Source organism: Streptomyces sp. NPDC087310, assembly GCF_044744405.1.
Taxonomy (GTDB): domain Bacteria; phylum Actinomycetota; class Actinomycetes; order Streptomycetales; family Streptomycetaceae; genus Streptomyces.
The window spans coordinates 86,832-200,796 of the sequence record NZ_JBIUYF010000002.1 but is presented as its reverse complement, the minus strand read 5'-3'; the positions used below and the strand labels follow the sequence as shown (position 1 = coordinate 200,796).

At 71.8% G+C, this 113,965-nt stretch carries 99 protein-coding genes and 4 pseudogenes (2 of these 103 only partly in view); 60 read left to right on the top strand and 43 right to left on the bottom strand.

The features are described from left to right. The 5 genes from ACIO3P_RS06970 to ACIO3P_RS06950 form a co-directional block, all read left to right on the top strand. On the top strand, positions 1–1,207 hold the 3' portion of the coding sequence (locus ACIO3P_RS06970) for an FAD-dependent oxidoreductase (protein WP_401848690.1). It extends 404 nt beyond the left edge of the window; only the last 1,207 of its 1,611 coding nucleotides appear in the window; its start codon lies off the left edge, out of view; its stop codon occupies positions 1,205–1,207. A gap of 138 nt (positions 1,208–1,345) precedes the next feature. Continuing rightward, positions 1,346–3,475 (top strand): hydantoinase/oxoprolinase family protein, encoded by a 2,130-nt coding sequence (locus tag ACIO3P_RS06965; RefSeq protein WP_401848691.1) that lies wholly within the window; start codon positions 1,346–1,348, stop codon positions 3,473–3,475. Then, positions 3,472–4,089 carry a hypothetical protein gene (locus tag ACIO3P_RS06960; RefSeq protein WP_401848693.1) on the top strand — a complete coding sequence of 206 codons (618 nt, stop codon included), beginning with the start codon at positions 3,472–3,474 and terminating at the stop codon, positions 4,087–4,089. The genes ACIO3P_RS06965 and ACIO3P_RS06960 overlap by 4 nt, the downstream gene beginning before the upstream one ends. 3 nt (positions 4,090–4,092) lie before the next feature. Then, positions 4,093–5,379 carry a TRAP transporter large permease subunit gene (locus tag ACIO3P_RS06955; RefSeq protein WP_329827774.1) on the top strand — a complete coding sequence of 429 codons (1,287 nt, stop codon included), beginning with the start codon at positions 4,093–4,095 and terminating at the stop codon, positions 5,377–5,379. A gap of 50 nt (positions 5,380–5,429) precedes the next feature. Further along, a complete protein-coding gene (locus ACIO3P_RS06950) occupies positions 5,430–6,455 on the top strand; it encodes a hypothetical protein (protein ID WP_329827773.1) in 1,026 nt (341 codons plus the stop codon). Positions 6,456–6,563: 108 nt separating this feature from the next. On the opposite strand, the pseudogene ACIO3P_RS06945 reads toward ACIO3P_RS06950, so the two are convergent. Further along, positions 6,564–6,812, bottom strand: a pseudogene (locus ACIO3P_RS06945) (MBL fold metallo-hydrolase); the annotation flags it as partial. On the opposite strand from ACIO3P_RS06945, the pseudogene ACIO3P_RS06940 reads away from it, so the two are divergent. The 3 genes and pseudogenes from ACIO3P_RS06940 to ACIO3P_RS06930 all read left to right on the top strand — a co-directional run. Beyond that, positions 6,812–6,952: pseudogene (locus ACIO3P_RS06940) on the top strand (TetR family transcriptional regulator); the annotation flags it as partial. The pseudogenes ACIO3P_RS06945 and ACIO3P_RS06940 sit on opposite strands and share 1 nt — an antisense overlap. 188 nt (positions 6,953–7,140) lie before the next feature. Continuing rightward, a complete protein-coding gene (locus ACIO3P_RS06935) occupies positions 7,141–8,670 on the top strand; it encodes an ABC1 kinase family protein (protein WP_401848695.1) in 1,530 nt (509 codons plus the stop codon). A 51-nt stretch (positions 8,671–8,721) separates the two neighbouring features. Next, positions 8,722–9,930 (top strand): threonine synthase, encoded by a 1,209-nt coding sequence (locus ACIO3P_RS06930; protein ID WP_401848697.1) that lies wholly within the window; start codon positions 8,722–8,724, stop codon positions 9,928–9,930. 29 nt (positions 9,931–9,959) lie between these two features. On the opposite strand, the gene ACIO3P_RS06925 is transcribed toward ACIO3P_RS06930, so the two are convergent. Further along, positions 9,960–11,063 (bottom strand): LacI family DNA-binding transcriptional regulator, encoded by a 1,104-nt coding sequence (locus tag ACIO3P_RS06925; RefSeq protein WP_329827770.1) that lies wholly within the window; start codon positions 11,061–11,063, stop codon positions 9,960–9,962. 133 nt (positions 11,064–11,196) lie between these two features. On the opposite strand from ACIO3P_RS06925, the gene ACIO3P_RS06920 reads away from it, so the two are divergent. Further along, on the top strand, positions 11,197–12,378 hold the full coding sequence (locus tag ACIO3P_RS06920) for a Gfo/Idh/MocA family oxidoreductase (protein WP_329827769.1): 1,182 nt from the start codon (positions 11,197–11,199) through the stop codon (positions 12,376–12,378). Positions 12,379–12,690: 312 nt separating this feature from the next. Here ACIO3P_RS06920 and ACIO3P_RS06915 read toward each other — a convergent pair. Further along, positions 12,691–13,128, bottom strand: a pseudogene (locus ACIO3P_RS06915) (class I SAM-dependent methyltransferase); the annotation flags it as partial. Positions 13,129–13,294: 166 nt separating this feature from the next. Here ACIO3P_RS06915 and ACIO3P_RS06910 point away from each other — a divergent pair. Next, on the top strand, positions 13,295–13,666 hold the full coding sequence (locus tag ACIO3P_RS06910; RefSeq protein ID WP_329827768.1) for a metalloregulator ArsR/SmtB family transcription factor: 372 nt from the start codon (positions 13,295–13,297) through the stop codon (positions 13,664–13,666). Positions 13,667–13,767: 101 nt separating this feature from the next. Here ACIO3P_RS06910 and ACIO3P_RS06905 read toward each other — a convergent pair whose 3' ends face one another. The 4 genes from ACIO3P_RS06905 to ACIO3P_RS06890 form a co-directional block, all read right to left on the bottom strand. Further along, positions 13,768–14,139 (bottom strand): hypothetical protein, encoded by a 372-nt coding sequence (locus ACIO3P_RS06905; RefSeq protein ID WP_329827767.1) that lies wholly within the window; start codon positions 14,137–14,139, stop codon positions 13,768–13,770. A 208-nt stretch (positions 14,140–14,347) separates the two neighbouring features. Beyond that, positions 14,348–14,713: a metalloregulator ArsR/SmtB family transcription factor gene (locus ACIO3P_RS06900; protein ID WP_329827766.1), complete on the bottom strand. Its 366-nt coding sequence runs from the start codon at positions 14,711–14,713 to the stop codon at positions 14,348–14,350. A 90-nt stretch (positions 14,714–14,803) separates the two neighbouring features. Next, on the bottom strand, positions 14,804–15,730 hold the full coding sequence (locus tag ACIO3P_RS06895; protein WP_329827765.1) for a helix-turn-helix transcriptional regulator: 927 nt from the start codon (positions 15,728–15,730) through the stop codon (positions 14,804–14,806). Between the two features lie 140 nt (positions 15,731–15,870). After that, the gene (locus ACIO3P_RS06890; protein ID WP_329827764.1) at positions 15,871–17,058 is read right to left on the bottom strand and encodes a S1 family peptidase; all 1,188 of its coding nucleotides are present in this window, start codon (positions 17,056–17,058) and stop codon (positions 15,871–15,873) included. Positions 17,059–17,516: 458 nt separating this feature from the next. Here ACIO3P_RS06890 and ACIO3P_RS06885 point away from each other — a divergent pair, with 458 nt between their 5' ends. Genes ACIO3P_RS06885 through ACIO3P_RS06875 form a run of 3 tightly spaced genes read left to right on the top strand, consistent with a single transcriptional unit; the run spans position 17,517 to position 19,838 of the window. Then, positions 17,517–18,539: a sugar kinase gene (locus tag ACIO3P_RS06885; RefSeq protein WP_401848699.1), complete on the top strand. Its 1,023-nt coding sequence runs from the start codon at positions 17,517–17,519 to the stop codon at positions 18,537–18,539. Then, positions 18,526–19,173 carry a bifunctional 4-hydroxy-2-oxoglutarate aldolase/2-dehydro-3-deoxy-phosphogluconate aldolase gene (locus ACIO3P_RS06880; protein ID WP_401848701.1) on the top strand — a complete coding sequence of 216 codons (648 nt, stop codon included), beginning with the start codon at positions 18,526–18,528 and terminating at the stop codon, positions 19,171–19,173. Before ACIO3P_RS06885 ends, ACIO3P_RS06880 begins: the two co-directional genes overlap by 14 nt. Positions 19,174–19,211: 38 nt before the next feature. Further along, positions 19,212–19,838, top strand: coding sequence for a GntR family transcriptional regulator (locus ACIO3P_RS06875; RefSeq protein WP_329827761.1), 627 nt, complete (start codon positions 19,212–19,214; stop codon positions 19,836–19,838). 15 nt (positions 19,839–19,853) lie between these two features. Here ACIO3P_RS06875 and ACIO3P_RS06870 read toward each other — a convergent pair whose 3' ends face one another. Both ACIO3P_RS06870 and ACIO3P_RS06865 read right to left on the bottom strand, forming a co-directional pair. Continuing rightward, a complete protein-coding gene (locus ACIO3P_RS06870; protein WP_329827760.1) occupies positions 19,854–20,657 on the bottom strand; it encodes a carbon-nitrogen hydrolase family protein in 804 nt (267 codons plus the stop codon). A gap of 69 nt (positions 20,658–20,726) precedes the next feature. Next, the gene (locus tag ACIO3P_RS06865) at positions 20,727–22,103 is read right to left on the bottom strand and encodes an MFS transporter (protein ID WP_401848703.1); all 1,377 of its coding nucleotides are present in this window, start codon (positions 22,101–22,103) and stop codon (positions 20,727–20,729) included. A gap of 146 nt (positions 22,104–22,249) precedes the next feature. Between ACIO3P_RS06865 and ACIO3P_RS06860 the strand changes: the two genes are divergently transcribed. From ACIO3P_RS06860 to ACIO3P_RS06845, 4 genes are all read left to right on the top strand, one after another. Next, a complete protein-coding gene (locus ACIO3P_RS06860; RefSeq protein ID WP_329827758.1) occupies positions 22,250–22,936 on the top strand; it encodes a DUF2848 domain-containing protein in 687 nt (228 codons plus the stop codon). Between the two features lie 74 nt (positions 22,937–23,010). Then, entirely contained in the window at positions 23,011–23,697 is a 687-nt protein-coding gene (locus tag ACIO3P_RS06855; RefSeq protein ID WP_401848704.1) for a TetR/AcrR family transcriptional regulator, read from the top strand. Beyond that, positions 23,694–25,172, top strand: coding sequence for an MFS transporter (locus ACIO3P_RS06850; protein WP_401848705.1), 1,479 nt, complete (start codon positions 23,694–23,696; stop codon positions 25,170–25,172). Before ACIO3P_RS06855 ends, ACIO3P_RS06850 begins: the two co-directional genes overlap by 4 nt. A 126-nt stretch (positions 25,173–25,298) precedes the next feature. Further along, complete coding sequence (locus ACIO3P_RS06845; RefSeq protein WP_329828130.1) at positions 25,299–26,267, top strand: aldo/keto reductase; 969 nt, start codon at positions 25,299–25,301, stop codon at positions 26,265–26,267. Between the two features lie 28 nt (positions 26,268–26,295). On the opposite strand, the gene ACIO3P_RS06840 is transcribed toward ACIO3P_RS06845, so the two are convergent. Then, complete coding sequence (locus ACIO3P_RS06840; protein ID WP_401786080.1) at positions 26,296–27,159, bottom strand: helix-turn-helix domain-containing protein; 864 nt, start codon at positions 27,157–27,159, stop codon at positions 26,296–26,298. Between the two features lie 470 nt (positions 27,160–27,629). On the opposite strand from ACIO3P_RS06840, the gene ACIO3P_RS06835 reads away from it, so the two are divergent. Beyond that, complete coding sequence (locus ACIO3P_RS06835; protein ID WP_401848706.1) at positions 27,630–29,042, top strand: MFS transporter; 1,413 nt, start codon at positions 27,630–27,632, stop codon at positions 29,040–29,042. 16 nt (positions 29,043–29,058) lie between these two features. Continuing rightward, a complete protein-coding gene (locus ACIO3P_RS06830) occupies positions 29,059–30,015 on the top strand; it encodes a fumarylacetoacetate hydrolase family protein (protein WP_401848707.1) in 957 nt (318 codons plus the stop codon). Here the strand turns inward: ACIO3P_RS06830 and ACIO3P_RS06825 are convergent. Continuing rightward, entirely contained in the window at positions 29,994–30,938 is a 945-nt protein-coding gene (locus tag ACIO3P_RS06825) for an IclR family transcriptional regulator (protein WP_329827752.1), read from the bottom strand. The genes ACIO3P_RS06830 and ACIO3P_RS06825 overlap by 22 nt on opposite strands. A gap of 145 nt (positions 30,939–31,083) precedes the next feature. Here ACIO3P_RS06825 and ACIO3P_RS06820 point away from each other — a divergent pair, with 145 nt between their 5' ends. The 6 genes from ACIO3P_RS06820 (at position 31,084) to ACIO3P_RS06795 (ending at position 38,837) form a co-directional block, all read left to right on the top strand. Then, entirely contained in the window at positions 31,084–32,385 is a 1,302-nt protein-coding gene (locus ACIO3P_RS06820; protein ID WP_329827751.1) for an enolase C-terminal domain-like protein, read from the top strand. 53 nt (positions 32,386–32,438) lie between these two features. Next, positions 32,439–33,248: a ribonuclease activity regulator RraA gene (locus ACIO3P_RS06815; RefSeq protein ID WP_401848710.1), complete on the top strand. Its 810-nt coding sequence runs from the start codon at positions 32,439–32,441 to the stop codon at positions 33,246–33,248. Next, positions 33,245–33,760, top strand: a complete 516-nt coding sequence (locus ACIO3P_RS06810) for a nuclear transport factor 2 family protein (RefSeq protein ID WP_329827749.1) — start codon at positions 33,245–33,247, stop codon at positions 33,758–33,760. The genes ACIO3P_RS06815 and ACIO3P_RS06810 overlap by 4 nt, the downstream gene beginning before the upstream one ends. 67 nt (positions 33,761–33,827) lie before the next feature. Then, the gene (locus ACIO3P_RS06805) at positions 33,828–35,009 is read left to right on the top strand and encodes a mandelate racemase/muconate lactonizing enzyme family protein (protein ID WP_329827748.1); all 1,182 of its coding nucleotides are present in this window, start codon (positions 33,828–33,830) and stop codon (positions 35,007–35,009) included. A 156-nt stretch (positions 35,010–35,165) separates the two neighbouring features. Beyond that, positions 35,166–37,865: an ATP-binding protein gene (locus tag ACIO3P_RS06800; protein WP_401848712.1), complete on the top strand. Its 2,700-nt coding sequence runs from the start codon at positions 35,166–35,168 to the stop codon at positions 37,863–37,865. A gap of 123 nt (positions 37,866–37,988) precedes the next feature. Next, positions 37,989–38,837, top strand: coding sequence for a pentapeptide repeat-containing protein (locus tag ACIO3P_RS06795; protein WP_401848713.1), 849 nt, complete (start codon positions 37,989–37,991; stop codon positions 38,835–38,837). Positions 38,838–38,890: 53 nt separating this feature from the next. On the opposite strand, the gene ACIO3P_RS06790 is transcribed toward ACIO3P_RS06795, so the two are convergent. Together ACIO3P_RS06790 and ACIO3P_RS06785 are read right to left on the bottom strand one after the other, a co-directional pair. Continuing rightward, positions 38,891–40,288: a D-alanyl-D-alanine carboxypeptidase family protein gene (locus ACIO3P_RS06790; protein WP_401848715.1), complete on the bottom strand. Its 1,398-nt coding sequence runs from the start codon at positions 40,286–40,288 to the stop codon at positions 38,891–38,893. A gap of 117 nt (positions 40,289–40,405) precedes the next feature. Beyond that, a complete protein-coding gene (locus ACIO3P_RS06785) occupies positions 40,406–41,305 on the bottom strand; it encodes a helix-turn-helix transcriptional regulator (protein ID WP_401848718.1) in 900 nt (299 codons plus the stop codon). 350 nt (positions 41,306–41,655) lie between these two features. Here ACIO3P_RS06785 and ACIO3P_RS06780 point away from each other — a divergent pair, with 350 nt between their 5' ends. Continuing rightward, positions 41,656–43,842 (top strand): tetratricopeptide repeat protein, encoded by a 2,187-nt coding sequence (locus tag ACIO3P_RS06780; protein ID WP_401848719.1) that lies wholly within the window; start codon positions 41,656–41,658, stop codon positions 43,840–43,842. Here ACIO3P_RS06780 and ACIO3P_RS06775 read toward each other — a convergent pair. Next, positions 43,826–45,718, bottom strand: a complete 1,893-nt coding sequence (locus ACIO3P_RS06775) for a hypothetical protein (protein WP_401848721.1) — start codon at positions 45,716–45,718, stop codon at positions 43,826–43,828. The genes ACIO3P_RS06780 and ACIO3P_RS06775 overlap by 17 nt on opposite strands. Before the next feature lie 33 nt (positions 45,719–45,751). Then, the gene (locus tag ACIO3P_RS06770; protein ID WP_329827741.1) at positions 45,752–46,117 is read right to left on the bottom strand and encodes a hypothetical protein; all 366 of its coding nucleotides are present in this window, start codon (positions 46,115–46,117) and stop codon (positions 45,752–45,754) included. A 169-nt stretch (positions 46,118–46,286) separates the two neighbouring features. Here ACIO3P_RS06770 and ACIO3P_RS06765 point away from each other — a divergent pair, with 169 nt between their 5' ends. From ACIO3P_RS06765 to ACIO3P_RS06755, 3 genes are all read left to right on the top strand, one after another. After that, positions 46,287–46,598 (top strand): hypothetical protein, encoded by a 312-nt coding sequence (locus tag ACIO3P_RS06765; protein ID WP_329827740.1) that lies wholly within the window; start codon positions 46,287–46,289, stop codon positions 46,596–46,598. A 98-nt stretch (positions 46,599–46,696) separates the two neighbouring features. Beyond that, complete coding sequence (locus ACIO3P_RS06760; RefSeq protein ID WP_401848723.1) at positions 46,697–47,608, top strand: hypothetical protein; 912 nt, start codon at positions 46,697–46,699, stop codon at positions 47,606–47,608. Positions 47,609–47,746: 138 nt separating this feature from the next. Beyond that, positions 47,747–48,136, top strand: coding sequence for a roadblock/LC7 domain-containing protein (locus ACIO3P_RS06755; protein WP_329827738.1), 390 nt, complete (start codon positions 47,747–47,749; stop codon positions 48,134–48,136). Positions 48,137–48,246: 110 nt separating this feature from the next. On the opposite strand, the gene ACIO3P_RS06750 is transcribed toward ACIO3P_RS06755, so the two are convergent. After that, complete coding sequence (locus ACIO3P_RS06750) at positions 48,247–49,035, bottom strand: IclR family transcriptional regulator C-terminal domain-containing protein (protein WP_401848726.1); 789 nt, start codon at positions 49,033–49,035, stop codon at positions 48,247–48,249. Between the two features lie 280 nt (positions 49,036–49,315). Here ACIO3P_RS06750 and ACIO3P_RS06745 point away from each other — a divergent pair, with 280 nt between their 5' ends. The 9 genes from ACIO3P_RS06745 (at position 49,316) to ACIO3P_RS06705 (ending at position 57,909) form a co-directional block, all read left to right on the top strand. Then, a complete protein-coding gene (locus tag ACIO3P_RS06745; protein WP_401848728.1) occupies positions 49,316–50,287 on the top strand; it encodes an ABC transporter substrate-binding protein in 972 nt (323 codons plus the stop codon). Further along, positions 50,284–51,075 (top strand): ABC transporter permease, encoded by a 792-nt coding sequence (locus ACIO3P_RS06740; protein ID WP_401848729.1) that lies wholly within the window; start codon positions 50,284–50,286, stop codon positions 51,073–51,075. The genes ACIO3P_RS06745 and ACIO3P_RS06740 overlap by 4 nt, the downstream gene beginning before the upstream one ends. Before the next feature lie 68 nt (positions 51,076–51,143). After that, the gene (locus ACIO3P_RS06735) at positions 51,144–51,899 is read left to right on the top strand and encodes an ABC transporter permease (RefSeq protein ID WP_401848854.1); all 756 of its coding nucleotides are present in this window, start codon (positions 51,144–51,146) and stop codon (positions 51,897–51,899) included. Then, positions 51,896–52,702, top strand: coding sequence for an ABC transporter ATP-binding protein (locus ACIO3P_RS06730; protein ID WP_401848731.1), 807 nt, complete (start codon positions 51,896–51,898; stop codon positions 52,700–52,702). Before ACIO3P_RS06735 ends, ACIO3P_RS06730 begins: the two co-directional genes overlap by 4 nt. A gap of 299 nt (positions 52,703–53,001) precedes the next feature. After that, a complete protein-coding gene (locus ACIO3P_RS06725; RefSeq protein ID WP_401848732.1) occupies positions 53,002–54,753 on the top strand; it encodes a sensor histidine kinase in 1,752 nt (583 codons plus the stop codon). After that, positions 54,750–55,157 carry a roadblock/LC7 domain-containing protein gene (locus ACIO3P_RS06720; RefSeq protein WP_329827730.1) on the top strand — a complete coding sequence of 136 codons (408 nt, stop codon included), beginning with the start codon at positions 54,750–54,752 and terminating at the stop codon, positions 55,155–55,157. The genes ACIO3P_RS06725 and ACIO3P_RS06720 overlap by 4 nt, the downstream gene beginning before the upstream one ends. Continuing rightward, positions 55,154–55,528: a DUF742 domain-containing protein gene (locus tag ACIO3P_RS06715; RefSeq protein ID WP_329827729.1), complete on the top strand. Its 375-nt coding sequence runs from the start codon at positions 55,154–55,156 to the stop codon at positions 55,526–55,528. Before ACIO3P_RS06720 ends, ACIO3P_RS06715 begins: the two co-directional genes overlap by 4 nt. Further along, complete coding sequence (locus ACIO3P_RS06710) at positions 55,509–56,123, top strand: ATP/GTP-binding protein (RefSeq protein ID WP_329827728.1); 615 nt, start codon at positions 55,509–55,511, stop codon at positions 56,121–56,123. The genes ACIO3P_RS06715 and ACIO3P_RS06710 overlap by 20 nt, the downstream gene beginning before the upstream one ends. 133 nt (positions 56,124–56,256) lie before the next feature. Further along, complete coding sequence (locus ACIO3P_RS06705; RefSeq protein WP_401848734.1) at positions 56,257–57,909, top strand: cytochrome P450; 1,653 nt, start codon at positions 56,257–56,259, stop codon at positions 57,907–57,909. 30 nt (positions 57,910–57,939) lie between these two features. Here ACIO3P_RS06705 and ACIO3P_RS06700 read toward each other — a convergent pair whose 3' ends face one another. From ACIO3P_RS06700 to ACIO3P_RS06685, 4 genes are all read right to left on the bottom strand, one after another. After that, positions 57,940–59,022, bottom strand: a complete 1,083-nt coding sequence (locus ACIO3P_RS06700) for a hypothetical protein (RefSeq protein WP_401848736.1) — start codon at positions 59,020–59,022, stop codon at positions 57,940–57,942. A 438-nt stretch (positions 59,023–59,460) separates the two neighbouring features. Further along, positions 59,461–60,663: an epoxide hydrolase family protein gene (locus ACIO3P_RS06695; RefSeq protein WP_401848738.1), complete on the bottom strand. Its 1,203-nt coding sequence runs from the start codon at positions 60,661–60,663 to the stop codon at positions 59,461–59,463. After that, a complete protein-coding gene (locus ACIO3P_RS06690) occupies positions 60,660–61,100 on the bottom strand; it encodes a hypothetical protein (protein ID WP_401848740.1) in 441 nt (146 codons plus the stop codon). The genes ACIO3P_RS06695 and ACIO3P_RS06690 overlap by 4 nt, the downstream gene beginning before the upstream one ends. Before the next feature lie 201 nt (positions 61,101–61,301). After that, complete coding sequence (locus ACIO3P_RS06685; protein WP_329827723.1) at positions 61,302–61,898, bottom strand: TetR/AcrR family transcriptional regulator; 597 nt, start codon at positions 61,896–61,898, stop codon at positions 61,302–61,304. A 158-nt stretch (positions 61,899–62,056) separates the two neighbouring features. Between ACIO3P_RS06685 and ACIO3P_RS06680 the strand changes: the two genes are divergently transcribed. The 5 genes from ACIO3P_RS06680 to ACIO3P_RS06660 all read left to right on the top strand — a co-directional run bounded on the left by ACIO3P_RS06680 (position 62,057) and on the right by ACIO3P_RS06660 (position 67,555). Beyond that, a complete protein-coding gene (locus ACIO3P_RS06680) occupies positions 62,057–62,929 on the top strand; it encodes a phosphatase PAP2 family protein (RefSeq protein WP_401848742.1) in 873 nt (290 codons plus the stop codon). Then, positions 62,926–64,020: a DMT family transporter gene (locus ACIO3P_RS06675; RefSeq protein WP_401848745.1), complete on the top strand. Its 1,095-nt coding sequence runs from the start codon at positions 62,926–62,928 to the stop codon at positions 64,018–64,020. Before ACIO3P_RS06680 ends, ACIO3P_RS06675 begins: the two co-directional genes overlap by 4 nt. Positions 64,021–64,210: 190 nt before the next feature. Continuing rightward, a complete protein-coding gene (tdh, locus tag ACIO3P_RS06670) occupies positions 64,211–65,245 on the top strand; it encodes an L-threonine 3-dehydrogenase (RefSeq protein WP_329827720.1) in 1,035 nt (344 codons plus the stop codon). A gap of 122 nt (positions 65,246–65,367) precedes the next feature. After that, positions 65,368–66,567, top strand: coding sequence for a glycine C-acetyltransferase (locus ACIO3P_RS06665; RefSeq protein ID WP_329827719.1), 1,200 nt, complete (start codon positions 65,368–65,370; stop codon positions 66,565–66,567). A gap of 73 nt (positions 66,568–66,640) precedes the next feature. Continuing rightward, positions 66,641–67,555, top strand: coding sequence for a LysR substrate-binding domain-containing protein (locus ACIO3P_RS06660; protein WP_399287136.1), 915 nt, complete (start codon positions 66,641–66,643; stop codon positions 67,553–67,555). Positions 67,556–67,569: 14 nt separating this feature from the next. On the opposite strand, the gene ACIO3P_RS06655 is transcribed toward ACIO3P_RS06660, so the two are convergent. Both ACIO3P_RS06655 and xylB read right to left on the bottom strand, forming a co-directional pair. Beyond that, positions 67,570–68,754, bottom strand: coding sequence for a hypothetical protein (locus ACIO3P_RS06655; protein ID WP_401848747.1), 1,185 nt, complete (start codon positions 68,752–68,754; stop codon positions 67,570–67,572). 154 nt (positions 68,755–68,908) lie between these two features. Continuing rightward, on the bottom strand, positions 68,909–70,384 hold the full coding sequence (gene xylB, locus ACIO3P_RS06650) for a xylulokinase (protein ID WP_401848749.1): 1,476 nt from the start codon (positions 70,382–70,384) through the stop codon (positions 68,909–68,911). 245 nt (positions 70,385–70,629) lie between these two features. On the opposite strand from xylB, the gene xylA reads away from it, so the two are divergent. Next, on the top strand, positions 70,630–71,799 hold the full coding sequence (gene xylA / locus ACIO3P_RS06645) for a xylose isomerase (RefSeq protein ID WP_329827715.1): 1,170 nt from the start codon (positions 70,630–70,632) through the stop codon (positions 71,797–71,799). A gap of 125 nt (positions 71,800–71,924) precedes the next feature. Here the strand turns inward: xylA and ACIO3P_RS06640 are convergent, their stop codons facing one another. Next, positions 71,925–73,208, bottom strand: coding sequence for an ROK family protein (locus tag ACIO3P_RS06640; protein WP_329827714.1), 1,284 nt, complete (start codon positions 73,206–73,208; stop codon positions 71,925–71,927). A gap of 230 nt (positions 73,209–73,438) precedes the next feature. On the opposite strand from ACIO3P_RS06640, the pseudogene ACIO3P_RS06635 reads away from it, so the two are divergent. The 3 genes and pseudogenes from ACIO3P_RS06635 to ACIO3P_RS06625 all read left to right on the top strand — a co-directional run bounded on the left by ACIO3P_RS06635 (position 73,439) and on the right by ACIO3P_RS06625 (position 77,106). Continuing rightward, positions 73,439–75,519 (top strand): annotated as a pseudogene (locus ACIO3P_RS06635) (alpha-galactosidase). An 89-nt stretch (positions 75,520–75,608) separates the two neighbouring features. Then, positions 75,609–76,367 (top strand): glucose 1-dehydrogenase, encoded by a 759-nt coding sequence (locus tag ACIO3P_RS06630; protein WP_329827713.1) that lies wholly within the window; start codon positions 75,609–75,611, stop codon positions 76,365–76,367. A gap of 46 nt (positions 76,368–76,413) precedes the next feature. After that, positions 76,414–77,106, top strand: coding sequence for a FadR/GntR family transcriptional regulator (locus ACIO3P_RS06625; RefSeq protein ID WP_401848752.1), 693 nt, complete (start codon positions 76,414–76,416; stop codon positions 77,104–77,106). On the opposite strand, the gene ACIO3P_RS06620 is transcribed toward ACIO3P_RS06625, so the two are convergent. Both ACIO3P_RS06620 and ACIO3P_RS06615 read right to left on the bottom strand, forming a co-directional pair. Further along, the gene (locus tag ACIO3P_RS06620; RefSeq protein WP_401786160.1) at positions 77,103–77,567 is read right to left on the bottom strand and encodes a hypothetical protein; all 465 of its coding nucleotides are present in this window, start codon (positions 77,565–77,567) and stop codon (positions 77,103–77,105) included. The two genes, ACIO3P_RS06625 and ACIO3P_RS06620, sit on opposite strands and share 4 nt — an antisense overlap. Beyond that, on the bottom strand, positions 77,561–78,112 hold the full coding sequence (locus ACIO3P_RS06615; protein ID WP_329827711.1) for an ATP-binding protein: 552 nt from the start codon (positions 78,110–78,112) through the stop codon (positions 77,561–77,563). Before ACIO3P_RS06615 ends, ACIO3P_RS06620 begins: the two co-directional genes overlap by 7 nt. 208 nt (positions 78,113–78,320) lie before the next feature. Between ACIO3P_RS06615 and ACIO3P_RS06610 the strand changes: the two genes are divergently transcribed. Together ACIO3P_RS06610 and ACIO3P_RS06605 are read left to right on the top strand one after the other, a co-directional pair. Further along, positions 78,321–79,184: a helix-turn-helix transcriptional regulator gene (locus ACIO3P_RS06610; RefSeq protein WP_329827710.1), complete on the top strand. Its 864-nt coding sequence runs from the start codon at positions 78,321–78,323 to the stop codon at positions 79,182–79,184. After that, positions 79,185–79,421 carry a DUF397 domain-containing protein gene (locus ACIO3P_RS06605; protein ID WP_329827709.1) on the top strand — a complete coding sequence of 79 codons (237 nt, stop codon included), beginning with the start codon at positions 79,185–79,187 and terminating at the stop codon, positions 79,419–79,421. 170 nt (positions 79,422–79,591) lie between these two features. On the opposite strand, the gene mmsB is transcribed toward ACIO3P_RS06605, so the two are convergent. From mmsB to ACIO3P_RS06575, 6 genes are all read right to left on the bottom strand, one after another. After that, entirely contained in the window at positions 79,592–80,842 is a 1,251-nt protein-coding gene (gene mmsB, locus ACIO3P_RS06600; RefSeq protein ID WP_329827708.1) for a multiple monosaccharide ABC transporter permease, read from the bottom strand. Between the two features lie 5 nt (positions 80,843–80,847). Continuing rightward, on the bottom strand, positions 80,848–82,368 hold the full coding sequence (gene mmsA / locus ACIO3P_RS06595; protein ID WP_329828124.1) for a multiple monosaccharide ABC transporter ATP-binding protein: 1,521 nt from the start codon (positions 82,366–82,368) through the stop codon (positions 80,848–80,850). Between the two features lie 53 nt (positions 82,369–82,421). Next, the gene (gene chvE / locus ACIO3P_RS06590) at positions 82,422–83,528 is read right to left on the bottom strand and encodes a multiple monosaccharide ABC transporter substrate-binding protein (RefSeq protein WP_329827707.1); all 1,107 of its coding nucleotides are present in this window, start codon (positions 83,526–83,528) and stop codon (positions 82,422–82,424) included. A gap of 7 nt (positions 83,529–83,535) precedes the next feature. Further along, positions 83,536–84,513, bottom strand: coding sequence for a hypothetical protein (locus ACIO3P_RS06585; protein WP_401848754.1), 978 nt, complete (start codon positions 84,511–84,513; stop codon positions 83,536–83,538). 118 nt (positions 84,514–84,631) lie between these two features. Then, positions 84,632–85,693 carry a zinc-binding dehydrogenase gene (locus ACIO3P_RS06580; RefSeq protein WP_401848757.1) on the bottom strand — a complete coding sequence of 354 codons (1,062 nt, stop codon included), beginning with the start codon at positions 85,691–85,693 and terminating at the stop codon, positions 84,632–84,634. Beyond that, a complete protein-coding gene (locus ACIO3P_RS06575; RefSeq protein ID WP_329827704.1) occupies positions 85,690–86,853 on the bottom strand; it encodes a mandelate racemase/muconate lactonizing enzyme family protein in 1,164 nt (387 codons plus the stop codon). Before ACIO3P_RS06575 ends, ACIO3P_RS06580 begins: the two co-directional genes overlap by 4 nt. A gap of 165 nt (positions 86,854–87,018) precedes the next feature. Between ACIO3P_RS06575 and ACIO3P_RS06570 the strand changes: the two genes are divergently transcribed. Next, complete coding sequence (locus ACIO3P_RS06570; RefSeq protein ID WP_329828122.1) at positions 87,019–87,789, top strand: IclR family transcriptional regulator; 771 nt, start codon at positions 87,019–87,021, stop codon at positions 87,787–87,789. Between the two features lie 117 nt (positions 87,790–87,906). Beyond that, the gene (locus tag ACIO3P_RS06565; RefSeq protein WP_329827703.1) at positions 87,907–88,662 is read left to right on the top strand and encodes a GntR family transcriptional regulator; all 756 of its coding nucleotides are present in this window, start codon (positions 87,907–87,909) and stop codon (positions 88,660–88,662) included. Positions 88,663–88,718: 56 nt separating this feature from the next. On the opposite strand, the gene ACIO3P_RS06560 is transcribed toward ACIO3P_RS06565, so the two are convergent. Then, positions 88,719–89,735 carry a sugar phosphate isomerase/epimerase gene (locus ACIO3P_RS06560; protein WP_329827701.1) on the bottom strand — a complete coding sequence of 339 codons (1,017 nt, stop codon included), beginning with the start codon at positions 89,733–89,735 and terminating at the stop codon, positions 88,719–88,721. 193 nt (positions 89,736–89,928) lie between these two features. Beyond that, positions 89,929–90,954: a LacI family DNA-binding transcriptional regulator gene (locus ACIO3P_RS06555; protein ID WP_329827700.1), complete on the bottom strand. Its 1,026-nt coding sequence runs from the start codon at positions 90,952–90,954 to the stop codon at positions 89,929–89,931. A 386-nt stretch (positions 90,955–91,340) separates the two neighbouring features. Here ACIO3P_RS06555 and ACIO3P_RS06550 point away from each other — a divergent pair, with 386 nt between their 5' ends. From ACIO3P_RS06550 to ACIO3P_RS06535, 4 genes are all read left to right on the top strand, one after another. After that, on the top strand, positions 91,341–92,363 hold the full coding sequence (locus tag ACIO3P_RS06550) for a sugar ABC transporter substrate-binding protein (protein ID WP_329827699.1): 1,023 nt from the start codon (positions 91,341–91,343) through the stop codon (positions 92,361–92,363). After that, positions 92,363–93,457, top strand: coding sequence for an ABC transporter permease (locus tag ACIO3P_RS06545; RefSeq protein ID WP_329827698.1), 1,095 nt, complete (start codon positions 92,363–92,365; stop codon positions 93,455–93,457). Before ACIO3P_RS06550 ends, ACIO3P_RS06545 begins: the two co-directional genes overlap by 1 nt. 5 nt (positions 93,458–93,462) lie before the next feature. Further along, a complete protein-coding gene (locus tag ACIO3P_RS06540; protein WP_329827697.1) occupies positions 93,463–94,341 on the top strand; it encodes an ATP-binding cassette domain-containing protein in 879 nt (292 codons plus the stop codon). A 142-nt stretch (positions 94,342–94,483) separates the two neighbouring features. Further along, positions 94,484–94,966, top strand: a complete 483-nt coding sequence (locus tag ACIO3P_RS06535) for a YchJ family protein (protein WP_401848759.1) — start codon at positions 94,484–94,486, stop codon at positions 94,964–94,966. Between the two features lie 3 nt (positions 94,967–94,969). On the opposite strand, the gene ACIO3P_RS06530 is transcribed toward ACIO3P_RS06535, so the two are convergent. After that, complete coding sequence (locus ACIO3P_RS06530; protein ID WP_329827695.1) at positions 94,970–97,090, bottom strand: MDR family MFS transporter; 2,121 nt, start codon at positions 97,088–97,090, stop codon at positions 94,970–94,972. Positions 97,091–97,160: 70 nt separating this feature from the next. Beyond that, the gene (locus ACIO3P_RS06525; RefSeq protein WP_401848761.1) at positions 97,161–98,225 is read right to left on the bottom strand and encodes an ATP-dependent DNA ligase; all 1,065 of its coding nucleotides are present in this window, start codon (positions 98,223–98,225) and stop codon (positions 97,161–97,163) included. Between the two features lie 99 nt (positions 98,226–98,324). Between ACIO3P_RS06525 and ligD the strand changes: the two genes are divergently transcribed. Further along, complete coding sequence (gene ligD, locus ACIO3P_RS06520) at positions 98,325–99,344, top strand: non-homologous end-joining DNA ligase (RefSeq protein ID WP_329827693.1); 1,020 nt, start codon at positions 98,325–98,327, stop codon at positions 99,342–99,344. Positions 99,345–99,438: 94 nt separating this feature from the next. Here ligD and ACIO3P_RS06515 read toward each other — a convergent pair whose 3' ends face one another. Then, positions 99,439–101,613, bottom strand: coding sequence for an OmpL47-type beta-barrel domain-containing protein (locus tag ACIO3P_RS06515; protein WP_401848857.1), 2,175 nt, complete (start codon positions 101,611–101,613; stop codon positions 99,439–99,441). Between the two features lie 86 nt (positions 101,614–101,699). Then, positions 101,700–104,216, bottom strand: a complete 2,517-nt coding sequence (locus ACIO3P_RS06510) for a ThuA domain-containing protein (RefSeq protein ID WP_329827692.1) — start codon at positions 104,214–104,216, stop codon at positions 101,700–101,702. A gap of 230 nt (positions 104,217–104,446) precedes the next feature. On the opposite strand from ACIO3P_RS06510, the gene ACIO3P_RS06505 reads away from it, so the two are divergent. The 3 genes from ACIO3P_RS06505 (at position 104,447) to ACIO3P_RS06495 (ending at position 106,747) form a co-directional block, all read left to right on the top strand. After that, entirely contained in the window at positions 104,447–105,487 is a 1,041-nt protein-coding gene (locus ACIO3P_RS06505; RefSeq protein ID WP_401848859.1) for a multicopper oxidase domain-containing protein, read from the top strand. Positions 105,488–105,617: 130 nt separating this feature from the next. After that, positions 105,618–106,415 (top strand): VOC family protein, encoded by a 798-nt coding sequence (locus ACIO3P_RS06500; protein WP_329827691.1) that lies wholly within the window; start codon positions 105,618–105,620, stop codon positions 106,413–106,415. A gap of 74 nt (positions 106,416–106,489) precedes the next feature. Further along, positions 106,490–106,747 (top strand): WhiB family transcriptional regulator, encoded by a 258-nt coding sequence (locus ACIO3P_RS06495; RefSeq protein ID WP_329827690.1) that lies wholly within the window; start codon positions 106,490–106,492, stop codon positions 106,745–106,747. 88 nt (positions 106,748–106,835) lie between these two features. Here ACIO3P_RS06495 and ACIO3P_RS06490 read toward each other — a convergent pair whose 3' ends face one another. The 5 genes from ACIO3P_RS06490 to ACIO3P_RS06470 form a co-directional block, all read right to left on the bottom strand. Beyond that, positions 106,836–107,759, bottom strand: coding sequence for a chitosanase (locus ACIO3P_RS06490; protein WP_329827689.1), 924 nt, complete (start codon positions 107,757–107,759; stop codon positions 106,836–106,838). Positions 107,760–107,887: 128 nt separating this feature from the next. Continuing rightward, entirely contained in the window at positions 107,888–108,862 is a 975-nt protein-coding gene (locus ACIO3P_RS06485; protein WP_329827688.1) for an acyl-ACP desaturase, read from the bottom strand. Between the two features lie 266 nt (positions 108,863–109,128). Further along, complete coding sequence (gene ddaH / locus ACIO3P_RS06480) at positions 109,129–109,905, bottom strand: dimethylargininase (protein ID WP_329827687.1); 777 nt, start codon at positions 109,903–109,905, stop codon at positions 109,129–109,131. 127 nt (positions 109,906–110,032) lie between these two features. Beyond that, positions 110,033–111,670 (bottom strand): ABC-F family ATP-binding cassette domain-containing protein, encoded by a 1,638-nt coding sequence (locus ACIO3P_RS06475; protein ID WP_401848764.1) that lies wholly within the window; start codon positions 111,668–111,670, stop codon positions 110,033–110,035. 309 nt (positions 111,671–111,979) lie between these two features. Continuing rightward, complete coding sequence (locus tag ACIO3P_RS06470) at positions 111,980–112,396, bottom strand: SsgA family sporulation/cell division regulator (RefSeq protein ID WP_329828118.1); 417 nt, start codon at positions 112,394–112,396, stop codon at positions 111,980–111,982. 258 nt (positions 112,397–112,654) lie between these two features. Here ACIO3P_RS06470 and ACIO3P_RS06465 point away from each other — a divergent pair, with 258 nt between their 5' ends. Then, the gene (locus ACIO3P_RS06465) at positions 112,655–113,779 is read left to right on the top strand and encodes a WD40/YVTN/BNR-like repeat-containing protein (protein ID WP_401786207.1); all 1,125 of its coding nucleotides are present in this window, start codon (positions 112,655–112,657) and stop codon (positions 113,777–113,779) included. Positions 113,780–113,863: 84 nt separating this feature from the next. Here ACIO3P_RS06465 and ACIO3P_RS06460 read toward each other — a convergent pair whose 3' ends face one another. Then, positions 113,864–113,965, bottom strand: the 3' end of a protein-coding gene (locus ACIO3P_RS06460; protein WP_401848766.1) for a YciI family protein. It continues 195 nt past the right edge of the window; the window shows 102 of its 297 coding nt (coding positions 196–297); its start codon lies beyond the right edge, outside the window; it ends in the stop codon at positions 113,864–113,866.

The following is a 113,965-nucleotide window of genomic DNA, read 5'->3' as shown; positions in this document are numbered from 1 at the left end:
GGCCGCCGAGACCGACGGCGACACCGTACGGTCCGTCACCCTGGAGGGTCTGCGCGGCGGTGGCCGACGTACCTTCACCGCCCCGTACGTCCTCGACGCCACCGAGACGGGCGAGCTGCTGGAGCTGGCCGGGGTCGAGTACGCCCTCGGCGCCGAGTCCCGCGCCGAGTTCGGCGAACCGCACGCCCCCGAGCAGGCCGACCCGCTCAACCAGCAGGGCATCACCTTCTGCTTCGCCCTCTCCCACCACGAGGGGGAGGACCACACCATCGAGAGGCCCGCCGACTACGACTTCTGGCGTGCCTACACACCGGACTTCTGGCCCGGCCCGCTGCTCGGGCTCCTCGCGCCCGACCCGCGCTCGCTGGAGGCGGTGGCGCGCACCTTCGTACCGAACCCGGACATCGACCCGCTCGCCGTCAGCGCGGACCAGTCCGCCGACGCGGGCGACAAGGAACTCTTCGGCTTCCGCCGCATCCTGGCCAGGAAGCTCCACCGGGACGGGGCCTTCGACTCCGACATCACCCTGGTCAACTGGCCCCTCAACGACTACTGGCTCAAGCCGCTGATCGGCGCCGGTGAACGGACCGCGGCCGAAGCGGTCCGCGAGGCCCGGCAGTTGTCGCTGTCCCTCCTGTACTGGCTCCAGACCGAGGCCCCGCGCCCCGACGGCGGCACCGGCTTCCCCGGGCTGCGGCCGCGCCCCGACGTCATGGGCACCGAGGACGGCCTCGCGAAGGCCCCGTACGTACGCGAGTCCCGCCGGATCAAGGCCGTCACGACCGTCACCGAGCACGACGTGGCGATCGACCTCGTCGGCCCCACCGGCGGCACCCGCCACCGCGACGCGGTCGGCGTCGGCAGCTACCGCATCGACCTGCACCCCTCCACCGGCGGCGACAACTACATCGACATCGGCTCCGTGCCCTTCGAGATCCCGCTCGGCGCACTGATCCCGCGCCGTACGCGCAACCTGCTGCCCGCCGCGAAGAACATCGGCACCACCCACATCACCAACGGCTGCTACCGGCTGCACCCCGTGGAGTGGAACATCGGCGAGGTCGCCGGCGCGCTCGCCGCCCACTGCCTCGACGAGGGCGTCGCACCGTACGAGGTGCAGGCCGAGGAGAAGCGCTTCGACACCTTCGCAGCCCTGCTGGAGCGGGCCGGAGTCGAACGCCACTGGCCGCGGGTGCGCGGCTACTGAACCCCACCGGAGACCGGGAAGCAGCACGGCGCGCCCGGTCTCCCGAGGGCGGGACGGCCGGACGGGAGCAGCTCCACCTGCCCCGCCCGGCCCAACCGCCCGCGTCAGCGCCGACCCAGCACAAGGAGGTGCCCGGACATGAACACCCACCGCATACGCGTCGGCATCGACGTGGGCGGAACCTTCACCGACGCCGTGGCCGTGGACGCCACGACCCTCGACCTGCTCGGGCAGGTGAAGGTTCCCACCAGCCACCATCATCAGGACGGGGTCGCCCACGGCATCGTGGAAGCGCTCGGCCGCCTGCTGGACCGGACCGGACACGCCCCTGAGGACGTCGCCTTCCTGGCCCACGGCACCACACAGGCTACCAACGCCCTGCTGGAGGGCGACGTGGCCACCGTCGGACTGCTCGGCATCGGCACCGGAGCCGGGGCGGCCTTCACCCGCCGCCTCGCCTCCCTCGCCAAGCTCGAACTCTCGCCCGGCAAGCGGCTCCCGCTGACCTACGCGCACATCGCCGACCCCGGGGACCGGGCCGCCGTCGAGTCCGCCGTCGACACGGCGGCCCGCGGCGGCGCCCAAGTCCTCGTCGCCACACAGCCGTTCAGCGTGGACCGCCCCGAAGGGGAGGACGCGGTACGGGAGGTGGCCGCCGAGCGCGGTCTGCCGATGACCGCCGCCCACGACATCACCTCGCTGTACGGTCTCCAGAAGCGCAGCCGCACCGCCGTCGTCAACGCCGCGATCCTGCCGAAGATGTTCGCCACCGCCGACCTCGTGGACGCCTCCGTCACCAAGGCCGGTGTCACCGCCCCGCTCATGGTGATGCGGTGCGACGGCGGTGTCATGTCACTCGACGAGATGCGCCGCCGTCCCCTGCTGACCGTGCTGTCCGGGCCCGCGGCCGGCGTCGCCGGGGCGCTGATGCGTGAACGCGTGAGCGAGGGTGTCTTCCTGGAGACCGGCGGCACCTCCACCGACATCAGCGTCGTACGCAGGGGCAAGGTCGCCGTGCGCCACGCGACCCTCCTCGGCAGATCCTCCTACCTCTCCGCGCTCGACGTACGCACCGTCGGCGTCGGCGGCGGCTCGATGATCCGGATCGGCGGCGGGAAGGTCACCACCGTCGGCCCGCGCAGCGCGCACATCGCCGCACTGCCCTACGCCTGCTTCGCCTCCGCCGACGACCTCGCCGGAGCACGGCTCGCCACCGTCAGCCCGCTGCCCGAGGACGCCGCGGACCATGTCGTGCTCGACGCCGCGGGCGGCCGCTACGCGCTCACCCTGACCTGCGCCGCCAACGCCCTGGGCCGGGTCCCCGAGGGCGACTTCGCGCGCGCCGACCGGGAAGTGGCCCGCGCCGCGCTCGCCCCGCTGGCGGCCGCGCTCGGCACCGACGTCGACACCGCCGCCACCCAGGTGCTGGACGCCGCGATCGCCCAGGTCGCAACCGTCGTGGACGCCATGATCGACGACTACCGCCTCGACAAGGACACCGTCCAACTGATCGGCGGAGGAGGAGGCGCCGCCGCCGTCACCCCGCACCTGGCCGCCACCTCCGGCCACGAGGGCCGTATCGCCGCGCACAGCGAGGTCATCAGCCCCATCGGGGTCGCCCTCGCCCTCGTCCGCGAACAGGTCGAGCGGATCATCCCCGGCGCCGGCCAGGAGGACATCCTCGCGGTGCGCTCCGAGGCCGAACGGGCCGTCGTCGCCCAGGGCGCCGTCGCCGACGCCGTCGAGGTGGAGGTCACCGTCGACCCGCAGACCAACACCGTGCGCGCCGTCGCCACGGGCGCCACCGAACTGCGGACCCGGGACCGCGCCCACCGCGCCGACGACGCCGAACGGCTCCGGCTGGCCGCCGCGAGCCTCAAGGTCCCCGAGGACCGGGTCGACCTCCTCGCGGGCACCCCCGCCTACACCGTCTACGGCACCGAACTGCGCCGCAGACTGCGCCGCGTACGCCGGCCCGTGCGCGTGGTCGACGCCGACGGCGTGGTCCGGCTGCACGCCCCCGACGCCCGGGTGAGCACCACCACCGTCGCCGCCGCGCAGGGCACCCTCGCCGCACTCGTCGGCGAGGCCACCGCCTACGGGGACGGCGGGGTACGCGCCCCCGCGCTGCGGCTGCTCATCGGCTCCCGCATCGCCGACCTCTCCGGGGTGCTCGACCCGGGGGCCCTGCTGGCGCTGGCCCGCACCGAGATGGAGGGCCGCCCCGGCGACGAGCCCGTCGTCGCCGTCGTGGAGGAGCGGTCATGACCCGCCCCACCGCCAACGTCACCGCCACCGCCACCGCCACCGCGCGGGCGGCCGGCCTCGCCGCCGTCGACGACATCGAGTACGGCGCGCGCTTCCTCGGCTCCCTCTCGCTGCACGAGGGCCGCGACCCCGCACTGCTGCGCCACTGGGCCGCCACCGCCGCCGCGTTCGGCGCCGCCCTGCCTCCCGCGGGGACGCCCGCACCGCCGCGGATCGTGGAGCGCGACGGCGGCCTGGAGCGCGGGCTCCTCGCCCGCTACACCTCCCGGCCCCCCACCGTCGAGCTGTACACCGACTCCGTCGCCGCGGCGGAGCGCCTGGTGACCGCCCACGGCTGGCGGCAGTGGTTCCCGGCCGGCTCGGTGCGCGCCGCCGCCCTCGCCCACGAGAGCGTCCACGAACTGCTCCACCACGGTCCCGGGCGCACCGCGCTCAAGAAGGCCCTCGGCCACACCGCGCTGCGCCTCGGGCGCCTGCGGGTCCTCGCCCATGTCGCGGGCGCCGACGAACTCGCCGCGCACGCCTACGCGCAATCCGTCTGCGGCCTGGGCCGCACTCCGCTCCTGCTGTCCGCCGCCCTGGCCGCGTCCGCCGCCCCGGCAAGAGAGAAGTGAGTCATGGGCATCGTCATCCTGATCATCATGGCGGCCGGTGTCGCCGCGATGCTCACCAAGAAGCTCCCCACCGCCTTCGCGCTCGTCCTGCTCGGCGTGGTCATCGCCCTGGTCTCGGGCGCCCCGGTCACCGGCGAGAACAGCGTCTTCGACACGGTCCTCCAAGAGGGCGCCCCCATGCTCGCCGCGACGATGATCGCGATCCTGCTGGGCTCCTGGCTGGGGAAGCTGCTCGACGAGACCGGCATCGCCGGCACCCTCGTCCGTAAGATCGTCGAGTTCGGCGGCGACCGGCCCACGGTCGTCGCGCTCGGCGTGCTGATGGTCTCGACCCTCATCGGCACCGTGACCGGCTCCGCGCCCGCCGCGATGCTCGCCGGCATCATCGGCATCCCCGCCATGATCGCCGTCGGCATCCCCAAGGTGACCGCCGCCGGGACGATCCTCATGGGCATCGCCGCCGGCATGCCCTTCGAGCTGCCCGTGTGGCAGTTCTTCTCCAGCGCCCTCGACCTGCCGGTCCCCGAGGTGCGCGACTTCATGATCAAGCTCTTCCCGTTCGCGCTGACCGGCGCCGTCCTGTTCGTCCTCGTCGAGTCCCGCAGGCGCGGGGTCGAACACGCCTGGGCCTTCCGTACGGAGGAGCCGCGCACCCGGGCCGGAAAGCGGCGCGCCCTCCTCGGCGACGCCCCCTGGTACGCGCTGCTCACCCCGGCCGTCCCCCTCGTCCTGGCCCTCGGGTTGGAGATCGCGATCATCCCCTCGCTGCTCGCCGGGGTCCTCTACGCGCTCGTGACGACCACCCGCCCACGCGACATGAACCGCCGGTTGCTGCGCACCCTGTACAACGGCTTCGAGGTGGCCGCCGCGCCCATCACCCTGTTCGTGGCCATCGGCATCCTGCTCGCGGCGGTCAAGCTCCCCGGTGCCGTGACCGCGCTCGAACCCCTGGTCAAGGCGGTCAGCCCGCAGAACCCGGTGCTGTTCGTCGTGGTCTTCACGGCGCTGGTGCCGCTGTGCCTGTACCGCGGACCGCTCAACGTGTACGGCCTCGGCGCCGGCATCGCGGGCGTCCTCATCGCCGCCGGGATCTACCCGGCCGTCGCCGTCCTCGGCCTCACCGCCTCCTACAACCAGGTCTTCGGCGTCGCCGACCCCACCAGCACCCAGACCGTGTGGAGCGCGCAGTACGCGGGGGTCGGCCCCCAGCAGGTGATGGCGCGCACCCTGCCCTACGTCTGGTTCGTCGCCCTCGGCGGTTTCTGCGTCACCGCGGCCACCGCCCTCTGACCGCTCATCCCCGGCACGGCCAACGTCACCCCATCGGGACGGAGTACCCCATGCACGAGACACCTCACCCCAGCCGCCGCATCCTCCTCACGTCGGTCGGCGCGACCGCGGCGGCGCTCGCCGTCGGCTCCACGGCCGCCGCGGCGCCGGCCACCGACTCCACGGCCGCACCGGCCGCGGCGCCCGGCGGGTTCCCCGACTACCGTTACGTCAAGACCCTGCTGAAGCCCTCACAGCTCACGTACAACCCCACCGGCGAGATCATCTTCCCGTGCATCCGCGGCACCGCGGGACGGCTCTCCGCACCGCTGGGCCGCTACTACCTCTACTACGCGCCGCACGACGCGCCCGGCGGGATCTGCCTCGCCTACGGGGACCACATAGAAGGGCCGTTCACCGAGTACCCGCGCAACCCGCTCGTCGCGAACGTCTGGCAGCCGCACTACTCCGTGAGCCATGTGTCCTCCCCGCACGTGATGTGGAACGAGAGCGCCAAGGAGATGTGGCTCTACTTCCACGGCGAGAACACCACGACGCGACTGGCCCGGTCCAAGGACGGCATCAACTTCACCTACGACAGGACGGTCCTCACCACGTCCATGCTGCCCGCGGGCACCACGGAGACCTCGTACGCCCGGGTCTTCCCGCACGAACTGCCCGCGAGGAACGCCCACTACGTGATGCTCTTCATGCTGAACAACCGGACCAACCACCGGGACATCCACTGGGGCTGGTCGGCCGACGGCCGTACCTGGACCTTCGACCAGAAGGCCCTCGTCAGCCACTCCGACGTGTCGGCCGTCAACATCGGCGGCCCGCATCTGCTGACCCGTAACGGCAGCGCCTACGTCGTCTACAACAAGGACAAGTCGAGCGGTGGCGACCTCATGATCACCGAGGTCGGGAAGGACTTCACGCTCCGCCGCCACCTCGGCCGCTTCTACGACTCCGGGAACGGCGCGCCCGACAACGGCCGCAGCGCCGCCCCCAGTTTCGGCACCGAAGGGGGCGTGCCCTACATGGTGTACGAGGCGGGGGAGCGCCTTCAGGGCAGCATCGCCGTCGCCAGGGGCTGACGCCGCGCGGACCCTTCCCGCACCGGAGCGACCCGATACCGTGCGTACGGGCTGCTCCGGTGCGGGCCGCTCCCGGCTCCGGCCGGGCCGGACGGCCGGTCAGGCGGCGGGGACGAGGGTGTCCGTGCCGGCCAGACGCAGGCCCGGGACGAGCTCGGCGCCCTCGGTCGGGACGTCGACGGTGTCCAGCAGACCCGCCCGCTCGACGGGGATCACCGAGTCGCGGAACGTCTGCTCGCGCGCCTCCTCCATGGCGTACCCGGCCCGGAACTCCCGCTCGGTGCGGGAGGTGACGTAACGGGAGCGGGGGAAGGTGGGGACCCACGCGCCGTTCTCCTTCCGGGTGTTCCGGCCGACCCGCCGTCGAGACGGTCATGGACCGCGTCGTCGCCCCCTTGATGTACCGCATCTTCTTCCGTCCGGCCGGGCTGGACACCGCGTACGCGCATCGGCTCGTGGACGAACTCCTCGGCGCCGGCGCGGCCTCCGGCCGGTGACGTTCGAGCGCCGGAGTGCGCCGCTCCCTTCACACGTTCCCTCGCAACACCGTGCGCCCCACCCGCGGGGGATGGGAGCCGGGCGCGCAGGACAGGCTGCACCCACTGTGTGCGCCCGCCGCACACAGCCCGCGTGGGCTTCCTTGCGCCGCCACGGTCCACGGCCGTCCGAGCCATAGGAGCTGCCCATGGGCAACAGCCGCCGCGCGAGGAAGATCGTCAAGGCGCTCGGTCGTCTGGCGGCCGAGGAGGCCGGGCGCAGGGTGCACCGGCGAGGCGGGGGTAAGGGGCGGGACCGCGGGGACGAGGCGCGCTCCCGGGCGCGTGCCGCGCGGCACGCGCTGGAGGACCTGGGCCCGCTGTACATCAAGGTGGGGCAGATGCTGTCGACCAGGCCGGACATGGTGTCGGCGGCCATGGTCGAGGAGTTCCAGAAGCTCCACGACCATGTGGCGCCCAGCCCGTTCGCGGATTTCGAACCGGTGCTTGCCGGAGAGCTGGGGCCCGACTGGGCCACCGGCTTCCGCCATGTCGATACGGAGAACCCCCTCGGTACGGCGTCCCTGGCGCAGGTCTACCGGGCCGTGCTCGCCGACGGCACGCCGGTGGCGGTGAAGATCCAGCGACAGGGGGTGCGCGAGGTGATGGAGGCCGACATGGAACTGCTGACCGGGCTCGCGCGCTTCGCCGGGCGGCGCGCTCCCCGGCTCAACGCGGTCATCGACTTCGAGTCGATGCTGAGTGTGCTGTTCGACGCGATGCACCCGGAGCTGGACTTCGTCCTCGAAGCGAGGAACATGAGGACCGCCGCCAGGGCCGCGTCCGGCTTCAAGCACATCGCCGTACCGGACGTCATCAGGGCCACACCCCGGGTGCTCATCCAGACGCTGGCGCCCGGCTGTTCCATCCGGGAAGCGGATCCGGCGGCCTTCACCGTCCAGCAGCGGACGGACATCGGCCGCGACCTGCTCGCGTTCATGTACCAGGGCTATTTCCTCGACGGGTGGTTCCACGCCGACCCCCACCCGGGCAACATCTTCGTCCATCCCGGCTCGCCCGCGTATCTCATCGACTGGGGCATGGTCGGCCGAATAGACCGCTCCCTCGGCACCCACCTCCTGCGTGTCCTGCTCAGCGTCGCGCAGAACGACGGGACCGCTCTCGCGCAGGCGTGGATCGAGCTCGGCGACGCCACCCCGTGGGCCCAGGTCAACGCTTTCAGCGGCGACATGGTCGCCCTCGTCCCCAAGGTCGCGGCCGCGTCCTTGGAAGACCTCGACTTCGGCCTCACCCTGACGGCGATCCTCGAACGCTCGACCAAGCGGGGCATCAAGACCAACCCCATGATCGCCGTACTCGGCAAGTCCTTCGCCAACATCGAGGGGTCCATCAGATACCTGAGCCCCGAACTCTCCCTCCTCGACGTCTTCGAGACGGAAATGGTCCCCATCGTCCAGGGGTACATCAGGAAGTTCGCCTCCGGCCCGCAGCTCGTCCACGCCCTCCTCGAAGGCATCGACGACACCACCCGCACACCCCAGCAACTCCGGGGCATCATCCGCGACCTCGCCGAACACAGGCTGACGGTGAACGTCGCCCACCCCCAGGGCCTGCCCACCGCGTGGAACCTGCTGGAAGGCGCCTCCCACCGGATACGCGACGCGGCGCTGCTCACCATGATGGTCCTGTGGTGGCGCCGGTCCCGCGCCGCGCGATGACGACGGCTGACACGGATGAGCCGGTCCCCGCCACCCCCTAGACTCGGCGGCGTGGACGGAGAACAGCGGCCGGAGCGCGCCGTCGGGGCGAACAGCCCGGGGGACGGCCTGCCGGATCTGGTGTGCGCGCGGTGCGGGGCGCTCCACCCGGTGGCGGGGCCGGCCTGGCGCTGTCCGTGCGGCGGGATCCTGGACGTCGCGCCGTTCCCCGTCGCACTCGACCCCGTCGCGCTCACCGGACGGCCCGCCACGATGTGGCGCTACGCCGAGGCCCTGCCGCTGCGCGTCGATCCGCGGGTCTCGCTCGGCGAGGGGATGTCGCCGCTGGTGGAGTCGGTGCTGCCGGGGGTGCGGTGGAAGCTCGACTTCCTGATGCCGACGCTGTCGTTCAAGGACCGCGGGGCCGTCGTGCTCGCGACGCTCGCCAAGCGGCTCGGTGTCAGGGCCGCGCTGGTCGACAGCAGTGGCAACGCGGGCACCGCTGCCGCCGCCTACTTCGCCCGCGCCGGCATCCCGTGCCGGGTCCTCGTACCCGCCGCCACCTCCCCGGCCAAACTCGCCCAGATGCGCGCGCACCGCGCGGCCGTCACCCTGGTGCCCGGCTCGCGGGCCGACACCTCCGCCGCGGCCGTCGCCGCGGCGGACGAACCCGGGGTGATGTACGCCAGCCATGTGTTCCACCCGTACTTCCTGCACGGCGTGAAGACCTACGGCTACGAGATCTGGGAGCAGTACGGCAGGACCCTGCCCGACACGGTCGTCGTCCCCGTCGGCAACGGCACCCTGGTCCTCGGCTGCCATCTCGCCTTCTCCGAGCTGGTCGCCGCGGGTCTCGCCGAGCGGATGCCCGTGATCGTCGCCGTACAGGCGTCCGCCTGCTCGCCGCTGGCGCGGGCCGTGGAACAGGGCGCGGACGCCCCGGTCGCCGCCGACGGGGGAGCGACGATCGCGGAGGGCATCGCGATCGCGGCGCCACCGCGCGGTGAGCAGATCCTGCGGGCGGTCCGCGCGACCGGCGGCACCGTCGTCGCGGTGACCGACGAGCAGGTCGCGGCGGCCCGTACCGAACTGGCCGCCGAGGGGCTGTTCGTCGAGCCCACCTCCGCCGTCTGCTGGGCCGCCGTCCGCGCGGCCCGCACCGGGACCACGGACGCGGACCACCCGGCCTGGGCGGCGGCGCGTACCGCCCTCGGCGCGGCGGAGGTCGTCGTACCGCTGTGCGGCGCGGGCCTCAAGTCCCCGGGCGACGGCGACGCCTGAGGGCGCGCCGCCACGCGTACGGGGCCGGCTCAGCTCTCCGGGCGCGGCAGACCGCGCTCGTACGCCTCGGCCGGCTGCCGCGTCCGCGCGGGGGCCGCGGTCGTGCCGCGGACCATCAGGCGCGGCGTCAGGACGATCTCGCGCGGGACCGAGCGCCCGCCGTCCAGCCGCTCCACCGCCGCCGCCACGGCGTGGCGGGCCTGTTCCTCCGGGTTCTGGCTGACGGTGGTGAGGTCGAAACTGGCGAGCCGGGACAGGACGCTGTCGTCGTAGCCGACGACCGAGAGGGTGTCCGGTACGGAGACGCCCGCCTGGCCGAGGGTGCTCAGCACGCCCACCGCGCACCGGTCGTTGCACGCGATGACCGCGCTCGGCAGCGCGTCCTCCGCGAGCAGCAGCTCCGCCGCCCGCGCCCCGGCCTCCTCGGTGTGGTGGCCCGGGAGCACCCTGATCCGGTCGGTGAGCCGGTGGGCGCGCATGGCGGTGCGGTAGCCGCGGCGCCGGTCCGCCGCGATGCTGCCCTTGCCCCCGTCGATGAAGGCGATGTCCCGGTGGCCCAGCTCCACCAGATGGGCCACCGCCCGGCCCAGCCCCTCGTCGTCCGAGGCGCGTACGACGTCCAGGTCGGCCGCCGGGATCCGCCGCCCGACGGAGATCACCGGCAGCCGGCGGTCGAGCGAGGTCAGCCGCGCGGCGGGTATCTCGGTGCCGAGCAGGACCAGCGCCTCGGCGCGGAAGTCGAGCAGGGTCTCCACGGCCTGGCCCTCGTCGCGGATGCGCGTCAGCGTGGAGAGCGCCAGGTCGTACCCGACCTCCTCGGCCGCGACGTACAGGTTCTCGACCAGCTCGGCGTGGAAGCTGTTGCGGATGTCGAAGGTGACGCCGAGCACGCGGCTGCGCCGGCGCGCGAGGAGGCTGGCCGTGCGGTCGGGGCGGTAGCCGATCCGGGCGGCGGCTTCGAGGACCCGCTCGCGGGTCCCCGCGCTGGGGCCCGGGGCGTTCCGCAGGACCAGTGAGACCGACGCCGGTGAGAGTCCGACCAGCTCGGCGACGTCCTCCAGCCGCGGGCGGCGGTTCCGCGCGCCACCGTCGGTCTCTGCGCTGTCCCGGCCGCCGGAGTCCGGTCTCTTCACTGGCTGACCCTCCAAGGCCGTCCGGTCGTTCTGTGCGACACCCCTTGACACCCCGTGGTGACCCGGCCGATAGTACCAGCGACTTAAAGCGCTTTAAAAGCACTCGGTGAACGAGTGACGAAGGAGGATTCCCATGTCCACATCGTCGATCGGGGTGGCAGTCATCGGAGCCGGGATGGCCGGCCGGGCGCACCTCAACGGGTACCGCACGGCGTCGACCCTCTTCGACCCCGACCTGCCCGAGGTGCGGCTCGTCGCCGTCGCCGACGCCCATGAGCCGTTCGCCCTCGACGCCGCCCGCCGGTACGGCTACCAGCGCGCCGAGACCGACTGGCGGACGATCGCCGCCGCGCCGGACATCGACGCCGTGAGCGTCGTGGTCGCCAACCCGCTGCACCGCGAGATCGTCGAGGGGCTGCTCGCGGCCGGAAAGCACGTGCTGTGCGAGAAGCCGCTGGCGCCGAGCACGGCCGACGCGCAGGCCATGGTCGACGCCGCGGCGCGGACGGACCGCGTGGCCGCCGTCGGCTTCACCTTCCGCCGCTCGCCCGCGATCAACGCGATCCGGGAGCAGATCACCGAGGGCGGCCTCGGCCAGGTGCGCCACTTCAACGGCCACTACTGGTGCGACTACGGGCACAACCCCGACGCCCCCATGAGCTGGCGCTACCGGGGCGGGGCCGGCTCCGGCGCGCTCGCCGACATCGGCAGCCACCTCGTCGACCTCGGCGAATTCCTGTGCGGACCCGTCGAGAGCGTGCGCGGTACGGTTCTGACCACCGTGGTCCCGGACCGTCCGACGCCGCTGGGCACCGCGGTGGGCCACTCCGCCGACGTCCAGGTCAGCGATGAGCGGGTGCCGGTCGAGAACGAGGACATCGCGACCTTCACCCTGAATTTCCGGAGCGGCACCGTCGGCACCATCTCCGTCTCCCGGGTCGCCTACGGCCTCGCCAACTCCCTCGGGTTCGAGGTCTTCTGCGACGGCGGGGCCGCCGCGTTCGACCTGGTGCGTCCCGGTGAGTTCACCATCGCCGACGCCTCACCGGCCGGGCCCGTCAACGGATACCGGCAGGTCCTGATCGGCCCCGACCACCCGTACATCGCGCGGGGGCTGCCCATGGACTTCCCCAGCGTGGGCCACGGGCAGAACGAGTTCTTCGCCTTCCAGGCGCGGGCGTTCCTCGACCAGATCGCCGGTCTCGACCGGCTGCCGCACTGCCCTCCGCTCGCCCACGGGCTGCACAACCTGCGGGTCCTCGACGCGGCCGTGGCCGCCGCGAACGCGGACGGCAAGAGCGTCACGGTCGGGTAGCCCCTTCCCCGGCTCGTTTCCCCGTGCGGCGACGGTGATGATCTCCGGGCCGGTGGCGGTCAGCGGCTGCCGGAGCCAGTCACCGTACTGAGCCTCCACGGTGAGCCCCGCACCGGCCAGGAACGACGTCACCTCGTCCGCGCCGAGGAAGCGCAGGGTGGAGCGGCTCAGTCGGGGGCCGTCCCAGCCGGGGCTGGTGTAGCGGGTGGTGAAGCTGACCCTGTCCCCGCCGTCGTACGGATCGGCCTCGTTGGCGACCCGTACGACGGCACCCGTGGCGTCGACGACCTCGACGGCGCGGTCCGGGGTCCACTCGCCCCAGGCGCGCGCCGCCGGGTTGCGGGTCTCGAAGACGAAGCGGCCCTCGTCGGTGAGGGCGTCCCTGACCGCCGCGAACGCGCCCCGTACCTCCTCGTCCTCCAGGAGGACCTGGAAGGCGTGCCCGGTCATCACGACCAGGTCGAACGCGCGGTCCCAGTGGGTGGTGGAGAGATCGCCGAGGATCCACTCGACGTCCGTCCGGCGACGGGCCCGCTCCAGCATGCCGTCCGCCGGGTCGAGACCGCACAGCCGCCCCTGGTGCCCCGCCGCGCGGGCGCGGTGCAGCAAGTCGCCCGTACCGCAGCCGACATCGAGTACGGAGCGCGCCGACATCACCAGCGGCAGATAGAAGGCGAAGTCAGGTCGGCCCGCGCAGACCGCGTCGTACAGCGCGGCGAGATCCCGGTCGGAGAAGAGTCGGTCGACCATGGAGCCTGTATACCCTGGGTGCCCGGCCGGTAATGTGGGATTTTCCCAGGGGCATCACGTGGAGGTGACGGCCCTGGCGGCCCTGACGGCGTGGGAACGGCCCCGTGGCAGGGACTTCCGGGCAGATGCGCTGTACGCGGTACGCGCGGGAAATGAGGCAAGGCCGGTGAGCGCGCCGCTGTACCAACTGAAGGCAGAGTTCTTCAAGACGCTGGGGCACCCCGTCCGTATCCGGGTCCTCGAACTGCTCAGCGAGCGGGAGTACGCGGTCTCCGAGATGCTGCCGGAGGTCGGTGTCGAGCCCGCCCAGCTCTCCCAGCAGTTGGCCGTGCTGCGCCGCGCCAATCTCGTCGTGACGCGCAGGGAGGGCTCGGCCGTCCACTACGCGCTCGCCCACCCCTATCTCGCGGAGCTGCTGAGCGTCGCCCGGGCGATCCTCTCCGGGGTGCTGGCTGGGCAGGCCGAACTCCTCGCCGATCTGCGCGCCGCCGACTCCGGCGCCACACCTCCGCAGGACGGCCCGTACGAGGGGTCCTGAGCGGGCCGGGACGAGAGGTCCCAGGCCGGCCGGGACGAGAGCCCGACCGGCGCCGCCGCCCTTCGCGGAAGGCTTCCCGCACGTGCTCGCCGCTCCGCCGCCTACACGTCCACCTCGTTCTCGATCCGCTTCAACTGGTGGCGCGCCATGGCCAGATTGGCGCGCGCCCGGTCCAGTACGAGATACAGGAACAGCCCCTGTCCTGCCGAGCCGGACAGCGGCCGGATCACGTGGTACTGGGAGCCCAGCGTGATCAGGATGTCCTCGATGGCGTCCTGGATGCCGAGCGTTTCCAGGGTCCGCATCTTGGCCCGTACGACATCGGTGTTCCCCGCCGCGGCGACGGCGAGGTCCAGATCCTTGCTCCCGCCCAGCGTGCCCAGCGCCATGCCGCTGGTGTAGTCGACCAGAGCGGCGCCCTGGGCGCCCTCGATCATCATCGCGTCCTTCAGTGCCACGTCCGCGCTTGCCATGAACCCCGGTCCTCTCGGCCTGGTGAACCCTCAGGATGACGAGTTTATCGAGTAACGACTTATGTGGGATGGTGAATTGAAGATATCTTCAACTAGAAGACGTGATTCCGCTTCTGTCGTCCGTTCGGACGGTCCGCAGTGGTGTGTGGGGCGGGCGGGCTCCCCAGGGGCTCCCCAGGTCCTCCCTAGGTCCTCCCCAGAGGTCCCCCTAGGGAACTTCCTGCCGCTCCAGGGAGTGCCCGTTCTCGCGCAGCTGCGAGAGCAGATCCTCCTGCCCGGCCAGCAGTTCGACCAGGATCCGCCGCGCCGCCCGCAGCAGCTCCGCCACGTCCCCGCCGGCCAGCTCGTACACGACGGTCGAACTGCTCCGCGTCGCCGTCACGATCCCCGCGCGGCGCAACACCGCGAGCTGCTGGGAGAGGCTGGACGGCTCGATCTCGATCGCGGTGAGCAGCTCCCGTACCGGCATCGGCCCGTCCTGGAGCAGTTCCAGCACACGGATGCGCACAGGATGCCCCAACATGCGGAAGAACTCCGCCTTCGCCTGGTACAGCGGAATCTGTGCCCCCGTCACGGAACGTCCCTCACTCTCCGAGGGCGCCACCCCGGCGCCCCCACCACGGCAGAAGTCCTCCACCTTAATTGCCCCCTCACGGCGGCCGTTTCAGGGGTGCCGCGGCTGCTCCGGCCACTCCCAGGAGACACCGTGGATGCCCGCCGGGCAGCGGCCCGGCGCCGAGTGGACCGTGTGCGAGGCGTCCAGGGCGACCCGGTGGTTGTAGCTCATCTCCGCCCCGGAGTGCTCGCGGTAATAGCGGTGGCTGACCACCGGCAGCGCCGCCGGATGGAAATAGACATGGAGCAGATAATCGCGCAGCCGGACGCGGGTGCGGCGTTCGTAATGGTCGTCGACACCGTCCCCGGGATCGACGGAAAGGGTGTAGTCGATGACCACCGTCTCGTTCTTCGCGAGTTTCCGGCCGAACTGTATGTCGATGACGACCGTACTCACTTCGGGAAGGAAGCGGACAGGCCCGGGAATTCCGCAGCGAACCGTGGTGCGGACCGCCCGCGCCCCGCTGTCGACGGTGTGGACGGCGGTGAGCCGGTCGGCGCCCTCGCGGGCCGCGCGCAGTACCTGCTGGATCGCGATGGAGCACAGCCGCCGGTTCTCGTCGATGGTGACGGTCTCCCGGATGCTCAGCGTGCTGATGGCCTCGTTGAGCCGCGCGAAGTCGGGGCCGAGGATCTGTTCCGCCAGGGAGTTCTCCCCGAAGACCCGGTGGGAGGAGCTGAGGTCGTGGGCGGGCGGCGCGACCCGGCCGCGCGGGCGGTACGGGCCGATCAGCGAACGCAGGGTCCCGGGCGGCAGTTCGAGGATGGTCTCCAGCGCGTCCACGGCCCGCAGCGAATCGGCCCGTTCGGGCTCGCTGCGCCCCCGCTGCCAGTAGCTGAGGGTGGTCAGGCTGATCTGGATGGACTGCTCGGCGAGCCGGCTGCGGACACGCTCCAGGGACAGGCCGCGTCTCTTGATGGCCTGCTGGAAGACCTCGGCGAAGACGGGCGAGGAGGAATCCGGGTCCTGGTGCACTGGATTCCCCTCCGGGTCGAGCGGTGGAGCCGCGCCGTGCCCGCACGGGCAGGACCGCCCACCGTATCCGATGGGCGGTCCTGGGGCCGGTGGGGGGCGGCCCGGTGATGCGGCAGGTGGGGCTTACCGCCGGGGGGTGCTCAGTTGGTGTTGAGGGTCAGGCCGTAGTACGAGAGGGCGTCGTCCAGGGGCTGGAAGTAGGAGGAGCCCGGCGAGTTGACGCTGCCGGTGCAGCGCTGCGCGGACGGGCCGCCCGAGGTCATCCCCTGGGCCTGGTTGCCGGAGATGTAGGCGCCGCCGCTGTCGCCGCCCTGGGTGCAGACCGAGGAACTGCCCAGGCCGGTGACGACGGTGTCGGGACCGCCGTTGGCGTCGCTGTAGGTGACCGTCACGTTGTACGAGTTGACCTTGCCGCAGGTCCAGAAGGTCGTACGGCCCGACTTGCACAGGGCGGCGCCGGACGCGGCCCGCGCGCTGCCCTGGACGGCGACGGTGCCCGCGCTGCCGTACGTACCGACCTGCGTGGCTATGGAACTGCCCGAGTCGACGGCCGCGATGCCCATGTCGACGCTGCGACTGCCCACCGCGAAGCGGCTGTTGGTGCCCTGGGCGAAGCGCGTGCCCTTGTACGACAGGACGGGCAGGTCCTCGATGCAGTGGCCGGCGGTGACGAGGTACTGACGGCCGGACCCGTCACGGGCGCCGTAACCGACGGAGCAGACATAGCCGTTGAAGGACATCTCGTCGCCCGGGGAGACGACCGCCTGCGTGGACAGCTCTTCCTTGCCCTCGACGACGCGGACGGCGTCGCCGTGGGCCCGCGCGGCCTTGATGAAGGACTTCGCCGCCGCGCTCTTCGCGCTGTTGACCTCGACGGTGACCGTGTCGGTGGCGAGATCCACCGACCAGGCGGTGACACCGGCCGGCGTCTGCTTCAGCGCCTTGGCGTCCAGCTCCGCCTTGATGCGGTCGAGCGCGGCCTGGCCGTGCTCGGCCACCCGCGGGGTCAGACCGGCGTCCTCGATGCGCTGTTCGGCGCGGGCGTCGGCGGCGTTGACGACGAGGCTGCCGGCTCTGTCGAAGAAGGCGCCGTCCGTGGCGACCCCCTGCCGGTCGAGCTTCGAGAGCTCGGCCTGCTGGTCCGCCTGATCGTCCAGCCGCTCGACGGCCGCCGTCTCGCTGACGCCGAGTGAGGTGGCCAGGGCCTTGACCATCGCGGGGTCGTAGCGCTCGGCGGTCTGTTCGCCCGCCTGGGCGCCGGTCACGACGCTGACGGAGAGCAGGGCGCCCGCGGCCGCGGCCACGAGAATGTTCCGGGAGACTCGCACAGTCATTCCTTCCGGTTCACGGAGCACACGGCCGTGCATGGGGGGAGGAAAACGGCGTGGGGAAGCCGATTTCACAAGAGGGGGGAGCCGTGTGTCCGGCGGCAACCAGGGTGCTTGGTGGCCGTGACCGGAACTCTGGCCTATTTTCTCGGGCCGGTTCAAGAGAGTTCCGACGGCCGAAATTCAACAGAGTTGAGCCGCACTGTTGAAACGGCTTGAGCGGAAAGGGAAAAAGAGGAATATGCCGGGCGCCCGGTGCGGTGAATGTGCCCGAACGGTGTACTCGTGGCGGTCGTTCGGTGGAGGGGAGTTTCGTCCGGTGCGCCGGACCGGCGGCCGAGAGGGGCGGCGAGCGGCGCACGGAGGCCGCGGGCCGGGTCGTTGACGCCTCAATCCGGCCGACCTACGTTTTGCTTACGTCGCCGAGGAGTTGCCGTAGGCGCGACCGGAGGGATGTTGTGGACACCGGATCGGAGATCGCCCCCCTCGCCCCTCTCACCTCTCTGGACCCTCCCGCCCCGCTCGATCTGCTCGCCATCGGCGAGACGATGGTCATGGTCACGCCCCGGCACGGCGGCGGGCTGAGCGCCGACAACACCTTCGTCCTGCGCCCCGGCGGCGCCGAGTCGAACGTCGCCGCCCTGATGGCCCGTCTCGGCCACGCCACCGCCTGGGCGGGCGCGGTCGGCACCGATCCGTTCGGCGATCTGATCACCGACACACTGCGCGCCCAGGGCGTGGACGTCGGGCTCGTACGGCGCGACGCGCTGCGCCCCACCGCCGTCTACTTCAAACATCCGACCGCCGAGGGCACCCAGGTCTTCTACTACCGCACCGGTTCGGCGGCGACGGCGATGCACACCGGCGACATCACGGCCTGGCGCGCCAGGCCCGCCCGCGTGACCCATCTGTCCGGCATCACCGCGGCACTCTCCGGGCAGAGCCTCGACCTCGTACGGCACCTCGTGTACGACCGCCCCCTCGGGCCCGGCACGCTCAGCTTCGACGTCAACCACCGGCCCGTCCTCTGGGGCGCGGGACGGGGCGTGGCGGAACTCCTCGACCTGGCCAGGCGCAGCGACATCGTCTTCGTCGGCCGGGACGAGGCACAGGCGCTGTGGGGGACGTCCGACGCGTCGAGCGTCCGCGCCCTGCTCCCCGAACCGGCCCATCTGATCGTCAAGGACGCCGCCGTCGAGGCGGTCGCCTTCACCCCCGAGGGCGTCTTCCGCGCCCCGGCGCGCACGGTGGAGGTCGTCGACGCCGTCGGCGCGGGCGACGCCTTCGCGGCGGGCTGGCTCAGCGGACTGCTGGACGGCCGCGACCAGGAGACCCGGCTGCGCCTCGGCCACTACGCCGCCGCCCAGGTGCTGCTCTCCCCCTCCGACCACGCGGAACTGCCCCCGGCCCACCAGGTCGTCGCCCTGCTGGAAGGCTCGTCACGCGGCCAACCGAGAGGACACGACCGTGGAATCCGATGAGTTCTTCCAGCACCACTTCGCGCGTAACCCCGTCCTCGGCATCTTCCGCGGCCTCACCCCCGGGAAGACGGTGGAGATGTGCGAGCGGGCCTGGGACTTCGGGGTCGAACTGGTCGAGGTCCCCGTACAGACCCGCGACGCGCTCCCCGCGCTGCGTGCGGCGATCGGCGCGGCCGAACGCCTCGGCAAGCGGGTCGGCGCCGGTACGGTCACCTCCGTCGGCCGGCTGACCGCCGTCCAGGAACTGGGCGCCGCCTTCACGGTGGCGCCCGGCTTCCACCCCGACGTCGTCGCCGAGTCGGCGCGCCTCGGAGTGCCCCATCTGCCCGGCGTGGCCACCTCCACCGAGATCGCCGCGGCTCTCGCCTCCGGCCGTACCTGGCTCAAGGCGTTCCCCGCGAGACAACTGGGCCCCGACTGGGTGGCCGCGCAACTCGCCCCGTTCCCCACGGCCCGCTTCGTCGCGACGGGTGGGGTGGACGCCTCGAACGCCGCGTCGTTCCTTGCCGCGGGCTGCCACGCCGTCGCCGTCGGCTCCGCCCTCACCGACCCGGAGGCGCTTCCCGCGCTCCGGGAGGCCCTCGCACACGGCGCGGACCGGCGGGGGAGGCCCGGCAGCGGACCCGCGTGGTAGTTTTTGTATACTCGTTGTATGCAACCCTGGGGGAAGTCGTGACGTCGGGCCGGGAGAAGGCGTACGCGTTCCTCAAGGAGGAAGTGCTCACCGACCCCGAACTCCAGGGCGGGTTCCTCTCCGAGCAGGAGATCGCGGACCGTATCGGCGTCTCCCGCACCCCCATCCGCGAGGCGCTGCTGCTGCTCGCCGCCGAGGACCTGGTCAGGCTGGTCCCCAAGCGCGGCGCGCAGATCGTGCCCCTCTCCGGGCGGGAGATCACCGAACTGATGGAGCTGCGCGGCATCGTCGAGCGGTACGCCGCCGAGCGTGTCGTCCCCGACGGCCGGGCCCCCGTGGCCGAGCTGACCGCGCTGCTGGAGCGGCAGCGTGATCTGAGCGGGTCCGAGCACGCCAAGGAATTCATCGCGGTGGACCACCAGTTCCACGCGACGATGATCGCCGCCGTGGGCAACGCGCTGCTCACCCGCCACTACGACGGGCTGCGCAGCCGGCAGATCCGGGCCGGAGTGGTGGCGCTCTACAACCAGCACGGCCGGCAGGAGGCCGTACTGCGGGAACACCAGGCGATCCTGGCCGCGATCGCCGCCGGTGACGCGGGGGCCGCGTGCACGGCGATCGACAGCCACCTGGAGACGACCCTCAAGGTCCTCCTCGCAGGCTAGAACCGAAGGGCCAGGTCAATTCGCCCCGGAAAGACGCCGGTTGGCGAGTACGGGGATGGCCTGGCGTACGGAGGTCACCTCGGCCGGGTCGAGGTCGGCCAGCAGCATCCCCGGGGCCCCGTCGAGCGACTGCCGTACGGTTCCGTCCGGGCCGATGACCGCGCTGTGGCCGATCCCGGTGGGCGCGTTCGACGTCGCGGGCGTACCGGACGCCGCCGGGTCCGCCTGGCCCACGGCGGCGAGCCACAGCGTCGCGTCGAGCGCGCGGGCGCGCGTCAGCAGTTCCCACTGCTCCCGCTTCCCGGGGCCCGCACCCCAGGAGGCCAGCAGCAGCGAGACCACCGCGCCCGCGTCGGCGTGGGCCCGGAACAGCTCGGGGAAGCGGACGTCGTAGCAGGTCGCGAGGCCGATGCGGATACCGTCCACATCGATGGTGACCACCTCGGAGCCGGGCGCCACGGTGTCGGACTCGGCGAAGCCGAAGGCGTCGTACAGGTGGATCTTGTCGTAGGCGGCCTCCACCCCGGGACCGGTGGCCAGCAGTGTGTTGGCCACCTTGCCGTCCGTCGCGGGGGTGAACATCCCCGCCACCACCACGAGCCCGGTGTCCTTGGCGATCCGGCGGACCTCCCCGGCCCAGGGGCCGTCGAGCGGTTCGGCCACCGGGGCGAGCGGGGTGCCGAAGCAGGCCATCGACGCCTCGGGGAAGACGACGGCGCGGGCGCCCCCGTCCGCCGCGCGGTGGGCCTGTTCGCGCAGGAGGCCGAGGTTGGACTCGGGGTCGGGGCCGGTGGTGAGCTGGCTCAGCGCGATGCGCATGGGCGGTTCCTTCCGTTGTACGGGACGGGGCGTGCGGGTGCCGTGGGCGAGGGAGTCGAAGCGGTGCGGTCAGCGGGTGGGCGCCCCGTCCGACCGTACGGATGTCGCGGCCGTGTCCCCGGTCCGCGGGCTCGGCGGCTCCTCCTCGTCGGCGTCCTTCGCGTCGCGGCCCAGCCACACACCGCCGATCGTGACGACCGCGGTGATCGCGATGTAGAGCGCCAGCGGCACCCAGGAGTTGTACGCGTCGAGCAGCGCCGTGAACAGCAGCGGAGCCACCGCCCCGCCCACGACCCCGGCCAGTGTGTAGGCGAGCGAGGAGCCCGTGTAGCGCAGCCGCGGGGAGAACTGCTCCGAGATGAAGGCCGCCTGAGGGCCGTACATCAGCGAGTGGATGGCGAGCGCCACCACCACACCGGCGGCGAGCAGCGGCCAGCTCCCGCCGGCGGTCAGCGGGAAGAACACGAACGGCCACACTCCGGCCGCCAGCGCCGAAACCCCGTACAGCAGACGCCGGTTGACCCGGTCGGAGAGAGCGCCCGCCAGCGGGATGAGGAAGATCTGGAACGTCGAGCCGATGAGGACGGCGCCCAGCGCCGAGCCGCGTGACATGCCGAGTTCGCCGGTCGCGTACGTCAGGACGAAGACGGTGAACAGCGCGTACAGCACGTCCGGGGCGATCCGGCTGAGGATCGCGGCGGCCAGTGCGCGCGGGTGGGTGGTGAAGACTTCCTTGATCGGGGCCTCGGGGCGCGTCTCCTCCGCCTCCATGGCCTGGAAGACCGGGGTCTCCTCCAGCTTCGTACGGATCCACAGCCCGAAGACGACCAGGACCCCGGAGAGCAGGAACGCCACGCGCCAGCCCCAACTGATGAACTGCTCGTCCGTGAGCAGGATGCCGAGGGCGGCGAGGACGCCGTTGGCCAGCAGATTGCCGGCGGGCGGGCCGACCTGCGCGGCCGAGGCGTAGAAGCCGCGCCGCTTCGGATCGCCGAACTCGCTGGACAGCAGTACGGCGCCGCCCCACTCGCCGCCGACCCCGACGCCCTGCGCGAAGCGGAGGATCACCAGCACGATCGGGGCGGTCACACCGATCGTCGCGTACGACGGGAGCAGACCGATGAACAGGGTCGCGACGCCGATCAGCACGAGCGTCGCGATGAGGACCTTCTTGCGGCCGATCTTGTCGCCGAGACGGCCGAAGACGAAACCGCCCAGCGGGCGGGACACATAGCCGACGGCGTACGTGGAGAACGCCAGCAGGGTGCCGGTGGCCGGGTCCTCCGAGGGGAAGAACACCTCGCCGAAGACCAGGGCGGCGGCCACGGAGTAGATGGCGAAGTCGTACCACTCCAGGGCGGTTCCGGTGAGGCTGGCGAAGAAGGCGCGGCGGACCGCGGAGCCGCTGGGCGGGGATTGATCCGTGCTCGTGCTGGTGTGGTTCACGACATCCGTCCTTGGGTGGGGCGCGCCGCCATCGGGGGAGGGCGCACTGTCGACCTTCCGGCATACTTCTTGTATACAGGTGGTATGCGCAAGCCTTCCGCGCAAAGTTAACCTCGCCGATACCGTGAACGATGTGGAGAACTCCCATGGCGCTGCTCACCTTCGAACTGCCCGACGGCACCACCCGGCAGGCCGATGTCGTCCAGGTGCTCAACGCCGGCTACGCGGGCCGCAGCCAGGACGACGTGGCCGCGCACGTGGCCGAACTCGCCGAGCTCGGGGTGCCCGCTCCGTCCGTCACCCCCGCTCTCTACCCGGTTTCTCCCTACCTCGCCCAGCACACCGAACAGGTCAGCGTCCAGCACGGCCGCACCTCCGGTGAGGCGGAATGGGCGCTGGTCGTGGACGGGGAGGGCGAGCTGCTGCTGACCGCCGCCTGCGACCACACCGACCGTGAGCTGGAGGTGCACGGGGTGGCCTGGAGCAAGAACGCGGGCCCGGACGTGCTCGCCCGCCGCGCCTGGCGGCTGGCCGATGTGCAGGACCGGCTCGACAGCATCACCCTGCGGGCCTGGGTGGGCCGCGAGGGCGCGGAATCCCTCATCCAGGACGGCACGCTCGCCGAACTGCTCACCCCGGCGTACTGGGCCGAGGTGCTGCGCGAGCGGGGCGATCTCGTGCCCGGCACGGTGCTGATCTCCGGCACGATCCCCATGGTCGAGGGCGTGGACCAGTTCGCCGACCGCTGGCGGGTGGAGCTGGGTGACCCGGCCACCGGCGACACGATCGGGCTCGCGTACGACGTGGTGCGCATGCCGGCGCCCATCGGCTGAGCCGCGCCGCCGGAGCCCGGTGCGCGCCCCGCAGTGCGTAGACACTGTCTACCCGGTAGTGGTAGACAGTGTCTATGAGTGCATACGACGCGGGCCTGCGGGCCCGTCTGGTGGCGGTCGGTGTCGATCTCGTGGCCCGGGAGGGGGTACAGGCGCTCTCCCTGCGCGAGATCGCCCGGCAGGCCGGGGTCTCGCACGGCGCGCCGCGCCGCTACTTCCCGACACACGCCGCCCTGCTGTCCGCCATCGCACGCCAGGGCTTCGCCGCACTCGCGGCCGAGGCCGCCGCGGCGGTCGCGGCGGTCGCGGACGGCGGTGGAGCGACGGACGGCAGGACGGTGGCGGACGGCGGCGGGGCGACGGACGGTGCGGCGCCGGCCAATGGCAGGGCGGTGGGCCCGCGCGCCCGGATCCTGGCGCTCGGACGCGTCTATCTCGGCTTCGCCGCCGCCAACCGCGGCATGTTCGAGCTGATGTTCCGCCACGATCTGCTGGAGAACGGCGGGCCCGGACAAGCCCCCGGGCTACGGGAGACCAGCCTGCCGCTCTTCGGCGTGCTCGTGGACCTCGTCGCCGAGGTGCGGCCCCGGTCCGACGGCGCGCCGACGCCCGAAGTGGTCGCCGGCGCGCTGTGGGCCAATCTGCACGGCATCGCGCAGTTGTGGGCCTGGGGCAGTCTCCAGCTCGCCTCCGGTGTCGACGACGCCGAGCCGCTGCTCCGCGCCGCGCTCGACGCGCACCTCGGGCCGGAGCGCCCGTGAACTCCCCGGAGGCGACGGAGCGCGGAGCGCCCGGGAGAGCCGGACTCCCACAGCGCCTGGTCCTCGCCGGGAGTGTCACCGGCGCCGCGATCGTCGCCCTCGACGGCACCGTACTGACCATCGCGCAGCCCAGCATGCAGCGCGATCTGCACGCCACCTTCCCCCAGGTCCAGTGGACCAGCACCGGCTACCTCATCGCCGTGGCCGGACTGCTCGTCCTCGCCGGACGCCTCGGGGACCGGTACGGCCACCGCCAGATCTTCGCCGTCGGGATGCTCGGCTTCGGCGCCGCCTCGGCGGGCATCGGCCTGGCGCCCGGCGTCGGCTGGGTGATCGGGCTGCGCGTCGTCCAGGGCGTTTTCGGCGCCCTGCTGCAACCGGCCACCCTCGGGATGCTGCGTGCCGCGTACCCGCCCGACCGGCTCGCGGCGGCCATCGCCCTGCGTACCGGCGCCATCGGGGTGGCCGCCGCCGCTGGCCCGGTCGTCGGCGGCGCGCTCACCGCCCACTTCGGCTGGCGCGCCGTCTTCCTCCTCAACGTCGTCCCCGCGCTCGTGATCGGCGTACTGACCCTCACCGTCCGGATCCCGGACCGGCCGGGGGACGCCACCGCCCGGCTCGACCTGCCCGGCGCCGGGCTGCTCGCGGTGGCCCTGGTCGGTCTGGTCCACACCCTCGTCGGGCTGCCGGAGACCGGCTGGACACCGGCGACGGCGCTGGGGTGCGCGGTCGTCGCGGTCGCCGCCACCGCGTTCGTACGTCACGAACGGCGGACCGCGCACCCGCTGGTGCCGCCCGGCCTCCTCGGCCGCTCGGCGCTCGGCCCGGCGCTCGCCGTCCTGCTGTGCGCCTCGGCCGCGCTGTTCGGCACCCTCTTCGTCGCCACGTACTTCCTTCAGGACGTGCTCGCGATGGACCCGCTCGAAAGCGGGGTGCGGGTGCTGCCCCTGGCCGTGCTGATGGTGCTGAGCGCACCCGCCGCCGCGGTGCTGTCCCGGCGGTGGGGGCCGTGCGGGACAGCCGCGCCGGCGATGCTCCTGATCGCCCTCGGCATCCTGGTGCTGGCCCCGCTCGACCGCACTTCGCCACTCCTGTTGATCAGCGGCGGCTTCCTCGTACTGGGGGCCGGTTTCGGTACGGTCATGGTCACCACGACGGCCGTCGTCGTACGCCACGCGCCGGTCGCCCGGGCCGGAGTGGCCGGCGGGCTCCAGCAGACGGCGATGAACACCGGCCCGGTGCTGGGCGTCGCCACGGCCGCCACGCTCCTCACCCTCTCCGGAAGCGGGCCGGACGGGCCGAGTGGGCCCGGCGGTGGGGACGCCTTCCTGGACGCCATGGGCTTCACACTGCCGGTCCTCGCGGCCGTCGCCGTACTCGGCGCGCTGCTCGCGACACGGCTGCCCGGGCCCGGGGCGGAGCAGGACCATGAAGCGGACGGAAACTTTCGGATCTTGGTCAGACGTTCCCAATAGTCCGACTCGTGTGTAGCGTCGAGGCGCCGGGCTCCTGGTGAACCGGCCCTCACGCCCCGCCCGACCCCACAGGAGAGTTCGTTGAAACGACCGCCCTACCTCGCCGCCGCCGACCGCTACGAGGGCATGCGGTTCCAGCGCAGCGGTCTGAGTGGCGTACGGCTGCCCCAGGTCTCCCTGGGCCTGTGGCACAACTTCGGTGACACCGCCCCGCTGGAGAACCAGCGCGCCGTGCTGCGCCGCGCGTTCGACCGGGGCGTCACCCACTTCGACCTCGCGAACAACTACGGCCCGCCGTACGGCAGCGCCGAGGCGAACTTCGGGACGGTCTACGCGCAGGACTTCCGGCCCTACCGCGACGAGCTGTTCCTCTCCACCAAGGCGGGCTACGACATGTGGCCCGGTCCGTACGGCGAGTTCGGTTCGCGCAAGCATCTGCTGTCGAGCCTCGACCAGTCGCTGAGCCGGATGCGCGTCGAGTACGTCGACCTCTTCTACTCGCACCGCTTCGACCCGGACACACCCCTGGAGGAGACGGTGGGGGCGCTGGCCTCCGCCGTACGGCAGGGCAAGGCCCTGTACGCCGGGCTGTCCAACTATCCGCCCGAGCAGATGCGGCGCGCGGCCGAACTCCTCAAGGAGCTGGGCACCCCGCTGCTGATCAACCAGCACGCGTACAACATGCTCGACCGTGTCATCGAGCACAACGGGCTGATCGCCGCCTCCGACGAGGTCGGCGCCGGGGTCATCGCCTTCTCGCCGCTCGCGCAGGGGCAGCTCACCGACCGCTATCTCAACGGGGTGCCCGCCGACTCGCGGATGGCCGTCGGTCACTTCCTCAAGCGGGACGCCCTCAGCGACGAGAAGCTGACCCTGCTGCACGCGCTCAACAAGGTCGCGGGCGAGCGTGGCCAGACCCTGGCCCAGCTCGCGCTGGCCTGGGTGCTGCGCGACCCGCGCGTCACATCGGTGCTGATCGGCGCCAGCAGCGTCGGCCAGCTCGACCAGAACCTCGCCGTCCTGGACGCCGCGCCCCTGACGGAGCGGGAACTGGCCGCGATCGACGCCCTGTTGACGGACAGCGCAGTGGCGTAGCCGAGGCACGAGGTGACGCGTTACGGGTTCAGAGCTCCCGGCGGAAGGCGGCCAGAAGCTGCTTCGTGTGGTTCGCGGGCTCCGCGTGGGTGACCATCCGGTCCATCGCCTGCATGTGCGCGGACACCTCGTGGGCCTCGTCCAGATAGAGCGCCCCGGTCAGATACTCGATGTAGACCATGTCGGGCACTTCAGGGATGTCGAAGCGGAACAGGACGAACGGGCTGTACGTTCCGGGGTGCGGCCCCGCGCCGTACTCGGCTATCTGGAGCGTCACGTTCGGCATCTCGACCGCCTCGATCAGCCGGTCGATCTGGGCGCGCATCACGGCCTTCGAGCCGACGTGCCGGCGCAGCACCGTCTCGTCCAGGACGGCCCAGAAGGCCGGGGCGTCGGAGCGGGTGAGCAGCGCCTGTCTCTCCATGCGTAACGCGACATGGCGCTCGATCCGGTGCGGGTCGGTGGTCCGGCCGACCGCCCCCGTGGCCAGGACGGCGTGTGCGTACTCCTCGGTCTGGAGCAGCCCCGGCACGAAGTGCGGTTCGTACGAGCGGATGGTCTTCGCGGCCTCTTCGAGGCTGACGTATCCGCTGAACCAGTCGGGGAGTATGTCGTGGAACCGCTGCCACCAGCCGGGCTTGTTGGCCTCCTCGGCCAGCCGGAGGAAGACCTCGGTGTCCTCGGGGCCGACCCCGTACTCGGGCAGCAGGAACTGGAGATAGGGGATCTTGAGGGAGACCTCGGCGGTCTCCATCCGGCGGACCGTGGCGGCGGTGACCCGGAGCAGCCTCGCCGACTGCTCCCGGCTGAACCCGGCCCTCTCGCGGAGGTTCTGGAGCTGCCTGCCGAGAACGAGCTGCCCGATGGTGGGGGCAGACCGAGGCTCACTCACACTCCACCCCCGACGACCGGTGCCATACCGGGGAGTCTGTCACAGCGATACGGGGTGAGGAGGCCCTGTTGACGGCTTGTGATGTCTGTGCGGTGGGCCGCACACGAACAGGAGGAACGGCGGAGGAGGGGGAGGGGGAGGGGGAGGCGAGGCGAAGGCGGTGAGATCCGGCCGCCGTCAGGCGGACCACGGGGCCGCGTCCCACAGTCGGGGCGCGGCCCCGTTCGGCGTTCACGGGGCTCCGGCGGGGCTCTCGTCGGCCTCTTCCCGCGTCTGTCGCGGTCCGTCGTGGGTCCGTTGTGAGTCCGTCGTGGGTCTGTCGTGGGTCTGTCGTGGGTCTTGACACCGTACGGCGCGAATCCTACGGTACCGAGTGCCGATAAACGGAACAGCGTCTCAATGAATGGGACTTCAGAGCGCTTGGCCGGTCGGTCGGTTCCTGTCACTGACGACGGAAGAAGTGGCCGCGTATGACCTCGCATGTCAGCAGTCCGGACCTGTCCGGACCGCATCTCCGGAGCGCCACCGGGAAAATACTCCGACGCGTCGTTCCCGTATTCGCCGTCATGATGATGTGCAATCAGCTCAACCGTTCCAACATCGGATACGCCCAGTCGCACCTGGAAGCGGATCTCGGTATCGGGGCGGCCGCCTACGGACTCGGCGCCGGACTGTTCTTCATCTCCTACACCCTTTTCGAAATTCCCAGCAATGTGCTGATGGAGAAATTCGGGGCGAAGATCTGGCTCTCCCGGATCTGTGTGAGCTGGGGCATCGTCTCCGCCTGCATGCTCTTCGCACAGGGGGAGTGGAGCTTCTACTTCCTCCGGTTCCTGCTCGGTATGGCCGAGGCCGGATTCGTGCCGGCCGTTCTCTACTACCTCACCAAATGGCTGCCGAACTCGCACCGCGGCCGGGCCAACGCCCGATACGCGGTCGGCGCGCTCGTCGCCTTCTCCGTGTCGGGCCCCGTCTCGGGTCCGCTGCTCGCCCTGGACGGGGCGTGGGGGCTCACGGGCTGGCAGTGGATGTTCCTGACGGAGGGGCTGCTCTCCGTCGGCGTGGGGGTGTTCGCCTTCTTCTGGCTCGACTCGGAGATCAAGGACGCCCGTTGGCTGACCGGCGCCGAGCAGCGCGCCCTGACCGCGGCCATCGCGGCGGACGACGCCGCCGCCTCGGCGGGCCACGGGGACGTGCGCGGCGGGCTGCTCGACGTGCTGCGCGCGCCGAAGGTCCCGCTGCTCTGCTTCATCTACTTCTCGGTCCAGATGTCCATCTACGCCAATACCTTCTGGCTGCCGTCCATCGTGCGCGGTATCGAGGGAACCAACGACTTCACCGTGGGATTCCTTTCGTCCCTGCCCTGGATATGCGCGATCTTCGCCATGTTCACCCTCGCCCGGATCGGCGACCGCACGGGGCGGCGCAAACCACTGCTGATCGGCGCTCTGGTGGTCGCGGCGATCGGGTCCTACGCGGCGGCGGTGAGTACTCCCGTCCTTGCCCTGGTGATGCTGTGCGTGGCCGCGATGGGATTCAAGAGCATCAGTCCGATCTTCTGGCCCATCGTGCAGGGGACCGTGCATCCGATGGTGGTCGGCATGGCCATCGCCCTCATCAACTCGATCGCCAATCTCGGCGGATTCGTGGCCCCGTACGGATTCGGCCTGGTGCAGGAACGGACCGGCAGCACGTCCTGGGGGCTCATCGCCCTGGCGGCTTTCTCCCTCGTCGCCGCGTGCGCGGTTTTCTTCCTCTCCAACACCTCGGCGACCCCGGCGAAGGAACACGAACAAGCGGAAAAGGAAGAGGGAAAGGGGGCGCGGGAGGGTGATGGTGCCGCTGGTCCGCCCACTTCCGTACCTGGAACGATGTCCCACTGAACAGGAGAGCGCTTCCATGCATCTGGCCACACTCATCCACCAGGGGCGCCGACGGCTCGTCAGCAGGCCGTACGCCGAGGGCGAGTGGCGGCTCGCGCCCCTCCCGGCCACGCTCGCCGGCGTCATCGCCGACGGTGTCCTACCGGCCGGGGACGGCGAACCACTCGACGACGGCGAGCGTGGCGACGGCGGCGAGCGTGGCGACGGCGGTGAACGGGGCGACGGCGGTGCCCAGGCCGGTGGCCGCGGCGCCCCGGTCCTGCCGTACCGTCCGGCCACGCTGTACGGGATCGGCCTCAACTACCGTGACACCATCGCGGAGATGGGACGGCAGGCGCCGAGCGAGCCCTATCTCTTCCCGAAACTCTCCTCCAGTGTCATCGGTCCGGGTGAGGCCGTCGTCCTCGACCCGGAACTGACCCGGCGCGTCGACTGGGAGACCGAACTCGCCGTCGTCATCGGCGCCGAGGCCCGGCACGTGACCGAAGAGGACGCGCCGCGCCATGTCTTCGGCTACACCGTCGCCAACGACATCTCCGCGCGCGACCTCCAGGAGCGCGACGGGCAGTGGGTGCGCGGCAAGGGCCTGGACACCTTCTGTCCGCTCGGCCCCGTCGTCGTCACCGCCGACGCGATCCCCGACCCGCACGCGCTGCGGATCCGTACCTGGGTCAACGGAGAGCGCGTGCAGGACGGCACCACGGCCGACATGGTCTTCCGTATCCCCCAACTGATCGCCTATCTCAGCCGGTTCTTCACCCTGCGCCCCGGGGACGTGGTGCTCACCGGGACCCCGGCGGGCTGCGGCGACTACATGAGCCCGCCGCGCGCCCTGCGCCCCGGAGACCTGCTGGAGTCGGAGGTCGAGGGGATCGGACGCCTCGTCAACCCGGTGCGCAGGGCCGCCGCCGAGGGGGCCTCCACCGAGGGGGCGGGCGCTGTGCGTCCGCGTCAGGTCGCGGGGGGCAGATAGCCGAGATCCGCCGAGAGCTCCCGGCAGACCTGGGCCACGACCGGGCCGTACGTCGGGACGAGCGGCTCCATCCGTTCGGCCACGCCCGCCACGCTGATGCAGGCGACCGGCAGTCCGGTGTGGTCGTACACGGCCGCGCCGCAGCAGCAGCTCGACTCGTCGAACTCCCGCAGATCCTGCGACCAGCCGCGCTCCCGCGTCCGCTCGATCTCGGCGTGCAGATCCGAGACCGTGGCCGCCGTCACCGGCGACAGTGGCGAGCGCACCAGCTCGATCAGCGTCTCCTCCAGCTCGGCTTGCGGCAGCGCCGCCAGATAGGCGCGGCCGAGGGACGTCGAGTGCAGGGGGCGGGAGGCGCCGAGTTCGGCGGTGACGGCGGCGGGCCGTGTCCCGCGCTCCCGGTGGACGAACACCATCGTCAGCCCGTTGGGCACACCGAGACTGACGGTCTCCTGGGTGAGATCGGCGAGCTTGCGCAGGGCCGGGGCCGCCGCGTCCCGGAGATTGGTCGACGCCACCGCGGCGGACGCCAGCCGTACCGCCGCCGAGCCGAGCCGCCACTGTCCGGCGGCCGGGTCGTGCGCCAGCCAGCCCTGCTCGTGCAACCGGTCGACCAGCCGGTACGCGGTGCTGCGGGTCAGCCCCAGCGCCTGGGCGATCTCCGGGGTCGAGGCGCCGCGCGTCCCGGCCACATGCGTCAGGATCGCCAGTCCCCGGTCGAGGGCGCCCGCGGCCCGCTCACCCGAGCCCGAACCGGAGCCCGCACCGGAACCGGGGCCCGGACTCGCGCCACCGGCGCCGACGCCGGCCGCCGGACCGCCCTCGGACGTGTCCGCCCCGTTCATCGTCACCCCGTTCATCGTCCCCTCGCCCATCGTCCGCTTCGGCCCTTCCCTGTTCTCCGTACGGCCGCCCTGGCTCATCGGATGACACTACCGACCCACTTCGGGCGCTGTCACCGGGACTTGTGCGCTCCCCAGGACCATTGCTACGTTCAAATTACCCAGTAAACGAGATCGTGTCCCATTGAATGGGAATCATCTCGCGGAAAGGAGTACGATGAGTGTGATGACGACGGATGCCACGGCCAGTGGCTCGCCCCGTATCACCGAGGTACGGCTGACGCCGATCCTCATCGCCGACGCCCCCCTGCTGAACATCGCGGGGGTCCACCAGCCCTACGCCCCACGGCTGATCGTCGAGATCGTGACGGAGGCCGGCACCGTCGGCCTGGGCGAGACGTACGGCGACGGCGCCTACCTCGACCTGGCCGCGCGCCTCGCCCCGCACCTCACCGGACTGCCGGTCGGCGGCGTCAACGCCATCCGCGCCGTCGGGCGGGAGACGGGCCGGCGAGTCATCGACTCCCACCCGGACGCCAGCGGCTACCGGGGCCTGCTCACCGCCGAGAAGATGCGGCTCAGCATCGTCTCCGCGTTCGAGACGGCCGCCCTCGACGCGTACGGCCGCGAGCTGGGCGTCCCCGTCCACGCGCTGCTCGGCGGCAAGGTCCGCGACCGCGTCGAGTACGCCGCGTACCTCTTCCACAAGTGGGGACGCCACCCGGGCGCCGACGACCCCACCGACGACTGGGGCGAGGTCGTCGACCCGGACGGCGTGGTCGCGCTCGCCCGGCTCTTCCAGGAGCGCTGCGGTTCGCGCTCCTTCAAACTCAAGGGCGGCGCCTTCCCACCGGACCAGGAGGTCGCCGCGGTGCGGGCGCTCGCCGACGCCTTCCCCGGGCATCCGCTGCGCCTCGACCCCAACGGCGCCTGGTCGCTGAAGACCTCGCTGCGGGTGGCCGAGGAACTCACCGGCGTCGTCCAGTACCTGGAGGACCCCACCGCCCGGCTGGAGGACATGGCCGAGGTGCACCGGCGGACCGGCATGCCGCTGGCCACCAACATGGTCGTCACCGCCACCGAAGAGATCGCGCCCGCCTTCGCCGCCGACGCGGTGCAGATCGTCCTCTCCGACCACCACTTCTGGGGCGGACTGCTGGCGACCCGGGACCTCGCGGCGGTGTGCGACGCCCACGGCCGGGCCCTCTCCATGCACTCCAACACCCATCTGGGCATCAGCCTCGCCGCCATGACCCAGGTCGCGGCCACCCTCACCCGCCTCGACCACTCCTGCGACACCCACTACCCGTGGCAGTCCGAGGACGTCATCACCGAACCGCTGACCTTCCAGGACGGCGCGGTCGCCGTGACCGACACCCCGGGGCTCGGTGTCGAGCTGGACCGGGACGCCCTCGCCCGGCTGCACGAACGCTGGAACCGCCGCCCCGACCTGCGCGAACGCGACGACATCGCGGCGATGCGCGCCGTACACCCGGACCACCGGCGCCCCACGCTCCCCAAGTTCTGAACCCCGGACATACCCGGTCCGCCCCTCCCGACCCCTACGAGGTGAGCCCCGCCATGCCCCCCGTCCACGCGCACGAACCCCTGGAACCCCAGGCCGTCGAACCCCGGTCGCCCGCACCCCAGTCGCTCGAACCTCAGTCGCTCGAACCTCAGGTCCTCGACTCCCAGGTGCTGGAGAAGCTCCGCCGTATCAGCACCGCCACCCTCGCCACCCGGCTCTTCGCCGAGGGGCTGCGGCAGCAGTTCCTCGTGGGGCTCTCGCCCCTCAACCCCGATCTGGACGGCTTCGTCGGCGAGGCGTTCACCATGCGCTTCATACCGGCGCGCGAGGACCTCGACACCCTCGAAAGCCTGCCGGGCGAGGACAACCTCCAGTGGCTGGGGGTGGAGAGCCTGAGCCAGGGCCAGGTGATGGTCATCGACAGCCGCAGCGACATCTCCGCGGCCTCGGCCGGCGACATGCTCGTCACCCGGGCCCTGCACCGCGGCGCCGCCGCGTTCATCACCGACGGCGCCTTCCGCGACGGTCACGTCCTCGCGTCGCTGCCCATCCCGACGTACGCGCGCGCCGTCACCGCCACCACCCGCCTCACCAGCTTCCATGTCGCCGATCTCCAAGTGCCCATCGGCTGTGCGGGGGTGGCCGTCTACCCCGGCGACATCCTGGTCGGGGACCGGGACGGCGTCATCGTCGTACCCCGTCACCTCGCCCCGCGCATCGTCGACCAGGCCCTGGAACAGGAGGAGTTGGAGGACTACCTGCACACCCGGGTGCACGAGGGGGAACCGCTCCTCGGCGGGCTCTACCCGCCGAGCGAGGAGACCAGGGAACAGTTCCGCCAGTGGAAGAAGGCCCGCGCGTGACGACGTACGGGACCGGGGACACCACCCCCTTCGAGAAGCTGGACGAGCCGACGCGCCGCGCACGGATGGAGGCCACCATCCGTACGTACTTCGAAGGATGCAACGAGGCCGACGTCGAGAAGATGGCCGCCACCTTCCACCCCGACGCCGTCCACTACTTCCCGCCGGGCCTGGACGGACCGTGGACCGGCGCCCGCGCCATCGCCGAGAACTGGCGCCGGCTCACCCTCACCATCGGCTCCGCCTGGACCATCGACCGGCTGATCACCGACCCGACGACACACCAGGCCGTCATCGAGTGGACCCACTACAAGACACGGCGGGGCGGGTTCCTGCGCGGCGACGAGTGGTACGCCTTCGATCCGGGAACCGGTCTGATCACCGAGATCCGCGCCTACTACGCCGCCCGCTCGGACGGCCGGGACCACGTCGAACTCGAAGGGTTCGACTACGGTGCCCGTGGCTACCACCTGAGCTGCCCCGTCGCCCGCCCGCACCCCGACGCGCAGTAGGTCTCGTGCCCGCGCGCCCCCGCCAACTCCCCATCCCTCAACTCCCCATCCCTGAAGGAGCCCCCGCATGACGTCCGCCACCCGCCCGACCCCCGCCAAGCCGTTCGCCACCGCACCGGGGGAGGCCACGCTCGACCGGATCTCCGCCGTACGCGTCAGTCTCGTACGGCTGCCGCTGCACGCCCCGATCAGCGACGCCAAGGTGCTCACGGGCCGCCAGAAGCCGCTCACCGAGATCGCGTTCCTCTTCGCCCGCATCACCACCGAGGGCGGCCACGAGGGCATCGGCTTCGGCTACTCCAAGCGCGCGGGCGGCCCCGGGCTCTACGCCCACGCCCAGGAGATCGCCCCCGAACTCATCGGCGAGGACCCCAGCGACACCGGCCGGCTCTGGCAGAAGCTGGTCTGGGCCGGCGCGTCCATGGGCCGCAGCGGACTGACCACCCAGGCCATCGCCGCCTTCGACATCGCCCTGTGGGACCTCAAGGCCCGCCGGGCCGGCCTGCCCCTGGCCAAACTGCTCGGCGCGCACCGCGACTCCGTACGCTGCTACAACACCTCGGGCGGCTATCTCTCCATGCCCATCGAACAGGTGCTGGAGAACACCGGGCTCTCCCTGTCGCGCGGCATCGGCGGCATCAAGATCAAAGTGGGCCAGCCGGACACCAAGGAGGACCTGCGCCGCGTCCAGACCGTACGCGAACACATCGGCGACGACGTCCCGTTGATGGTCGACGCCAACCAGCAGTGGGACCGCACCACCGCCGCCCGCATGGGCCGTGCCCTGGAGAACTTCGACCTCACCTGGATCGAGGAACCACTCGACGCGTACGACGCCGAGGGCCACGCGGCGCTCGCCGCGAACCTGGACACCCCGGTCGCCACCGGCGAGATGCTCACCAGCGTCGCCGAACACACCGGCCTGATCCTCACCGGCGCCGCCGACTTCATCCAGCCCGACGCCCCCCGCGTCGGCGGCATCACCCCGTTCCTCCAGATCATGGCCCTCGCCGACCACAAAGCCCTCAACCTGGCCCCGCACTTCGCCATGGAGATCCACCTCCACCTCGCCGCCGCCTACCCGCGCGTCACCTGGGTCGAACACTTCGAATGGCTGGAGCCGATGTTCAACGAGCGCCTGGAACTCCGCGACGGCCGCATGACCGTCCCCAGCCGCCCGGGCCTCGGCCTCTCCCTCAGCGACCAGGCGGCGGCCTGGACCACGGAGGACGTCACGATCACCGGCTGAGCCGGGACGGGGCTGCGGAGTCCATCCCTCCATTACTCCTTTCCGCGTCGACGCGCAGTCGAACTGCCGAATTCGTGCATATTCGGGTCCACTCGGTGCGCTCCGGGTCTAGGCTCGTCACGTGACCTGGGCGCTGTCCGAGAGGGAGGGGGAGGGATGCCGGTGCATCCGCCGGAGCAGATGGTCGCTCTCCCGCTGCTGGAGCGTGAACCCGAACTGGCCGCCGCGGCGCGCGCGGTGGACGCCCTGTGCGGAGCGGCGCCCTCCGGCGGGGTGCTCGTGTACCGGGGCGCCGCCGGGCTGGGCAAGACCGCGTTGCTCTCCGAGGTGCGCCGGCTCGCCGCCGGGCGCTGCGCCGTGTGGGCGGCGCGGGGCGGGGAGAGCCTGACCTCCGTGCCGTTCCATGTCGTACGGCAACTCCTCCAGCCCGCACTCGTGGTCGCCGAATCCCCGGACGGACCGGGCGAGCACGCGGAGGACGGCGGGTGCGACGTGTACGGGGCCGCGGCCGGCCTGCTCGGCGAGCGGTACGAGGTCGTCGGTCCCGCGCTCGGGATACTGCCGCCCGGTGACCACCCCGCCGATCCGCAGGGCGTCAGGGACGGCCTGGACGCGTTCGTCGAACGGCTCGCGGGGGTGCACGGCCCGCTCCTGCTCACCGTGGACGACGCGCAATGGGCCGACCTGGAGACCCTCGCCTGGCTCGCCTCCTTCGCGCGGCGCCCGGGGCGCGCCCTGCCCGTCCTCGTGGTGGTCGGCTACCGCACCGAGGAGGCCGTCGGCGAGGCCGAGGAGCATCTGCGGACCCTGGGCTCGGCGGCCCGGCTGCTGGTCACCCTCCGTGAACTCACCCCCGACGCCACGGCCGGGCTCGCGCGCGCCGCGCTCGGGGAACACGCGGACGATCCGTTCTGCCGCGAGGTGTGGGAGGTGACCGGCGGCAACGCGTACGAGAGCGTCGAACTCCTCGCGAAGGTACGGGACAGCGCGATCGACCCCGTCGGCACCAACGCCGGCGAACTGCGCGCCCTGGGCGCCTCCGCGCGCGGCACCGGGCTCATCGCACGGCTGGAGGAACTGGGCACGGCCACCACCCGGTTCGCCTGGGCCGCCGCGATCCTCGGCACGGACATCTCCCTCGACCTGACCATCTCGCTCGCGGGCATGAGCGACGAGGAGGCCGCCGAGTGCGCGCAGCGGCTGCGCGCCGCCCGGATCCTCGTCGGCTCCGACCCGCTGGAGTTCGTCCATCCGCTGATCGCCGGGGCCGTCTACCGCGCGATCCCGCCGGCCGTACGCGCCGCGATGCACGGCCTCGCCGCCTGGGCGGTCTCCCGCAGCGGCCGGGGAGCCGCCGCCGCGGCGCCGCACCTCCTCGAAGTGCACCCCGACGGCGACCCCGAACTCGTCGAGCAGTTACGGGAGGCCGCCGCCGAACACCTCGCGGTCGGAGCCCCGGACGCCGCGCGCCGCTGCCTCGAACGGGCCCTGGCGGAACCGCCGTTGTCCACCGTACGAGGGCCCCTGCTGTACGAGCTGGGCTGCTCCACCCTGCTGACCTCGCCCGCCACCACGGTCGGTCATCTGCGCGCCGCGCTCGACACCCCGCACCTCGACGACGCCCTGCGCGTGGACGTGGTGTTCCGGCTCGCGCAGGCCCTGACACACAACAACCAGACCGGCGACGCCGCCCACGTGGTGGCCACCGAGGCCGCCCGTACCGAGGACGGCCCCGCCCGGATGCGGCTCCAGGCCGCGCACTTCCTCTGGGAGGGCGTCCAGGCCATAGAGGAGGACGGCCCGGACCGCTCGCGCCGCCTCGCCCGGGCGGTGGCGCCGCTCAGCGGGCGGGACAACACCGAACGCGTCCTGCTGATGCTGCGCGCCTTCGACGGCACGGCCCGCGGCGAGAGCGCCGAGGAAGTCGTCCAGATCGGTGAACGCGCCCTGAAGGAGGGCGCGTTGCCGCCCGGTGTCGGCTGGGCCGATCCGGGATGGGGCTTCGAACCCCCGGCCCTCCTCGGGCTCTCGTACGCCTTCGCCGACCGACTCGACCGCGCCGAGAGCCTGTTCACCGAGGCGCTGCGCGCCTTCGAGATCTCCGGCTGGAGCGGCGGCCATCTCGCCTTCGCCCACGCGCTGGTCGGCTACGTCCACCGCAGGCGTGGCCGGCTCGCCGACGCCGAGATGTATCTGCGCGAGAGCCTGCGCCTGGCCGACCGGGTCGGCAACGGCCTGCCGATGAACTGGGACGCCGTCTGCATGTTCATCGACACACTGCTCGCCCGCGGCCATGTCGAAGAGGCCGGGGAGGCCGCCGAGCGGTACGCGTTCGCGCCGCCGTACTCCTCCACGATCGTCATCCCCGACGCCCCCTCGGTCCGCGGCCGGCTGCTGCTCGCCCTCGGCCGCAAGGGCGAGGCCGTCGCCGAACTGGAGGCGGCCGGGCAGGCGTTGCTGGCCCGGGGACGGCACAGCGTGGTCATGGCGCCCTGGGCGCTCGACCTCGCGCGGGCGCTCGCCGACGAGGACCCGCGCCGCGCTGCCCAGCTCGCCTCGTACGCCCGGGACCGCGCCGAACGCTTCGGCACGCACACCGCCATCGGGGTGGCGCTCTGCTGCACCGCGTCCCTGAAGGAGGGCCCGGAGCGGGTCGAGCTGCTGGCACAGGCCGTCGCCCACCTCGAAGCGTCGCCCTGCGCGTACGAACGCGCCGTCGCCCGCGTCGAGTACGGCATCGCCGCCGGGTTCCACGCCGAACTGTCCTGCGGGCTCGAACTCGCCGAGAGCTGCGGCGCCGACGGGCTGGCGGCCCGCGCACGCCTGGCGATGGAGTCCCACCACGCGCAGCGCTGAGACGCCCCGGGGACGGGCGGGACCCGAACGGGAGGACCCGGGGGCCTGGGGGAGGGCGGGCGCGCACAGGGCGGACAGTAGGCTCTGACCACACGCCCATTCCGTGACAGGAGACCGGACCCCTTGTCCCACCAGCCCGACCCCACCGGCCACAGCGCCGGCCACGCCGCACTCGACGACCCGGGGCTGCGGGCCGACTGCGCGAACTGCTTCGGGCTGTGCTGCGTCGCCCTGACCTTCTCCGTATCGGCCGACTTCCCCGTGCACAAGGCCGCCGGGAAACCCTGCTCCCATCTGCGTACGGACTTCCGCTGCTCCGTCCACCGCGAGCTGCGGCAGCGCGGCTTCCAGGGCTGCACCGTCTACGACTGCTTCGGCGCCGGCCAGAAGATCTCCCGGATCACCTACGGCGGACAGGACTGGCGCCAGGCTCCCGGCACCGCCGACGAGATGTTCGCGCTGCTCCCCGTGGTACGCCAGCTCCAGGAACTCCTGCGGTATCTGACCGAGGCCCTCACCCTGGAGCCGGCCCGCGCGCTCCACGGCGAACTCCGCGCCGCGCTGGAGGAGATCGAACGCCTCACCCTCGCCGACCCCGCCACCCTGCTGGCCCTGGACGTCGCGGCCCGCCGCGCCGCCGTCAACCCCCTGCTGCTGCGGACCAGCGAACTCGTCCGGGCCCAGGTCAAGGGCAAGAAGAAGAACCGCAGGGGCGCCGACCTGCTCGGGGCCCGGCTCAAGGGCGCCGATCTGCGCGGCGCTGACCTGCGCGGGGCGTATCTGATCGCCGCCGATCTGCGCGGCGCCGACCTGCGGCTGGCCGACCTGATCGGGGCCGACCTCCGGGACGCCGATCTGCGCGGCGCCGATCTGACCGGCAGCATCTTCCTCGTCCAGCCCCAGGTCAACGCGGCGCGGGGCGACGCGGACACCAGGCTGCCACCGCCTCTCGTACGCCCCGCCCACTGGTAGCAGCACCGCCCACCGGTAGCAGCCCCGCCCACCGGTAGCCGCCGCGCCGGGCCTCACCCGTCGGCCGGGTCGCTCCTGGCTCCCGCGCGCCGTACCAGGAAGAGCGCGAGCCCCGAGAGAGCGGCGGCGCCGATGAACGCCACCGGCAGGACGCCCCCGATCCCGGAACCGGCCGCCTGCGCGTGCGCGGGGGGTGTCGCCGACGGTACGGGGTGGGCCCGTACGGCCTTCTCGACCGCACCCGGCTCGGGACCCGCCGCCTCCACCGTCGGGCGCGGCGGCAGGGGCGCCGCGGGCGGCCGGAGCGACCCCACCGGGGTCACCCGGCCATGGGCGCCGAACCCCCAGTCCAGCAGTTCCCTGGCCTCCTCGTACACGGCGTGGGCCCCGCCCCACTGCGGGTTCATCACCGTCACGATCAGGGTGCGGTTGCCGTGCCGGGCCGCGGCGACCAGGGTGTAGCCGGCGTCCGTGGTGTAGCCGTTCTTGACACCGATCAGCCCCGGGTACGCCTCGACCCCGTCGGCGCCGGTCAGCAGCCGGTTGGTGTTCATGATGCCGAAGGTGCCGCCGTAGCCGGGGAACTCGGCGTCGACGGTCGAGCTGTAGCGGACGAAGTCCGGCGAGGCCAGCCCGGTACGGCCGAAGACCGCCAGGTCGTACGCCGAGGAGACCTGGCCGGGGGCGTCGTAGCCGTCGGGGGAGACCACATGGGTGTCGAGCGCGCCGAGCAGTTTCGCCTTGTCCCGCATCTGCTTGACCGTCGCGTCCAGGCCGCCGTTCATCTCGGAGAGGACGCGCACGGCGTCGTTGCCGGAGCTGAGGAAGACGCCCCGCCACAGGTCGGCCGCCTCGTACCGTACGCCGGGGACGACCCCCACCAGGCTGCTGCCCGGACCGATGTCGTCCAGTTCCTCCTCCGTGACCAGGCGCTCGGCGTGCTCGGACAGCCGCGGCAGCGTGGTGACGGCGAAGAGCGTCTTGAGGGTGGAGGCGGGCGGCAGTTGGCGGTGCGCGTCACGCGCGGCGAGCACCTCGCCCGTCCGGGCGTCGGCGACGAGCCAGGACAGGGCGGAGAGCTCCGGCGGGGCGGGCGTGCCATGCGCGGGCAGGACCTGGACACCGTCGCGGCGCAGCAGCGAACCGTCCGTCGGGGCCTCGGGGCCCGCGCCGAGGTGCGCCGGCGCGGCCGGGGCCACCGAGCGGTGCGGGGTGGCCGAACCGCTCGGGGCGGGGGTGCCGGGGGCGCCCGGTGCGCCGGGCGGGGCGGGGGTGCCGGGGGCGCCCGCGACCGCGATCGCGGCGCCCTCGGGCAGGCCCGGGGCCCGTACGACCGGATCGGTACGGGAATCCGCGGCGGCCGGGTGGGACGCCGGCAGAAGGACCAGCAGGCCGGCGGCGAGAGCCGCTGTGCCGGAGAGAGCGGAGCGCATCACGGATCTGGTGATCATTCCGCCACGGTAGGAACGGACCGCGCGGCGCGCCCCTCGCGTGGGCCGACCGGATGTATCACCACCCCGGTCGGCCCCTCCGGGCCGGGCACCCGATAGGGTGAGGCGGCGGGGAACTCAGCGCTCGGCGGGCGCGGCGGCGGGATCCGTACCGATGACGTCCGTGCCGACGGCGTCCGTACCGATGACGTCCGTGCCGATCACGTCGAGCAGGGCGAGCCTCTCGGCGGCGTCGGTGCCGGGCGCCGCGGAGTAGGCGGCGATCCGCAGATCGCACCCCGGCACGGTGAGCGTGTCGCAGTCGACCGTCACCGGTCCGACATCCGGGTGATGGACGGTCCATGTCCCGGTGCCGTGCGCACCGGCGATCCGGGAGTTCCAGAGCGCCGCGAACCGGTTGCTGGCGCGCCGCAGCTCACCGATGAGGAAGCGCAGCCGCACATCGGTCGGGTAGCGCACGGTGGCCGCCCGCAGATCGGCGACGAGCGCCGCCTCGAACCCGGCCTCCTGCTCCACGGTGTGGACGATCCGGCTGGGCTGGCCCGTGAAGTGCTGCCAGGCGGCGTTGCGCCCGCGCGGCGGGGCCTGCGCCGGGTCACCGACCAGGGCGGCCCACAGCGGATTCCAGGTGATCAGGTTCCACGACGCGTCATGGACCCCGATCGGCGTCCCCGCGAGCCGCCCGAGCAGCCGCCGCACACTGGCGGGAACGTGGTCGGGGACCCGGCCCACGGCGGGCGGCGACTGCCCGGCGAGCAGGAAGAGATGACGGCGCTCGTCGTCGGAGAGCCGCAGGGCGCACGCCAGCGAGGTGAGCACCTGCACGGAAGGGGAGGTGGCCCGCCCCTCCTCCAGCCGCACGAGATAGTCCACGGACAGACCGGTCAGCCGGGCCAGCTCCTCGTGCCGCAGCCCGCCCGTCCTGCCGGACTCGTCCGCGGGCAGCCCGGCCTCGGCCGGGGCGATCCGGTCACGCCAGCGGTGCAGGGCCGTGCCCAGCTCTCCGTGTCGGGTCATGGGGTCAGTATCAGCGCGTACGGCTGCCCCCGCCTGATACCGGCGGGTACCGGACGGGTGCCCTGGTCAGCGGCGGTACGGGCGGGCTGGCGAGGTTCGGGGAGGCCCGGGGCGGCGGCCCGGCCGGGGGAGAGGCCGGGGCCGGGGCGGCTCGGCCCGGGCCTGTTCCCGCGCACCTCTTCCCCGCCACCGCGGAGCGCATTCCTGAATGCCACGTTCCGGGGAGAGTCTTGCGAGTAGACGCCAACCTTGCCCGAAGGGCCCTGATCAGGACTACCGTTGATCTCGAACCGTGGTGCGAGGCGTCCTCCGACGCCGGGCCACAGATCAGGGGAGCGGGGGAGCGGGACATGCTGGATCCCATGTCGGCGGCGATCGCCGCGGCGCTGGCCGCCGTGGGCGCGGGGATGGCCAACGAGGCGGGGAAGTGGGCCTGGGAATCGGCCGGCGGCCTGGTGCGGCGCATCGTCGGGCGGGAGGTGGCCGCGCCCTCGGGACCGGCCGAGCTGTCCGCCGTGGCCCGGCTCGTCCACGACGGCATACGCGACGACCCCGCGCTCGCCCGCGCCTGGGCGGCGTTCGCCCGTACGGCTCCTCTCCCCGCCACGGCGGACGGCATACCCGCACTGCCGCCCTCCGTACGGTTCTTCACGGACCGTCAGGAACCGATGAGGCTGCTGGAGCGGGAGGCATCGCGCAAGGCCGACGGACGTCCCAGGCTCGCGCTGATCCACGGCCCCGAGGGCATCGGCACCAGCGCCCTCGCCGTCCACTGGGGGTGCAGGGAAGCCGCCCGGTTCCCCGGCGGACAGCTCTACGCCGATCTGCGCGGGGCCTCCGCGGGGACCGCTCTCGACAGCGCCGTGGTGCTGCGCAGTCTGCTGGTCCAGTTGGGCATGGACCAGGACGACATCCCGCCGAGCGCGGCGGACCGGCGCGCCGCGTTCCGGCGCTGTGCGGCCGACCGGCGGCTGCTCGTCGTGCTCGACCACGCGCACTCCTCCGCGCAGGTCCGGCCGTTGGTGACCTCCGCGCCCGGGGTGTTCACGGTGGTGGTCGCGCGCCGGCCGCTGCCCGGACTGGACGCGGTGCCCGTTCCGGTCGGACCGCTCTCCGACAAGGACGCGCGCCGACTGCTCACGGAGCTCGCGGGCCGACAGACCGTGGCCGCCGCCCGCGCCACGCTGCCGCGGGTACTGGAGCGGTGCGGCGGTTCGCCGTACGCGCTGCGGGCAGCCGCGCCCCTTCTCTCGGAGCCGGAGCCGGAGCCGGGGCGGGTGGCGGTGGCGGCTCCGCTCTCCGACCCGGCCCTGACCCAGCACTGTACGGAGGAGGATCCTCCCGTGTCCGCCCACGACCCCGTCCGTACCGCGGCCGAGCGGACGTACCAGGGTCTGGAGCCCGGTACGGCCCGGATCTACCGGCTGATGTCGCTGCGGGAGTGGCCCGCGCTCGGACCGGCCGTCGTCGCCCAGGTCGCCGGGATACCCGAGGCCGAGGCGGCCCGGTCCCTCGGAGCGCTGGCCGACGGGCAGTTGCTGGAGCTGACGGACACCGGCCACTTCCGCTACCGTCCCGCGATCCGGGGCCACGCGGAGGAGGCCGCCTTCCGCACGGACGGCATCGCGGCCTGCTCGGCGGCCATGACCGGCACGGTGCGGTGGTATCTGCGCCTCGCGGTACGGGCGCGGCTCGCCGCCCTGCCGCAGGCATGGGCGATCGGCCCGCTCTACGACGAACTGGCGGCGAGCGCCGGCCCGTACGGCGACGAGGGCGAGGCGCTCACCGCCCTCCGCGCCGAGCTGGGCAACCTCGTCCAGGCGGTGCTGGCCGCCGAGGAGTTCGGCGACCCCGACTCCGTCTACCAGCTCTGCCAGGCCCTCTGGCCGCTCCAGCTCAAGGCGGGCCACCACGACGAGATCCTTCCGGCGCTCCGCGCGGGGGCACGGATGGTGGACACCCACCACCCCGGATCCCGGATGGCCGGGCGCATGCATGTGCTGCTGGCGCTGAATCTGATGGAGCTGTGGCAGTACGAGGAGGCCGAGACGCATCTGACCGCCGCCGTACGGGCCGAGGAGCAGGCAGGGCACCGGCGCGGCCAGGCGTCCGCCGTCGAGTCGCTCGGGTTGCTGCGGCTGCGGCAGTGGCGCTTCGAGGAGGCGTACGCGTGCTTCGACGAGGCGTCAGCGGTCCTGGACGGGACAGGACCCGACGACGAGGGCGCCCGCGATCTGCCGCGCGCCCGCGCCCTGTTGGAGCGGCACCGGGGCCGGGCCCTGCGCGGACTCGGCCGCTTCCCCGAGGCCACGGAGCGCCTGGAGACGGCGCTCGGCTTCTTCCGGGCCGGCGCCGATCCGTACAACGCGGCGAGGACACTCACCGACTTGGCCGAGACCCACCTCGCCGAGGGGCGTCCGGAGAGCGCGCTGCCGCTGATCGACGAGGCGACGGCCACACTCGACAAGGAGAGGGCCGCCCACCACCTCGCCCATCTGCGGGCCCTGCGCGAGCGCTGCGTCAGCGCTCAGGACTGACCGGTGCGGTGGGGTCGGCCGATGCGTCCGGTGTGACCGGCATGACCCGCGTGACCAGCGTGACCGACACCTGACGGAGGTCCGCGCCGGTCCGTACGGTCAGCACGCCCGCCGGTAGCTCCTCCAGTGTCCCTCCCCCGGCCAGCCAGGCATGGAGGGCCGAGGCATGGGCGGCGGGGTCCGCCCCGTACAGGGGGCCGTCGGGGGAACGGTCGACGAGCCGCAGCAGGGATCCGGCGCGGGTACGGACCGTACACACCCCGTCCTCGGCGACGAACGCCGCCAGGGCGGCGTGCGGATGGCGGGCCAGCACCTCCTCGGTCCACCGCTCGGGGCCGCCGAACCGGGGGTCGTCCGCCGCGCCGTACCGGAAGACCACATCCGCCAGGGCGAGCCGCCCCGGATCCAGGGTGTCCTCGTGCACGGCGGTGTGCGCGTCCCCGTGGCCCGGGGGCTCCGACCGGGGATCCGCGTACCGGGCCACCTCGACCTCGCCCGCGCCCAGCAGCCGGGTCACCACCCTGAGCGGGGCCGTTCGGGTGACCCGCTCGTAGGGCGGCAGCGGCAGCGGGTCGAGCAGCGCGGGCTCCGAGGGCTCGGGGATGCCGATGAGTCCGTAGAAGTGGCGCCGTAGCAAGGTCGCCGCCGCACCGGGGACCGATGAGACCAGCTCGGCCGGTCCTGGTTCCGGCTCCGTGGCCGACGGGGGAGTCGGCGGGGGACCCGGAGGCGACGGCGGTCCTGGTCGTCCGTTCAGCAGCGCCTCCAGTTGGGGCCGGAGCGGAGCGTGGGGCGAGAGCCGGGGTGCCCGCCGTACGAACGCGGCGACCGGCGACCCCGCGTCGAGGCCGTCCGTCGATGCCGCGCCCAGCAGGACGGGGGTACCGAGGGCGGCCCCGTAGTAGGTCACGGAACCACCGTCCCCGATGATCACATCGGCCGCGATCAGGGCCTGACGCCACCCGTCCAGGGGGTCCACCAGCGCCAGACCACCCCGCCGGGCCCGGTCCAGCCAGGCGCGGACCTGCCCGGGGCCGTGACCGTGCCAGATGTTGGGGTGCAGCACGGCGGCCGGACGGTAGGTGTCGGCGGGCAGCTCGGAGGTGAGGCGCGGCAGCAGGGACGGCAGCACATCGTCTGCCCCGCCGTCCCCGAAGAGGGAGTCCGGGTTCCAGGTCGAGTTGAGCAGGACAAGCCGCTGCCCCCGATGGACACCGAGGGCCCGGCGGAAGCGCTCGCGGTACGGCAGGGCGGCCAGCACGCGGTCGAAGCAGGGGTCACCGGCGAGGACGGCGGTGGGAACCGCTTCCGGGCAGGCGGCGCGCAGCCGCTCCACCTGTTCGGGGTGGGAGAGAATGAGTGAGTCGGCTACCGGTGTGCCGTCGGTGAGCAGCCACTCGGGCGAGAGCCCGAAGACCGGTGGCGCCGTACCGGCATCCCCATCCCCATCGGCCGAAGGGCGTCCGGTGTCCGGTGTCCGGTGTCCGGTGTCCGGTGTTGCCAGCCTCTTATTGTAGCCAACGCCGTGGGAGAGGACGGTCAACTTCCCTTTTATTTCATGGAGTTGGCCGCCGAAGCTCGCCGAGATCGCCAGGTCCACCGGGAGGGCCACCGCCTGCTCCCACGGAAGCACCGGCACGCCGGTCTGCGCCAGGAGGCCGGCCACCCCGGCCTGGAACGGTGACGAACCGGTGCACGTGGCGAGCATCTGGATCCGCAGGTCGTCCCTGAAGAGCGGGAGCACGTCCAGCAACCGGGTCGTCGACGTCACGTTGTGCACGACGAACAGCACCAGCCGGCACCGCCCGCGCGTCGTCCACCGCGCGGAGCCGGCGCCCACCGGCACCCGTATCCAGCCGTCCCGCCCCTCGTCCATCCATCCGTCCCGCGTCGACGCGCCGCCGTGACCTCAGATCGAGAGTTCGGTCTCGATCCGCTTGAGGTTGTGGCGGGCCAGCGCGAGGTTGGCACGGGTGCGGTCGAGTGCGAGGTAGAGGAAGAGCGATCCCTGGGTGGACAGCAGCGGGCGGATCAGGTGGTACTGCTTGCCCAGGGTGATCAGGATGTCGATCACGGTGTCGTCGATGTCCAGCGTCGCGAGGGTGCGGATCTTGGCGCGCACGACCTCGGTGTTCCCCGCCGCCGCGACCTCCAGGTCAAGTCCCTGCTCCCCGCCCAGCGTTCCGAGGGACAGCCCGCTCTCGTAGTCGACCACGGCCACCCCGAGCGCGCCGTCGATCGTCATGGCCTCTTTGAGCGCGGTCTCAAGGTTCATCGTGTGGTCCTGTTCTGAAAGAGCCGAAACTTTGCGGACGAAATAATGCCAAACCTGGTCACCAGGGGACTAGTTGAAGACTAGAGTACTGTGAAATCAGCCGTAACTCGAAGGGATGTCAGTGTCAGCGATCGAATCGTCTCTCTCCCGGCTCATGGAGATGCCGGGGATGACAGGGGCCGCTCTGGTGGACGCGGTCACCGGTCTCACGTACTGCGTGGTCGGAGACGCTTTCGAGGTCGGGGACGGCAGGGAGGCGGCCGAAGTCACGGCCGTGATCGCGGGACAGGTGGACCGCGTGGGGGACGAAAGCGAGTTGGAGAGCGTGATCGTGACGAGCGTGCGCCGCTACCACGTGGTGCAGGCGGTGCGGCGCGCGGGTGACCCCGTGCTGCTGGTCGCGGCGCTGGACCGCGACCGGACGAATCTCGCCCTGGCGATGCGCCGGCTCGCGGAGCACGCGGAAGGCGTACTCGCATGAACGACGGGTCCGACCCCCAGGGGCCTTCGCAGCCGGTCCCGTTGTGGACGGGTCCCGCGCGGACCCCGGCGGCTCCCCGAGTGCAAGCCCCGGGGGAGTTGCCCGCACCGGCTCCCGTCCCGGCCGGTTCCGCGCCGCGCAATGTCACGGCGTTGCTGGTACGGCTGCACCAGGAGGGCTACAGCGGTACGGTGTCGGTCTCCGGGGCACCTGGCGGAACGATTCACCTCAGGAACGGCCTGATCAGCGCGATCGAAACCCCCGGGACCCCCTCGGTCGAGTCCGCTCTGCTGAAGTCGGGCCGGATCGGGGACGAGGGGTGGGCGTCCGCTCTCGCGGCGACCCAGGACGTGGCAGGTCTCGGGGCGGCCCTCGTCGGCCAGGGACTGGTGGGCGAGACCGAGTTGGAGGTCCTCTGCACCGCGACGATCTACGAGGGCGCCTTCGCGATGGCGCTCACCCGGCCGGACGGCTGGGAGGTGGGCGCGCCCGCCCAGACCGTGCTCGCGGGGCATCCCGCGCAGCCGCAGAGCGTCGCCGAGGAGACCGCGCGGCGGCTGACGTTCGTCACCGCTCGCTGGGGGTCGCCCGGCGAACTGGCCAGGACCCGGCTGCGGCCCTCGGTCACCGCGGAACGGGCGGCCGGCAGGCTGGCACCGCGTCACACCGCGCTCCTCGCCCTCGCCAACGGCCGCCGCACACCGCGCGACCTCGCCTTCTTCCTCGGCCGGGGACTGTTCGCCGTGATGGTGGATCTGATCAGGATGGACGAACTCAAGCTCGTCCAGTGGGAAGGCGACCGGCGCCCGGCGGGCAGACCGAGCACCGCGCCCCGCGTCCCGGGCGCAGGCGCCACCACCGGTGGGTCGGGGGCGGCGCCACCACCGGCCGGTTCCCTGCCGCGCCGGGTCCCCGGCCCCCGACCCCAGTGGGCACCGGGCGTCAAGCCGGGAGCGGCGCCGACATCACCCGGCGGCGCGACGGGACCGGAACACCCGCGGCACCGGTAACCCACAGCACGTCAGAAACCCTCAGGACAGACGGACGCTTGTGACCCGGCCCCGGTACACGGCCGGAGCCTTGTAGAACGCCCCACGGCAGGCCCCACGGCAGGACCGCTGCCGGATCATCACCAAGGAGCGATAACCATGCACGCAGACTCGTCCGTCACGTCACTCGTCGAAGTTCTGGCCTCGCTGCGGGAACGGGTGATGGGGGCGTCGGAGAGCGTTCTGTCCACCGCCGACGGCCTGATGGTCGCCGCCGACACCGACACACTCCAGCCGGAGTCCGTGGCGGCCCTCGCCGCCGCCACCCTGGGGCTCGGTCAGCGCATGGCGCAGCAGGCCGACGCGGGCGCGCTCCGCGATGTGGTGATCCGCTGCGCGGCCGGGCAGATCATCGTCCTCGCGGTGGGCGACCGGGCGCTGCTCTCCATCCTGGGCGACGAGGGGATGGACATCGCCGCGCTGAAGCGGGAGGCTCCGGCCCTCGTGGACGAGCTGGTCAAGCTTCTCGAAGGGGATGTGCCCGCCTGAACCGGCGGGTTCCGGGGCGGATACGGGTGTACGGGGCGGGCGGCGGCAGGGCCCCGCTCCCCGAGGTCGCCCGTCCGCCCCGGTTCCCCTCCGCCCCGGTTCCTCGCCGCTCATCTCCGTGGCGCCACCACGCGCAGGTCGGCCTCGATCCGGGCGACCGTCGCGAGCAGCGGGGGCAGCAGATCACGCCGTACCGACTCGATCGAGTGACGGCTCGCGTGGACCGGGACGTTGACCGCCGCGATCACGGTGCCCGTCCGGTCCCGTACGGGTGCGGCGACCGAGCGCAGGCCCTCCTCCAGCTCCTGGTCGACCAGGGCGTACCCCTGACGCCGTACGCGCTCCAGCTCCGCGCGCAGCAGATCGACGGAGACGGTGGTGTACGGGGTGAGAGGGGCCGGCTCGGTGCCCTTGAGGCGGGTGTCGCGCTCCTCGTCGGGGAGAAAGGCGATCAGTACGCGCCCGACCGAGGTCGCGTGGGCGGGGAAGCGGGTGCCGACGGTGATCGACGCCGTCATGATCCGGGTCACCGCGACCCGTGCCACATAGACGACGGCGTCGCCGTCCAGCACGCAGAGCGAGGACGACTCGCGTACCTCGGCGACCAGCCGTTCGAGGTGCGGCTCGGCGATCTCGGGCAGTGAGAAGCTGGAGAGATACGCGTACCCCAGTTCGAGGACGCGGGGGCTGAGCCGGAACAGCCGCCCGTCCGTGTGGACATAGCCGAGATCGGCGAGCGTCAGCAGGAACCGGCGCGCGGCGGCCCGGGGGAGGCCGCAGAGCCGGGCCACCTCACTGAGCGTCAGCTCCGGATGGTGCGTGTCGAAGGCGCGGATCACCGACAGCCCCCGTTCGAAGGACTGGACGAAGTGAGGTTCGCGTGCCGGGGCTGCACTCATCGTTGCCTCCGTCGACCCTGATGTGTGTGACGGGTGATCCGCTGGTCCGCGTACGACTGTGCGTGACGCGCACGCTAGGAGCCGGGTCCGAGGGCTGTCAACAACGCCTCGTGTGCCTCGCCGTTCTTTCACCCAATTCTCAACTCCCTTGTCCCAAAGGGTTGATGAGAGCGTCATGCACCGTTGACCGGTGACTGCGGCTGCCCCTATGTTCCCGCTGGGAAACGCTGTGCGATCTGCGCACGGTCCGTGGCACGTTCCGTCCGGCAAAGGGGGGTTCATGCGTCGACTGTCCATCGCGGCCATCGCCGCCGCGTTCCTGGTCACCGCCACCGCGTGCGGCGGATCCGGTTCGGGGGGCGGCGGTACGGGCGAAGGGGCGTCCGGCGGCACGACCCGCGTCCAGGTCGGGATCATCCCCATCGTGGATGTCGCGCCCCTCTACCTGGGCGAGAAGAAGGGCTTCTACGCCTCGCGGGGCCTCGACCTCACCATGGTGACCGCCCAGGGCGGCGCGGCGATCGTGCCCGCCGTGGTCGGCGGACAGTTCCAGTTCGGCTTCTCCAACATGACCACCCTGATGATCGCCCAGGTCAACCGCGTCCCCGTGACGGCCGTCGCCAACGGCATCGCGACCACCGGCGAGCAGGGCGCCGACTTCGCCGGCCTCACCGTACGGAAGGGCAGCCCGATCACCTCGGCGAAGGAGCTGGAGGGCAAGAAGGTCGCGATCAACACGCTGAAGAACATCGGCGACACATCCGTACGGGAATCGGTCCGCAAGGCGGGCGGCGACCCGGCCGAGGTCGACTTCGTCGAGCTGCCCTTCGACCAGATGCCCGCCGCCCTGGCCGGCGGCCGGGTCGACGCCGCCCTGGTGGTCGAGCCCGCGCTGGCCACGGTCAAGAGCCAGGGCGGCACCGTCATCGCCTCCAGCTACGTGGACGTCTCGCCCGATCTCACCGTCGCGATGTACTTCACCTCCACCCAGTACGCCCAGCGGAACCCGGAGACGGTGAAGAAGTTCCAGGAGGCCACCGCCGAGTCGCTGGAGTACGCCAACAGCCACCCCGACGAGGTCCGCCGGATCCTTACCACCTACACGAAGATCCCCGAGTCGATGCTGCCGAACCTGGTCCTGCCCCGCTGGCCCGCGCGGCCCGACCGGGCGTCGATCGAGACGCTGGCGAAGCTCGGCGAGCAGGACGGCACCCTCAGCTCCACGCCCGATCTGGACACGCTCCTCCCATGACCAGGGCAGGCGGAAAGAGCCTGGTCAACGCCGCGTTGGGGGCCGGAGGCGTGGTCGCTCTCCTCGCCCTGTGGGAGCTGGTCCCGCGTACCGGACTGGTCTCCGCCGACTACCTCCCGCCCGTCGTCCGGGTGGCGGGCGCTCTCGGTACGGAGCTGTCCGACGCCACGTTCTGGACCGCGCTCGGCGACACGCTCACCGGCTGGGCGCTCGGCCTGCTGATCGCCGTCGTCGCGGGCGTCGCCGCCGGTGTCGTCCTGAGCGTCGTGCCGTATCTGCGCGAGGCGACCGCCTCCACCGTCGAATTCCTGCGGCCCATCCCCTCGGTGGCGCTCATTCCGCTCGCCGTCCTCCTCTACGGCACGGATCTGCGCTCCACTCTGCTGCTCGTCGTCTACGCCTCGTTCTGGCAGGTCCTCGTCCAGGTGCTGTACGGCGTCACGGACGTCGACCCGATCGCGGAGGAGACCGCACGCTCGTACGGGCTCGGTACCTGGGCCCGTATTCGCTACGTACTCTGGCCGACCGCCCTGCCGTACATCATGACCGGCGTACGCCTGGCCGCCGCCGTCGCGCTCGTCCTCGCGATCACCGCCGAACTCGTCATCGGGACACCGGGGATCGGCGCGCGGATCGCGGTCGCCCAGACCTCGCAGGCGGTGCCGGAGATGTACGCGCTGGTGGTGGTCACTGGAGGACTCGGCCTGCTCATCAACGTCGGCGCCCGGGCCGTCGAGCGGCGTGCGCTCGCCTGGCACCAGTCCGTACGGGGCGAGGCGGCCCTGTGAAGGACACCGCGGCCACTGCCTCCGCCGCTCCCGCCGCCACGAGCGCGCCCCGGCGCGCCGTGCGTCAGATGCTGTTCGTCCTCGGGCTGCCCGCCCTGCTCGTGGCCGGCTGGTGGATCGTCTCGGACTCCAGCACCAGTCTCTACGCCCCGCCGCTGCGTACCGTGGCCGCCGCCTTCGGCACGGTGTGGACGGGCGCGCGGATCGCCGACGACGTGGTGCCCAGCCTGCTGCGCCTCACGGCCGGGTACGCGCTGGCCGCCGTCGCCGGAGTGGCGCTCGGCGTCGTCATCGGCTCGTACCGCCGGGTACGCGCCGCGACCGAACCCGTCCTGGAGTTCCTGCGGGCCGTGCCGCCGCCCGTGCTCGTGCCCGTCGTCATGCTCTTCGCGGGCATCGGGGACACGATGAAGATCGTGGTCATCGCCACCGGCTGTGTCTGGCCCGTCCTCCTCAACACCGTCGAGGGAGTACGGGCGGTGGACTCCGTACTGGCCGAGACCGCGCGGTCGTACGGCATCGGCGGCACCGCCAGGATCCGCCATCTCGTGCTGCGCTCGGCGAGCCCGCAGATCTTCGCGGGGCTGCGCCAGGCCCTGTCCATCGGGATCATTCTGATGGTCATCAGCGAGATGTTCGCGGCCAGCAACGGCCTCGGCTTCGCCATCGTCCAGTTCCAGCGCGGCTTCGCCATCCCCGAGATGTGGAGCGGCATCCTGCTGCTCGGCGTCCTGGGCTTCCTGCTCTCCCTGCTGTTCCGCGCGGTCGAACGCCGGGCTCTCGGCTGGTACCACGGTCTGCGCAGGTCAAGGCGGTCGTCATGACCATCACGGAGGGGGACGGGATGCTCGACGTACGAGGGCTGCGCAAGGTCTACGAGGGGCAGGGCCGCCGGGTCGAGGCCGTCCGCGACCTCACCTTCTCCCTCGGCGCCGGCGAACTGGCCTGCCTGGTGGGCCCCTCGGGATGCGGCAAGACCACCCTCCTCAAGTGTGTCGCCGGGCTGCTCGCGCCGACCGAGGGCGAAGTCCGCCTGGCGGGACGGCGGATCACCGCGCCGCCGCCCGGTATGGCCGTCGTCTTCCAGGAGTACGGACGCAGCCTCTTCCCCTGGATGCGGGTGCGCGAGAACGTCGAACTGCCCCTGCGCGGACGGAAGTCGCTCGACCGGAAGCGGCGCGGCGAACTGGTCGAGGACGCCCTCGCCGCCGTCGGCCTGGCGGACGCGGGCGGCGCCTACCCGTGGCAGCTCTCCGGCGGCATGCAGCAGCGTGTGGCCATCGCCCGGGCCGTGGCGTACGGACCCGAAGTGCTGCTGATGGACGAGCCGTTCGCCGCCGTCGACGCCCAGACCCGCGCCGAGCTGGAGGACCTGGTGCGCGGGCTCTGGCGCGAGCGGGGCATGACGATCCTGTTCGTCACGCACGACATCGACGAGGCCGTCTACCTGGGGGAGCGGGTGCTGATCCTCTCCGCCTCGCCCACCGTCGTACAGGAACAGATGAAGGTCGACCTGCCGGAGGAGCGGGACCAGCTCCACACCCGGGTCGCCCCGCGCTTCGCGGAGCTGCGTACGCGGGTGTACGAGCAGATCCAGCTCGCCAAGCGCGGCGCCGGGGCGCCCTGACGGGACGCTCTGCCGGGCTTCGCCCAAAGAGGCGCGTCCGTACCGGCGTTCCGGGTGGGTGTTCGTAGGCCGCACTGATGTCGTCACCCTTGGTGCTGTCACATCACCACAGCGTGCAAATTGGCGAAGTCTATGCCCCCTGGGGCGCCTGTGCATGAGGTTGCGTGAATATGCCGAAGTGCCGATCAGGCCGGGCTAGGCTCTCGCGTTACGCGCCGAGTTGATACGTAATCAGGCACTTGTTCCCAGGTTCCTTGATTGTTCGAAAACCGACCTGAATCGACCGCCAGAGGGCTTACATGGTTCGTCTTGAAGCACCACCCAAGGAACAGGCACCCCCCAAGGAACAAGCACCATTCAAGGAACAAGCGTCGCCGGGAATCCGCGTGCTGCTCCTCCCCGTCCTCCTCGTCACCGCGGTGACCGCCCTCGTGGTGGTCCTCGCCGAGGACACCGCACGGATACCGCTCGCGCTGTACGGGGCGGGAGCCCTGGTCGTCATCGCCTGGTGCGCCCTGGAGTTGGCGCGCCGCCGCCGGGCCGTCGGTGTGCTCCACGAGCGCTACGCCCACCGGATCTCCCTGCTGGAGGGCCGTCTCGCCCAGCACGACGAGGAGAGCGTGCGGCTCGGCAAGGAGCTGATGCCCGCCGCGGTGTACCGGCTCCGCCAGGGCGAATCACCCGACGAGGTGATCCGCGCCGTGGTCGACGGCGACGAGCGCTACCGCGAACTGCCCCTCGCGCAGCGCGCCCTGCTCAAGTCCGTACTCCAGATCGTCGACGACGAGGAGGCCATGCGCGAGTCCGCGCAGCGCGCCTTCGTGAACATCGCCCGCCGCGTCCAGTCCCTCGTGCACCAACAGGCCAGTGAACTGCGGGAGATGGAGAACGCACACGGCCGCAACCCCGAGGTCTTCGACGACCTGCTGCGCATCGACCACGGGACCGCGCTGATCGGCCGGCTCGCCGACTCCATCGCCGTACTCGGCAAGGCCCGCCCCGGCCGCCAATGGCCCCGGCCCGTACCGCTGTTCAGCGTGTTGCGTGGCGCGATGTCACGGATCCTGGAGTACCAGCGCGTCGACCTGCACTCGATCGCCAAGATCGCGATCATCGGCACCGCCGTCGAACCGCTCATCCACGCCTGCGCCGAACTCCTCGACAACGCCACCCGCTACTCGCCCCCGCAGACCCGCGTCCATGTCACCGCCGTCGAGGTGCAGACGGGGATCGCCATCGAGATCGAGGACGGCGGCGTCAGCCTCAGCGAGGAGGCGCGGGCCCGTGCCGAGAGCATGCTCGCGCGCGCCCAGGCAGGTATCGACCTCAACGACCTCGGCGACACCCCCCGGCTCGGCATGGCCGTGGTCGGACGGCTCTGCCAGATGTACCACCTTCAGGTCTCGCTGCGGCAGTCCGCGTACGGCGGCGTGCGCGCCGTGCTGATCGTGCCGCGCTCCATCGTGACCACCGGGCCCGCGCCCGGTATCGCCCATGGCATCGGCGCCTCGGCGCTGCCCCGGGGCACCACCTCGGACCTGCCCACGACCGATGTACTGCGCCCCGCCAACCGTGTGCCGCGGCCGGTCACCGGACCCCAGCGCCCGGCCCCGGTCGCGGTGGCGGGGGAGGACGACGCGCCGGTGGTGACGGAGTGGACGGAGAACGGACTGCCGCAGCGGCGCAGCCGGGGCCGCGCCCCGCTGGGCTCGCACAACCTCGGCCTCCACTCCGCCGGGCCCCGGGGCGGCGACCGGGCGTACGGCCCGTCGACCGGGGGCACGAACGCGGGCACGAACGGGGGCACCAACGGCGCCACCAACGGCCAGGTCCACGGCGCGCCGTACGGCCATGGCGGGGCCGGCGCGCCGGCCGGGACCGGTGACCGTACCCCGGAGGGGAAACCCGGACCCGGCATCTGGCTCGAAGCGTTCACGAAAGCGGTCAACGGCACCCCCGGGGAGCCGCCGGCCGGGACAGAGGAGCCGCCGGGCCGGACCGGCGATCACGGCGAATCCGACGATGTACGGGGCAAGGGAGATCTGAAGTGATCCAGCAGCGGGCGAACATGGACTGGATGCTCAAGGAGCTCGCCGACGGGGTGCCGCAGATCCAGCAGATCGTGGTGCTCTCCGCCGACGGACTCAGGATCGCCCGGCACGGCGGCGACCCGGACGTGGCCGACCGGCTCGCGGCGGCCTGCGCCGGGCTCCAGAGCCTGGCCGCCGCGGTCGCCGCCGAGATCCCGCTGAGCGACGGCCGGATGCGGCTCGTCGTCATCGAGGTCGGGGGCGGTTTCTTCTACCTGATGGAGGCGGGCACGGGCGCCTACCTCGCCGTCCTCGCCGACGACACCGTGGACGCGGGGCTGGTCGGCGCCCGGATGCGGGACATGGTGGTCCGGATCGGAGCCCATCTCACCAGTCCGCCACGCCATGACGGGCAGTCCGGATGACCCCGCCTCCCCGACGCGAACGCCGCATGCCCGAAGCGGACGTGGGAGACCCGGAACGGCTCTATGTGATCACCGGTGGCCCGGACGGTGCCGAACGGGCCCCGCTCGACCTGGTCACCATGATCGTGGCCCAGGACGACCCGTCCCCGACGGTCCAGCCGGAACAGGCCGCCATCCTGCGCCTCTGCCACCGACCGCTCTCCGTGGCCGAGATCTCCGCGTATCTCAGCCTCCCCTTCAGCGTGGTGACCGCGCTGCTGACCGAACTCCTCGCGACCGAGCTGGTCGAATCGCGCGCGCCGATCGTCCGCGCCGCGCTTCCCGACCGGTCCCTTCTCGAAGCGGTGATGCATGGACTCCAGAAGCTCTGACACGATCACCGGCCCCAGGACCGAGGACATCCTGCCCACCACGGCCACCTCAGCGGTGAAGATCGTGATCGTGGGCGGGTTCGGGGTGGGCAAGACGACCATGGTCGGCTCCGTCAGCGAGATCAGGCCCCTCACCACCGAGGAGACCATGACCCAGGCCGGGGTGGGGGTGGACGACAACCGGGGTGTGGAGAGCAAGACGGCCACCACCGTCGCCATGGACTTCGGCCGGATCAGCATCACCGAGCACCTGGTGCTCTATCTCTTCGGCACCCCCGGCCAGGAACGCTTCTGGTTCCTGTGGAACGGCCTCTTCGAAGGCGCCCTGGGCGCGGTGGTCCTCGTCGACACCCGCCGCCTCGAAGTCAGCTTCGACGTCATCGGACGCCTGGAGGAGCGCGGCGTGCCGTTCGTCGTCGCCGTCAACACCTTCCCGGACGCGCCGCACCACCCCGTCGAGGCCCTGCGCGCCGCGCTCGACCTGCCCGACGAGGTGCCGATGGTCGACTGCGACGCACGGCTGCGGGCGTCGAGCCGCGATGTGCTGCTGACGCTGATGAGCTATCTGCACGAGCTCTCCGCGCCGCCCGGCTGAGCCGCCCCGCCCGCCCGAACCGCGCGGCGCCCCGCTCGCACCGACCCCGTCCTGCCGTACACCCCCTGCCGTATGCCGTATGCCGTATGCCCCCTCTCGTACGCCCCTTCCCGGCCCGACCCCTGGAGCGACCGTGACCACCCCGTTTCCCCATCGACCCGGGCCGGACGGCCATGCCGCGCCGCCCCCCGGCTGTCCGGCCCACGGCATGGACTCCGGCGCCCCGCCCGGCACCGGCCTGCCCATCGGCCGCGTCAACGGCACGGGCCCCGGCGGGGACGGCCCCGCCCCGGACGGCCCGGCCCCGGAAAGCCCGCTCCAGGCCGGGCCGCGCCGGCTGTACGGGCCCGAGGCCGAGAGCGACCCGATGGGCCTGTACGAGAAACTGCGCGCCGAACACGGATCCGTGGCGCCCGTACTCCTCCACGGCGACGTGCCCGCCTGGCTCGTCCTCGGCCACAGCGAGAACCTGCACATGACGCGCACGCCGTCGCAGTTCTCCCGCGACTCCCGGCGCTGGCGCGCGCTGCACGACGGCAGCGCGCCGCCCGACCACCCCCTGGCGCCGATCTTCACCTGGCAGCCCATCTGCGTCTTCGCCGACGGCGCGGACCACGAGCGGCTGCGGGGCGCGGTCACCGACTCGATCGCCCGTATCGACCACCGGGGCGTACGCCGCTACATCAACCGCTACAGCAACCGGCTGGTCAACGAGTTCTGCCAGGCCGGGCACGCCGATCTCGTCAGCAGCTTCGCCGAGCACCTGCCCATGATGGTGATGGCGCAGATCATCGGGATGCCGGAGGAGTACAACGAGCGGCTGGTGCAGGCAGCCCGCGACATGATCAAGGGCACCGCCACCGCCAACGAGAGCAACGCGTATGTGATGGCCGCCCTGACCCGGCTGGTCAAGCGGCGCCGTATCGCACCGGAGGAGGACTTCGCGACCTGGCTCACCCGGCATCCGGCCGGGCTGACGGACGACGAGGTGAGCCAGCATCTGCGGCTGGTGCTCATCGCGGCGTACGAGACCACCGCCAACCTGATCGCCAATGTGCTGCGGATGGTGCTCACCGACCCCCGGTTCCGCGCCCAGTTGAGCGGCGGCCACATGACGCTGCCGGAGGCGGTCGAGCAGACCCTGTGGGACGAGCCGCCGTTCACCACGATCTTCGGCCGCTGGGCGGTCGGTGACACCGAACTCGGCGGGCAGCAGATCAAGGCGGGCGACGCGCTGGTGGTCGGGATCGCGGCGGCCAATGTGGACCCGGTGGTACGGCCCGACGTCCACGCTTCCATGCGGGGCAACCGCGCGCATCTCGCGTTCAGCGGCGGCCCGCACGAGTGCCCGGGACAGGACATCGGACGCGCCATCGCGGACACCGGGATCGACGCGCTGCTGCTGCGCCTGCCGGACCTGCAACTCGCGGTGGAGGAGCACGAACTGAGCTGGTCGGCCGCGCTGATGTCCCGCCAGTTGCGGGAGTTGCCGGTGACGTTCGCGCCCCGGCCGCCGCAGGACGTCACCGGGCCGCCGAACGCGACGTCCCCCGTACCGCGTCCGCGGTGGCAGGTCGACTCGCCCTCGCCCCGCACCGTACCGAGCACGCCGTACGTCCCCGAGGCGGCGGCGTCGCCGGCCCCCGAGCCACCGTCCACGGACGACGGTGGGCCGGTGCCGGTGCCGGTGCCGGTGCCGGTGGCAGGGGTTCCGGAGCAGCGTACGGGCAGCAGCGCGCCCCGGCGGGCGTGGCGGGCCGTGGCCCGCTGGTGGCGCGGGTACTGACGGAAGGCGATGAAGGGGGAGGGAGGTGGGTCAGCGCACCGGGGCGAGCTGGTCCCACCACCAGGCGATCGTCGGGATGGGAAGCGGTTCCAGGCTGTTGTCGGCCGGCTGCTGCTTCCACCACCCGCCGGGCGGGGTCCGCGGACCCGAGGACACGGTGTAACGGGGGCAGTGCGACGCCCAGTCGAGATGGCCGCGGACGAACTGGCCGAGCCCCCGTACATAACGGCGCAGACCGTCGTCCGCCTCCGCCTCGACCTGCGCGGCCAGCCGGTCGAAGAGCACCATCACCCGGTCCCGCATCGCCACGACCCGGACGAGGGCGCGCTGCGGATCGCACCCCTGTTCCTGGCACACCACATCGATCAGATTGAGGTCGTCGCCCGCCCGCTCCAGCTCCTTGTTACGGGAGTAGAGGTCGTTGTCCCAGCTCACCAGCGTCCAGGTGATCTCCGTGAGGGCCTGTACGCGCGGGTCCTGGAGGTCCTCGTCGGACACGGAGAAGCCGCCGACGATCTCGATCATGGCGGTGGACGGCGCCATGCCGATGGCCCGCATCCACAGCGTGACGTAGTCGTCGATCGACGGCAGCCGGGCGTCGCTCCGCCAGGACGCCTCCCACACCAGCCCCGAGGTGTAGACGCGCATCGCCTCGGTCAACCGGCGGAGCTGGCGGGCCGAGGCGTACCGCTCCAGCTCCCGCCGGATCCCGCGCAGCGCGGCGGTGTGCGGGGAATCGGTGGCCGAACGCGCTTCCGGTGCCTCCAGGGCGCGCATGATGCGTGAGGTCTCCTGCACCATCAGATCCGCCGTCGCCGCCGACTCGTCGCACACCCCGTCGTCCAGGGAGAAGAGGACGGCGTGCAACTTGGCCATCAGGGTGAGGGGTTCGAGCCGTCCGTACGGCATCGTCGACGCGGCCAGTCCGCCGAAGTCGCAGACGGCGAGACGTTTGAGCTGCCGCTCGTCCTGGTCGAGCCGCTGCCGGCGCATCCACCGTACGGTGCGGTCGTTGAGGGCCTCGCCCGAGCGGTGCCGGGCGGGCGGAACCGGACAGTAGAACGGCACGGCCGGAAGCTGCTGAGCCAGGCGCTGTTCCGAGACGCAGGTCACGATCGGCCTCCAGATGCGGGGACGGGCGTAGTGCGGTGCGCTGACGAGGCGCGATGTCGTGGGGGCAAGGCGTAGTGGAGCGTATCTGGCCATGTCGGATCGTCAACACCGGTGCATGTGCCCGCCGCCTGGCTGGAATTGACTGATTGTGAGCTGTCCTGATCAAGCTGGTGCGCGTTCCGGTAAGCCTCACGGGAGAGCGCTTCGCGCCCCCCTGGTACGGACTTCCTCGCGCCGCCGAGCGCCGTCATCCGCCTCCTCACCACGCCCCGGCCGGTGCCCGCGACGGGGCTCCCGGCGGCGTTTTCGTCACGGCCCGTGTCCGGGCCGTGCAGAATCGACCATTCTCCGGATCGCTGACACTACGTCAATGAATGGTCCCATGAGGAGACGAACGCACCCGATCCATCTCAGCACGGCCCCGTCCTCCGGCCGCGCTCAGCGCCGCGCGCGGAAGCGACGGAAGAAGGCCCGGACATCGCCGACGAAGAGACCGGGCTGCTCCAGGGCGGCGAAGTGGCCGCCGCGGTCGAACTCCGTCCAGTGGACGACGGGGTGGTCCCGCTCGGCGAGCCGCCGCACCGGACGCGCGAGATCCCCGCCGAAGACCGCGACACCCGTTGGTGTGGGATACGGCTCGCGCACCGGACCGGAAGGGGCACGGGTGTGCGGGGAGCGGGCGTGCTCCCAGTACAGCCGCGCCGACGAACTCGCCGTACGGGTCAGCCAGTAGAGCATCACGTTGGTCAGCAGCCGGTCGCGCGGCACCGCGTCCTCCGGTAGCCCTGCCGAGTCCGTCCACTCCCCGAACTTCTCGACGATCCAGGCGAGTTGACCGACCGGCGAGTCGGTGAGCGCGTACCCGAGCGTCTGCGGCCGGGTGCTCTGGAGCAGCGCGTACCCCGACATCTCGGCGTACGCGTCGGCCGTACGGCGCAGCCGCTCCCGGTCCTCGTCGCCCAGTGCGGCGGCCACGGCCGGATCGTCGGGTGGCGGTGTCAGCAGCGTGTTGACATGGACGCCGACGACATGGGAGGCGTCCGCGCGGCCCAGTTCGAGGGTGATCGCATGGCCCCAGTCGCCGCCCTGCGCGCCGTAGCGGTCGTACCCGAGCCGCCGCATCAGCTCGGCCCACGCCCGCGCGACGCGGCGCACGTCCCAGCCGGGGCCGGGGGTCGGCCCGGAGAGCCCGTAGCCGGGGAGGGAGGGGATCACCAGATCGAACGCGTCGCCGCCGGCCGACGCCGGAGGATCCGTCAACGGGCCGATCACATCGAGGAACTCGACCACGGATCCGGGCCAGCCATGGGTGAGCAGCAGGGGCAGCGCGCCGGGCCGGGGCGAGCGGATGTGCAGGAAGTGCACGGTGGCGCCGTCGATCGTGGTGGTGAACTGCGGAAATCCGTTGAGTTCGGCCTCCTGGGCGCGCCAGTCGTAGCCGTCGGCCCAGTACGCGGCCAGCTCCTGGAGATAGGGGAGCGGGACGCCCTGCGACCATCCGGGACCGGTGGCCGCGGCGGGCCAGCGGGTCGCCGCCAGCCGGGCGGAGAGCTCGTCCAGCTCCCGCTGCGGTACGGCGAGGGTGAAGGGGGTGAGCGCGGCGGAGGCGGGAGAGGGGGAGGCGGCGGGCGGGGGTGTCATGTGCGGTCCTTGTCGTCGTCCGGGCCACCGGCCAGGGCCCGCGCGGCTTCCACTTCCGTGGCGTCCCAGCCGATCGAGCCGGTCCGCGGCCGTCGGCCGTCCTGCTCGTCGATCCAGCGGTTGTGCGCCTCCCAGGCGGCCTGCTTGCTGGTGCCCAGGGCCGCCCCGATCCGGGACCAGGACGCGCCGGCGCGGCGCGCCGACCGTACGGAGAGCTGACGCCCGTACGCCGCCTTGCGGGCGATCAGCTCGCCCAGCGCCAGCAGCTCCAGCGTCTCGTCACGGCTCAGCGCGGCGACGCCGGAGAACGCGCCGTCCGGGCCGTCGGCGCCGTCCTCGTCGGGGTCGGACAGCGACTCGCGGGTGCGCAGCTCGTCGTAGCGCGCGACGGCGGTGCGCAGGGTGAAGCGGGTTTCCAGCTCATCGGGGGTGGACATGGGCCGAGTCTTCCGTCAGGGCAGCTTGACGTCAAGGTTTCTTGACGAACAGGTGAGGCGGCCCTCCGGCCCCGACGGCCCCGGACATGGCGGTGGGCCCCTTCCGGAGAAGGAGCCCACCGTCATGTGGTGCGCCGCTCCCGTCCCCACGGTGCGGCGCGGACGGACCGTCGTCATCCGCTCGGAACGACGGTCCGCCGGTCAGGGGTGCGCGCCGGTCCGCAGACCGAGCGCGGGAAAGACCGCGGCCTCCAGGAACCGCGTGAGATACGCCTCATCCGCGTACCGCCCCTCCGTCGTCGGCCGCGCGCGCATCACGCCGATGAGCTGGGCGGCGACGAACTCGATGGCGGGATTGTCCGCGGCCAGCTCGCCCCGGGTCACGGCGCGCTCCAGCATGGCCTCGATGGCCGTGATCTCCGGTTCGATGAGCGTTTCCCGCAGCGCCAGCAGCAGCTCCGGGTTCTGGAGCGCGGCATGGCTGAGCGCGTGGAGCAGTGCCGTGTCGCGTCCCGCGCCGAGCGCCGCCACGCGGACCGCCGCCCTCAAGTCCCCTTCCAGCCCACCGGTGTCGACATCCGCGAGCATGGCGCAGCGGGTGCCGCGCAGCGCGGCGGCGACGAGCTGCGGCTTCGTACGCCACTGCCGGTAGAGCGTGGACTTGCCGCAGCGGGAGCGGGCGGCGACGCCCTCCATGGTCAGTGCGTCGTAGCCGCTCTCCCTGAGCAGTTCGAGAGCCGCCTCGTACAACTCCCGTTCCCGTTCCGGGGTGATCTTGGAGCGGCGCTGCGACGTCATCGTCTCTCCTCGGCTCTCGCGCTGACACATCGATACGGCAGTGTACCGATACGCCAGTGTACCGAAACGAATCCGTTTCGGTACACTGGCGTATCGATAGGGCCGGGTGCAGACCCCGCCGCCGTACCACCACGTCGTCGCAGGACGCCGTGTCGTCCATGCAAGGGGGTCGGGTGGTGCACCACCACACCCGCACTGGGCCCGCCGAACGGAAGCAGCGCTCTTCCGCCCGACCGCCCCTCGTACGAGAGCTGATGCTCGTCACCGGACTGTTCCTGGTCTACAAACTGGGCAGGCTCCTCGCCGACGGCCGCACCGGCGAGGCGTTCCACAACGCCGACCGCGTCCGGGGCTGGGAGCGCGCCCTCGGGCTGCCGGGCGAGGGCGGTGTCCAGGGGGTCCTGCTGCACAGCGAGACGCTGGTGCAGGCCGCGAACACGTACTACGCGGCCGTCCACTTCCCGGCCACCGTGCTCTTCCTCGGCTGGCTCTACTGGCGCGGGCCCGGCCACTACGTCCGGGCCCGCCGGGCCCTCGCCACCCTGACCGGCGCCGCGCTCGCCCTGCACCTGCTGATGCCGCTCGCGCCGCCGAGGCTGCTCCCGGCGACCGGACTGGTGGACACGGCGCGGGTGTACGGGCCTTCGGTGTACGGGCCGAGCCCCGCCACCGATCCGATGGCGAACCAGTTCGCGGCGATGCCCTCGCTGCACGTCGGCTGGGCCCTGATGGTCGCGGTCGGGCTGATCGCCGCCACCCGGTCACGGTGGCGGTGGCTCTGGCTGCTGCACCCGCTGGTCACCCTGTTCGTGGTGGTCGGCACCGCCAACCACTACTGGCTCGACGCGATCGTGGCGGGCGCGCTGCTCGCCGTCACCCTGGCGTTCCTCAGGGCGCCGCGCCCTGAGTCCGCACCGCACGGATCCCTGGTCGTACGGTCGGCCCTACCGGCGCCGCCACAGGAACCGGATCCGGAGCCTGCCGGGGTTCCGGTCGCGGTCCGGGGCACCGCCGCGGGAGCGGTCCGATGAGCGCCGGGATGGCCGTCGCGGTGGCGCTCTCCCTCGTCTCCGCCGTCGCCTACGCCTGCGCGGCCGTCGCACAAGAACGCCTCGCCGCCCGTACGCGGCAGGGCACGCCGCTCCTCAGCCTGCTGCGCAGGGGCCCCTGGTGGTCGGCCGTCGGGCTGAACGCCACCGGCGCGCTGCTCCATGTCGTGGCGCTGACGTACGGCCCGCTCACGGTCGTCCAGCCGCTGGGCGCGCTCACGCTCGTCGCCGCCGTACCGCTGGGCGCCCGCCGCGCCGGGCGCCAGGTCAGCCGGGGCGAGTGGCGCGGCACGGCGCTCACCCTGGTCGGTCTCGCGATCATCCTGCTGACGGCCGCCGGGGCCTCTCCCGAGCGGACGCTCACCCTGCCGCAGGCACTCGGCGTCGCGGGCGTCGCCATGGCCCTGGTCGCCCTGCTGACCAGGCCCGGAGCCCGGCCGGGACTGCGGCACGCGGCGGCCTCCGGGATCATCTCCGGCGTAGCCTCCGCCCTCACGCAGACGGTCACGGTCGCCGCCACGGAGCGCGAAGGGGCCACCGGCGCGCTGCCCCTCTGGCAGGTCGGGGCCGTGGCCCTGGTCGTCGCGGCCTTCGCCTCGGGCGGTCTGCTGCTCTCGCAGACGGCCTACCGGGGCGGCCTGGGAGCCCCGCTCGCGGTGCTGACCCTGGCCAATCCGGTCGCCGCGTCCGTCATAGGTCTGGCACTGCTGGGCGAAGGGCTCCAGGGCGGTGAACTGGGCGTCGCCGCCGCGCTCGTGGGCGCCGTGGTCGCGGCGCGCGGCGTGGTGCTGCTGACGCGGACGGCCGCGGTGACGGCAGGGACGGCGGGCCCGTCGTCGACGCCGGAGCCCGTCCCCGCCGGCTCCGCCCCTGCCGTCTCCGTCCCCACGTACCGCGCCGCCACCCTCCGCGCCGAACGCCGCCGGCGGAGGGCCGGCGCCACCCGGTCGGCCGTGTCCCGGCGCGCGATCTGCCCCGTACCGGCCGACCCGGAAGAGGCCGAGGTCACCGGCCCCGTGGGGCGCGTACCCCGCCAACGGCGGCTTCGGCGGCGCTCCCGGGCCGCCGCGTGAGGCCGGTGTGAAGCTGCGCTGTGGGGCCGCTTAAGAAATCCTCGATGGACCGGAACGGTCGCGGTCGGCACATTGGAGTCGATCACCGCACAGCGATCACCTCACTGCGATCACTCCACTGCGATCACCGCACGGTGACCACAGCACAGTGATCACCGTTCAGCACCATCACCCCCGGGAGCCGCGCCCCATGAAGGCACTTGTGAAACAGAAGGCCGAGCCGGGGCTGTGGCTCATGGACGTACCCGAGCCGGAGACCGGCGACGGCGACGTGCTGATCAAGGTGGCCCGTACCGGCATCTGCGGCACCGATCTGCACATCCGCTCCTGGGACGGCTGGGCCCGGCAGGCCGTCACGGCACCCCGGATCCTCGGCCACGAGTTCGTCGGTGAGGTCGTCGCCGTCGGCGCCGCCGTACGGGAGGTCGCCGTCGGTGATCTCGTCAGCGGCGAGGGCCACCTCGTCTGCGGCACCTGCCGCAACTGTCTCGCGGGCCGGCGCCATCTCTGCCGCAGTACGGTCGGCCTCGGCGTCGGCCGCGACGGCGCCTTCGCGGAGTACGTCGCCCTGCCCGCCTCGAACGTCTGGGTCCACCGCTCCGACGTGAACCTCGACATCGCCGCGATCTTCGACCCCTTCGGCAACGCCGTGCACACCGCGCTCTCCTTCCCGCTCGTCGGCGAGGACGTGCTGATCACCGGCGCTGGCCCCATCGGGATCATGGCCGCCGCCGTCGCCCGGCACGCCGGGGCGCGCCATGTCGCGATCACCGACGTCAGCCCGTACCGCCTGGAACTGGCCCGCAAGGTGGGCGCCACCCTCGCCCTCGACGTCTCCGCCCCCGGCAGCGGCATCGCGGAGGCCCAGCGTCGGCTCGGCCTCAAGGAGGGCTTCGACATCGGTCTGGAGATGTCCGGCCGGCCCGAGGCGCTGCGCGACATGGTCGACAACATGACGCACGGCGGCCGGATCGCCATGCTCGGCCTGCCCGCCGAGGAGTTCGCGATCGACTGGTCGAAGATCGTCACCTCGATGATCACGATCAAGGGCATCTACGGCCGCGAGATGTTCGAGACCTGGTACGCGATGACCGTGCTCCTCGAAGGCGGGCTCGACCTCACCCCCGTCATCACCGGCAGCTACGGGTTCGAGGAGTTCGAGGCCGCGTTCGACGAGGCGGCCACCGCCCGCAGCGGCAAGATCATCCTCGACTGGACCGGCTGAGCCCGGCCGCCCCCCCATCACCTCCGCCCTCACCTCCGCGGCGGTCGGCCCCGTCACCCACCCCGTCCGGTCCGACCCCGCGACCGCCCCGCTGAAGCCCACAGAACGCACAGGGAGCCCCCATGTACGGGTCCGTCCGGGACGAACTGTCCGCCACCCTCGACGAGATCCGCGCCGCCGGTCTCTTCAAGCCCGAGCGCGTGATCTCCACCCCGCAGAGCGCCTCCGTCGCCGTCGCGGCGGGCGGCGCGCCCGGCGACGTACTCAACTTCTGCGCCAACAACTACCTCGGCCTCGCCGACCACCCCGAGGTCGTCGCCGCCGCCAAGGACGCGCTCGACCGCTGGGGCTACGGGATGGCCTCCGTACGGTTCATCTGCGGCACCCAGGAGATCCACAAGGAGCTGGAGCGGCGCCTGTCCGCGTTCCTCGGCCAGGAGGACACGATCCTCTACTCCTCCTGCTTCGACGCCAACGGCGGTGTCTTCGAGACCCTGCTCGGCCCGGAGGACGCCGTCATCTCCGACGCCCTCAACCACGCCAGCATCATCGACGGCATCCGGCTCTCCAAGGCCCGCCGCCTGCGCTACGCCAACCGCGACCTCACCGATCTTGAGACCCGGCTCAAGGAGGCGCAGGACGCCCGGCGCCGGCTGATCGTCACGGACGGCGTGTTCTCCATGGACGGGTACGTCGCCCCGCTCGACGAGATCTGCGACCTCGCCGACCGCTACGACGCGCTGGTCATGGTCGACGACTCGCACGCCGTGGGCTTCGTCGGCCCCGGTGGCCGCGGCACGCCCGAACTGCACGGTGTGCTGGACCGCGTCGACATCCTCACCGGCACGCTCGGCAAGGCGCTCGGCGGCGCGTCCGGCGGCTATGTCGCCGCGCGCGCCGAGATCGTCGCCCTGCTGCGCCAGCGCTCCCGCCCCTACCTCTTCTCGAACTCCCTCGCGCCGGTCATCGCCGCCGCCTCCCTCACGGTGCTCGACCTGCTGGAGGGCGCGGACGGACTCCGGGAGCGGCTGAACGCCAACACCCGGCTCTTCCGTACGCGGATGACCGAGGCCGGGTTCGAGATCCTGCCCGGCGACCACGCCATCGCCCCGGTCATGATCGGTGACGCCGCCGCGGCGGGCCGGATGGCGGAACTGCTGCTGGAGCGCGGCGTGTACGTGATCGGCTTCTCCTACCCCGTGGTGCCGATGGACCGGGCCAGGATCCGGGTGCAGCTCTCCGCCGCGCACTCCACCGCGGACGTGGAGCGGGCGGTCGCGGCGTTCATCGACGCGCGCGACGTCATGAAGAACGAGAGCTGACCGGGGCGGGACCGGGAACAGGCGCGGGCGGGGCGGTCCGGTGGCACGCGGGCGACCTGGCAGGATGGCGCGGGTGATCGATCCCCGCCGGCTGCGCGTCCTGCGGGCCGTCGCGGAACACCGTACGGTGACCGCCGCGGCCGCCGCGCTCTACCTGACTCCCTCGGCCGTCTCCCAGCAGCTCGCCGCGCTGGAGCAGGAGACGGGCCACGCCCTGCTGACCCGCAGTGGCCGGGGGGTCAGGCTGACCGCCGCCGGGGACATCCTGCTCGCCCACACGCATCAGGTCCTCGCCCAGCTCGAACGCGCGGAGGCGGAACTGGCCGCGTACGCGGGCGGCACGGCCGGCGAGGTCACGGTCGCCGCGTTCGCCACCGGCATCGCCGAGGTACTGGCCCCCGCCCTGCGGCAGCTCGCCGGGGAACACCCCGACATCCGGGTACGGGTACGGGACGCCGAGGGCGACGAGAGCCTGCCGCTGGTGCTCGACGGGGAGGCGGACGTGGCCGTCGCGGTCGAGTACCGGGGCGCCCCGCGCGAGGACGACCTGCGGCTCTCCCGGGTGGCGCTGTACGCGGAGCCCTTCGACGCGGTGCTGCCCGCGGCCCACCCGCTGGGCCTCGCCGCGGAGGTCACGCTCGACGGTCTCGCCGACAGCGACTGGATCGGCCCCTACCCGGGCAACCCCTGCCACGACGTCATACAGCTCGCCTGCGAACTGGCCGGCTTCCAGCCCCGCCTGGCGCACTCCTCGGACGACTTCCGCGCGGTCGTCGCCCTCGCGGGCGCGGGCGCCGGGGTCGCCCTGGTGCCCCGCTCGGCGCTGCGCGGCATGGAGCTCAAGGGCACGGTCGTACGCCCCGTGGTGGGCCCGGCCGCGACCCGCCGCGTCTTCGCCGCCGTACGCAGGGGCGCGGAGGACCATCCGCTGATCCGCCCGGTCCTGGCGGCCCTGTCGCTGGCGGCGGCCGGGGTGACGACGGGCTGAGGGGCCGGCGGATCTCAGCCGACCAGCGTCAGCAGGAGGATCAGCACGGTCAGCGCGCCCGCCGCGATCCCCGACGCGTGCAGCAGCAACCGCCGGGACGGTACGCGGGTGACGACGAGCCCGCGCTCGCCGGGGAGCACGTAGAAGACCCAGTTCGGCTGGTTCACCAGTTTCAGCCGGGTCAGCCGCAGACTCCGGACGCTCACCTCCCGCGCGATCTCCCTGGGCTCAGGGGCGAGATGGCCTTCGAGGGAGCGGCGGTGGGTCCGGTCGACGCCGTCCGGCACCGCGAACGGGTCGCTCCCCGCGCCGGTCAGCTCGGTCCAGCGGGTGGTGGTGCGCTCCAGCCGGGTGCGGACCGGGCGGGGCCAGCTCCGCTCGGGCAGCTCCAGCGTACGGACGGACGTCCTGCGCCGGATGATCCCCGCGACCCAGCGGACGACGCTGCCCTTGCCACCGCACTGGGCGTGCTCGATACGGCGGGAGCCGTCGCACTCCTCGCACCGTACGACGTTCTTGCCGCCGCAGGTGGCGCAGGTGACGACGCCCCGGCCCCTGCATGTCGCGCAGGCCGTCTCCTTGCGGTGGCAGCGGGCACAGGTGGTCCTGGGCGGTACGTCGGCCTCGCGGGCCCGCGCCGCCCCGTCCGCCGCCGGCTTCCCGCTCTCCTCGCGGCGCCGCGGGTCCGGGCAGTGGGTGCACGAGTCGACCCCCAGGCAGTCCGGGCAGGGAGCCGTCTGCGGGTCGGGGCACGGGCGCTTGCCCCGGCCCTGACAACCGGGGCAGGTGATACGGCCGTTGTCGCAGCCACAGATGATCTCCCGGTCGGAGCCCTCGCGCACCAGCTCCAGCCTCAGCGTCTCGTGGGCGTCCTTCGGGGCCGCGAGGACATGACTGCCCACATCGTCCTGGTAGCGGGGCCGGCCGGACAGATCGACCGGCCCGTGGTGCTCGGCCTTCTCCTCGGTGCGGGTCTCGACACAGCGGACGGTTCTGGCGCGGAGGAGCTGATGGCGTTCGATCTTCCGTACGTGCCCGGCCAGTTCGCGGTGCGGATGGCGCGTACGGCTGGTGCCGCCCCCGTAGCCGAGGACGGCTTCGAGGAGCGCTTCCTCGGACGGCTCCCCGTCGGAACCGGAGGGCTCCGAGCCGAACACCGCCTTCTCGTACGGCTCTTCCCCGGACGGTGCGTCGGACATGGCCGGTTCCCCTCCCCGACGCGGGCCGCGCCCGCTCAGGACCGCAGCGTAGAGGGGCGCCTGACGCCCCCTCAAGTGGCGCGCGGGGGCGCTCATCGGCGCGGAACCGGCGCGCGTCCGGCCGCCGTACGGCGGGACGCGGGCCCGTCCCGTCTCAGGCCAGCAGGCTCGGCGCCGCCTTGTCCAGCACCGTGCCCACCCGCTCCCAGGTCTCCATGTCCCGCTCCACCGCCTCCAGTTCGGCCCCGCCGCCGGCGTCCCAGGACGTCGCGACCGCCACCGGGTCCTGGCCTGTCGCCGCGCCCGCCGCGAGCGCCGCCGCGCCGAGTGCGACCAGTTCGCCGCCCGCCGGCACGATCAGGGGCCGGCCCGAGAGGCGCCGTACGGTCTCCACCCACATCCGGCCCCGCGCGCCGCCGCCCACCAGCCGCATCGGGCGGGTGGCCACCGCCGGGTCCGCCGGATCGAGCCCGCACGCGCGCAACACCTCGTCCAGCGCGCGCAGTACGGTGACGGCCGCGCCCTCGTACGCGGCGCCCAGGAGCTGCTGCGGCGTGGTGTCGTGGCGCACCCCGGTCAGCAGCCCGGAGGCGGCCGGCAGATCGGGGGTGCGCTCCCCGTCGAGATACGGCAGCACGACGGCCTCACCGCCCGGCACCGCGTCCTCCCGGTCGAGCCGGAGCAGCGCGGCCACCTTGTCCACGGCCAGCGTGCAGTTGAGGGTGCAGGCCAGCGGAAGGTACGTACCGTCGGCGGCGGCGAACCCCGCGAGCGCGATGGACGCGGGGCGGGTACGGGTGGCGGCGAAGACCGTGCCCGAGGTGCCCAGGGAGAGCACCGGGTGGTCGAGCAGCCCGGCGCCGCCGAACCCCAGACCGATCGCCGCGCTCATGTTGTCGCCGGTCCCCGCGGCGACCGCGACACCGGCGGGCAGGCCGAGTTCGGCCGCCGCCCCGGCCGTCAGCGAGCCGACCCGGGTGGCCCCCGTCGCCGCGACGGCGGGCAGCAGCGCGGGGTCGAGGCCGAGGAGCGTCAGCAGCTCCTCGTCGTACCCGCCGGTCGCCGTCGAGTACCAGCAGGTGCCCGAGGCGTCGCCCGGGTCCGTCGCCGCGACCCCCGACAGCCGTTCGGTGAGGAAGTCGTGGGGGAGCCTGACGGCCGCCGTGGCCCGCGCGACGGCCGCGTCGTTCTCCCGCAGCCACTGCCACTTCGTGGCCGTCATCGAGGCCACCGGCACCGAGCCCGTACGCGCCGTCCAGGCGCCGGGGCCGCCGAGCGCTTCGGTGAGCGCGGCGGCCTGCGGGGCCGAGCGGGTGTCGTTCCACAGCAGCGCCGGGCGCAGCGGCTTGCCGCCGCGGTCCAGCACCACCAGTCCGTGCTGCTGCCCCGCCACCGCGATCCCGGTCACGGCCGAGGGGTCCGTACCGGACTCCTTCAGTCCGGCGGCGACCGCCTCGCGCAGGGCGTCCCACCAGTTCTCCGGGTCGCTCTCCCGGGCCCCGCCCTCGCCGGACACCCGGTGCGGGGCGCGGCCCACGGCGAGCAGCCGACCGGTGGCGGCGTCGGTGAAGGCCGCCTTCGTGGACTGGGTGGAGCTGTCCACGCCGATCACGACCGGGCTCTGCGACATGGGCGTACCTCTTCCGAGCAGCGGTTTTGGACGTCGGGAGAACAAATTACGCGATGGCGCGGCGCACGGGAACCGTCCCGCCGATCATCGCCCCCGGCGGGGAGTCGGCGGGGAGTCGGCGGTGAGTCGGCCGGGATGCGGCGCGGGGGTTTTCCGTGCGGCGACCGGCATGCATTATTAGTCATGTCAGGAAACAAAAAGGTTACGGCACCCACCGGACCCGAGGTATCGAAGGCGGCCAGAGCATGACGGAACGCTTCACCCCCACCCCTGAGGACAAGTTCAGCTTCGGCCTCTGGACGGTGGGCTGGCAGGGCAGGGACCCGTTCGGGGACGCGACCCGCCCGGCCCTCGACCCCGTCGAGTCCGTGCGGCGCCTCGCCGATCTCGGCGCGTACGGCGTGACGTTCCACGACGACGACCTGATCCCCTTCGGCTCCTCCGACACCGAGCGCGAGTCGCACATCAAGCGCTTCCGGCAGGCCCTGGACGCGACCGGCATCGTCACCTCCATGGTCACCACCAACCTCTTCACCCACCCCGTCTTCAAGGACGGCGCCTTCACCGCCAACGACCGCGACGTCCGCCGCTACGCGCTCCGCAAGACCCTGCGCAACATCGACCTCGCCGCCGAGCTGGGCGCGAAGACCTTTGTGGCCTGGGGCGGCCGTGAGGGCGCGGAGTCGGGCGGCGCCAAGGACGTACGATCCGCGCTCGACCGGATGAAGGAAGCCTTCGACCTGTTCGGCGACTACGTCACCGAGCAGGGGTACGAGCTGCGCTTCGCCATCGAGCCCAAGCCGAACGAGCCGCGCGGCGACATCCTGCTGCCCACCGTCGGCCACGCCCTGGCCTTCATCGAACAACTGGAGCGCCCCGAACTGTTCGGGGTGAACCCTGAGGTCGGCCACGAGCAGATGGCGGGGCTGAACTTCCCGCACTCCATCGCCCAGGCCCTGTGGGCGGGCAAGCTCTACCACATCGACCTCAACGGCCAGAACGGCATCAAGTACGACCAGGACCTGCGCTTCGGCGCCGGTGATCTGCGGGCCGCCTTCTGGCTGGTGGACCTGCTGGAGAACGCGGGCTGGGACGGCAGCAGGCACTTCGACTTCAAGCCGCCGCGCACCGAGGACTTCGACGGGGTGTGGGCCTCCGCCGCCGGCTGCATGCGCAACTACCTGATCCTGAAGGAGCGGGCCGCCGCCTTCCGCGCCGACCCGCTGGTCCAGGAGGCGCTGAGCGCCTCGCGCGTCGGGGAGCTGGCAGAGCCCTCCGCCGCCGACGGGGTGGCCGGACTGCTGGCGGACCGCGCCGCGTACGAGGAGTTCGACGTCGAGGCGGCCGGGGCGCGCGGGATGGCGTTCGAGCACCTGGACCAGCTCGCGATGGACCACCTGCTCGGGGCCCGCTGACCCGACGGCCTCCGGGGCGCGGACACGCGGACACGCGGACACGCACCCACGCGGACACGCGGTACGCGCACGCCGGACGGATCCCTATCGGACCCGTCCGGCGTCAGCCGTTCCCGGCGCCGTGGTCAGCCGTTCCCGGCGCCCTGGTCGGCCGGGGCGGTCCCGCCGTTGACGGGGCCGCCCCGCCCCACGTACGCCACCGGGTCGGCCAGCACCGCCCGTACCACCAGCGCCGCCCCGCCGCGCGCCGCGTCCCCCGCCGAGGAGGACGCGCGCAACCGCCCGCTGCCGCGCGGCCACAGGCCCGACACCACACGGGCCGTCAGCTCCCGGTCCGCGGCGGGCGACAGCCAGGGCATCAGCTCCCGGTAGATCCCGCCGAGCACGACCGCGTCCGGGTCGAGGAGGTTCACCGCCCCCGACAGCACCCGGCCCAGCATGGTCCCGGCCCGCTCGACCGCCGCCAGCGCCGCCGCGTCGCCCCGGAGCGCCCGGCGCTCCAGTTCCGCCACGCCCGGCACCCCGGCGTCCTCGTCGATGCCCGCCGCCCGCAGCAGCGCCGACTGGCCCGCGTACTGCTCCAGGCACCCCCGGGCGCCGCACCGGCACAGCGGTCCGTCCGCGTCGGCGACCACATGGCCGATCTCCCCGGCGAACCCGTGGGCCCCGCGCAGGAGTTCGCCGTCCAGCACCAGCGCCCCGCCGACACCGATCTCGCCGGTCAGGTAGAGGAAGGTACGGAGCGGTCCCGGGCCGCCGAACCACAGCTCGGCCAGCGCCGCCAGATTGGCCTCGTTCTCCGAACTCACCGGCAGTTCGGGCGCCGTGGGGCGCTGCCCCGCCAGGGCGCGCGCGAACAGCGCCTGCGCCGGTACCCGGTTCCAGCCGAGGTTCGGCGCCTGGCGTACCGTGCCCCCCGACACCAGCCCCGGCAGGGCGAGTTGGACCCCGACCGGGTGCAACCCCTGCTCGGCCGCCGACTCCAGGGTGCGCGCGGCGATCCGGGCGCCGCGGGCCAGTACCTCGGCGGGCTCCGTACCACGGTTGTCGAGGTGCTCGGTCAGCCGTACCCGGTCCGTGCCGGACAGATCGACCACGCACACCGACACGTAGTCGATATTGATCTCCACGCCGATCCCGGCGGGTCCCGAACGCGTCACCTTCAGTACGGTGCCAGGGCGCCCGGCCTGCCCGCTGAAGGTTTTGCCGGATTCGGAGAGGAATCCGCTCTCCATCAACTGTTCGACCAGCGAGGAGACCGCGGCCCGGGTCAGCCCCACCCGCGCCGCCACCCCGGCCCGGGTCGTCTCGCCCTCGTCCCGTACCGCCCTCAGCACAAGGCTCAGATTGTGCCGGCGCACCGATTCCTTGTCGGCCTTGGGGCCGAGGGGGGTCTGGTTGGTGTTCATCTCGCGGACGAGCCTATGTGATCGGAATCGGCCGGAACGGGTCACTCGACAAGCAGGATGTCTCATTCCGCCCGATGGTGCGATTAATTAGTAATTAATCTTGACGGGGTCGCGGCGCCCCGTCAGGCTGGGGCCGCCGAACGAGGAGCAGCCACGTGACCACGCACGCGCCCGACCAGCCCCCGGCCGACCACGACCCCGGCGACCGGGCCCCGGCCCACCGGTGGATCCTGCGCACGGAGAACACCACCTATGCCGTCGCGCTCGCCCCGGAAGGCCAGTGGGCCGAACTGACCGCCTGGGGACCGCACGGCGTGGAGAGCGGCCCCTCGCCGCTCGACTGGTCGCGCCGTACGCACTTCGTCACCCCGGCCGACCTGGCCCCCGCCGAGTACATCCCGTACGGGCTGCGGCCGTTCACCGGCGCCGATCTGCTCGCCCAGCGCCCCGGCGAGGACCGCGGCGTGTGGTGGGCCTTCACCGGAGCCGAGACGGACGGGGACCGCGCGCTGCGGCTCCTCTTCACCGACGAGACCCTGGGGCTCGACGCGACGCTCCACTACGAGAGCGTCCCCGGCACGGACGTGATCCTGCGCTGGGCCGAGCTGGTGTGCACCGGCGACAGCGAACTGCGCCTGGAGCGCTTCGACTCGGCCGCCGTGAACATCCCCGTGACGGCCGGCGCCCGGCTCACGTACCTCACCGGCCAGTGGGCCCAGGAGTTCCAGCGCACCCAGCTCGAACTGACCCGTGGCCGCTTCGAGATGGCCTCCACCCAGGCCGTGCCCGGCCACGCGTACGCCCCCTGGCTCGCCGTCCAGGACGCCGCGCACCCTGACGGGGCCACCGGCGTCCCCACCTACGGCGTCGCCCTCCAGTGGCCCGGGAACTGGCACATCACCACCGACGCCGAGCCCGGCGGCGCGGTCCGCGTCCGCGCGGGACGGCTGCCCCACGAGGGCGCGGTACGGCTCGCCCCCGGCGCCCGGCTCACCACCCCGAAGCTCGCCTGCGCCTTCAGCCCGGACGGACTCGACGGCCTGGCCCGGGTCTGGCACCGCTACGAGCGCGGGCTCACCGGCGGGCGGATGCACGTACCCGCAAGGTCCTCTACAACTCGTGGGAGGCCACCGGCTTCGACGTCGACGCCGACAGCCAGCTCGAACTGGCCCGGATCGCCGCCGACATGGGCGCCGAACTGTTCGTCGTCGACGACGGCTGGTTCCCCGGCCGGGCCGACGACACGGGCGGTCTCGGCGACTGGCGGCCCGACCCGGCGTCCTTCCCGGCCGGGTTCGACGCCTTCGTCGGCGAAGTCCGCGCCCTCGGCATGGACTTCGGCCTCTGGGTGGAGCCCGAGTGCGTCAGCCCCCGCTCCGAGCTGTACGCCGCGCACCCCGAGTGGGTCTACCGGGTGGCGGGCCGCCCGGCCCGCCTGGTCCGCAACCAGCTCCTGCTCGACCTCGGCCGTGAGGACGTCCAGGACTTCGTGCTCGCCACCTTCGACCGGCTCCTCGGCGACCACGGGATCAGCTACCTCAAGTGGGACATGAACCGCCCGCCGACCGAACGCGGCCGTCCCGGCGGCGGCCCCGCCGAGGAACTCGACCTCGACGCCGCGCACGTCGCCGGCTATCTGCGCGTCCTCGACCACCTCCGCGCCCGCCACCCGCACGTCACCGTCGAGGGCTGTTCGGCGGGCGGCGGCCGGATCGAGCACGCCACCCTCGCCCGTACGGACGTGGTGTGGCCCAGCGACAACACGGCGCCGCTCGACCGGCTCGCCATCCAGTACGGCTATCTGCACGCGCACGCCCCGCACACCATGAGCTCCTGGGTCACCGACTCACCCGGCATCTTCGACCCGCGCCCCCGCTCCCTCGGCTTCCGCTTCGTCAACGCGAGCGCCGGTGTCCTCGGGATCGGCGCCGACATCCGCACCTGGAGCGCGGAGCGGCGCGCCGAGGCCGCGCGCTGGGTCGCCCGCTACAAGGACGTCCGCGAGATCGTCCACCACGGCGAGGCGCGGCTGCTGAACACCCCCGCCGACACCACCTGCGGGGTCCAGTACGAGGAGCCCGGCGGCGGCCGGATCGTCGTCACCGCCCTCAGCACCGGCCGGCTCGACGGGGCGCCTCTGGTCCCGGGCCGCCCGGCCAGGCTGCGGCTGCGCGGCGTGGACCCGGCGGCCCGCTACACCGACGCCGCGTCGGGCGAGACATACGGCGGGGCCCATCTGACGCACTACGGGCTGCCGTTCGCGTGGACGGCGGAGTACGACGCCGAACTCGTCGTCCTGGTACGGCAGTAGGCGGCCGGAGCCTTCGGACATCAGGCCGTAACCTCGGGACACAGTCCATGTCCCCGAAGGCCGAGGAGTCGTACCGTCCCATGCGCCCCATGAACGGAATCGCCCGCTTCACCGACCGGATCGCCGTGGTCACCGGCGCCGCCTCGGGCATCGGCGCCGCCACGGCGGCCCGCCTCGCCGCCGAGGGCGCCTCGGTCGTCCTCGCCGACACCGACGCGGAGCGCGGTGTGCCCGCCGCCGCGCGGATCCGCGAGGAGGGCGGGCGGGCCGCGTTCGTGCTGGCCGATGTGGCGCAGGAGGACGGCTGGGACCGTATCGTCACCGCCGCCCACACCTTCGGACCCGTGGACGTCCTGGTCAGCAACGCGTACACCGTGGACATCACGCCGGCGCACGAGATGACCCTCGCCTCCTGGGAACGGCAGCTCGCCGTCAACCTCACCGGTGGGTTCCTCGGCTTCCGGGCGGTCCTGCCCGATCTGCGCGCCCGGCGCGGCGCCGTGGTGCTGACCTCGTCCGTCCACGCCCACCAGGGCATACCGGGACGCCCCGCCTACGCCGCCTCCAAGGGCGCCCTGCTCTCGCTCTGCGCCCAACTCGCCGTGGAGTACGGGCCTGAGGTACGGGTCAACGCGGTCCTGCCGGGTCCGATCCTCACCGCGGCCTGGGACGGGATCCCCGAGGAGGAGCGGGCGCGCAGCGCCGCCGGGACCGCGGCGCGCCGCTTCGGCACCCCCGAGGAGGTCGCCGCGGCGATCGCCTTCCTCGCGGCCGAGGAAGCCTCGTACATCACCGGATCGAGCCTGCTCGTGGACGGCGGGTGGAGCGTCGTGAAGGCATCCGCCTGAACGGGCGGGGGCCGTCGGCCCCGAACCAGGAGAGAGGCGGAGCCGTATGGCGCCCTACACACACCGGGGGGTGCACGGCCGGACGGTGGAGACGCTGGCGCGCCGGGTGCTCGGCGGGGGGATCCCCGAGGGCACCACGCTCGATCTCGGCGCGCTGCGAAGGGAGTTGGACGTCAGCCTGACCGTCCTGCGGGAGTCGCTGAAGGTGCTAGCGGCCAAGGGCATGGTCCACGCCCGGCAGAAGCGCGGCACCTTCGTGCGGCCCCGCGCCGACTGGAACCTGCTCGACGCGGACGTGCTGCGCTGGCAGTTCGCGGACGGTCCCGGCGCACCGGCAGGACCCGCCCTGCTGCGCGATCTGGGCGAGCTCCGTGCCATCGTCGGGCCGGCCGCGGCCCGGCTGGCCGCCGAGCGCCGTACGGACGCGGACCTCACCGCACTGGAGACGGCCCTCGGGGCGCTGGCGGAGAGCGCCGACAGCCCCGCCCGCGCCGCCGAGGCCGCTCTGGCGTTCCACCGGGGGCTCCTCGCGGCCACCGGCAACGAGTTGCTGGAGCGGATGGAGATGGTCGTCGGGCCGGGCCCCGCCCACCACGGCTCCCCGCCGCCGGCGGACCCGGTGCCCGGCCACCGGGCCGTCCTCGACGCGGTACGGGCCCGGGACCGGGACGCGGCCGAACAGGCGATGCGGGCGCTGCTCGGCGTACGGGACCTGGGCGGCCGGGGCGCGGCAGGCTAGCCGCGCTGGCGCGCCGGACGCTGCGCGGGCACCGTCCCCGTCCCTGGCCCCGCGCCCGCCCCCGTACCACCGGCCGCCCACGCGGGGGCCGTTCCGCTGAGCTGGCAGACCATCAGGTAGAAGGGGATCGGCGGGGTGTACGGGGTGGGCGCCTGCGGCCAGTGGATCAGCTTGGGGTGGACCGCGGGGACCGTCGTACCGCTGATGTAGCGGGCGGGGGACGGCCAGGTCAGATCGAGGTCGGAGCCCGCCGGGACGATCCACCACCACCAGTCGGTGTCCGCGAAGACACAGCCGGTCCTCGGCAGCCGGGCCATCAGCCGGAAGCCGTGCTCCGCGGGCACGCCCACCGCGTCGCACCCCAGGGAGGCCGGCAGCGTGGCCGGCAGGGGCAGTTCGATCCCGCGCGGCGTGGTGTCCCGCAGGCCGCGGGCCAGCCGCTGGAGCGCGGTCCTCAGCACGGCGGCTCCGTTCCGCGCGGTGCCTGCGTCGCGCGGGCCGGTCCGGCGCCGTGCGTCAGCGGCCGGCCGGTGCCGTGCGGCGATGCGCCCGCGTGTGGCAGTTCGGCCCAGACGACGCGCCCGGGGCCGTAACCCGATGTGTCGTGGGCTCCCCAGCCGCTGCACATCGAGTCGACGAGGAAGAGCCCCCGCCCGCCTTCGCCCTCGGCCTCACCCTCGGCCGTGTGATGGAGCTGGGGCCCGGTGGGCCCGTAGCCCTGGTCCTCCACCGCTATCCGCAGGCGTCCCTCGCCGTCGCGTATCTCGCAGATGACGCGGTTGCCCGCGGCGTGCACGATCGCGTTCGTCACCAGCTCGGACACGACGAGGACCGCGGTGTCGCAGGTCTCCTCGTCCAGGTCCCAGAGGACGAGGCGGGCCTGTATGAGCTGTCTGGCGCGTCCGACGGACTCCGCGTGAGCCGGCAGGCGGAACCCGTAGCGGCGGACTGCGTTGCCAGGGCACAGGGCTATGAGCTGGGGGGTGAGCGCGTTACCAGGTGCCACGACCGATTCCTAACGGTGGGGGAGCAGCGGATGCGTGCAAGACCTCTCCCATGGCAGAGCGCGACAACCGCGTGAACTGGTTCACCGGTCCACTGTCCACCCGCCGAGGACACTTGGCAAGTGGCACTCTGAAAAATTCAGAGTGCCATGTTCTTCGTCGTGGCGGCATGGCAGACTGCTGGTAACCGTGCGTGGGAAGGACCCAAAAGTGAGCGAACCGCGGTCCGCCCCGACCGTGGGCCAGGTCGTACTCGGCAGACGTCTGCAGGACCTGCGCGAGCGCCGCGGTCTGAGACGCGAGGAGGCCGCCAGGCTCCTGCGGGTGGCTCCGGCCACGATCCGCCGGATGGAGACGGCCGAGGTCGCGCTCAAGATCCCTTACGTACAGTTACTGCTCAGGGCGTACGGCGTGCCCGAGGAGGAGGCGGACGCCTTCGTCGAACTGACGGAGGAGGCGAACAAGCCCGGCTGGTGGCAGCGGTTCCACGACATCCTGCCGGACTGGTTCAGCATGTACGTCTCCCTGGAGGGCGCGGCGTCCCTCCTCCGGGCGTACGAGCCCCATTTCGTTCCGGGACTGCTCCAGACCGAGGAGTACGCCCGGGCCGTCATGCACGCGGGAGCCGTGGGGCAGGCACAGCCGGAGGAGATCGAACGGCATGTGGCGCTCCGCATGGAACGTCAGTCGCTCCTGACACGTGCCGACGCGCCCAGATTCTGGGTGATCATGGACGAGACCGTGCTGCGCCGCCCCGTCGGGGAGGATCCGCAGGTCATGCGGGCACAGATCGACAGGCTTCTGGAAGCCTCCGAGCTGACCAACGTGACCCTGCAGATCGCGGAGTTCTCCAGCGGACACCACCCGGGTACCTACGGGCCGTTCGTTCTGTTCCGTTTCGCCGTGCCGGAGTTGCCTGACATGGTCTACAGCGAGTACCTGACCGGTGCCGTCTACCTTGACGCACGTCCCGAAGTGGCCACCCACCTTGAGGTCATGGACCGGATGGCGGCCCAGGCCGCAACTGCACAACGCACGAAGGAGATCCTCAAGGATGTCCGCAAGGAGCTGTGAATGGACCCCATATACAACGGCATGCCCGCCGCCGACCTCGGCACCGAAGGCTGGTACAAGCCGTGGAGCGGCGGCAACGGCGGCAACTGCGTCGAGGCCATGAAGCTGGCCGACGGCCGGGTCGCCGTGCGTCAGTCCGCCGATCCCGGCGGTCCGGCGCTGATCTACACCACGAGTGAGATCGCCGCTTTCATCCAGGGCGCCAAGTCGGGGCAGGCGGACTTCCTGCTCACGTGATCCGCCGCCGTACAGGGGCGTACGGCGGCGGGACCCGAGCTGTCACTGAATCACGGGGAGCGCGGCGTCGCAGCACTTTCAGGTGCGCTGCGGCGCCGCGCTGATGTCACCGGGGCGGGGACACCGGGTCAGGCAGGTTCAGGCCGGGGAAGGCCGGGTGTCAGGCCGGTTCAGGCACCCACCCTGCGCTTGTTCCAGACGTCGAAGCCCACCGCGGCCAGCAGCACCAGGCCCTTGATGACCTGCTGGTAGTCGGTGCCGATACCGACCAGCGACATCCCGTTGTTCAGGACGCCCAGCACCAGACCGCCGATGATCGCGCCGAACACCGTGCCGACGCCGCCGGTCATCGACGCGCCGCCGATGAACGCGGCGGCGATGGCCTCCAGTTCGAAGTTGATGCCGGCCTGCGGCACCCCCGCGTTGAGCCGCGCCGCGTAGACCACGCCGGCGAGCGCCGCCAGCACGCCCATGTTGACGAAGACCAGGAAGGTGACCCGCTTGTCCTTGACGCCGGACAGCTTCGCCGCCGCCTGGTTGCCGCCGAGCGCGTACACGTGGCGGCCGACGACGGCGTTGCGCATGACGTAGCCGAAGCCGATCAGCAGCGCCGCCAGCAGCAGCAGGACGACCGGCACACCCCGGTAGCTGGCCAGGGTCATGGTGAAGGCCAGCACCGCCGCCGCCAGCGCCACGCACTTGACGACGAACAGGTTGAAGGGCAGGACCTCCAGGTCGTACGCCTGCTGCCGGCGCCGGTCCCGGAACTCCTGGAAGAGCGCGAACGCCAGCAGCGCCAGCCCCAACAGGAGGGTCAGGTTGTGGTAGTTGGTGGACGGACCGATCTCGGGGAGATAGCCGGTCGAGATCTTCTGGAAGCCCTCGGGGAACGGGCCGAGCGAGCGCGACCCCAGGAAGATCTGCGTACCGCCGCGGAAGATCAGCATCCCGGCGAGGGTGACGATGAACGACGGGATGCCGACGTACGCGATCCAGAACCCCTGCCAGGCCCCGGCGACCGCGCCGATCAGCAGCCCCAGGATCAGCGCTGGAACCCAGGGCATGTCGTGTTCGACCATCATCACCGCGCAGGCCGCGGAGACGAACGCGGCCAGCGAGCCGACCGACAGGTCGATATGGCCCGCGACGATCACGATCATCATGCCGATGGCCAGGACCAGGATGTAGCTGTTCTGGAGAACCAGGTTGGTGACGTTGTTCGGCTTGAGGAGGACCCCGTCCGTCCATATCTGGAACAGGACGACGATCAGGCCGAGCGCGACGAGCATGCCGTACTGCCGCATGTTGCGGCGCGCGGCGTCCATGAGCAGCGCCCCCGTCGCGGAGCGCCCGGACGGAGGCGTCGGTGGGGCGTCCTTCGGTGTGTCGCCCTTCGGCGTGTCGGTGGTGACCGGACCCATGTCGACTACCTCGTGTTCTTGGTCATGTGGCGCATCAGTACTTCCTGGGTCGCTTCCGCCCGCGGGATCTCACCGGTGAGCCGGCCGGCCGCCATCGTGTAGATGCGGTCGCACATGCCGAGCAGTTCGGGGAGTTCCGAGGAGATGAAGACGACGGCCTTGCCCTCGGCGGCGAGTTGGTCGATGACGGTGTAGATCTCGTACTTCGCACCGACGTCGATGCCGCGGGTGGGCTCGTCGAGAATCAGCACATCGGGACCCGCGAAGATCCATTTGCTGAGGACGACCTTTTGCTGGTTGCCGCCGGAGAGCCGTCCGACCTGCTCGAACACCGTCGGCGTCTTGATGTTCATGCTCTTGCGGTACGACTCGGCGACCCGGCCCTCCTCGTGCTCGTCGACGATCCCGCGCCGGGACACCTTGGAGAGCGCTCCCAGGGTGATGTTGCGGCCGATGGTGTCGATGAGGTTGAGCCCGTACTGCTTGCGGTCCTCGGTGACATAGGCGATCCCGTGCGCCACGGCCTCCGGCACCGTCCTGGTCCGGATCTCCGTGCCGTCCTTGAGGACCGTCCCGCTGATGTTGCGGCCGTAACTGCGGCCGAACACGCTCATCGCCAACTCGGTGCGGCCGGCGCCCATCAGCCCCGCGATACCGACGATCTCGCCCCTGCGGACCTCGACGGAGACCCCGTCCACGACCTTGCGCTGCTGGTCGATCGGGTGGTGCACGGTCCAGTCCCGCACCTCCAGGGCGGGCCGCGCCTCCGGATCGCCCTCGTACGGGGTGCGTTCGGGGAAGCGGTGGTCGAGATCGCGGCCGACCATGCCCCGGATGATCCGGTCCTCGGTGGTCGACTCCGCGCTCACGTCCAGCGTCTCGATGGTCCTGCCGTCCCGCAGGATGGTGACGGAGTCCGCCACCTCGGCGATCTCGTTGAGCTTGTGCGAGATGATGATCGAGGTGATGCCCTGCTCCTTCAACTCCTTGATGAGGCGCAGGAGCTGGGCACTGTCGCTGTCGTTGAGCGCCGCCGTCGGCTCGTCCAGGATCAGCAGCTTGACCCGCTTGGCGAGCGCCTTGGCGATCTCCACGAGCTGCTGCTTGCCGACCCCGATGTCGGCGACCCGGGTCTGCGGGTGCTCGTTCAGACCCACCCGCTTGAGCAGTTCGGCGGCGTGCCGGAGCGTGTCGTTCCAACTGATGAAGCCCCGGGTCGCGTGCTCGTTGCCCAGGAAGATGTTCTCGGCGATGGACAGGTAGGGGATCAGGGCCAGTTCCTGATGGATGATCACGATGCCCTGGGACTCGCTGGCCTTGATGTCCTTGAAGGCGCACGCGGCGCCCTCGAACAGGATCTCACCCTCGTAACTCCCGTGCGGGTGAACCCCGCTGAGGACCTTCATGAGGGTCGACTTGCCCGCACCGTTCTCACCGCAGATGGCGTGCACCTCGCCCGGGGCGACGGTCAGGGTGACGTCCGAGAGCGCCTTGACCCCGGGGAAGGTCTTGACGATGGAGCGCATTTCCAGGACGGGGGCCGCCGCGCCGGGCGCCCCCGCCGTACCGACTGGTGGAGTCACTTCAGGTCCTCGGCCTTGAGGTAGCCGGAGTCCACCAGGTCCTTCTGGTAGTTGGACTTGTCGACGCCGACCGGCTCCAGCAGGTAGGCCGGGACGACCTTGGCCTTGTTGTCGTACGACGTCTCGTCGTTGACCTCGACCTTCTTGTCGTTCAGCATCGCGTCCGTCATCTGGGCGGCCGTTTTGGCCAGCAGACGGATGTCCTTGTAGACGGTCATGGTCTGCTGGCCCGCAATGATCGACTTCACCGAGGCGACCTCGGCGTCCTGCCCGGTCACCAGCGGATACGGCTTCGCCTTCGTCCCGTAGCCGTCGGACCTGAGCGACGACAGGATGCCGATGGAGATCCCGTCGTACGGCGAGAGCACCGCGTCCACGTTGTCCGAGCCGTACGCCCTGGTGAGCAGGTCGTCCATCCGCCGCTGGGCCGTGCCGCCGTCCCAGCGCAGGGTGGTGACCTGGTTGAGCTTGGTCTGTCCGCTGCGGACGACGAGCTGCTTGTCGTCGAGGTACGGCTTGAGGGTCTTCATCGCGCCGTTGAAGAAGTACTGGGTGTTGTTGTCGTCGGGCGAACCGGCGAAGAGCTCGATGTTGAACGGGCCCTTCTTGCCGCCCTCCTTCAGACCCAGCTTCTCGATCAGGTAGGTGGCCTGGAGGACACCGACCTTCTCGTTGTCGAACGACGCGTAGTAGTCGACGTTCTTCGTGCCGAGGATGAGCCGGTCGTACGAGATGACCTTGATCTTCTGGTCGGCTGCCTGCTGGAGCACATCGCTCAGGGCGCTGCCGTCGATGGCCGCGACGATCAGGACGTCCACGCCCTTGGTGATCATGTTCTCGATCTGCGCGACCTGCTGGGCAACGTTGTCCTCGCCGTACTGGAGGTCGGTCTTGTAGCCGAGCTTCTTCAGCTCGGTGACAACGTTGTTGCCGTCCGCGATCCAGCGCTCGGACGACTTGGTCGGCATCGCGATGCCGACGGTGGAGCCCTTGCCGCCCTTGGTGTCGTCCTTGCTGCCACCCTCGCTGCTCTGCCCGCAGGCGGCGAGGGAGAGCACCAGGGAGAGCGCGGTGACGGCGAGTGCGGCTCGGCGAGTTCGCATGGGTACATCAGTCCTTGTCGTCGGTCAGTGGAAAGCGGTTGAGCGGACCCGGAAGCCGGGAGCCTAGCGGGGACATGCCACCGTCGGCGCCGTGACGGCCGAGCAGATCGAGAATGAGCCGGCCCCGGCGCACCCGTTCCCGGGCGCTGCTGAGGGCGGTCTCGCGGAGCTGGGCTCCGAAGGGATAGATACCCGGGGACTTCGACAGTCCGAACTTGAGGTAGAGCGGGGCGCCGCGCCGGATCAACTCCGCCGCCTCGTACATCCGGACGTAGCCGCCGAGATCGTCGGGGGCCTCGATGTAGAGGTCCATGGGGGCGCGGCTGACCCGGCGGATCTCGGTGAAGTGCGCGAGCGCGAGGTCCGAGGGGATGTTGACCGAGTCGGCCCCGAGACGCTCGAAGACCGCGTACGACGCCGGGTTGACGGGCCCGATCAGCGCCGACACCTTGAACGTGGTGTCGGCGGGCAGTACGCCCTGGGCGCGCAGCCGGTGCAGGGTCCACAGCACGCCCTCGTCGGCGACGAGCAGGCACTTCACCCCGAGCCCGGTGGCGCGCAGCGCGTCCTCGACACAGCCGGCCAGCGCGTCATGGCCCCGGGCGCGCAGCCCCGCGCCGCCGGAGTCCGTACGGGTCGAGCCGCCGATGTCCCAGGTGCCGCGCGGCCCGGTGAACAGGCACAGCTCGATGTCCCGGGACGCGCAGGCGTCGACCATCTCGGTGATGTCGGCGTCGGAGAGCATCCACACGCCGCTGCCCTGGCTGACGCGGTGGATGGGCACATCGAGCCGGGCGGACTCCTTGAGGACCTCGGCCAGGCTCTCAGGGCCCTCGACGGAGGGGATCTCGGTCCGCCACAGCCCCCCGTCGGGGAAGGAGTGCGCGGAGGCGTCCGCGGGGCTGAGGGCGGGCGCGGCCAGGCCGAGCGTGGCGAGCGCCTGCTCGCCTGGACGGCGGGGGGCGGGGGCTGATGCGTCGGTCACGGACGAGTCCTTCGGTTCGGTCCTACGCGTCGGTCGTACGCGTCGGTCGTGTGCGGTGTGCTCGGTGGTACGAGGTGTGCGGTACGGCGGTGTCCCGCGCGGGGTGCCGAACGCCGGGTCATGGCCGCAGCAGCACCTTTCCGGTACCCGGATCGCCCCCGCCGACCAGCGCCACGGCCTCGCCGAACCGCTCCAGCGGGAACTCGTGGGTGATCAGCGGCCCCGGGTCGAGAACCCCGGAGGTGAAGGCCCGTACGGCGAAGGCCCAGGCGGCGGACGGCGCCCCGAAGACGCCGTGCACGGTGAGTTGACCGAGCGTCAGCAGCGCCGGGTCGATCCCGGTCGCGCCGGGCGCGAACATCCCGGTGAGCACCACCCGGCCGCCGCGCCGCGCCAGCAGGCAGGCCGCGGCGGCGGTGGTCGGCGCCCCGGCGGTCTCCACGACGAGGTCGTAGCGCCCGTGCGCCTCCTTGGCCTCCTCCGGGGTGCGGGAGTCCGTCGCCCCGAACAGCCGCGCGGCGGCGCCGCGTTCGGCCCGGGGATCGATGACCGTCAGCTCGGCGGGGGAGGTGGCGGCCAGCAACTGGACGGCGAGCAGCCCCAGGGTCCCCGCGCCGACCACGGCGATCCGCTCACCGGGCTCGGGACGGCAGGTCCGCACGGCGGCGGCCACCACAGCGGCCGGCTCCAGCAGGGCGGCGGCCCGCAGGTCGGCATCGTTGTCGAGCAGGTGCAACAGGCGCCCGGGGACGACGACATGGTCGGCGAACGCGCCCGGCACGGTGAAGCCCGTCTCCTCGTACCCGCCCGTGCACAGCGAGGTCTCGCCGGTGCGGCAGCGCGTACAGGTCCCGCAGGCGCGGAACCCCTCGGCCACGGTCTTGCGCCCGACCAGCTCCGGCGCCACGCCGGGGCCGACCGCCTCGACCGTCCCCGACCACTCGTGGCCCGGCGTCACCGGGTAGCGCACATAGGCCGGGTCGCGGTGGCCGTCGTACACCTCCCGGTCGCTCATGCAGATACCGGCCGCCGCGACCCGGACCCGTACCTCGCCGGGGCCGGGTACGGGCACCGGGCCGGTCACCAGGCGGTGGGCGCCGGGCCGGTCGACGACGACCGATCTGCCGGTCGCCGCCGGCCCGGCGGGCGTGTCCCCGCCCGCCGCGGGCCGGTCGCTCATCGGGGCTCCTTCGGGTCGCGCTTCTCCCAGCCCTCGGCCCACAGATCGAACCGCGCCTGCTGCTGCGGGAATTCGGCCGCCGCGTCCACGTCGAACTCGACGCCCAGCCCCGGCGCGTGCGAGATCTCGAAGCAGCCCGTCTCCGGGTCGACCTGGGGAGCGCCCTTGACGACCTTCTTGATCTCCGCGTCGGCGAAGTCGTTGAAGTGCTCAAGGATCTTGAAGTTCGGTGTGCAGGCGGCCACTTGAAGGCTCGCCGCGGTCAGCACCGAACCGCCGACATTGTGCGGCGCGATCAGCGTGTAGTGCGTCTCCGCGGTCGCCGCCAGCTTCCGCGTCTCCAGGATGCCGCCGATGTGGCCGACGTCGGGCTGGATGATGTCGGCGGCCTGCGACTCGAAGAGCTCCCGGAACTCGATCCGGTCGTGGATGCGTTCACCGGTCGCGATCGGCAGGTCGACCTTCTCGGCGACCTTGCTCAGCGCCTTCAGGTTCTCCGGGGGCACCGGCTCCTCCAGCCAGGCCGGGGCGAACGGCGCCAGCTCGCGGGCCAGCCGTACGGCCGTCGACGGGCTGAACCGGCCGTGCATCTCCAGCATCAGCTCGGACTCGGGCCCGATCGCGTCCCGTACGGCCTCGATCAGGGCCACGGCCTCGTTGCTCGCCGCCCGGTCCAGCTCGAAGTGGCCGGTGCCGAACGGGTCGATCTTCAGGGCCCGGTAGCCGCGCGCGATCACGGCCTGGGCCGCCTTGTGGTACGCGTCGGGGGTGCGCTCGGTGGTGTACCAGCCGTTCGCGTACGCCTTGACCCGGTCGGTGACCTTCCCGCCGAGGAGCTGCCACACCGGTACGCCCAGCGCCTTGCCCTTGATGTCCCAGCAGGCCATCTCGACGACCGCGATGCCCGACATCACGATCTCACCGGCGCGTCCGTAGTCGCCGTACTTCATCCGGCGTACGAGATCCTCTACCGCGAAGGGGTCCGATCCACGAAGATGGTTGGCCTCGGCCTCACGCAGATAACCGATGAGCGCGTCCGTCCTGCCGAGCATCCTCGTCTCGCCGACGCCGGTGAGACCTTCGTCGGTATGGACGAGGACGTAGGTGAGGTTACGCCAGGGCGTACCGACGACGTGTGTGCTGATTCCCGTGATGCGCAAGACAGGTCCCCAGGGTGTGTTCGGTATTTCGTCACACGTTCGAAATCGTGGCGTGACGGTATTCAGACGCTCCGAGGGGTGTCAATGGGTAGCGCGGCGGTTAGCCTGTGTTCGTCATTCCGGCCGATGGCCGAAGTACCGAACGAGACGGGTGGGTGGTCGGCCATGGGACGGCTCGTCCCCGCGGTGACGCGGGCCCTGGACATTCTGGAACTGTTCCTGGAGGGCGACGGGACGCTCTCCGCGCCCGATGTCATCCGCAAACTGCAACTGCCGCGCACCACCGTGCACGAGCTGATCACCACGCTCGCGGCCCGCTCCTACCTGGCGCCCGTCCCCGGACAGCCCGGCCGCTACCGGCTCGGGGTGCGCTCCTACCAGCTCGGCAGCCGGTACGCGGAACAGCTCGACCTCGCGGCCGAGGGCCGGCAGGTCGCCCGCGAGGTCGCCGAGACCTGCGACGAGACCGTCCACGTCGCGATCCTGGAGGAAACCGACGTCATATACATCGCGAAGGTGGACTCCACGCACGCGGTCCGGATGGTCTCCGCCGCCGGGCGCAGACTGCCCGCCCACTGCACCTCGGTCGGCAAGATGCTGCTCGCCTCGCTCTCCGAGAGCGAGCTGGCGGCCCGTATCGACGGCCGCGAGTTCCTCGCGATGACGCCCGACAGCATCACCGACCCCGAGGTGCTGCACGCGGAGCTGGCGGGGATCAGGGAGCGCGGGGTCGCCGTCGAGCACCGTGAGTCGAACCCCGACGTGAGCTGCGTGGCCGCGCCGGTACGGGACCGGGCGGGCCGGGTCGTCGCCGCGCTGTCCATCTCCGTACCGATGATCCGCTGGAGCGACGAGCGCGAGGAGGAGCTGTCCCAGCTCGCGGTGAAGGGCGCGGGCGCGCTCTCCGTACGCCTCGGGCACCGGGTCAGGCCCTGAGGACCGGGCGGGGGGTGGGACGGGGCAGGACGGGCGCGGTGCGCGGGAAGTCCCCTATTGTCACAACAATCTGACGTCGGAGGTGCCTGTCACCCTTACGGCGGATATTCTCGCCCCGTGAACACCCCTGATCCCACGGCACTCAAACTCTCGGTGAACCGGTCGAGTCCGGTGCCGCTCTACTACCAGCTCGCCCAGCAGTTGGAGAGCGCCATCGAGCACGGCAGGCTCTCCCCGGGCAGCCTGCTCGGCAACGAGATCGAGCTGGCCGGACGGCTCGGGCTCTCCCGCCCCACCGTCCGGCACGCCATCCAGTCGCTGGTCGACAAGGGGCTGCTGGTCCGCCGCCGGGGCATCGGGACGCAGGTCGTGCACAGCCAGGTCAAGCGCCCGCTCGAACTGAGCAGCCTCTACGACGACCTGCGGGCGGCCGGACAGAGCCCCACCACCCGCGTCCTGCTCAACGGGACGGCACCGGCCTCCGCCGAGGTCGCCGCCGCGCTCGGGGTCGCCGAGGGCAGCGAGGTCGTCGTCCTGGAGCGGCTGCGGCTGAGCCACTCCGAACCGATGGCGTACCTGCGCAACTTCCTGCCGCCGGGGCTGGTGCGCCTGGACACCGAGGAGTTGGAGGAGACCGGCCTCTACCGTCTGATGCGGGCCGTCGGGATCACCCTGCACAGCGCCCGCCAGACGGTCGGAGCGCGCAACGCCACCGCGCCGGAGGGCGAGAGCCTGGGCGAGGCCGAGGGCGCCGCACTGCTGACGATGCAGCGCACGACGTACGACGACACGGGCCGCGCCGTCGAGTACGGCACCCATATCTACCGGGCGTCGCGGTACGCCTTCGAGTTCCAGCTCCTCGTCCAGCCCTGACCGCCCCGGGGCCGTCCCCGGGGCGGGTACGGCCCCGGGGAGGGTGTGGGCGGCGGTCAGTCGGCCGGCAGCGCCGCCACGGCCGCGAGCAGCGTGTCCGCGGCGGCCTGGAGCCCTTCGAACTGGCCCAGTTCCAGGTCCTCGTGCTCGATGTTGACGGCCATGTCCGGGTCGATCCGGCGCAGAGCGGCGAGGAATTCCGTCCAGTACGCGGTGTCGTGGCCCCGGCCGACCGCGACGAACTGCCACGGGGCGTCCGCCGGGAACTCGTTGAGCAGATAGCGCCCGCCGAGACCGATGAGGCCGACCACGCCCGGCTGCTCCGGCGTCGGCGTACGGAACCGGTCGTCGAGGACGCCGTGCAGCTTGACGTGGTCCTCGTTGATCCGTACGTCCTTGGCCGCCGCGTGGAAGACACGGTCCCCCAGGTACTCGATGGCGACCAGCGGCTCCATGCCCTGCCAGAAGAGGTGGCTCGGGTCCATCTCGGCGCCGATGTGGGTGGATCCCACGCGCTCGATCAGCCGCATCAGGGTGACGGGGTTGTAGACCAGGTTGTGCGGGTGCATCTCGATGGCCACCCGCACGTCCGCGCGCCGGGCCAGCTCCTCGATGCCCTTCCAGAACGGGACCGCGACCTCGTTCCACTGGTAGTCGAGGACCTCCGTGGCCCCGCTGTGCCACGGCTCCACCGTCCACGCCGGGGTGAGCCCGCCCGGGTGCGCCTCCGGCTGGCCGGACATGGTGATCACGTGGCGTACGCCCAGCAGCCCGGCCAGCTCGATCGCGGTGCGCAGGTCGCGGGCGTGCTTGGTGCCGACCTCGGGGTCGGGGTGCAGGGGGTTGCCGTTGACGTTCAGCGCGGTCAGCTCCACGCCCGCCGCGTCGAGCCGGGCCAGGAACTCCGTACGGGCCCGCTCGCTGGCGAGCAGGGCGTCGACGGGGATGTGCGGGGCGGGCAGGAAGCCGCCCGCGTTCAACTCGATGGCGGTCAGCCCCAGTTTGCGGACCACCTCAAGGACCTCGTCGAGCGTCTTGTCGTGCAGGCAGGCGGTGTAGGCACCGAGTTTCATGGGGTGTTCTCCATATCGGTCGGAGGTGACTCGGGGGAATCAGGGAGATCAGGGTGGAGGCGCAGGGAGGGACTCGCTCGACACTGGATCGATCCAGTAGCGACTATGTGGCGGCCCGCCGCCCGCTGTCAAGAAGTCGCGGCGCGCGGTTCCTGTTCGCGCGGTTCCTTTTCCGGGGTGTCCCGCTCCCGGCTCAGCCGGCCGTACGCGGGCGCGCGGTGCTCGCCCGTACCACCAGATGCGGACTGATCACCACGTCCCGGGGCTTGCTCCGCCCGCCGTCCAGCCGCTCCACCGCCGCCTGGACGGCGAGTTCCGCCATCCGCTCGGCGTCCTGGGAGAGCGTGGTGAGGCTGATGTGGGCCAGCCGCGCCAGCGAACTGTCGTCGCAGCCGACGACGGAGACATCCGCGGGCACCCGTACCCCCGCCCGCAGGAAGGCGTCGAGGAGACCGGTGGCGCAGCGGTCGTTGTAGGCCATCACGGCGGTGGGCAGGGTGCGCCCGGCCAGCAGCGTACGGGCCGCTTCGGCGCCGGAGGTCTCGTTGTGGTCGCCCGGGATCACCCGGATCTCGTCGGCCAGCCCGCGCCGCCGCATGGCCTGGCGGTACCCCCTGCGCCGCTCGCCCGCCATCGACGCCCGGCCGCCGTCGATGTGGACGATGGCGCGGTGCCCGAGGCCGACGAGATGGTCGACGGACTGGCGCGCGCCGTCCATCTCGGCGATGTGCACGGAGTCGACGGTCTCCGCCGTGGCGCCGCGGCCGATCGTGACCACCGGGATCCGCCGGCCGAGCTCCGACAGCTCCTCGGCGGTGGTCTCGGGGCCGAGCAGGATCAGCGCCTCGCTGCGGTAGGCGATCAGCCGCTCGACGGCCTTGCGTTCGTCACGGGTGGGGGCCAGGGCGCTCAGCGCGACCTCGTAACCGGTCTCCTCGGCCGAGGCGTAGATCCCGTCCACGAGATCGGCGTGGAAGGCGTTACGGGTGTCGAGCACGACGCCGAGCAGCCTGCTGCGGCTGCTGCGGAGCAGGCGCGCGGTGGGGTCGACGCGGTAGCCGATCTCGTCCGCGGCCCGCAGCACCCTGTCCCGGGTCTCGGGGCTGGCGCCCGGCTCGCCGCGGAAGACCAGGGACACCAGTGACCGTGACACTCCCGCCCGTGCCGCCACGTCCTGCATCGTGGCGCGCCTGGTCCGGCCGCCCCCGGTCCGTTCCACACGGCCTCCCGACCCTGTCGTCACACGACTATTGACACTGATGGTGACACAACCTCATAGTCTGGGTCTGGATCGATCCAGACGTCAAGGAACTGACTCCGGAGATCCGCGCCCCTCCCGCACGGTGCCGACAGAGCCCGTCGAGGGGCGGAACCGTCGCGGTCTTCCGTGGCCCCGACGTTATCGTGCCGTTACGTCCGGATGAAGTGTTGTCCTGACAAACCATTGACACCGGGCCTCTGCTGGAGTTTGCTCCAGTCCAGTAACGGCGACGTTTCCGGCTCATGGCCGAAAACACCGAACTGGCCCCTGTGCCGTATCCCTCCGTTGCGGTCCGGTGGGCTCATGCCCCCTCTCCGCCCACTCACTCCGTGAGGTGCAGGACGATGAATCGCACTATCCGCTCCCGACGCTCCCGCAGAACCGTCGCAGCCGCGGCCGTCGGTATGGCGGCGGTCCTCCTGGCCGCAGGTTGCTCCAGCGGGTCCGGTGGCAAGAAGGCCCAGGAGGACCAGAACGCCGCGACGACCGGCAAGGCGACCACCGCCCGCATGAAGATCGCCATGGTCACCCACGCACCTCCCGGTGACACGTTCTGGGACATCGTCCGCAAGGGCGCCCAGGCCGCGGCGGCCAAGGACAACGTCGAACTCGTCTACTCCAGTGACGAGAAGGCCGCCGACCAGGCCAACCTGATCCAGAACGCCATCGACCAGAAGGTCGACGGGATCGCGGTCACCGCCGCCAAGCCCGAGGCCATGAAGACCGTGCTCGCCAAGGCGGAGCAGGCCGGCATCCCCGTCGTCGGCTTCAACGCCGGTCTCGACGACTGGAAGGACCTCGGGCTCCAGTCCTACTACGGGCAGGACGAGAAGGTCGCGGGCGAGGCGTTCGGCAACCGCCTCAACGAGGTGGGCGCCAAGCACACCATCTGTGTCATCCAGGACCAGGGGCATGTCGCCCTGGAGGCCCGGTGCGCGGGCGTGAAGAAGACGTTCAAGGGCAAGGCCGAGGTCCTCTACGTCAACGGCAAGGACATGCCGTCGGTGAAGTCGACCATCGAGGCCAAGCTCCAGCAGGACACGTCGATCGACTACGTCTCCACCCTCGGCGCCCCGATCGCACTCACCGCGGTCCAGTCGGCGAAGGACGCCGGCAGCAAGGCGAAGGTCGCCACGTTCGACCTCAACAAGGAACTGGTCGCCGCACTCAAGGACGGCGACGTGAAGTTCGCCGTCGACCAACAGCCCTACCTCCAGGGCTATCTGGCGGTCGACGGCCTCTGGCTGTACAAGAACAACGGCAACTTCAGCGGGGGCGGCGCCGAACCGGTCCTGACCGGACCCGCGTTCGTGGACGAGTCGAACATCGACAAGATCGCCGCGTTCGCCGAGAAGGGGACCCGGTGATGAGTGTGGAGTCCGCAGTGGGTCCGGCGCCGGATCCGGCCCCGGCGGCGACGCCGGGACCCCCGCCGACGGCCGGGGGCAAGGACGGCCGCACCGCCCGGCGCTCGCCGGTGCACCGGCTGCTGGGCCGGCCCGAGATCGGCGCGCTGATCGGCGCCGTCGTCGTCTATGTCTTCTTCTTCTCCGTCGCGCCGACCTTCCGGCAGCTCGACTCGCTGAACACCGTGCTCTACCAGGCGTCGACCATCGGGATCATGGCGCTGGCCGTGGCGCTGCTGATGATCGGCGGTGAGTTCGACCTGTCGGCCGGTGTCGCCGTGGTCACCTCCGCGCTCACCGCCTCCATGTTCGCCTTCCAGCTCTCCATGAACGTCTGGGTGGGCGTGGTCTTCGCGCTGGTGGTCTCCCTCGCCGTCGGGGCCTTCAACGGATTCCTGCTGGTCAAGACCGGTCTGCCCAGCTTCCTGGTCACCCTCGGTACGTTCCTGATGCTCCAGGGCGCCAATCTCGCGGTCACCAAGCTGATCACCAGCAACGTCGCCACCGACTCCATCCGCGACATGGACGGCTTCGACCAGGCCCGCAGGATCTTCTCCTCCGAGATAGCCGTCGGCGGGACCAGTGTCCGGATCACCGTGGTGTGGTGGGTGGTCTTCGGCCTCCTGGCCACCTGGGTGCTGCTGCGTACCAAGTACGGCAACTGGATCTTCGCGGTCGGCGGAAACCAGGACAGCGCGCGCGCCGTCGGTGTCCCGGTGACCTTCACCAAGATCTCCCTCTTCATGATCGTCGGCTTCGCGGCCTGGTTCGTCGGCATGCACCAGCTCTTCGCCTTCAACACCGTCCAGTCGGGCGAGGGCATCGGCAACGAACTGCTCTACATCGCCGCCGCGGTGATCGGCGGCTGCGTACTGACCGGTGGTTACGGCTCGGCCTTCGGCCCGATGGTCGGCGCGTTCATGTTCGGCATGGTCACCCAGGGCATCGTCTACGCCAACTGGAACCCCGACTGGTTCAAATTCTTCCTCGGCGCGATGCTGCTCGTCGCCGTCCTCCTCAATCTGTGGGTACGCAAGCAGGCGACCCGGAGGTGAACCCCATGGCAACCACCACGACAGCCCAGGGCGGGAAGACCGGCCGCGACGCAGGGACGCCGATCGTCGAACTGCGGGGCGTCGGCAAGAGTTACGGCAACATCCGCGCCCTGCACGGCGTCGACCTGGCCGTCAGGCCGGGCCGGGTGACCTGTGTGCTCGGCGACAACGGCGCCGGCAAGTCCACCCTGATCAAGGTCATATCGGGACTGCACCAGCACACCGAGGGCGAATTCCTCATCGACGGCGAGCCGGTCCGGCTGACCACCCCGCGTGAGGCCCTGGGCCACGGCATCGCCACCGTCTACCAGGACCTCGCCACCGTACCGATGATGCCGGTGTGGCGGAACTTCTTCCTCGGCTCCGAGCTGACCCGGGGCCCCTGGCCGGCCAGAATGCTCGACATCCCGCGGATGAAGAGCATCACCGACCAGGAACTGCGCAACATGGGCATCGTGCTCGACGACCTCGACCAGCCCGTCGGCTCGCTCTCCGGCGGTCAGCGGCAGTCCGTGGCCATCGCCCGCGCCGTCTACTTCGGCGCCCGGGTGCTGATCCTGGACGAGCCGACCGCCGCGCTCGGTGTCAAGCAGTCCGGGGTGGTGCTCAAGTACATCGCCGCCGCCCGGGAACGCGGCCTCGGCGTCATCTTCATCACCCACAACCCGCACCACGCCTACATGGTCGGCGACCACTTCACGGTGCTGCGGCTCGGCACCCTGGAACTCAGCTCCGCACGGAGCGAGGTCAGCCTGGAAGCACTCACCAACCACATGGCGGGCGGCGCCGAACTCGCCGCGCTCAAGCACGAGTTGGCTCAGGTCTCCGGGGTGGACGTGGAGGAGCTGCCGGAGCCGGCCGAGGCGGAGAACGGCACACGCTGACCCGGCGGACGACGGACCGGGCACGCCGACCCGGCGGACCGCCCGGGGCCGCCTAGGCTGTGCACCTACGGGAGGCGGGCCGAGCGGTCAGGCCGACCGGCACACCGAACGAGCCCCGTCCCGTCCTGGAGCACAGCACCACATGGCCCGACGCCCCGCACGCCCCCGTCGCCCCGGCCGATCCGACCAGCCCGCAGGGGCAGGGCGGCGCGTCACCGACGCGTCGCCCTGCCCCTGCGGAGCGAGCGCCCCGTACGGCGCGTGCTGCGGGCGGTTCCACACCGGATCCGGGACGGGGACCTCCGCCACCGCGCCCACCGCCGAGCTGCTGATGCGCTCCCGCTACAGCGCCTTCGCCGTGCTCGACGCGGCGTACCTGCTCAGGACCTGGGACCCCGCCACCCGCCCGGCGCGCCTGGGTCTGGACCCCGCCACGCGCTGGCAGGGGCTGGAGATCCTGGCGACCACCGACGGCAGCGCCTTCCACACCACCGGTACGGTCACCTTCCGCGCCCGTTACACCGACGGGGGCGGACCGGGCGAGCTGCACGAGCGCAGCCGCTTCGCGCGGCACGACGGCGCCTGGGTCTATGTGGACGGCACCTTCCCCGACCAGGACCTCTGACCCTCAGCGCCGCGCGGTCGAGAGCGTGGAGCCGGCCGGGAGACGCGGCCTGCCGGACAGGTCCTGCGCCAGATCCTCGGCCAGCAGCCGCTTCGCGATCGCGTCCACCGCGCGGCGCAGTTCGGCGCCGCTGGGCCGGCCCCGGTCGGCGTCGAGCTGTTCGTTGAGCCAGTGCGCCCACGCCGTGTTGATCACGGCGGCCTCCCGGGCGCCCGCCTTCGTGTGCGCGAGCATGTTTCCGGTCCGGCTCAGATAGCCCTCCTCGACCATCCGGTCGAAGACCGGGAACACCACCTCGGGCGGCAGCCGGTGGCGCTCCGCGATCAGCCCGAGGCCGGCATGGCCGACCATGCGGGTGAACAGCTCGACCTGCATCACCGCCCACGCCCCCGCGATGTCCAGCCGGGTGTCCGCGGAGAGCATGATCCGCCGCGCGGTGTCCGGCCGGGTGGAGCGCAGGATCTTCGCGAGGGACAGCTCCAGCAGCCGCTCCGAGTCACCGGAGCTGACCGGCGAACCGAACCCCTCGCCCATGTCCGTGGAGCCCGCCCGCGCCGAGTCCCGCAGCTTCACCTGCTTGAGGAAGAGCGCCACCACGAACCCGAGCAGCGCCACCGGCACCGTCCACAGGAACACCGTCTGCAACGACTCCGTGTACGCCTGCACGATCGGCGCGGACTGCGCGGGCGGCAGCGCGTGCAGCCCCTCCGGGCTCCCCGCCGCCTTGGCGACGGCCGCCGGGTCCGCCCCGGCCCCCGCCGCCCGTACCGCCCCGGCGATGCCCGTCCGCAGGTTCGGCCCGAGGGAGTTGGCGTAGATCGTGCCGAAGACCGCCGCGCCGAAGGCGCTGCCGAGCGTACGGAAGAAGGTCACCCCGGACGTGGCGGTGCCGAGGTCCGTGTACTCGACGGTGTTCTGCACCGCGATCGTCAGCACCTGCATGACCAGTCCGATCCCCAGGCCCAGCACCAGCATCGACCCCGACTCCCGCCACACCCCGGAGTCCGGGCCCATCCGGGACAGCAGATAGAGCCCCGCGGCCATCACCACCGAGCCGACGATCGGGAAGATCCGGTACGCGCCCGTCCTGCTGACCACGGTGCCGCTGAAGATCGAGGCGAGCAGCAGTCCGAAGACCATCGGCAGCGTACGGACGCCCGAGACGATCGCCGAGTCGCCGTCCACGTACTGGAGATACGTGGGCAGGAAGGTCATCGCCCCGAGCATCGCGAAGCCCACGATGAAGCTCAGGACGGAGCAGACCGTGAAGACCGGGTTGCGGAACAGCCGCATCGGCAGCATCGGTTCGGCGGCGCGCGTCTCCACCAGACAGAACAGCGCGAGCGCGACGACACCGCCGACGAACAGGCCGAGGATCACGGGCGAGCCCCAGCCGTACTGGTTGCCGCCCCAACTCGTCGCCAGGATCAGGGCGCTGGCCCCGATCGCCACCAGCGCGATGCCCAGGTAGTCGATGACCGGGCGGGAGACCGCCTTGACGGACGGGATGGTCCGGGCCGCCGCGACGACCACGGCGATCGCGATGGGCACATTGATGTAGAACGCCCAGCGCCAGCTCAGATTGTCCGTGAACACCCCGCCGAGCAGCGGCCCGACGACCGTCGAGACCCCGAAGACCGCGCCGATCGCCCCCTGGTACTTGCCGCGTTCGCGCAGCGGGATGACGTCCGCGATCAGCGCCATCGCGGTGACCATCAGCCCGCCGGCGCCGATGCCCTGGAGCGCGCGCCAGGAGATCAGCAGCGTCATGTCGGTGGCGAGACCGCAGAGGAACGAGCCGGTGATGAAGACGACCGCGGAGACCTGGAAGACCAGCTTCCGGCCGAAGAGGTCACCGAACTTGCCGACCAGGACCGTGGAGACCGTCTCCGCGAGCAGATACGAGGTGACCACCCAGGACATGTGGGCGGCGCCGCCCAGGTCCGAGACGATCGTCGGCAGGGCCGTGCCGACGATCGTCTGGTCGAGGGCCGCGAGCAGCACACCGAGCATGATTGTGGCGAAGACGATGTTCCGCTGCCGTCCGTCGAGCACGGGCGGCGCGGGGGCGGACTCCGGCGCCCGCGTCGTCGCCGGGGGGCCGGTCTCGCTGGCTGAGGTCACCCCTGCACGGTCACACCGCGGCCGTCCGGACGCATGCGGGGTCGGCCAGACCGGTGAGATCCCCGGCCGTTCACCGCGCCGTCAGCACCTCCGACAGGTCGTACCGCACCGGCTCCTCCAACTGCGCGTACGTACAGCTCGCCGGGGTACGGTCGGGGCGCCACCTGCGGAACTGCGTGGTGTGCCGGAACCGGTCGCCCTCCATGTGGTCGTACGCCACCTCGCACACCCGCTCGGGCCGCAGCGGGAGCCACGACAGGTCCTTCGTCCCGGACCAGCGGCTCGGCCCGCCGGGCAGCCGGGCGCTCTCGTGCGCGGACTCCTCCGTCCACGCCGCCCACGGATGGCCCTCGGCGCTCTTCATGCGCAGCGGGGCCAGCTCCGCCGCCAGCTCGGCGCGGCGCCGCATGGGGAACGCGGCGCAGACCCCGACGTGCTGGAGCACGCCCTCGGTGTCGTACAGACCGAGGAGCAGCGAACCGACCACAGGACCGCTCTTGTGCTGCCGGTAGCCGGCCACGACGGCGTCCGCCGTCCGCTCGTGCTTGATCTTGTACATGGACCGGGTGTCGGGGCGGTACGGCAGATCGAGCGGCTTGGCCACCACCCCGTCCAGACCGGCCCCCTCGTACCGCTCGAACCACTGTCGCGCCACGTCGATGTCGCTGGTCGCGGGCGCGAGATGGGCGGGGGGACGCGCGGGGGAGAGCGCGGCCTCCAGCGCCTCCCTGCGGCGCGCCTGGTCCACGCCGAGCAGCGAGGCGTCCCCGAGCGCCAGCAGATCGAAGGCGACAAAGCTCGCCGGGGTGCGCTCGGCGAGCAGGTCCACCCGGGACTTCGCCGGATGGATCCGCTCCGTGAGCCGTTCGAAGTCGAGCCGGTCGCCGTGCACGATCACGATCTCGCCGTCGACGACACAGCGCTCGGGCAACTCGGCGAGCAGGGCCGTGACCAGCTCGGGGAAGTAGCGGGTGAGCGACTTCCCGGTCCTGGAGCCGATCACCAGCTCGGCGCCGTCGCGGTACACGATCGCCCGGAAGCCGTCCCATTTGGCCTCGTACTGCATGCCGGGCGGGATACGGGCCACGGACTTGGCGAGCATCGGCTTCACGGGCGGCATCACCGGCAGGTCCATGGACCGATTGTCGGCCAGAACCTCCCGGGTCGCCCGACATGTCCCGTGCGGCGCCGTCCCGTGATGCGCTCCGCGCGCCCCCGGCCTACCGTGGCGCACATGGGCGCAGGCGTGGCGGTGGAGCTGGAGGCGGGCGGCAGGACCGTACGGCTGTCCAGCCCCGACAAGGTGTACTTCCCCGAGCGCGGCTACACCAAGCTGGACGTCGCGCGCTACTACCTGGCCGTGGCGCCGGGGATCGTCCGCGCGCTGCGCGACCGCCCCACCACCCTGCAACGCTTCCCCGAGGGCGTCGACGGTGAGTCCTTCTTCCAGAAACGGGCCCCGAAGAACCTCCCCGACTGGATCCCCACCGCCCGGATCGAGTTCCCCAGCGGGCGCTCGGCCGACGAGATCTGCCCGGCGGAGCCGGCCGCCGTCCTCTGGGCGGCGAACCTCGGCTGTCTCACCTTCCACCCCTGGCCGGTACGGCGGGACGCCACCGACCACCCCGACGAGCTGCGCATCGACCTCGATCCGCAGCCGGGCACCGACTTCGCCGACGCGGTCAGGGCCGCCCACGAACTCCACGCGTTCCTGGAGGAGCAGGGGCTGCACGGCTGGCCCAAGACCTCCGGCGGCCGGGGGTTGCACGTCTTCGTGCCGATCGAGCCGCGCTGGACGTTCACCGAGGTACGGCGGTGCGCGATCGCCGTCGGCCATGAGCTGGAGCGGCGGATGCCGGGCCGGGTGACCACCGCGTGGTGGAAGGAGGAGCGCGGCGAGCGGATCTTCGTCGACTACAACCAGACCGCGCGCGACCGCACCATCGCCTCCGCCTATTCCGTACGCCCCCGCCCGCACGCCCCGGTCTCCGCGCCGCTGCGCTGGGCGGAGCTGGACGAGGTGGCGCCGGACGACTTCGATCTGGCGACGATGCCGGTGCGCTACGCCGAGGTGGGCGATGTGCACGCGGAGATGGCGGACCGGCCGCACCGACTCGACGGGCTGCTGGAGCTGGCCGACCGGTACGAACGGGACCACGGGCCGGGGGACATGCCGTACCCGCCGGACTACCCGAAGATGCCGGGGGAGCCGAAGCGGGTCCAGCCGAGCCGCGCCAGGCGCGAGGAGGAATAAGGGAGTTGGTGAGCACAAAGGTGTGTCCCCGCTCCGCCGAGCGGGGACACACCGTCAGTGGGCCGCGAACGCGGTCACAACTCCTCGATCGCGGTCACAGCTCCTTGATACGGATGTCGCGGTACGAGATGACGTCCGTCGTGCCGTGGACCTGGAGCCCGACATAGCCGGTGGCGTACCGCCGGCCGTCCGTGCCCGGGTCGCCCGCGCGTGCGGGGTAGAACGTCTGCCCGCCCACGTTGTCGAACTCGTTGATCAGCACACCGTTGCGCAGGATGGTGTAGTGCTGACCCTCCACCCGGATCTCGTAGTCGTTCCAGGTGCCCTTCGGGGTGACGCCCGCGCCGCCCAGGCCCACCCGGTCGAAGCCGTAGACCGATCCGGTCTTGTACAGGTCGCCGTCCGGGCGGTCCAGGATCTGGATCTCATGCCCGTAGTTGATGGCGACCCACTCGGGGCGGGTCTCCTCCGGGTGGTTGTGGACGTTCGGGAAGCGGACGAACACACCGCCGTTGGCGTTGCCGCTGCCCGGGGCGTCGTCGCGGAACTGCAGCTTCAGCGAGAAGTCGCCGTAGGTGCGCTGCGGGAACCACAGCATGCCCATGCCCTCGACGGTGGTGCTGCTGGTGATGGCACCGTCGCCGCTCAGCGCGAACTTGCCGCCGCCGACCTGCTCCCACTTGGCCAGGGAGTCGGCCGTACCGTCGAAGAGCGGCCGGTAGCCCTCGGTCTGCCCGGGGGTTCCGATCTTCGACCGCTTGGCGGCCTTGGTGATCAGCGTGAACTCGCGGTCGTCGATGACGTTGTCGGACAGCAGCTTGTCGAGCACGCTGTCGACGTGCTTGAGGAAGAGGGCCTGCGAGGTCCACTCCTTCTCGTCCTCGATCAGCTCGTTGATCGTGCACCGGTTACGGGTCAGCCGGTTCGGCACCCCCGAGTCGACCGTCCCCACGATGACCGTCAACCGCTCGTCGAACTCCGGGCAGTTGGGCGCCGGTACGCCGCCGCTCTGCGCGACGGTGAACGAGAGCTGCTTGGCCTGCGCGGTGTTGCCCGCCTTGTCGGTCGCCCGGTAGGAGAGCGCGTGGTAGCCGACCCGGTCGACGACGACGGGGGTGGTGTACGCGAGGTAGGGGCCGCTGTCGAGCGAGTACTCGATCCGGTCCACCCCCGACTCGGCGTCGGTCGCCGTGAGGGTCACCTTCGCGCTGGTGATGTAGGCGCCGTTGGAGTTCTTGTCGCCGGTCACCACCGCTCCGGTCACCGGCGGGGTGGTGTCCTTGACCGGCGGGGCCACCACCGTGAACGACACGGACTTGGCCGCCGCCGCGTTGCCCGCCTTGTCGGTGGCGCGGTAGCGGACCGTGTGCGTACCGACCTCGTGCACCATCACCGGGGCGGTGTACGGCTGCCAGGCGCCGTCGGCGCCGAGCGCGTACTCGATGGTGTTGACGCCGGAACCGGTGTCGGAGGCGGTGACGGTGACCGTGGCCATCGACAGGTAATTGCCCGCCTCGTCCTGGTCGCCGCTCACGGTCGCCGAGGTCTCCGGCGCGGTGGTGTCGTCGGTCGGCGGGGCGACGACGGTGAACGCGACGGACTTCTCCGCCGCCGCGTTGCCCGCCTTGTCGGTGGCGCGGTAGCGGATCGTGTGCTCGCCGACCTGGTCGACCACCACCGGGGTGGTGTACGGCTGCCACTCCCCGTCCGCGCCGACCGCGTACTCGGTGGTCGCCACACCGGATCCGTCGTCGGTCGCCTTCACGGTCACCGTCGCGGAACCGACGTACGCGCCGTCGGAGTTCTGCTGGCCCTCGACCGCGGCCGAGGTGGTGGGGGCGGTGGTGTCGTCGCCGCCGCCGCCTTCGGTCACCGTGAGGATGCCGGTCATGGTGCCGTGGCCCGGGATGACGCAGTGGTAGCGGTACGTGCCCGGGGTCAGGTTGACCTCGGTGGTGTACTTGCCGCCGTTGGCGTCACCCGGGTTGGCCAGGATGTTCAGCGGAACGTCGTTGTTGTACGCGGGATCCGACACGTCGAAGGTCAGCGTGTGCGGCATCCCGGTGGTGTTGCCGGTGGCCGTGCTGTTCTCGAAGACGATCGTGGTCGGCCCGGCCACCGCGGTGGTGGGGAAGCTGAGGTACTTGTCGATGGGGTCGCCCGCGGTCCAGGTCAGCACCTGGGCCGCCGCCTTCGTACCGGCGCCGCCCTCGTCGCCGGCGCCGGCGGGCCGCCCGTACGCGGCCGTGGAGGTCAGTCCCAGCACCATCAGGAACGCGCCCACCAGGGCCGTCCACAGGCGCGGCGACCGGTGTGCCCAGGGGCGGCGCCCCGGCCGGTGTCTCAACTCGCGTCTCACTGCGCCGCCTTCCGTGCGAGGTCACCGGCGGCCGGGGTCGGCTCGCCGCCCTTGTAGGTCACGCGCCACAGCGCGGACTGGGAGTCCGAGGTGAAGAAGCCGCGCCCGTAGTCCAGGACGTAGAGCGAGCCGTCCGGGGCGAACTTCCAGTCCATCAGGTTGCGGATGCCGCCCTGACCGACCGGGATGATCTTCTTCAGGGACTCGGCGTGCACCGGCAGCCCGCCCTTGCCCCCGGTCTTCGGATCGGTCACCACCGCGTGGCGCGGGCTGTCCGCCGCGTCGTAGAAGTCACCGACGAACCACTTGCCGTCCCAGTACTCCGGCCACTTCGCGGCGCTCGCGCTCTGCGCGTCGTACCGGTAGACCGGTCCGTTCATGGTCGCCTGGCCGCCGCCCTTGAGCCACGGGAGCAGGTACGTGGACTCGCTCTGCTTGTAGCTGGGCACACCGTTCGCGTCCCGCGGGAAGTCGGGGGCGCCGCCCTGCGGCGAGTACCAGATGGTGTTGCCGGTGACGGGCGGCAGATTCACCAGACCGTCGTTGTTGGGGGACTCGTTCTTCGGGGCGGCGCAGTTGTACCACCCCAGCGGCTTGGACGGATCGGGCAGGTTACGGTCCCGGTAGGGCTGGTTGTTGCCCATGCAGAACGGCCAGCCGTGGTTGCCCGCCTTGGTGATCATGGAGAAGGTGTCGTACTTCGCCGGACCCCAGGTGGTGCTCGGCGCACCGGCGTCAGGACCGACCCAGCCCGCGTACAGCGTGTCGGTCTTCCGGTCGACGGAGATCCGGGACGGGTTGCGCACGCCCATCACATAGATCTCGCCACGGGTCTTGCCACCGCCCTCGGCCTCCTCCTTGCCGGTGAAGAGGTTCCCCTCGGGCAGGGTGTACGTGCCGTCCGGCTCCGGGTGGATGCGCAGGATCTTGCCGTTGAGGTTGTTGGTGTTGCCGGCGGTGCGGCGCGCGTCCGCGAAGGAGACGCCCTTGTACGCGGGCTGCGGGTTGTTGCCGGAGTAACCGTCGCTGAAACCGGAGGAGTTGTTGTCGCCGGTCGCGATGTAGAGGTTCCCCTTGGAGTCCCAGGCCAGCCCGCCGCCGGCGTGGCAGCAACTGTGCACCTGTACCGGCCACTTCAGCAGGACCTTCTCGGAGGCGAGGTCCAGCTTGTTCGTCGTACGGTCCAGGGTGAAGCGCGAGACGCGCCGCTCGGCGATCTGGGTGTCGCGGTTGAGCTGCGAGTGCGGTGTGTAGTGCAGGTACACCCAGCCGTTGGTCTCGAAGGCGGGGTCCAGCTCGATCCCGAGCAGCCCCTCCTCGACCTTGATCAGCTCGTCGCCGCCGCCCTTGTTGCCGAAGACGGTGAGGGAGCCCGCGAGCGTCACCTTCTTCGTCTTCGGGTCGTAGAGGTGGATCTGCCCCTGGCCCTTGCCGATGTCCGGGTTGTTCCAGTCGGTGACCACCGGGGCCGCGTTGTCACCGCCGCCGCGGCCGATGTACAGCACGCGCCCGTCGGGTGCGACGACCATGCCGTGCGGCTCGCCGATCTGGTCCTGCTGGCCGGCCTGGTTGGGCTGGGTGACGCGCTCGGCCGCGTAGTTGGAGTCGATCGTCGCCTTGCAGTCGGCGCGGGAGATCCGCGTCGTCCAGTTGAGGGCGCCGCGCAGGTGGTCGCGGAAGTCCGTCTCGGCGTACGACTCGGCCGTACCGCCCATGCCGGTGTAGAAGGACCGGCCGCCGGCGTAGTCACGGCACCAGGAGACCGGGTGGTCGGCTCCGTTGGCGCCGGTCGCCGGCTTGAAGCTGGCCTCCCTGACCCGGGCGACCGTGTGTACCTTGCCGCTGGGGTTCGTCGACCAGTTGAACCACTTGTCGGGCCGCTTCCACTCCAGCGGAAGGTTCTTGGTGGCGGGATTCAGCCGGTCGCCGATCTCGACGGTCGCGCGCTGGACGCTGCTCGGGGCGCCCGTCGGCCGGGCCCCGATCAGCCCCGTGAACCAGTCGGAGTACGGCTCGGTGCGGGCTGCCTCATGGATCCCGAGGAAGCCGCCGCCCGCGTTCATGAACGCTTCGAGGCCCGCCTCCTGTTCGGGGTCGAGCACATCGCCGCCGCCGGTGAGGAAGACGACGGCGTTGTACTTGCCGAGCTTGGTGGCGTTGGTGAAGACGGAGGGGTCGTCCGTGGCCACGGTCCTGAACCGTTCGGCGGCGGGACCCGTCAGGCCGATCGTCTCGATGGCCTCGATACCGGCGTTGACGACCGGCGACTCCTCGGTGGCCGAGGCGTGGAAGACGAGCACCCTCACGTTCTCGCCGCCGGGCGGCGACGGAAGGGACAACGTTGTCAGCTCCGGCTCGGGATACGGCCTGGCCGTAGCGGCGTTGGAGCCGAGCAGCGACGCCGCCAGGGCGCCTGCCGCCAGGGCCGCGGCCACGCCGCGTCTCGATCTCCTCGACCTCTTCGGACTCGTGGCTCTCGGGAATCTCGACCGGTGATGCGGTGCAGGCTGCATGTGTTCACCCACCCCTCTCTGGTCACAGTCTTCGGACACGGTCTTGCGGGCACAGCAACAGCGCCTGAAACTAGACCTCTTTCGTCGGCGCGCCAATAGGTACGACCGCAATCCCACCAACTTTGTCCTGAGTGTGGATAAACAAAGTTCCCTGGACTACCGTGTGGCCGTCTCCGGGGTCTCATGCGCCCCGCAAACGTCCGTACGGCACAGGGGAGTTCACGATGGCCATGGACCGAAGGAGCTTCAACCGACGCCTGCTGGCGGGGAGCGCGGTCGCCGCGACCGGGGCGACCTCCCTGTCGGTCGCCGCCGCGTCGGCCCCCTCCGCCACGGCGGCGGACACCCCGCCCAGAACCGCTCCGGCGGGCGGCCAGGTGCGCCGTATCAGCATGTACGCCGAGACCCTGCCCAACGGCCAGATGGGGTACGGCTTCGAGAAGGGCAAGGCCACCATCCCGGGGCCGCTGATCGAGCTGAACGAGGGCGACACCCTCCACATCGACTTCGAGAACACCACCGACGTCGCGGTCAGCCTCCACGCGCACGGTGTGGACTACGACATCGCCAACGACGGCACCCGGATGAGCAAGAGCCATGTCGAGCCCGGCGGCACCCGTACGTACACCTGGCGCACCCACACCCCGGGCACGCGCAAGGACGGCACCTGGCAGCCGGGCAGTGCGGGCTACTGGCACTACCACGACCATGTCGTGGGCACGGACCACGGCACGGGCGGCATCCGCAAGGGGCTGTACGGTCCCGTCGTGGTCCGCAGGAAGGGCGACATCCTGCCGGACAAGCAGTTCACGATCGTCTTCAACGACATGACGATCAACAACAAGCCCGGCGCGGAGAGCCCCAACTTCGAGGCCACCGTGGGTGATCGCGTCGAGATCATCATGATCACGCACGGCGAGTTCTACCACACGTTCCATGTCCACGGGCACCGCTGGGCGGACAACAGAACGGGCCTGCTCACCGGCCCCGACGACCCCAGCCGGGTGATCGACAACAAGATCACGGGACCGGCGGACTCCTTCGGCTTCCAGATCATCGCGGGCGAACGCGGGGGCGCGGGCGCCTGGATGTACCACTGCCATGTCCAGAGCCACTCCGACATGGGCATGGCCGGCCTGCTGCTGGTCGCCAAGCCCGACGGCACGATCCCCGGGTACGAGCCGCACCACCCGGCGGCCTCCGGCGGTACGAAGGCGGACGGCGCGGCGAAGGCGGACGGCGACGCCAAGGCGGACCACGCGGGCCACTGACCCCCGCCCGCGGGCATCGGCGCGCGCCCCCGCCCGCGCGCCTCGCCCGCGCCCCGTCCAGGAGGCGGGCAGGTCACCGTGGAGGGAGACTCGGAAGGAGAGCACGGGACCTCACGAAGGAGCGCGCGCCATGCTCACCTCCCCCTATGTCAACGGCTCCCCGGTCTGGGTCGATCTCGGCACCCCGGACATCGACGGCGCCACCGCCTTCTACCGAGGGCTCTTCGGCTGGGAATTCAGGCCCGCGGGACCCGACACGGGCGGCTACGGGATGTTCCAGCTCGGTGACAGGACCGCGGCGGGCGGAATGCCCATGACCGCCGAGCAGGGCCCGCCGTCCTGGTCGCTGTACTTCCGTACGTCCGACGCCGACGCCACCGCCAAGTCCGTGCAGGGCAACGGCGGTTCCGTCGTGGTCGGACCCATGGACGTCATGGACATCGGCAGGATGGCCGTCCTCACGGACCCGGGCGGCGCCGCCTTCTCGATCTGGCAGCCCGGCACCAATGAGGGCCTGGACGTCGTCAACGAGCCGGGCAGTCTCTGCTGGGCCGAGCTGTACACCGCCGACGAGCCCGCCGCGTACGCCTTCTACCAGGCCGTCTTCGGCTGGGAGTCCTCCGCCATGCCACTGCCCGACGGGAGCGGCACGTACCGCATGGTCCATCCGGCCGGACAGGGCCCGGACGGCATGTTCGGCGGGTTCGTGACGCTCGGCTCGGATCCGAGCGAGTCGGGCGGCGCGCCGCACTGGCAACTGTACTTCGCGGTCACCGAATGCGACGCTACGGTGACGGCGGGCCGAGGGCTCGGCGCCACGGTGCGTGTGGCACCGACCGACATCGAGGGTGTCGGACGGTTCGCCAAGCTGGCCGACCCCTCCGGGGCGCGGTTCGCGATCCTCCAGGGCGTGGCCCGGGACGCCTGACAACAGGCCCTGTCCATCAGGTCGTTGATGGTTCGTCCATCATTCGTTTATCGCGGACGGGCAACCTGTGCGGCATGCCGATCAACATCATCACCAGCACCACCACGACCGACGAACTCTCCTGGCAGGAGAGCGCGTTGTGCGCCCAGACCGGGCCCGAGTTCTTCTTCCCCGCCCCCGGCTCCTCCACCCGCGAGGCCAAGCGGCTGTGCGGTGCCTGCGAGGGGCGGGTGGCCTGCCTCCAGTACGCCCTCAACCACGACGAGCGGTTCGGGGTCTGGGGCGGGCTCTCCGAGAAGGAGCGGCAGAACCTCCGGCGCCAGAGCCGCTGAGCGCGTCCCGTGCACCCCTGCGGACTCCGGCGCCTCACCCCGGGCCGGCCGTCGTCCCCGGGCCGGTCGCCGTCCCCGGGCCGGTCGCTCACACCGCGTCGATGTGGAATGCCTCTCCGTACACCTGCCAGCGCAGCGGCAGCCGCAGATCCATGTTGCCGTCGCGCAGGAAGACCCGCTGCGCGGTGTCGATACGGGAGGAGTCGCGCTGCGCCGTGAGGGGCTTCGTCTTGATCACGGCCTTGCTCGCGTCGAGGAAGGTGCCGAGGTACGCCTTCTCGTCGCCGCCCTCGGCCGCCGTCTTCGCCTTCTTCATGGCCGCCTGCCGGATGCCGTAGAAGCCCTGCGCGTCGAGCCCCGGGCCGTGCAGGACCATCGCGTCGTAGTAGACGAACTGGCCGAGCGTGCCGAGGCCGTCCATCTTGGCCAGCCGGACGGCCGGGTCGAAGTACAGCGTGTCCCGGGTCCTGTCCTGCGCGAGGCGGAAGTCCCGGGACTCCGCGGCCTCGGCCCAGGCGTCCCGGAAGCCGGGGTCCAGGCCCTCGTGCGAGTCGGTGCCGTCCACCGCGCGCAGGGCGGGGAGATAGGGCGCGAGCGGGTTGTCCGGGTGGGACTTCGTGTACGACTCCACGAGCTGCAGCATGTCGTTGGTGCCGGAGCAGAAGCCGATGATCCCGGCCGTGTAACCGTTGCCGTCGCCGAGGTCCTCGATGGCACCGTACTGGCCGCGCCAGTCGAGTGTGGAGTTCTCCGCGCTGGCCACGAGCCGCGCGGCGATCTCCTTCTGCGCGGGAGCGGCGAGGCCGGGCGGCAGCTTCTCGATCCGCTCCGCCAGCTCCTTGCGCTCGTCCGGGTCGCCGGACAGCAGGGGATCGGGGGTGCCGCTCTGCCCGGGATACTCCGGTGGATGGTCGGCGAGCACCCCCGAGTCGCCGTCGCCGCCGCCGAAGAGGACGACGGCGGCGACCAGAACGGGAGCGCCTATGAGGAAGAGGCGCGTAACAGGCTTCATCCGGCACAGCGTACGGCGCACCGGCGCGCGGCCCACACCGTACGCCCCCTTGCGCGCCGCGCGCCCCCTCGTCGTACCTGCGCGCCCTGGTGCCTGCCGCGCGCTGTCCTGCCGGGCCTGCCGGGCTGTCAGCCTGCCGCGCGCGCCGCCATCCGGGCCTTGCGGGCGGCGAGCTTCGCGTCGAACTTGCTCGCCTCGCTGTCCAGACCGCCCATGTACAGGCCCAGTTCCTCCTGGGCCTTCAGACCCTCGGGGCCGAGACCGCCTATGTCCATGACCTTCAGGAAGCGCAGCACCGGCTGGAGCACGTCGTCGTGGTGGATGCGCATGTTGTAGATCTCGCCGATGGCCATCTGCGCGGCGGCGCGCTCGAAGCCGGGCATGCCGTGTCCGGGCATCCGGAACTGCACGACCACGTCGCGCACGGCCTGCATCGTCAGGTCCGGGGCGATCTCGAAGGCGGCGCCCAGCAGGTTCCGGTAGAAGACCATGTGCAGGTTCTCGTCGGTGGCGATGCGCGCCAGCATCCGGTCACAGACCGGATCGCCCGACTGGTGGCCGGTGTTGCGGTGCGAGACGCGGGTCGCCAGCTCCTGGAAGGCGACGTACGCGACGGAGTGCAGCATCGAGTGGCGGTTGTCGGACTCGAAGCCCTCCGCCATGTGCGCCATCCGGAACTGCTCCAGCTTGTCCGGGTCGACGGCGCGCGAGGCGAGCAGGTAGTCGCGCATCACGATGCCGTGCCGGCCCTCCTCCGCGGTCCAGCGGTGCACCCAGGTGCCCCAGGCGCCGTCGCGGCCGAAGAGGCTGGCGATCTCGTGGTGGTAGCTGGGGAGGTTGTCCTCGGTCAGCAGATTGACCACGAGCGCGATCTTGCCGATGTCGGTGACCTTCGACTGCGCCGGCTCCCACGCCTCGCCGTCCTCGAAGAGGCCGGGGAAGTTGCGGGCGTCGGAAAAGGGCACGTACTCGTGCGGCATCCAGTCCTTGGCGACCTTGAGATGGCGGTTGAGTTCCTTCTCCACCACCTCTTCCAGCGCGTACAGCAGTCGGGCGTCGGTCCACGCGTCCGAACTGCCGAGGTGGGGAGAGGTGATCGACACGGGTGCTCCAGGGGGACGGGAGTTGTTTACCTACGGGTTCGTAGGTTACGACACCGTAGGTTAAGGCCCGAGTAAGTGAGAGGCCAAGCCCGGACCCCGGATCACCGCACGATCACCTCAGGTCGCACACGCGGCACGCTGTCGCCATCGGGGGTTGAGGTGCAGGTCAGCCATGGTTCTCCGGTCCCGCGCGGGGGCCGCGCCGACTCCCGTACGGGACCGCGAAGACTCGTACGTGAGTTCGTATGCGACCCCGCTCGTGTCCGTCAGACGTACAGCTCCCGCAGCCGCACCGAGAGGCAGGTCACACACCCTTCGAGCTTCTCGAACTCGCTGATGTCGACCGGCACCGGCTCATGGCCGAGATCCGACAGCAGCTCGGCGGTCCGCGGCGCGCTCGCCGCGATGAGCAGTTTCCCGCCGCCGAGCAGCACGACATGCGAGCCCGGCTCCTCCGGTACGGAGAGCCGGCGCGGGAAGAGCGACCAGGCGTCCAGCAGCGGCTCGAAGCCGATGGCGGTGGCGTCGGGCAGCGCCGTCACCGCGGACTTGAGATGCAGCACCTTGGTGACGGGTACGGCCACCACCCGCGCCCCGAGCGGTTCGAAGACCGCGCGGAGCTGCCGCACCCCCGCCGCGTTCGTCCGGCCGCCCAGCCCCACGTAGATCGTGTCGCCGGTCCTCAGCACATCGCCGCCCTCAAGGGTGCCGGGCTCCCGGATCCGGTTGACCGAGCAGCCGAGCCGGACCAGCTCCTCCTCCACCGCGGCGGTCTCGGGACGGCGAGAGAGGGCGCCGGGGCGGCAGATCAGCGCGACATTGCGGAACATCACGACGGTGTCCTCGACGAACACCCCGTCCGGGCAGTCGTCGGCCGGGTCCACCTCGACGGTCTCCCAGCCGTGCGCGCGCAGCGTCGCACCGTACCGCTCCCACTGCTCGACCGCGAGCGCGGTGTCGACCGGGGTCCGTTCGAGGTGGGTGACCAGCCCCTCGGCGAGGCGTGGGCTCGGGCGTCGGATCAGGGCTTTCCTGCTGGGCACGATCGTCACTCCATTTCGTCCTGGTCGGGTGGCCGGCCGGGTGGTACGGGACCGGCCGCCCGCCCATCATCACCCGTGCCCGGTCAGCCTGTGCCCGGTCCGCTTGTGCCCGTTCACCCGTGCCCGTTCACCCGTGCCCGAAGGCCCGTACCTCCTCCGCGTCGGCGTCCCTGAGCTCACCGTCGAGCCGCAGCCAGCGGGTGATCCCGATCGACTCCAGGAACGGCACGTCGTGGCTCGCCACGATCAGCGCGCCCTCGTACGACTCCAGCGCGGCGGCGAGCCGGCGGACGGACGCCATGTCCAGGTTGTTCGTCGGCTCGTCGAGCAGCAGCAGCCGCGGCGCCGGTTCCGCGAGCAGCAGCGCGGCGAGCGAGGCCCGGAACCGCTCACCGCCGGAGAGGGTCCCGGCCGGCTGGTCGGCCCGCGCGCCCCGGAAGAGGAAGCGTGCCAGCCGGGACCTGATCTGGTTGTTGGTCGCGGCGGGCGCGAAGCGGGCGACGTTCTCCGCCACGGTGAGCGCGTCGTCCAGCACATCGAGCCGCTGCGGCAGGAAGCGCAGCGGCACATGGACCAGCGCCTCGCCGGACTCCGGCGCCAACTCCCCGGCGACGGTGCGCAGAAGCGTCGTCTTGCCCGCTCCGTTCCGGCCGACCAGCGCGATCCGCTCGGGGCCGTGGATCGCGTACTCGCCGCTGACCTCGGCCCCGTACCGCAGCCGCAGATCGCGCAGGGTCAGCACGCCGCGCCCGGGATGGACGACGGTGTGCGGCAGTTCGATACGGACCTCGTCGTCGTCCCGTACCGCCTCCACCGCCTCGTCCAGCCGCTCCTGCGCCTCGGCGAGCCGCTCCGTGTGCAGAATGCGGTGCTTGCCCGCGGACTCCTGGGCCGCCTGCTTGCGCCCGTTCATGACGATCTTCGGCTCGCGCTTGGTGTCCGACATCTTCTGCCCGAACCGCTTGCGCCGGGCCAACTTCATCTGTGCTTCCGACAGTTCACGCTTCTGACGCTGCACATCGGCCTCCGCGGCCCGCACCATGCGGGCCGCCGCCTGCTGCTCCTGGGCGAGCGCCTCCTCGTACGCGGAGAAGGCGCCGCCGTACCAGCGGACCTCGCCGTCCCGCAGATCGGCGATCTGGTCGACGCGCTCCAGGAGTTCGCGGTCGTGGCTGACCGCGACCAGGACACCGGACCAGGACCCGACGGCGTCGTACAGCCGCCGCCGGGCGGGCAGATCGAGGTTGTTGGTCGGCTCGTCCAGCAGCAGGACCGCGGGGCGGGCGAGCAGCAGCGCGGCCAGGCCGAGCAGCACGCACTCGCCGCCCGACATCTCGCCGACCGTCCGGTCGAGACCGAGCCGGCCGAGGCCGAGTTGGTCGAGGGTGGCGTGGGCCCGCTCCTCCACGTCCCAGTCGTCACCGACGGCGGTGAAGTGCTCCTCGCTCGCGTCGCCCGCCTCGATGGCGTGCAGCGCGGCGCGGGTCGCGGCGATACCGAGGGCCTCGTCCACCCGCAGCGCGGTGGCGAGGGTCACGGTCTGGGGGAGGTGTCCGACTTCGCCGGCGATCCTGATCCGGCCCGCTGTCGGGGCGAGTTCGCCCGCGAGCAGCTTCAACAGGGTTGATTTTCCTGAACCGTTGAGGCCGATGAGCCCGGTCCTGCCGGGGCCGATCGCGAGCTGGAAGTCGTCGAACACCTCCGTCCCGTCCGGCCAGGCGAACGAGAGGGCGGTACAGGTGAGATGGGCGGGAGCGGCGGACATACACGTCTCCGGTTGCTGCGAAGGTTCAAGGGGGCAGGGCAACGGATGGAGACACCGCGAGAAGGAGGGAAGTCCAGGTCGAGGGGACGGCTCGGCAGCCGAGGTCACACACGAGGCGGACAGCCGGAAGGAACCACGGCTGTGCGGCACGGTGTCTCAGGACCTCAGATGCGCAACGGTCCACTCCGATCGACGACAACAGGACCACGGGACACGGTACGGAGCCGCCCGGCGGCGGTCAAAGGAATTAAGCCTGTGCGGGCGTGCGGGCAGGGGATGGGAGAGCAGGGCAGGGGAGGGCGGACCCCGTCAGCGTGCGTCGCGCAGCAGTTCGGTCAGGTCGTGGTCCAGGTCGAGATAGAGGTGCTCGCGGCCGGCCGGTACCAGGCCCTGCGAGCGCTCCAGGAAACGCCGCAGCTCCGAGGTGCGCAGATGCACCATCGCGGTGCCCTCGGGCGCGTGGAACTCCAGGACCGTACGGCCGTAGCCGAAGGGCCGTACCCGTACGTCGCCGACGCCCACGGGCTCGGTCATCCCCGTCGCCAGCAGCTCACGGGAGAACTCCCAGGTGACCTCGGTGCCTTCGAGCGTCGCCGGGGGCGGGAACTCCATCCGTACGGCGAAGGGATCGGCCCGGTCGTAACAGAGCGTCGCGGGGACGGTCTCCATCCGGGGAGTGGGCGAGACCAGCCGGGCCTGCACGGCCTGTTCGATGACGGGCGACATGGCCTGCTCCCCTTCGTCGGATCCGGACTGCGCCGGGCTCATCCGTACGGGTTCGGTACGGACGTCGCACCGCTTCGTACGGGAGAGGGACCGGGTGCGGCCCCCTCCTACAGGGAAAGACGGTGGAGCAGCCCAATACGTGCGCCGAATCAGGAGTGAGCTGTGTCACCGTGCGGTGATCTGTATCACACTCTCGCGGTGGAGGGCGACCGGGCGCCCTCTGGACGGGCCCCGGCCGGTGGGTTAGCTTCCACCGCCATGAGGTCCATGGGGAAGACGCGACGCGCGTTGAGGACGGCGTTCGCCTGCGCGGTGAGCGGAGCGGCGCTGGTCACGGCCCTGGCCGCACCGGCGCGGGCCGGTACGGAGCCGCACGGCGCGGAGCGGGGGCGGGGCCCGGCAGGGTACGGCACGCCAGGCTGGCGCCTCACCGACACCGGCACCGACGCGCGCTTCCGCGGCCTGGCGGCCGTCGGGCGGAACGCCGCCTGGGCCGCGGGCTCCGGCGGTACGGTGCTGCGCACGGCGGACGCGGGACGCACCTGGCGTGACGTCTCCCCGGCGGGGGCGGCCGGGCTGGAGTTCCGGGACATCGAGGCGTTCGACGCGCGGCGGGCCGTGGCGCTGGCCATCGGCGAGGGCGAGGCGTCCCGGATCTTCCGCACGGAGGACGGCGGCGCCCACTGGACGGAGACCTTCCGCAACCCCGAACCCCGGGCCTTCTACGACTGCATGACCTTCTTCGACCGGCGCCACGGACTCGCGGTGAGCGACCCGGTCGACGGCAGGTACCGCATCCTGTCGACGGGCGACGGCGGCGCGACCTGGCGGGTGCTGCCCGACACCGGGATGCCCGCCGCGCTGCCGGGCGAGGCGGCCTTCGCTGCGAGCGGCCAGTGCCTGGTCAGCTCGGGGCCGAAGGACGTCTGGCTGGCCACGGGAGGCGCCGCCGAGGCCCGTGTCCTGCACTCCGCGGACCGCGGGCTCACCTGGACCGTCGCGGGGTCGACGCTCCCGGCGGGCGACCCGGCGCGCGGCGTCTTCGCGCTCGCCTTCCGCGACCGGCACCACGGTCTGGCGGTCGGCGGCGACTACCGCGCCGGTCAGCCGTCCGAGCGGGCCGCCGCCGTGACCGGCGACGGCGGCCGGAACTGGCGCCGGGCGGCCACCCCGCCGCCCGCCTACCGCTCGGGCGTCGCCTGGCTGGCGCCCGGCGGCGGCGCCGCGCTCGCGGTCGGCCCGACCGGGACGGATCTGACCACCGACGGGGGCCGCACCTGGCGGACGGTCGACCCGGGTTCGTACGACACGGTCGACTGCGCCCCCGACCGGGGCTGCTGGGCGGCGGGCGAACAGGGCCGCGTGGCGCGCCTGTCGCCCTGACCGGCGCGGGCCCCGCCGCTCACCGGGCCCCGCCGCCCACGCGGACCGCGCCGCTCAGGGGCGCCGTACCGCGGACTCCGGGCCCTACGCCTGCTCCTCGCGGTACGGGGCCAGCCCCGGCGCGGTCTTCGTCGCCGTGAACTCGGTGATCCGGTACGTACAGACGTCACCGGTCACGAAGGGGTC

Excerpts from the sequence above, each read along its gene's own strand:
- ACIO3P_RS06965 (WP_401848691.1), top strand. The coding sequence starts at position 1,346 with ATGAACACCCACCGCATACGCGTCGGCATCGACGTGGGCGGAACCTTC.
- ACIO3P_RS06960 (WP_401848693.1), top strand. The coding sequence starts at position 3,472 with ATGACCCGCCCCACCGCCAACGTCACCGCCACCGCCACCGCCACCGCG.
- ACIO3P_RS06955 (WP_329827774.1), top strand. The coding sequence starts at position 4,093 with ATGGGCATCGTCATCCTGATCATCATGGCGGCCGGTGTCGCCGCGATG.
- ACIO3P_RS06950 (WP_329827773.1), top strand. The coding sequence starts at position 5,430 with ATGCACGAGACACCTCACCCCAGCCGCCGCATCCTCCTCACGTCGGTC.
- ACIO3P_RS06935 (WP_401848695.1), top strand. The coding sequence starts at position 7,141 with ATGGGCAACAGCCGCCGCGCGAGGAAGATCGTCAAGGCGCTCGGTCGT.
- ACIO3P_RS06920 (WP_329827769.1), top strand. The coding sequence starts at position 11,197 with ATGTCCACATCGTCGATCGGGGTGGCAGTCATCGGAGCCGGGATGGCC.
- ACIO3P_RS06905 (WP_329827767.1), bottom strand. The coding sequence starts at position 14,139 with ATGGCAAGCGCGGACGTGGCACTGAAGGACGCGATGATGATCGAGGGC.
- ACIO3P_RS06870 (WP_329827760.1), bottom strand. The coding sequence starts at position 20,657 with ATGCGCATCGCGCTGAGCCAGCTCACCACCGGCCCCGACCCCGAGTCC.
- ACIO3P_RS06860 (WP_329827758.1), top strand. The coding sequence starts at position 22,250 with ATGGCGCTGCTCACCTTCGAACTGCCCGACGGCACCACCCGGCAGGCC.
- ACIO3P_RS06855 (WP_401848704.1), top strand. The coding sequence starts at position 23,011 with ATGAGTGCATACGACGCGGGCCTGCGGGCCCGTCTGGTGGCGGTCGGT.
- ACIO3P_RS06845 (WP_329828130.1), top strand. The coding sequence starts at position 25,299 with ATGCGGTTCCAGCGCAGCGGTCTGAGTGGCGTACGGCTGCCCCAGGTC.
- ACIO3P_RS06835 (WP_401848706.1), top strand. The coding sequence starts at position 27,630 with ATGACCTCGCATGTCAGCAGTCCGGACCTGTCCGGACCGCATCTCCGG.
- ACIO3P_RS06830 (WP_401848707.1), top strand. The coding sequence starts at position 29,059 with ATGCATCTGGCCACACTCATCCACCAGGGGCGCCGACGGCTCGTCAGC.
- ACIO3P_RS06825 (WP_329827752.1), bottom strand. The coding sequence starts at position 30,938 with ATGAGCCAGGGCGGCCGTACGGAGAACAGGGAAGGGCCGAAGCGGACG.
- ACIO3P_RS06820 (WP_329827751.1), top strand. The coding sequence starts at position 31,084 with ATGACGACGGATGCCACGGCCAGTGGCTCGCCCCGTATCACCGAGGTA.
- ACIO3P_RS06815 (WP_401848710.1), top strand. The coding sequence starts at position 32,439 with ATGCCCCCCGTCCACGCGCACGAACCCCTGGAACCCCAGGCCGTCGAA.
- ACIO3P_RS06805 (WP_329827748.1), top strand. The coding sequence starts at position 33,828 with ATGACGTCCGCCACCCGCCCGACCCCCGCCAAGCCGTTCGCCACCGCA.
- ACIO3P_RS06800 (WP_401848712.1), top strand. The coding sequence starts at position 35,166 with ATGCCGGTGCATCCGCCGGAGCAGATGGTCGCTCTCCCGCTGCTGGAG.
- ACIO3P_RS06790 (WP_401848715.1), bottom strand. The coding sequence starts at position 40,288 with ATGATCACCAGATCCGTGATGCGCTCCGCTCTCTCCGGCACAGCGGCT.
- ACIO3P_RS06785 (WP_401848718.1), bottom strand. The coding sequence starts at position 41,305 with ATGACCCGACACGGAGAGCTGGGCACGGCCCTGCACCGCTGGCGTGAC.
- ACIO3P_RS06780 (WP_401848719.1), top strand. The coding sequence starts at position 41,656 with ATGCTGGATCCCATGTCGGCGGCGATCGCCGCGGCGCTGGCCGCCGTG.
- ACIO3P_RS06775 (WP_401848721.1), bottom strand. The coding sequence starts at position 45,718 with ATGGACGAGGGGCGGGACGGCTGGATACGGGTGCCGGTGGGCGCCGGC.
- ACIO3P_RS06770 (WP_329827741.1), bottom strand. The coding sequence starts at position 46,117 with ATGAACCTTGAGACCGCGCTCAAAGAGGCCATGACGATCGACGGCGCG.
- ACIO3P_RS06765 (WP_329827740.1), top strand. The coding sequence starts at position 46,287 with ATGACAGGGGCCGCTCTGGTGGACGCGGTCACCGGTCTCACGTACTGC.
- ACIO3P_RS06755 (WP_329827738.1), top strand. The coding sequence starts at position 47,747 with ATGCACGCAGACTCGTCCGTCACGTCACTCGTCGAAGTTCTGGCCTCG.
- ACIO3P_RS06750 (WP_401848726.1), bottom strand. The coding sequence starts at position 49,035 with ATGAGTGCAGCCCCGGCACGCGAACCTCACTTCGTCCAGTCCTTCGAA.
- ACIO3P_RS06745 (WP_401848728.1), top strand. The coding sequence starts at position 49,316 with ATGCGTCGACTGTCCATCGCGGCCATCGCCGCCGCGTTCCTGGTCACC.
- ACIO3P_RS06740 (WP_401848729.1), top strand. The coding sequence starts at position 50,284 with ATGACCAGGGCAGGCGGAAAGAGCCTGGTCAACGCCGCGTTGGGGGCC.
- ACIO3P_RS06735 (WP_401848854.1), top strand. The coding sequence starts at position 51,144 with ATGCTGTTCGTCCTCGGGCTGCCCGCCCTGCTCGTGGCCGGCTGGTGG.
- ACIO3P_RS06730 (WP_401848731.1), top strand. The coding sequence starts at position 51,896 with ATGACCATCACGGAGGGGGACGGGATGCTCGACGTACGAGGGCTGCGC.
- ACIO3P_RS06725 (WP_401848732.1), top strand. The coding sequence starts at position 53,002 with ATGGTTCGTCTTGAAGCACCACCCAAGGAACAGGCACCCCCCAAGGAA.
- ACIO3P_RS06715 (WP_329827729.1), top strand. The coding sequence starts at position 55,154 with ATGACCCCGCCTCCCCGACGCGAACGCCGCATGCCCGAAGCGGACGTG.
- ACIO3P_RS06710 (WP_329827728.1), top strand. The coding sequence starts at position 55,509 with ATGGACTCCAGAAGCTCTGACACGATCACCGGCCCCAGGACCGAGGAC.
- ACIO3P_RS06695 (WP_401848738.1), bottom strand. The coding sequence starts at position 60,663 with ATGACACCCCCGCCCGCCGCCTCCCCCTCTCCCGCCTCCGCCGCGCTC.
- ACIO3P_RS06690 (WP_401848740.1), bottom strand. The coding sequence starts at position 61,100 with ATGTCCACCCCCGATGAGCTGGAAACCCGCTTCACCCTGCGCACCGCC.
- ACIO3P_RS06685 (WP_329827723.1), bottom strand. The coding sequence starts at position 61,898 with ATGACGTCGCAGCGCCGCTCCAAGATCACCCCGGAACGGGAACGGGAG.
- ACIO3P_RS06680 (WP_401848742.1), top strand. The coding sequence starts at position 62,057 with ATGCAAGGGGGTCGGGTGGTGCACCACCACACCCGCACTGGGCCCGCC.
- ACIO3P_RS06675 (WP_401848745.1), top strand. The coding sequence starts at position 62,926 with ATGAGCGCCGGGATGGCCGTCGCGGTGGCGCTCTCCCTCGTCTCCGCC.
- tdh (WP_329827720.1), top strand. The coding sequence starts at position 64,211 with ATGAAGGCACTTGTGAAACAGAAGGCCGAGCCGGGGCTGTGGCTCATG.
- ACIO3P_RS06665 (WP_329827719.1), top strand. The coding sequence starts at position 65,368 with ATGTACGGGTCCGTCCGGGACGAACTGTCCGCCACCCTCGACGAGATC.
- ACIO3P_RS06655 (WP_401848747.1), bottom strand. The coding sequence starts at position 68,754 with ATGTCCGACGCACCGTCCGGGGAAGAGCCGTACGAGAAGGCGGTGTTC.
- xylB (WP_401848749.1), bottom strand. The coding sequence starts at position 70,384 with ATGTCGCAGAGCCCGGTCGTGATCGGCGTGGACAGCTCCACCCAGTCC.
- xylA (WP_329827715.1), top strand. The coding sequence starts at position 70,630 with ATGACGGAACGCTTCACCCCCACCCCTGAGGACAAGTTCAGCTTCGGC.
- ACIO3P_RS06640 (WP_329827714.1), bottom strand. The coding sequence starts at position 73,208 with ATGAACACCAACCAGACCCCCCTCGGCCCCAAGGCCGACAAGGAATCG.
- ACIO3P_RS06630 (WP_329827713.1), top strand. The coding sequence starts at position 75,609 with ATGAACGGAATCGCCCGCTTCACCGACCGGATCGCCGTGGTCACCGGC.
- ACIO3P_RS06625 (WP_401848752.1), top strand. The coding sequence starts at position 76,414 with ATGGCGCCCTACACACACCGGGGGGTGCACGGCCGGACGGTGGAGACG.
- ACIO3P_RS06605 (WP_329827709.1), top strand. The coding sequence starts at position 79,185 with ATGGACCCCATATACAACGGCATGCCCGCCGCCGACCTCGGCACCGAA.
- mmsB (WP_329827708.1), bottom strand. The coding sequence starts at position 80,842 with ATGGGTCCGGTCACCACCGACACGCCGAAGGGCGACACACCGAAGGAC.
- mmsA (WP_329828124.1), bottom strand. The coding sequence starts at position 82,368 with ATGCGCTCCATCGTCAAGACCTTCCCCGGGGTCAAGGCGCTCTCGGAC.
- chvE (WP_329827707.1), bottom strand. The coding sequence starts at position 83,528 with ATGCGAACTCGCCGAGCCGCACTCGCCGTCACCGCGCTCTCCCTGGTG.
- ACIO3P_RS06580 (WP_401848757.1), bottom strand. The coding sequence starts at position 85,693 with ATGAGCGACCGGCCCGCGGCGGGCGGGGACACGCCCGCCGGGCCGGCG.
- ACIO3P_RS06570 (WP_329828122.1), top strand. The coding sequence starts at position 87,019 with ATGGGACGGCTCGTCCCCGCGGTGACGCGGGCCCTGGACATTCTGGAA.
- ACIO3P_RS06560 (WP_329827701.1), bottom strand. The coding sequence starts at position 89,735 with ATGAAACTCGGTGCCTACACCGCCTGCCTGCACGACAAGACGCTCGAC.
- ACIO3P_RS06550 (WP_329827699.1), top strand. The coding sequence starts at position 91,341 with ATGAATCGCACTATCCGCTCCCGACGCTCCCGCAGAACCGTCGCAGCC.
- ACIO3P_RS06545 (WP_329827698.1), top strand. The coding sequence starts at position 92,363 with ATGAGTGTGGAGTCCGCAGTGGGTCCGGCGCCGGATCCGGCCCCGGCG.
- ACIO3P_RS06540 (WP_329827697.1), top strand. The coding sequence starts at position 93,463 with ATGGCAACCACCACGACAGCCCAGGGCGGGAAGACCGGCCGCGACGCA.
- ACIO3P_RS06535 (WP_401848759.1), top strand. The coding sequence starts at position 94,484 with ATGGCCCGACGCCCCGCACGCCCCCGTCGCCCCGGCCGATCCGACCAG.
- ACIO3P_RS06525 (WP_401848761.1), bottom strand. The coding sequence starts at position 98,225 with ATGGACCTGCCGGTGATGCCGCCCGTGAAGCCGATGCTCGCCAAGTCC.
- ligD (WP_329827693.1), top strand. The coding sequence starts at position 98,325 with ATGGGCGCAGGCGTGGCGGTGGAGCTGGAGGCGGGCGGCAGGACCGTA.
- ACIO3P_RS06515 (WP_401848857.1), bottom strand. The coding sequence starts at position 101,613 with ATGGTGCTGGGACTGACCTCCACGGCCGCGTACGGGCGGCCCGCCGGC.
- ACIO3P_RS06510 (WP_329827692.1), bottom strand. The coding sequence starts at position 104,216 with ATGCAGCCTGCACCGCATCACCGGTCGAGATTCCCGAGAGCCACGAGT.
- ACIO3P_RS06505 (WP_401848859.1), top strand. The coding sequence starts at position 104,447 with ATGGACCGAAGGAGCTTCAACCGACGCCTGCTGGCGGGGAGCGCGGTC.
- ACIO3P_RS06500 (WP_329827691.1), top strand. The coding sequence starts at position 105,618 with ATGCTCACCTCCCCCTATGTCAACGGCTCCCCGGTCTGGGTCGATCTC.
- ACIO3P_RS06495 (WP_329827690.1), top strand. The coding sequence starts at position 106,490 with ATGCCGATCAACATCATCACCAGCACCACCACGACCGACGAACTCTCC.
- ACIO3P_RS06490 (WP_329827689.1), bottom strand. The coding sequence starts at position 107,759 with ATGAAGCCTGTTACGCGCCTCTTCCTCATAGGCGCTCCCGTTCTGGTC.
- ACIO3P_RS06475 (WP_401848764.1), bottom strand. The coding sequence starts at position 111,670 with ATGTCCGCCGCTCCCGCCCATCTCACCTGTACCGCCCTCTCGTTCGCC.
- ACIO3P_RS06470 (WP_329828118.1), bottom strand. The coding sequence starts at position 112,396 with ATGTCGCCCGTCATCGAACAGGCCGTGCAGGCCCGGCTGGTCTCGCCC.
- ACIO3P_RS06465 (WP_401786207.1), top strand. The coding sequence starts at position 112,655 with ATGAGGTCCATGGGGAAGACGCGACGCGCGTTGAGGACGGCGTTCGCC.